Annotated in this window: 81 protein-coding genes (2 of these 81 running past the window's edge); 25 read left to right on the plus strand and 56 right to left on the minus strand. The window is 40.7% G+C overall.

Annotated features, from left to right (window positions below):
* Positions 1-633: the 3' portion of a ThuA domain-containing protein gene (locus BUA60_RS15100; RefSeq protein ID WP_072863084.1), read on the plus strand. The gene continues 285 nt to the left of window position 1, outside the view; only the last 633 of its 918 coding nucleotides appear in the window; the start codon falls outside the window, past its left edge; it ends in the stop codon at positions 631-633.
* A gap of 104 nt (positions 634-737) precedes the next feature.
* Here BUA60_RS15100 and uxaC read toward each other — a convergent pair whose 3' ends face one another.
* The 5 genes from uxaC to BUA60_RS15125 form a co-directional block, all read right to left on the minus strand.
* Positions 738-2144: a glucuronate isomerase gene (uxaC, locus tag BUA60_RS15105; RefSeq protein WP_072863086.1), complete on the minus strand. Its 1407-nt coding sequence runs from the start codon at positions 2142-2144 to the stop codon at positions 738-740.
* 72 nt (positions 2145-2216) lie between these two features.
* Positions 2217-4457: a DUF7133 domain-containing protein gene (locus BUA60_RS15110; protein ID WP_072863248.1), complete on the minus strand. Its 2241-nt coding sequence runs from the start codon at positions 4455-4457 to the stop codon at positions 2217-2219.
* Positions 4458-4685: 228 nt separating this feature from the next.
* The gene (locus BUA60_RS15115) at positions 4686-5081 is read right to left on the minus strand and encodes a response regulator (protein WP_072863088.1); all 396 of its coding nucleotides are present in this window, start codon (positions 5079-5081) and stop codon (positions 4686-4688) included.
* Between the two features lie 191 nt (positions 5082-5272).
* Positions 5273-9070: a PAS domain S-box protein gene (locus BUA60_RS15120; protein ID WP_072863090.1), complete on the minus strand. Its 3798-nt coding sequence runs from the start codon at positions 9068-9070 to the stop codon at positions 5273-5275.
* 442 nt (positions 9071-9512) lie between these two features.
* Complete coding sequence (locus tag BUA60_RS15125; protein ID WP_072863092.1) at positions 9513-12059, minus strand: phosphoenolpyruvate carboxylase; 2547 nt, start codon at positions 12057-12059, stop codon at positions 9513-9515.
* A 516-nt stretch (positions 12060-12575) separates the two neighbouring features.
* On the opposite strand from BUA60_RS15125, the gene BUA60_RS15135 reads away from it, so the two are divergent.
* Positions 12576-14837: a GH92 family glycosyl hydrolase gene (locus BUA60_RS15135; RefSeq protein ID WP_072863096.1), complete on the plus strand. Its 2262-nt coding sequence runs from the start codon at positions 12576-12578 to the stop codon at positions 14835-14837.
* Between the two features lie 105 nt (positions 14838-14942).
* On the opposite strand, the gene BUA60_RS15140 is transcribed toward BUA60_RS15135, so the two are convergent.
* From BUA60_RS15140 to BUA60_RS15240, 21 genes are all read right to left on the minus strand, one after another.
* Positions 14943-15740, minus strand: coding sequence for a type 1 glutamine amidotransferase (locus tag BUA60_RS15140; RefSeq protein ID WP_143153203.1), 798 nt, complete (start codon positions 15738-15740; stop codon positions 14943-14945).
* A gap of 2 nt (positions 15741-15742) precedes the next feature.
* On the minus strand, positions 15743-16915 hold the full coding sequence (locus tag BUA60_RS15145; RefSeq protein WP_072863100.1) for an iron-containing alcohol dehydrogenase: 1173 nt from the start codon (positions 16913-16915) through the stop codon (positions 15743-15745).
* 43 nt (positions 16916-16958) lie between these two features.
* Positions 16959-18344, minus strand: coding sequence for an aldehyde dehydrogenase family protein (locus BUA60_RS15150; protein WP_072863102.1), 1386 nt, complete (start codon positions 18342-18344; stop codon positions 16959-16961).
* A gap of 4 nt (positions 18345-18348) precedes the next feature.
* A complete protein-coding gene (locus BUA60_RS15155) occupies positions 18349-19725 on the minus strand; it encodes a glutamine synthetase family protein (RefSeq protein WP_072863103.1) in 1377 nt (458 codons plus the stop codon).
* Between the two features lie 213 nt (positions 19726-19938).
* On the minus strand, positions 19939-21429 hold the full coding sequence (locus BUA60_RS15160; RefSeq protein WP_072863105.1) for an amino acid permease: 1491 nt from the start codon (positions 21427-21429) through the stop codon (positions 19939-19941).
* A gap of 179 nt (positions 21430-21608) precedes the next feature.
* Positions 21609-23189 (minus strand): SusD/RagB family nutrient-binding outer membrane lipoprotein, encoded by a 1581-nt coding sequence (locus BUA60_RS15165; protein ID WP_084532615.1) that lies wholly within the window; start codon positions 23187-23189, stop codon positions 21609-21611.
* Positions 23190-23200: 11 nt separating this feature from the next.
* On the minus strand, positions 23201-26719 hold the full coding sequence (locus BUA60_RS15170) for a SusC/RagA family TonB-linked outer membrane protein (protein ID WP_245802559.1): 3519 nt from the start codon (positions 26717-26719) through the stop codon (positions 23201-23203).
* 177 nt (positions 26720-26896) lie between these two features.
* Complete coding sequence (locus BUA60_RS15175) at positions 26897-28039, minus strand: FecR family protein (protein ID WP_072863107.1); 1143 nt, start codon at positions 28037-28039, stop codon at positions 26897-26899.
* A gap of 63 nt (positions 28040-28102) precedes the next feature.
* Positions 28103-28687 carry an RNA polymerase sigma-70 factor gene (locus tag BUA60_RS15180; RefSeq protein WP_072863109.1) on the minus strand — a complete coding sequence of 195 codons (585 nt, stop codon included), beginning with the start codon at positions 28685-28687 and terminating at the stop codon, positions 28103-28105.
* Positions 28688-28974: 287 nt separating this feature from the next.
* Complete coding sequence (iolG, locus tag BUA60_RS15185; RefSeq protein ID WP_072863111.1) at positions 28975-29985, minus strand: inositol 2-dehydrogenase; 1011 nt, start codon at positions 29983-29985, stop codon at positions 28975-28977.
* Between the two features lie 41 nt (positions 29986-30026).
* Complete coding sequence (locus tag BUA60_RS15190; protein ID WP_072863113.1) at positions 30027-30932, minus strand: sugar phosphate isomerase/epimerase family protein; 906 nt, start codon at positions 30930-30932, stop codon at positions 30027-30029.
* A gap of 12 nt (positions 30933-30944) precedes the next feature.
* Complete coding sequence (locus tag BUA60_RS15195) at positions 30945-32420, minus strand: CoA-acylating methylmalonate-semialdehyde dehydrogenase (protein WP_072863115.1); 1476 nt, start codon at positions 32418-32420, stop codon at positions 30945-30947.
* 35 nt (positions 32421-32455) lie between these two features.
* Entirely contained in the window at positions 32456-34054 is a 1599-nt protein-coding gene (locus BUA60_RS15200) for a solute:sodium symporter family transporter (RefSeq protein ID WP_072863117.1), read from the minus strand.
* A 19-nt stretch (positions 34055-34073) separates the two neighbouring features.
* Entirely contained in the window at positions 34074-35933 is a 1860-nt protein-coding gene (gene iolD, locus BUA60_RS15205; protein WP_072863119.1) for a 3D-(3,5/4)-trihydroxycyclohexane-1,2-dione acylhydrolase (decyclizing), read from the minus strand.
* A gap of 100 nt (positions 35934-36033) precedes the next feature.
* Positions 36034-37047 (minus strand): 5-dehydro-2-deoxygluconokinase, encoded by a 1014-nt coding sequence (iolC, locus tag BUA60_RS15210; RefSeq protein ID WP_072863120.1) that lies wholly within the window; start codon positions 37045-37047, stop codon positions 36034-36036.
* 3 nt (positions 37048-37050) lie between these two features.
* Positions 37051-37929, minus strand: coding sequence for a 5-deoxy-glucuronate isomerase (gene iolB / locus BUA60_RS15215; RefSeq protein ID WP_072863122.1), 879 nt, complete (start codon positions 37927-37929; stop codon positions 37051-37053).
* Positions 37930-37940: 11 nt separating this feature from the next.
* A complete protein-coding gene (locus BUA60_RS15220) occupies positions 37941-38882 on the minus strand; it encodes a class II fructose-bisphosphate aldolase (protein ID WP_072863124.1) in 942 nt (313 codons plus the stop codon).
* 141 nt (positions 38883-39023) lie between these two features.
* Positions 39024-40049 (minus strand): LacI family DNA-binding transcriptional regulator, encoded by a 1026-nt coding sequence (locus BUA60_RS15225; RefSeq protein WP_072863126.1) that lies wholly within the window; start codon positions 40047-40049, stop codon positions 39024-39026.
* A 318-nt stretch (positions 40050-40367) separates the two neighbouring features.
* A complete protein-coding gene (locus BUA60_RS15230) occupies positions 40368-42110 on the minus strand; it encodes a RagB/SusD family nutrient uptake outer membrane protein (RefSeq protein ID WP_072863128.1) in 1743 nt (580 codons plus the stop codon).
* 18 nt (positions 42111-42128) lie between these two features.
* Complete coding sequence (locus BUA60_RS15235) at positions 42129-45101, minus strand: SusC/RagA family TonB-linked outer membrane protein (RefSeq protein WP_072863130.1); 2973 nt, start codon at positions 45099-45101, stop codon at positions 42129-42131.
* 802 nt (positions 45102-45903) lie between these two features.
* Positions 45904-46404: a hypothetical protein gene (locus BUA60_RS15240; RefSeq protein ID WP_072863132.1), complete on the minus strand. Its 501-nt coding sequence runs from the start codon at positions 46402-46404 to the stop codon at positions 45904-45906.
* A gap of 417 nt (positions 46405-46821) precedes the next feature.
* On the opposite strand from BUA60_RS15240, the gene BUA60_RS15245 reads away from it, so the two are divergent.
* The 6 genes from BUA60_RS15245 (at position 46822) to BUA60_RS15270 (ending at position 56182) form a co-directional block, all read left to right on the plus strand.
* Complete coding sequence (locus BUA60_RS15245; RefSeq protein ID WP_084532616.1) at positions 46822-50142, plus strand: SusC/RagA family TonB-linked outer membrane protein; 3321 nt, start codon at positions 46822-46824, stop codon at positions 50140-50142.
* Between the two features lie 10 nt (positions 50143-50152).
* Positions 50153-51658 carry a RagB/SusD family nutrient uptake outer membrane protein gene (locus BUA60_RS15250; protein ID WP_072863134.1) on the plus strand — a complete coding sequence of 502 codons (1506 nt, stop codon included), beginning with the start codon at positions 50153-50155 and terminating at the stop codon, positions 51656-51658.
* Positions 51659-51869: 211 nt separating this feature from the next.
* Positions 51870-52769, plus strand: coding sequence for a dihydrodipicolinate synthase family protein (locus BUA60_RS15255; RefSeq protein WP_072863136.1), 900 nt, complete (start codon positions 51870-51872; stop codon positions 52767-52769).
* Positions 52770-52813: 44 nt separating this feature from the next.
* On the plus strand, positions 52814-53986 hold the full coding sequence (locus BUA60_RS15260; RefSeq protein ID WP_072863138.1) for a n-acyl-d-glucosamine 2-epimerase: 1173 nt from the start codon (positions 52814-52816) through the stop codon (positions 53984-53986).
* A gap of 23 nt (positions 53987-54009) precedes the next feature.
* On the plus strand, positions 54010-55140 hold the full coding sequence (locus BUA60_RS15265) for a sialidase family protein (RefSeq protein ID WP_072863139.1): 1131 nt from the start codon (positions 54010-54012) through the stop codon (positions 55138-55140).
* Positions 55141-55303: 163 nt separating this feature from the next.
* On the plus strand, positions 55304-56182 hold the full coding sequence (locus BUA60_RS15270) for a phytanoyl-CoA dioxygenase family protein (protein WP_072863141.1): 879 nt from the start codon (positions 55304-55306) through the stop codon (positions 56180-56182).
* A gap of 22 nt (positions 56183-56204) precedes the next feature.
* Here the strand turns inward: BUA60_RS15270 and BUA60_RS15275 are convergent, their stop codons facing one another.
* Positions 56205-56930, minus strand: a complete 726-nt coding sequence (locus BUA60_RS15275) for a FadR/GntR family transcriptional regulator (protein WP_072863143.1) — start codon at positions 56928-56930, stop codon at positions 56205-56207.
* Between the two features lie 215 nt (positions 56931-57145).
* Between BUA60_RS15275 and BUA60_RS15280 the strand changes: the two genes are divergently transcribed.
* Positions 57146-57919, plus strand: coding sequence for a creatininase family protein (locus tag BUA60_RS15280; protein ID WP_072863145.1), 774 nt, complete (start codon positions 57146-57148; stop codon positions 57917-57919).
* Positions 57920-58040: 121 nt separating this feature from the next.
* Complete coding sequence (locus tag BUA60_RS15285; RefSeq protein ID WP_072863147.1) at positions 58041-60662, plus strand: sodium:solute symporter family protein; 2622 nt, start codon at positions 58041-58043, stop codon at positions 60660-60662.
* 77 nt (positions 60663-60739) lie between these two features.
* On the opposite strand, the gene BUA60_RS15290 is transcribed toward BUA60_RS15285, so the two are convergent.
* On the minus strand, positions 60740-61648 hold the full coding sequence (locus tag BUA60_RS15290) for a lysophospholipid acyltransferase family protein (RefSeq protein WP_178347009.1): 909 nt from the start codon (positions 61646-61648) through the stop codon (positions 60740-60742).
* A 397-nt stretch (positions 61649-62045) separates the two neighbouring features.
* Between BUA60_RS15290 and BUA60_RS15295 the strand changes: the two genes are divergently transcribed.
* The gene (locus BUA60_RS15295) at positions 62046-62489 is read left to right on the plus strand and encodes a hypothetical protein (protein WP_072863149.1); all 444 of its coding nucleotides are present in this window, start codon (positions 62046-62048) and stop codon (positions 62487-62489) included.
* 460 nt (positions 62490-62949) lie between these two features.
* Here the strand turns inward: BUA60_RS15295 and BUA60_RS15300 are convergent, their stop codons facing one another.
* Positions 62950-63792: a phosphatase PAP2 family protein gene (locus BUA60_RS15300; RefSeq protein ID WP_072863151.1), complete on the minus strand. Its 843-nt coding sequence runs from the start codon at positions 63790-63792 to the stop codon at positions 62950-62952.
* Positions 63793-64003: 211 nt separating this feature from the next.
* Here BUA60_RS15300 and BUA60_RS23380 point away from each other — a divergent pair, with 211 nt between their 5' ends.
* Positions 64004-64132 carry a hypothetical protein gene (locus BUA60_RS23380; protein WP_262483039.1) on the plus strand — a complete coding sequence of 43 codons (129 nt, stop codon included), beginning with the start codon at positions 64004-64006 and terminating at the stop codon, positions 64130-64132.
* Positions 64133-64167: 35 nt separating this feature from the next.
* On the opposite strand, the gene BUA60_RS15305 is transcribed toward BUA60_RS23380, so the two are convergent.
* From BUA60_RS15305 to BUA60_RS15340, 8 genes are all read right to left on the minus strand, one after another.
* Positions 64168-65637 carry a sulfatase family protein gene (locus BUA60_RS15305; RefSeq protein ID WP_072863256.1) on the minus strand — a complete coding sequence of 490 codons (1470 nt, stop codon included), beginning with the start codon at positions 65635-65637 and terminating at the stop codon, positions 64168-64170.
* A 113-nt stretch (positions 65638-65750) separates the two neighbouring features.
* Complete coding sequence (locus tag BUA60_RS15310) at positions 65751-67313, minus strand: sulfatase family protein (RefSeq protein ID WP_072863152.1); 1563 nt, start codon at positions 67311-67313, stop codon at positions 65751-65753.
* 97 nt (positions 67314-67410) lie between these two features.
* The gene (locus BUA60_RS15315) at positions 67411-69936 is read right to left on the minus strand and encodes an alkaline phosphatase D family protein (protein ID WP_072863154.1); all 2526 of its coding nucleotides are present in this window, start codon (positions 69934-69936) and stop codon (positions 67411-67413) included.
* 13 nt (positions 69937-69949) lie between these two features.
* The gene (locus BUA60_RS15320) at positions 69950-71620 is read right to left on the minus strand and encodes a RagB/SusD family nutrient uptake outer membrane protein (protein ID WP_072863156.1); all 1671 of its coding nucleotides are present in this window, start codon (positions 71618-71620) and stop codon (positions 69950-69952) included.
* Between the two features lie 4 nt (positions 71621-71624).
* On the minus strand, positions 71625-75014 hold the full coding sequence (locus tag BUA60_RS15325) for a TonB-dependent receptor (RefSeq protein ID WP_218587929.1): 3390 nt from the start codon (positions 75012-75014) through the stop codon (positions 71625-71627).
* Between the two features lie 141 nt (positions 75015-75155).
* A complete protein-coding gene (locus tag BUA60_RS15330) occupies positions 75156-76286 on the minus strand; it encodes a FecR family protein (protein WP_072863160.1) in 1131 nt (376 codons plus the stop codon).
* 74 nt (positions 76287-76360) lie between these two features.
* Positions 76361-76966 (minus strand): RNA polymerase sigma-70 factor, encoded by a 606-nt coding sequence (locus BUA60_RS15335; RefSeq protein WP_072863162.1) that lies wholly within the window; start codon positions 76964-76966, stop codon positions 76361-76363.
* A gap of 191 nt (positions 76967-77157) precedes the next feature.
* On the minus strand, positions 77158-78348 hold the full coding sequence (locus BUA60_RS15340; protein WP_084532618.1) for a lactonase family protein: 1191 nt from the start codon (positions 78346-78348) through the stop codon (positions 77158-77160).
* A gap of 151 nt (positions 78349-78499) precedes the next feature.
* Here BUA60_RS15340 and BUA60_RS15345 point away from each other — a divergent pair, with 151 nt between their 5' ends.
* Positions 78500-79621, plus strand: a complete 1122-nt coding sequence (locus BUA60_RS15345; protein WP_072863164.1) for a T9SS type B sorting domain-containing protein — start codon at positions 78500-78502, stop codon at positions 79619-79621.
* A gap of 62 nt (positions 79622-79683) precedes the next feature.
* On the opposite strand, the gene BUA60_RS15350 is transcribed toward BUA60_RS15345, so the two are convergent.
* Both BUA60_RS15350 and BUA60_RS15355 read right to left on the minus strand, forming a co-directional pair.
* Entirely contained in the window at positions 79684-80319 is a 636-nt protein-coding gene (locus BUA60_RS15350) for a bifunctional 4-hydroxy-2-oxoglutarate aldolase/2-dehydro-3-deoxy-phosphogluconate aldolase (RefSeq protein ID WP_072863166.1), read from the minus strand.
* Positions 80309-81271 carry a 2-dehydro-3-deoxygalactonokinase gene (locus tag BUA60_RS15355; protein WP_084532619.1) on the minus strand — a complete coding sequence of 321 codons (963 nt, stop codon included), beginning with the start codon at positions 81269-81271 and terminating at the stop codon, positions 80309-80311. The genes BUA60_RS15350 and BUA60_RS15355 overlap by 11 nt, the downstream gene beginning before the upstream one ends.
* Positions 81272-81705: 434 nt before the next feature.
* On the opposite strand from BUA60_RS15355, the gene BUA60_RS15360 reads away from it, so the two are divergent.
* Genes BUA60_RS15360 through BUA60_RS15385 form a run of 6 tightly spaced genes read left to right on the plus strand, consistent with a single transcriptional unit; the run spans position 81706 to position 88045 of the window.
* Positions 81706-83028, plus strand: coding sequence for a TolC family protein (locus tag BUA60_RS15360; protein ID WP_072863168.1), 1323 nt, complete (start codon positions 81706-81708; stop codon positions 83026-83028).
* A 4-nt stretch (positions 83029-83032) separates the two neighbouring features.
* On the plus strand, positions 83033-84286 hold the full coding sequence (locus BUA60_RS15365; protein ID WP_072863170.1) for an efflux RND transporter periplasmic adaptor subunit: 1254 nt from the start codon (positions 83033-83035) through the stop codon (positions 84284-84286).
* Positions 84287-84292: 6 nt separating this feature from the next.
* Positions 84293-85036 (plus strand): ABC transporter ATP-binding protein, encoded by a 744-nt coding sequence (locus BUA60_RS15370; RefSeq protein WP_072863172.1) that lies wholly within the window; start codon positions 84293-84295, stop codon positions 85034-85036.
* A 2-nt stretch (positions 85037-85038) separates the two neighbouring features.
* The gene (locus BUA60_RS15375; RefSeq protein WP_072863174.1) at positions 85039-86259 is read left to right on the plus strand and encodes an ABC transporter permease; all 1221 of its coding nucleotides are present in this window, start codon (positions 85039-85041) and stop codon (positions 86257-86259) included.
* Between the two features lie 11 nt (positions 86260-86270).
* Positions 86271-87308, plus strand: coding sequence for a sensor histidine kinase (locus tag BUA60_RS15380; protein ID WP_072863176.1), 1038 nt, complete (start codon positions 86271-86273; stop codon positions 87306-87308).
* Positions 87309-87313: 5 nt separating this feature from the next.
* Positions 87314-88045: a LytR/AlgR family response regulator transcription factor gene (locus tag BUA60_RS15385; protein ID WP_072863178.1), complete on the plus strand. Its 732-nt coding sequence runs from the start codon at positions 87314-87316 to the stop codon at positions 88043-88045.
* A 201-nt stretch (positions 88046-88246) separates the two neighbouring features.
* On the opposite strand, the gene BUA60_RS15390 is transcribed toward BUA60_RS15385, so the two are convergent.
* Together BUA60_RS15390 and BUA60_RS15395 are read right to left on the minus strand one after the other, a co-directional pair.
* Complete coding sequence (locus tag BUA60_RS15390; protein WP_245802560.1) at positions 88247-89494, minus strand: BamG family beta-barrel-assembly machinery protein; 1248 nt, start codon at positions 89492-89494, stop codon at positions 88247-88249.
* Positions 89487-90806 carry a DUF4270 family protein gene (locus BUA60_RS15395; protein ID WP_072863182.1) on the minus strand — a complete coding sequence of 440 codons (1320 nt, stop codon included), beginning with the start codon at positions 90804-90806 and terminating at the stop codon, positions 89487-89489. The genes BUA60_RS15390 and BUA60_RS15395 overlap by 8 nt, the downstream gene beginning before the upstream one ends.
* 220 nt (positions 90807-91026) lie before the next feature.
* Here BUA60_RS15395 and BUA60_RS15400 point away from each other — a divergent pair, with 220 nt between their 5' ends.
* The 4 genes from BUA60_RS15400 to BUA60_RS15415 all read left to right on the plus strand — a co-directional run bounded on the left by BUA60_RS15400 (position 91027) and on the right by BUA60_RS15415 (position 94239).
* Entirely contained in the window at positions 91027-92040 is a 1014-nt protein-coding gene (locus BUA60_RS15400) for a Kelch repeat-containing protein (RefSeq protein WP_245802561.1), read from the plus strand.
* Positions 92041-92118: 78 nt separating this feature from the next.
* Complete coding sequence (locus BUA60_RS15405) at positions 92119-92463, plus strand: DUF4907 domain-containing protein (RefSeq protein ID WP_072863186.1); 345 nt, start codon at positions 92119-92121, stop codon at positions 92461-92463.
* Positions 92464-92591: 128 nt separating this feature from the next.
* Positions 92592-93533, plus strand: a complete 942-nt coding sequence (locus BUA60_RS15410) for a sensor histidine kinase (RefSeq protein WP_245802562.1) — start codon at positions 92592-92594, stop codon at positions 93531-93533.
* A complete protein-coding gene (locus BUA60_RS15415; RefSeq protein ID WP_072863191.1) occupies positions 93514-94239 on the plus strand; it encodes a LytR/AlgR family response regulator transcription factor in 726 nt (241 codons plus the stop codon). The genes BUA60_RS15410 and BUA60_RS15415 overlap by 20 nt, the downstream gene beginning before the upstream one ends.
* Before the next feature lie 56 nt (positions 94240-94295).
* Here the strand turns inward: BUA60_RS15415 and BUA60_RS15420 are convergent, their stop codons facing one another.
* The 13 genes from BUA60_RS15420 to BUA60_RS15480 form a co-directional block, all read right to left on the minus strand.
* The gene (locus tag BUA60_RS15420) at positions 94296-96626 is read right to left on the minus strand and encodes a GH92 family glycosyl hydrolase (RefSeq protein WP_072863194.1); all 2331 of its coding nucleotides are present in this window, start codon (positions 96624-96626) and stop codon (positions 94296-94298) included.
* Between the two features lie 219 nt (positions 96627-96845).
* Positions 96846-98702 carry a beta-N-acetylhexosaminidase gene (locus tag BUA60_RS15425; protein WP_084532620.1) on the minus strand — a complete coding sequence of 619 codons (1857 nt, stop codon included), beginning with the start codon at positions 98700-98702 and terminating at the stop codon, positions 96846-96848.
* 4 nt (positions 98703-98706) lie between these two features.
* Positions 98707-99489 (minus strand): SGNH/GDSL hydrolase family protein, encoded by a 783-nt coding sequence (locus BUA60_RS15430; RefSeq protein ID WP_084532621.1) that lies wholly within the window; start codon positions 99487-99489, stop codon positions 98707-98709.
* A gap of 151 nt (positions 99490-99640) precedes the next feature.
* Positions 99641-101020, minus strand: coding sequence for a sulfatase family protein (locus BUA60_RS15435; RefSeq protein WP_218587930.1), 1380 nt, complete (start codon positions 101018-101020; stop codon positions 99641-99643).
* 41 nt (positions 101021-101061) lie between these two features.
* Positions 101062-102645: a sulfatase family protein gene (locus BUA60_RS15440; protein WP_072863264.1), complete on the minus strand. Its 1584-nt coding sequence runs from the start codon at positions 102643-102645 to the stop codon at positions 101062-101064.
* Between the two features lie 469 nt (positions 102646-103114).
* Positions 103115-103879 (minus strand): hypothetical protein, encoded by a 765-nt coding sequence (locus tag BUA60_RS15445; protein WP_072863198.1) that lies wholly within the window; start codon positions 103877-103879, stop codon positions 103115-103117.
* A 5-nt stretch (positions 103880-103884) separates the two neighbouring features.
* Positions 103885-104577: an SCO family protein gene (locus BUA60_RS15450; protein ID WP_072863200.1), complete on the minus strand. Its 693-nt coding sequence runs from the start codon at positions 104575-104577 to the stop codon at positions 103885-103887.
* Entirely contained in the window at positions 104555-105154 is a 600-nt protein-coding gene (locus BUA60_RS15455) for a toxin-antitoxin system YwqK family antitoxin (protein WP_072863201.1), read from the minus strand. Before BUA60_RS15455 ends, BUA60_RS15450 begins: the two co-directional genes overlap by 23 nt.
* A gap of 11 nt (positions 105155-105165) precedes the next feature.
* Positions 105166-105930 carry a YHYH protein gene (locus BUA60_RS15460; protein WP_072863203.1) on the minus strand — a complete coding sequence of 255 codons (765 nt, stop codon included), beginning with the start codon at positions 105928-105930 and terminating at the stop codon, positions 105166-105168.
* Positions 105931-106400: 470 nt separating this feature from the next.
* Positions 106401-107063, minus strand: a complete 663-nt coding sequence (locus BUA60_RS15465) for a DUF6702 family protein (protein WP_072863205.1) — start codon at positions 107061-107063, stop codon at positions 106401-106403.
* Between the two features lie 25 nt (positions 107064-107088).
* Positions 107089-108666, minus strand: a complete 1578-nt coding sequence (locus tag BUA60_RS15470; protein ID WP_072863207.1) for a carbohydrate-binding domain-containing protein — start codon at positions 108664-108666, stop codon at positions 107089-107091.
* Positions 108667-108722: 56 nt separating this feature from the next.
* Positions 108723-109730: a YHYH protein gene (locus BUA60_RS15475; protein WP_072863209.1), complete on the minus strand. Its 1008-nt coding sequence runs from the start codon at positions 109728-109730 to the stop codon at positions 108723-108725.
* A 35-nt stretch (positions 109731-109765) separates the two neighbouring features.
* On the minus strand, positions 109766-110056 hold the full coding sequence (locus BUA60_RS15480) for an EF-hand domain-containing protein (protein ID WP_072863210.1): 291 nt from the start codon (positions 110054-110056) through the stop codon (positions 109766-109768).
* A gap of 191 nt (positions 110057-110247) precedes the next feature.
* Here BUA60_RS15480 and BUA60_RS15485 point away from each other — a divergent pair, with 191 nt between their 5' ends.
* A complete protein-coding gene (locus BUA60_RS15485) occupies positions 110248-111279 on the plus strand; it encodes a sensor histidine kinase (protein WP_072863212.1) in 1032 nt (343 codons plus the stop codon).
* A complete protein-coding gene (locus BUA60_RS15490) occupies positions 111266-111943 on the plus strand; it encodes a LytR/AlgR family response regulator transcription factor (protein ID WP_072863214.1) in 678 nt (225 codons plus the stop codon). The genes BUA60_RS15485 and BUA60_RS15490 overlap by 14 nt, the downstream gene beginning before the upstream one ends.
* Before the next feature lie 91 nt (positions 111944-112034).
* Here the strand turns inward: BUA60_RS15490 and BUA60_RS15495 are convergent, their stop codons facing one another.
* A complete protein-coding gene (locus tag BUA60_RS15495) occupies positions 112035-114293 on the minus strand; it encodes a ligand-binding sensor domain-containing protein (protein WP_072863215.1) in 2259 nt (752 codons plus the stop codon).
* 228 nt (positions 114294-114521) lie between these two features.
* Positions 114522-115343, minus strand: partial view of a PQQ-dependent sugar dehydrogenase gene (locus tag BUA60_RS15500; RefSeq protein WP_245802563.1) — the final stretch only. 909 nt of this gene lie beyond the right edge of the window; the window shows 822 of its 1731 coding nt (coding positions 910-1731); its start codon lies off the right edge, out of view; its stop codon occupies positions 114522-114524.

Genomic DNA, 115343 nt, shown 5'->3' on the forward strand with positions numbered 1-115343 from the left:
AAAAAGAACTTGAAACAATACGATGCCATAATCTTAAACAACTCTAATCCCGCAGGACCAAAACGCGATCTATTTTGGGACCTTCTAAAGAAAAACTCCACTCTTAATGATCAAAGGATTGCAGAACTATCGGCTCAATATGAAAAGACTTTGATGGACTATGTTTCAAAAGGCGGGGGACTTATGATTCTTCACGGGGCGATTACGGTCCAGAACAACTCCAAGGAGTTTAGCAAAATGGTTGGAGGTAGCTTTGATTACCACCCCAAACAACAGGAAATGCATTTAAAGGAGGTAAATCCGAACCACCCTTTGGTGCAGGCATTTAAGGGCAATGGATTTACCCACGTGGACGAGCCCTATTTCTTTAACAATGCCTATTCCGATTATAATTTTAGACCGCTACTATACATTAAAGCCGACAAGCTAGAAGGCGTCAAGAAAGAAGTCAGTGACAATACCATATATGTTTCCTGGATTAAGAGACATGGCAAGGGCCGGGTATTTTACACCTCTCCATCCCATAATGCCCAAAGTATGGACAATCCGGAATTGCTTCAGTTCTTTTTGGATGGCATGCAATACGTGGTGGGCGATTTAAAATGCGATGATAGCCCTATAGGAAAACATTGACCCAATAACTTATTAAGAATATAGCATCCAAAAAATGCGCAACTTTAGCAGTTGCGCATTTTTTATATCTTTCAAGATACAATCACCGGACCGATCTTAAGCACCTATTTATTAAAATCGAAGAAGTTTTTGGCGTTGTAATAGGAAATATCGGACACAATTTTTCCCAATAATTTTTCATCGGCCGGCAACTCACCATTTACAACATCATTCCCAATTAAGTTGCACAGGATCCTCCTGAAATATTCATGTCTAGGAAAGGATAAAAAGCTCCTGGAATCGGTCAACATTCCAACAAAACAACTTAAAAGTCCCATATTGGACAAGGCGTTCATTTGTTTTTCCATTCCGTCTTTTTGATCTAAAAACCACCAACCGGACCCAAACTGCACCTTTCCTTTAACGCTTCCATCATTAAAATTACCTACCATGGTAGCTATAACTTCATTATCGGCTGGGTTAAGGTTATAGATTATGGTTTTTGCCAATTGATCCGTTCTATCCAATTCATTTAGGAAACCGCTCAATGCGCGTGCCTGTGAAAAATCGCCTATGGAATCGAATCCTGTATCAGGACCCAATTTGGACAAAAGCCTTTTGTTATTGTCCCTAATGGCCCCAATATGGAATTGTTGCACCCAACCTTTTTTGTGATAACTCCTTCCCAAGAACAACAACACCTGCGACTTAAAGTATTGGACCTCCTGCTCGGAGATGGCTTTCCCGTCCATAACCTTATTAAATACACTTTCCACATTAAAGGTTCCTTCCTGGAAATAATATAGTTGTTCCAACCCATGATCGGACAGCCTACCCCCCTGTTCATGAAAATAGTCGATTCGGTTTTCAAGAGCCGCCAACAAATCCTTGTAGGAGCTAATATTAATATTTGCGGACTTACCCAATTTTTCCATGTAGGCAACATAGGCACTTCCCTGTTCTATAGCAAAAGTCTTATCTGGGCGGAAGGTTGGAAAAACTTTTGGTGAAATCCCCTTTTGCCCAATGCTTTTGTGAAATTGAAGGTTATCTATAGATTCGTCCGTAGTACATAGAGACTCCACATTCTGTTGTTGCAACAATCCTACGGTATTGTGGGATGTTTGCTGCAGTATGGCCGAAGTACGCTCATATATTTCCTCAGCATTATCTGGTCCCAACAACTCTTGAATCCCAAAATAACGCTGCAGCTCCAAATGTGTCCAATGGTACAAAGGATTCCTTACCGTATAAGGTACTGTTTCAGCCCATTTAAGAAATTTTTCTTTGTCAGTGGCATTCCCGGTTATAAAGTGTTCATCTATCCCAAAAGCGCGCATGGCACGCCATTTATAATGATCTCCGGCCAACCAAGCTTGACTTATATTTTCAAAAACGCGATTCCCATCAATTTCTAGGGGAGGTAAATGGTTGTGATAATCAATTATAGGCAATTCCTTTGCATAATTGTGATATAAGTTTTTGGCAAAATCGCTTTGCAAAAGAAAATCATCATTTATAAAAGTCTTCATCTTACTACCGTAATTTAATTTTAATACTTAATCTACCTACTTTATCCTAGAATAGGAATATATTATCCTATATTATTTTCCGATCTGCTCGTATAATTCCTTTTCGGTATATTCCATACCGTCTTTTGAATTGACATCCCTAAGCTCCTTTATTTTTTCTGGTTTTAAGCCCTTAGGGTTCACAGAAAATGCGTTGGTCACATAGGATATTATATCCGAGATATCCTTATCGGTAAGATTCTTATTATACTTAAGTCCCGGCATTTGATGATTTTCATCATACAATTCCCCTTTTATATTCAAGGGACCTTTAAGGCCGTGAAGAATTATAAGCCCCAATTGTTCCAAATGTGTAGAAATATACTCAGAACCCACAAGTGGTGGTGCCAATCCGTGGATACCTTCCCCACTACTTGAATGGCAGGAGGCACATATTTGTCTAAAAAGTATGGCCCCATTGGTCCTTGAGTCTGCCCTGGCAACCTGGGTTGAGTAAATATAATTAGGTCTGTTCTTTTCTTGTCGTTCCAAACTTGCCGCGGCCAAAACATCTAGGTCGGTATTTTTTAGATCGTCCATCTGCTCCAACTGTAATTTCAAAGCCGGTAGAACACCTTCGGAACCACTTAGTATAGCTTCTTGAACTATCGTATTATCTTTATACTTAGAGGACAAATCATAAATAAAAGGAAAAAATACTTCTTGATCATAATTGGCCCAGATTCCCAATGTGGTGGACAGATATAGATCTAACATGGGTTCATTCCTTTTCAATAGCTCGGCAAAAAGAACTTTTGCTTCGGGAACATTTTTTTCAGAGGCATACTCTTCCATTAATACAATGGCATGTGATGTAGCTTCGGGACCACCAGTTTGAGCCAACTCTTGCAGAAAGTCGAATGAGAGTGCGTTAAGGCCTTTTAACACATAGAGAGCGTGTAGTTGCGCCAATGGGCTATTATTGTCCACAGCCAATTTTTTGAGTTCGGGCAACACACCTTTGTCCTTTTTATGTATCAAATATTGTTGGGCCCTATCACGTATCCATCCGTTGGAATCCTTTAAAAGTACCAACAATCGGGATGCAGATAAAGTCTCCAAGTCAGGAATATCCCTAGCAGGCTTATCTTTTGTCCGTACCCTTAATATCCTTCCATAATTCAATATGGTATCCAATTTTTTCTCTGCCGATACCTTCTTTAAATAAGGGCTCAAAAATGCATAATGTTGAATTACACCTCTATGCATATCTACCACATACATATTACCATCGGGTCCGTTGGACAAATTTACTGGCCGGAATCCTTCATCCGTAGAGGCCAAAAACTCTTTTCCCTGCCAGGCTTGTTTAGCCTCAACACGATCACCATAAAAGGATAGGATATTTCTTTTTATCAAATTGGCCTCGGGTACACAAACAAAGACATTTTGATCATAATCAGCTGGGAACATTCCTCCCCTATATACCAATGGTCCACATGCCGCTGTAACATTAACCAATAGACTGTCTTGATCTAAAACCCCTTCTTCATACCCACGGTTCACCGATGCCGCATGCAAGGGGTAAACCCGATTATCCTTCGTTAAGGTTTCGTCAACACCCTTTCTAGGAACAAAATATTTATTGCGGACCAACCTGTTGGGCAGTATATGATCTCCCAATAATTGGGTGGAATTGTTGTTGTAATATAGTCTACCAAAATTATCATGGGAAATTCCCCACTGCCCTCTGCTGGTTGTAGGCTCCTTATACCACACACCCTCCCTACGTTGATATCTGAAATTAGACTTGGCATTGTAAATCCAATTGTCCAAATTCATCATTAAACCATTGGGTTGATGTTCAGGGTTACCTACGGTAGCATACAGAGAATCTACTAGCACCTTATTTACTGGTTTATCATCTTCAATTTCAACAAACCAAAGATTAGGGGACTCCGCATATAGCAAACCGCCATATACAAGGGCCAATGCCCTTGGCATTACCAAACTGTCCAAGAACGTTTTGGCATGGTCCATAATTCCATCATTATCACGATCTTCCAGAATCTTAATGGCTCCACTGGGCGAATCTTCACCATCACCCTCTAAATTAAGCATAAACCCGGCCATTTCAGCAACCCAGATCCTGCCTTTGGAATCGAAATCTATAGCTACAGGAGCTGTCAAAAGGGGTTCGGAAGCTACCATTTCCAGCTCAAAACCTTCTTCCACCTTATAATCCTCAAGGGAGATTTGAGGTTCCTGGAAGGTTGGTTTACAAGAAATAACGATAAGCGAAAGAGAAAGGAAAAAACAAAATGATAATCTCATTAATATTGGAGGTTTGTATTCTGACATTTTGACAAGGCCACTAAATTAATACAGAGGCATTTAAAATACTAATGGATTAATAGATATTTGACGAAAAACAGACTATCCAAACAATACTTTATGATATTTTTAGAATATTAAGGTTATTAGGTCAAAGTTATTGGCAAGCAGAATGTGCCCTACCCTATAAGCGAAGCAAAACTATTAGGCAGAAAACTAAAGAAAACCTTACCCTTCAATTTCTTGGGCCAACTCTTTAATTTTTACATCTGTCAAGGGCTTGGCAATAAAACCATTGACCATATCGTATTTTTTGGCGCGCTCTATATCCCTGGAATCTACAGAAGAACTTAATATATATATCCTAATCCCCCTTTCCCGTGATATTTTGCCAAACTCATCCAAAAACTCCCATCCGTCCATTATAGGCATGTTCAAATCCAAAAAAATAACCTCAGGCAACTTCTCTTCCGATTCTATTAGAGGTGTAATTACATCCAGAGCTTCTTTCCCATTTTGACAGACCAGATAATCGGAAGCAAAACTATTATTCCTTAAAAGTATCTTGGAGCCAAAAACAAATATAGGATCATCATCAATTATGCATATGGTATTAATCGTCATTCCTGAAAATATTGTTTATTCATGCATTTAAAAAATACATTTCTTGTTATCCTATAGAATTTGTTGGTTACTAATATAATTTATTTTTCCCAAATAGGAACCCTAATGTTTATTAACAAATTGTTACATATTATACCAAACTGCGTATATATTTCTTCAGCATCACTATCCACCAATACTGAACTCACACCTTACCCAGCAATTCGAAAATATGCGGTGAATTTAGTACCCTTCTTTAACTCACTTTCAACCTCTATCCTACCTCCCATGGCCTCTATCTGATTCTTACTGATAAAAAGTCCGATACCACGTGCTTCTGGGTGACTATGAAATGTTTTATACATCCCGAAAAGCTTGGAACCATGCCGTTCCAAATCGATTCCAAGTCCATTATCCTCAAAACTCAAAAAGGCATATTCCCCTTTTGTCCCACTAGTAATTTTCAATTCTGGCAGTCGTTCGGGAGATTTATATTTTAGAGCATTGGTAATCATATTTAGAATAATACTCTCCAAATAGGCATGTACCGCCAATACATTAATATTGGAATCAACCTCCGCAATAACTGTGGCTTTGTTTTTCTTTACCAAGGGATCAACAGTCTTCATTGCCTTTTGGACCCTTCTTAATAAATTTTGAGAAGTTAAGGTTGAGCTTACTTGTGAATTTATCTCCACAATCTCACTTAGCTGGCGAATAGTTTCATTCATATTATCCGAAACCACCTTAATATTACGGCAGTATTCATTTTCAAGAACTTTGGGATCATCTTGAACTGCCAGATCCAAGAGCATGGAAATATTGCTGGTATGCGATCTTAAGTTATGGGAAACGATATGCGCAAAATTGGTAAGTCGGTTGTTATGCTCGGTTAGATTTTCAGTCATTTGTTTTTTATCGGAAATATCTTGGATTTGGGCCACAAAATGCATGAGTTCTCCCTTATCGTTCTTTACAGCGGCTACTGCCTCATAAATCCATAAATAGCTTCCATTCCTATGTCTGCAGCGCTTTTCCATTTTAAACCCATCTAGGGTAACAATAGTCCTTTCAAACAGATCTTTTGCTGATTCCACATCCTCAGGGTGCACAAAATCGAATACCGTTCTTTCAAGAATCTCCTTTTCTCCATAGCCTAATATCTCACAGATTTTCGGGTTGGCCTTTTGCAGTCTTCCCTTTAAATCTATAACAACCATACCAATAGCGGCATGCTCAAAAGTTGTTCTAAATATTTCTTCGCTAAAAGCAAGTTCCAATTTTAATCGCTTTTCACGGTCAATATCCTGCATAAGCCCAGATATCCGGATACATTTCCCATCTTTAAATTCCGGCACCCCAATATGACGCGCCCAAAATATTCCTTTCGACTTACTTAAAATTTCAGATTCAAAATCGAAACTTTTACCCTCCGCTACAGCCAAATTCAAAATTTCTGTAATTCGATCCTTATCCTTTTCAAGGGCGTAATTGGCAATTGAAAATTCCAGCTTATGTGGCTTATAGTTATCGGCCTCCAACATATTTATGAGATTCTCACTCCAGGTCACCTTATTCTCCTGAGGTAAATATACCCATGAACCTATCTTCCCTATTTCATGGGAACGCTCCAAGAGATTTTTATTTTCTATTAGTAATAATTCACTTTTCTTACGATCGGTAATGTCCTCAACCTGGGACAATAGATGCATATATTCCCCCTTATCGTTTTTAATGGCAGACAAGGAGTGATTAACCCAAATAATCTCCCCATTTTTATGTACAAACCTCTTTTCTACCTTATAAGAATCCCTTTTCCGTTGCAAAACCTCGTACAGTAAGGCCTGTGATTTTGCATAATCGTCGGGATAAGTAATATTTACCAGGGTAAGTTTACGCAATTCCGCCTCAGAATAACCAATAATACGGCTAAGACTACTGTTGGACTTCTGCAAATTTCCGTTCAAATCGATAAAGGCCATACCATGCTGGGCATGTTCAAAGGTCTGCCTCATTTCCTCTTCCTTGACCGCTAAATCCTTTGTGGTCCTTGTCTTTTCATCAATATCCTGAAAAAAACCATATAATCTGGTACAGACCCCATCCACCATTTCTGGAATTCCTATAGTTCTGGACCAAAATACCCTTTGGGAAGTAGTAACCACCTTTAGTTCAAGATCAAATCCCTCTCCTTGTTCAACAGCCCTTCCTAAAGCATCTATAAGGGTTTCCCTATCCTCCCCTTCCTGAAAAAAAGGATATACTTCCTCTAATGTAGGTTTATAATCTTCTGACACCTCTACCATTTTTTTTATGGTAGGACTCCAATGAACATTATTTGTAACCAAATCCAGCTCCCAAATCCCAATGCGAACCGCATCGTTGATGCGCTGCATAACCTGGGCGTTATGGGCCAGCAACAATTCATTTTGCTTGCGCTCCGTTATATCCTGCATCTGGGAAACATAATGTATTACCTGCCCTCGATCGTTATGAATAGCGGACATGGATATGTTGGCCCAAATAACGGAACCGTCCTTATGTATAAACCGATGTTCTAGTTTTATATTTTTATGCTTGCCTTGGAATAATTCTTCTATATACTTTCTGTTCAATTTTAAGTCCTCGGGATGCGCCATGTTGGCAAGGTCCATCTTTTGCAGTTCTTCCTCGGTGTAACCTAAAATAAGGCATAAACTTTTGTTTGCCTTTAATAGCCTATTTTCAATATTAATTAAGGCCATTCCCATGGCAGAGTGGTTAAAGGTCTGTCTAAATTGCTCCTCCCTAAACTTAATTTCCAGTTGCACCTTTTTAATTTCATCAATATCCTGAATTAGCCCGTACAACCTTAAAGACTTATTCCCCTTGTATTCGGAAGCACCTATAACCCTTACCCATTTCAATTTGCCTCTCTGCATTCTTATTTGCAATTGCTCATCAAACTCCATTGGTTTTTGAAGGGATTCTGAAACAACCTTCTTTATGCGTTCACGATTTTCACCTTCCAAATAGAAATCCAAACCAGCTTCCACTGTTGGTGTATAATCTTCCGACACCCCATGTATTTGCTTATTCACCTTGCTCCAGAAAACAGTGTTTTCCTGTTCATCTACTTCCCAATAGCCAATTTTCGCAATTTCACTGGACCTCTCAAAAAGATTCTTATACTTCTCCAATAAAATTTCGTTGATTTTACGACTACTTATATCATAATGAATGCCCGATACTATTTCCGGATGACCGTCTGCACCGTATTTGGTAACCTCTCCACGACTTAAAACCCAAACCCAATGTCCCATTTTATGAAGCATTCTAAATTCTACCTCGTAAATACCACTTTCTTTTATATGATTTTCCAAGGAAATATCTATCCTCTCCATATCCTCTGGATGAACCAGATTTAAAAAAGTATCATAGGTTAATGGTTCCAGTTCCACCAAGGTATATCCGAACATATTTGCCCATCTTTCATTACAAACAACCTTCCCGGTTACAAGATTACCCTCCCAGACGCCGATATTGGCACCTTTGATTACATTTTCGTAATAATCCTTGTTGATCTGTAATTGCCTTTCACTTTCCATGTACCTATCTATACATAGAGCTGTACCAATAAGGCCTAGGCAATCTTGGGATTCGTCAGCAACCAATTTGCCCCTGAGGTTTAGCCAAATATAATGTCCGTCCGCATGACTCAACCGTACATCAATGTTCAGTGGATTATCAAGAGATTTATTCTGAAGGCCTTGACAAGAACTTTGGATCCCCTCTATATCCTCTGGATGAACCAAAGACAAAAAATCTACCTGAACAGCTGTCCTCGGGTGTGAAGAATAACCGAGCAATTGGGAAAATTTATCGCTGATAAAGCTCTTTTCAGGATGTGCTAAATTCCAGCACCAAAGACCATCCATTAAACTTTCTCCTGCAAAATTGAAAAAATCATCTTCCTTTTTTAAAAGATCATTAAATGTTTTTTTTAGTGCAGTGATGTTGTTTTTTGGCATAAAATACTCCTTAAAAATAATACGTGCAATTTCCCAAACATTCCATGGGCGATGAGTTACCTTTTATCTTATAATTCCCACTAAAACCAATAAAGAAATGCCCAATAAGACACTTTTATTAGCTACATTAAATTGCTACTTGAAAGGAGAGGGGGGAGTACCTTGTAGTCGTAACAGAATTCCCAATCGGCATTGGACCATTGCCGTTATTGTACTTTTACCAATATGGTCCAATATAAACTATGAAACCGATAAATCTAAAACGATTTCAAAACTGATAAATTATATTGATATTCTAATATTACTAAATTAAATCCATTAAATTCCCACCAACGGTCAATAATAATAAGATGGCCACAAAAAAGGATAGGTTATTTCCAACACTGTTAAACTATCCTTTTTGTGGCCATTTAGGCAATCCTATATACTTTTTTTCTTAACATTAAGCAGAATTACGACTTGCGTTAATGTTACCGTATAAAGACCTAATTACTATTTTCTCATACAATTCTTTATATTCCGTTTCCTTGCTCATTTGCTGAAGGGCAAATTGTTGGATTACCAATAAAGGCAACACTATATTTTCACGAATTTTAACCGATTCACGTGAAACCGACTCTTTTTCCATTAAAATCTTGGATTCAGAAATAAGTAACAGCATTTCTTTGGAAAGCAAATACTCCTCATAAAGAATGTTCCAGAATTCACCATATTCCTCATCATCCTTCATATAACTGGTAAGTTCAAAATAACACTTGGCCAAAGACATCATACTATTGAGCATCAAAGCTTTAAACAAAGGAACTTCTTTGAACAATTTTTTCAGATCCTCCAGTTTCCCTTGGTCCTTTAAAATCTTAATAGCCGTTCCGATTCCAAAATAACCTGGGACGTTCTGTTTAAGCTGACTCCAAGAACCCACAAAAGAAATGGCCCTTAAATCCGTAAGTTCAAGCTTTTTCTTATGGCCTCTTTTACCTGGCCTACTCCCTATATTTGCTTTTTGGTAATATTTTAAAGTACTCTTGTTTTCCAAATAGGCAATAAACTTGTCATGATTCTTTAAAGCATCGTATTTCTCGAAGCTCAGATCGGACAACTCTTCCAACAATTGTCTTGATTCCTTGGAAATCACATTTTCCTTGCCAAAAAAGTTATTGGAAAGTCCGGCCGTTAATAATTGCTCGGAATTATGGATAAACTGCTCCTTTGTTCCATAAGTACTGGTAATGGTCTGCCCCTGAATGGTTAATTGAATTTCATTATTGGCAATGTCCTTGGTCTGTGCGGCATAAAACCTATGTGTTTTTCCTCCTCCTCGTGCCGGTGGGCCACCACGACCGTCAAAAAATATGGCCTTTATATGGTTCCTATCACAAACGGCAGACAATTTTTCCTTGGTTTTGAAAATTTCCCAATTAGCTTTTACATATCCACCATCCTTAGTACCATCAGAGAACCCGAGCATTATGGTCTGTTTATTATGACGCTGCGCCAAATGCTTTTTATACTCTGGAAGGTCGAACAATTCGTTCATTGTATTTTCGGAACTTTCCATGCCTTTCATGGTTTCGAACAAGGGAATAATATCGAAGGTAATCTTATCCGATTCCCAACCGCACCATCTAAAAAGTCCATAGACAAAAAGTACAGAAAAAACACTCTCGGAATTACTTATAACATAACGGTTACAGCCCTCCTCACCATTTTTCTCCTGAATTCCCCTTAATTGTAGAATATTCTGTATGGTTTCCTTAACAATATCCTCTTCATAATTCTGCACTTGTAGATCTATATCCTTATGGATTAAAATATCTATCAGCTCCTGCTTGTTCAATTCGCCAATATTCTCCGAAATTAGGCCATTGGCCTTTAGAATGGCCTCCACCACCTGGGTATGAACACTATGGTCCTGCCTAATATCCAAGGTGGCGAAATGTGTCCTGAAGATCTTTACCTTGTCTATTAGATGATCCAAATCCTTTAGGTAAAGCTTATGGTATTTTCCAATAAGTACCGACCTTATTTCAAGAAGAGGTTCAATAATTTCTTCATAGCGCATCACCGTGTTGGCATCGAACATGGTATTATACAAGCGCCCCCTTAAATTGGAAATTACATCTTGCAGATCCCTAAAGGTTAGTTTTTGTTGTAATTTTTTTACATCGTGATAATAACATTTCATTAGGGTAATTCGCAGCTCATCGGCAACATCTTTGGTGATATTGGATGTTACAAAAGGATTCCCATCCCTATCCCCGCCGGGCCAAAATCCCAATTTCATAATATTGTGATTGTTGAAGTCCATGTTACCAATATTATCCTTTATGTAAGCATAGAGTTCCCCTACGGCATCATAATATACATTTCGTAGAATATAAATTATGTTTTTTGCCTCATCCAAGGGTGTAGGCTTTTTGGCATTTATCAAGGAGGTCAATCCCAATTGTTGAAGCACCAAATCAATTTCATTGATTTTGTTTTCCAAAATAAGACTCCTTAAATTACCTATGATATCCAAGACTGCAGGAGTATAAAACTGCGTAGGATGTGCCGTTAAAACAATACGTGCACTAAAGGTCGACAGTTTATCCGATATCTGGTCCCAACTTTTGTTTTTGTCCACCAATTGAAAATAATCCCCAATGGTAAGGGAACTACTGTGTTTTTGAAGCTTAGGGAAAGCAGCATCCTCAACACTATCATACAACACCACCTGCCTTTCCACATACTGTATAATCCGGAACATAAAATCTATCCTGTCCCTTTCCGAATCAATATTCGCATAGTTCTGAAAAAAAGCATCCAGAATTTCTTGGGGATTTTTACCTGATTTCAATCCTGTTTCTGCCTGATGCAGCAGTAAAGGAATCAGCATTCCTACATTTTCAATATTCTGGTATGGCAAATTAAGAAACAAGCTATTATAAATATTGAACTTGTTCTGGACCGATTTTTTAAATTCGTCTAATCTCTCTGATTGAAGCATACATCTTTAATTACATTCTACATAATCACCTCCCCTATAATCAAGGGACATGAATTTCAAACATTAAATATCGGTATATTTTTAGATTTGAAGGAGGAATTATGGGTCAAACATCAAAATTTAATGTGGACACCTCAAAATCAACAGACTTCACAACAATAATTTTCACAACGAAGGGTAAGGAGGTACATTTACCATGTAATAATAAAAAAGTAATTTTTTCATTTTCATATAGTGTTCTCGTAAAAGAGCTTTGTCTGACCGGCAAGGCTCTTTTTAGTTTTGACCCATTTAAACCATAACAACTTAAAATATTGGGCCCATTAAATTCCCTCAACGCCTTATAATACAATACATTCTATTCCCATTTCTATAAAACAGCCAATTATGCAAACCTTTGCATAATTTATATTCCCCTATCTTTCACATTATCAATATTTTATTGTTTTTTTGAATAACTCCTTCTGCAATTCATATTTATGATTGCCCAAATGTTTAAGCCTATTACTCTACTAGATGAAAACGAATAAGAAATCCTTGTATCCCTTCCTTTTACTTTTATTATCGATAGCAGTTATGTCTGCCCAAAATAAAATGGAAGTTGATTATGTAAATCCATTGATAGGAACCCCATCATCCGGATTTATGGAAGGTAGGGATGGTGGAGGAACCATGCCCTGTGTAGGAACCCCTTTTGCTATGACGAATTTTGTGGCCCAGACAAGGGAAAACAAAATCAGTGAAATGCCATACTTTTATGAAGACAATACCATTCAAGGATTTATGGCCACTCACCAGCCTACGGTCTGGATGGGTGATTATGGTTATGTATCCGTAATGCCGCAAGTTGGGAAATTAAAGTTACTTCCCAAAGACAGGGCACTGCCATTTACCCATAAAGATGAAATATCGAAACCCAACTACTACAGTGTTTCCATGGGTGATAAAAGTCAGAAAATAAAAGGGGAAATAGCGGCTGCCTCCCGCTGTGGCATCTTTCAATTCACCTTTCCCAAATCCGATGAATCCCATATCATTATCCAGGGCATTAATATTACCGAGAACAAAAAGGCGTTTCACGGCTATATCAAAATAGATGAAAATAAAAGGGAAATTACCGGCTATAATCCTGAGCGGATGTCTTCCCATTTGGGCCCCGAATTAAAAAACTTTAAAGGTTATTTTATAATTCAATTTGACAAACCCTTTGAGCGATTTGGAACTTGGAATTCCTTTAGAACGGAGCCCGATATCATAGAAATGGGGAAAGAGCAGACCGGTGCCAGAATGGGAGGATATATAAGTTTCAAAACGGAAAAAAATGAAAAGGTCAAGGTCAAAATTGCGACTTCCTTTATAAGTTTGGACCAAGCCCGTGAAAACCTAACCAGGGAAATACCTGATTGGGATTTTAACAAAGTGGCAGAAAACACCCGGGATATTTGGCAAGAAAATCTTTCCAGGATTAAAGTAAATGGAACTACGGAAGATCAAAAAAGCATTTTTTATACCGCCTTGTTCCACACCATGTTGTTTCCAAGGGAATTTTCGGAGTACGGACGTTACTACAGTCCGTTCGATGACAAGGTCCATGATGGGGTTTCTTATAACGACTACTCCCTTTGGGATACATTTAGGGCCCTGCACCCCCTACTGCATTTTACACAGCCAGAACGGGTTAGCCCCATGATACAATCCTTATTACAGATGTACCAAGAGGGAGGTTGGTTGCCTAAATGGCCCAATCCTACCTATACCAATATTATGACAGGCACCCATGCCGATGCCGTAATTGCGGATGCCTATATAAAGGGATTTCGGGATTACGACCTGGATCTAGCTTATGAGGCCGTTAGAAAAAATGCCATGCACCCACCTTATAGGGATACCGAAAAACCTTGGGGAGATAGGGATGAAGGCACGTTATATGAAGCCAGAGGCGGCCTAACCTACTATCATTCCCTAGGTTATGTAGCTTCGGATAAGACTCGGGAATCCGTAACCAGGACCATCGAGTTTGGAATAGACGATTTTAGCATTGCCCAAATGGCCAAGGACATGGGTAAAATGGAAGATTATGGGCGATTGATGGGATGGAGCAAAAACTACAAAAACCTATATAACAAGGAAACGGGGTTTCTTAATGCCCGACTATTTAATGGCGATTGGGACAAAAACGAACAGGAAGGGTTTACGGAAGGTGGGAGATGGACCTATTTATTTGGCGCCATGCACGATATTGAAGGAAGCATCGAACTCTTTGGTGGGAAGGAAAAGTTTGCCGCCAAATTAAATGAAAATTTTGATGGGCAACATTACCGACATGATAATGAGCCCGGACATCATTATGCCTACCTATTCAACTATGCAGGCCAACCTTGGAAAACCCAAGAGCTTATCCGCAAGCACACCTCTACCATTAATTATAGAAATCATCCCCTGGGAATCAACGGTAACGATGATTGCGGACAGATGTCCGCCTGGTATGTTTTTGGGGTTATGGGCTTTTATCCGGTTACCCCAGGTACAGAAATATTCGCCATTGGGGCACCGCAATTTCCAGAACTCATCCTTAGCTTACGCAAGAACGGAGAACAAAAATCATTTAGGATAAAAGCCAACAAGCTTTCCGATGAGAATATGTACATTCAATCGGTAAAGTTGGACGGAAAGGTATTGGACGAACCCTTGATCACCTATACCCAAATTATGAATGGCAATCTCCTGGAATTTGAGATGGGAAAAAACCCCAGTCCTACTGCCTTCAAAAACAACTAAAAAGAGAAGCTAAATTACTTAATCGCACTCGTTGTGATTTCAAAAAAAAAGAGGATGGTTCCTATAATATGAACCGTCCTCTTTAAACCTTATAAATATGTTCCTTTATTCTCCAGATATATGCCTTAACCAAGCCAAGATTTCTTGGGTATGGAGTTGGTAATCGCAAATCTCTGGTGGAATTCCTTTCTGTTCCCGTAATGACAAGGCGAATTCCTGTACTTCTTCCAAGGAATCAAATGCATCACTTTTCACTAGCTTTTCGGATAAAAATGACGCTATCAATGCCATGTCTGAAGGGTTGAATTCAGGATGGTATTGCACCCCAAAAAATGAACCTTTTTTATAGTCGAATGTCATGGCCTGCACCTTGGAATGGGCATTACTGGCTAAAATAATGGCGTTTTCGGGCACCTTTGCCACTTCATCATAATGAATACACAGTGCAGAATAGGTCTTTTTACGGTGGGAAGTTAACGGACTTTTCCTTCCTAGCGGGGTGAGATCAATTGGTTTGGAGATTCCAAACTCCAAACCGTTCTTGCTAAGCGCTACCTTGCCCCCAGCTACAACCGTTGCAACCTGCATACCCCAGCAGCTGCCGTAAAACGGCACACCGCTCCTAAAAACCTCATCGGCAAAATTCAATTGCTGTTGAACATCCGGGATATCATCAAGGACACTAAGGGAACTGCCTGTCCACAATACCCCATCATATTTTTCCAATTGTGCAGCTGTAGGCAAGTCGCTTGCCCCATCAGCCGGAAAGGCAAAATCTGATTGTGCTTTTGGGACCAAGCCCCTCAGCATTTCTCGGAACATTAGATGATATGGCTTTATCCCAAAAGCTCCCCTTTGCAGGCGTGTTTGTTCGTTATTTCCTTCTACAATTAACAGTTTCACGCTTACAGTCCATTTATATCTCCAGTTACCGCAGCTCTAAAAAGTTGCTCCAAATCCTTTGCGTTAACAGGTTTTGCGTTGGAAGGCGTAGATGGATCTTTAAAGGCCATTTCCCCTATTTCTTTCGCGTTATCAGTATTAATGTCTATATCTTTCAGTATATGCGGTATATTCAATTCTTTTCTCAAACCGATTATATAATCGATAATAGCATCGGTACCTTCCTTTTCCAGTCCAAGGACTTTACTTAAATGCACCATTCTATCCTCAATAGCCACTTTGTTCTGTTTTAGGGCATATGGCAATATTATGGCATTCAATAAGCCATGTTGTTTATTGTAAATGGCTCCCAATTGATGGGCTACGGAATGCACGGAACCCAATCCTTTTTGAAAGGCTGTCGCACCCATGGATGCCGCTACCAACATTTGCCCTCTGGCCTCCAAATTTTTTCCATCCTTAACGGCGATTGGCAAATACTTGGCAATTATTCGGATAGCTTCAATGGCAATGCCATCGGCCATAGGATGATACCCTGGAGCACAATAAGCCTCAATGGCATGCACCATGGCATCTACACCGGTCCAAGCCGTAATGTGAGGTGGTAGACCCAAAGTAAGTTCAGGATCGGATATCACGATTGCCGGTAACATTTTTGGGTGAAAAATGATTTTCTTGGTATGCAGTTCTTCATCCAATATTACGGAAGCCCTACCCACCTCTGAGCCGGTACCTGCGGTGGTAGGAATGGCTATTATAGGTGCAATTCCGGCAGGATCGGCATAACTCCAATTATCACCTACATCTTCAAAGTCCCATAGGGACCTGGTTTGTCCGGACATAAATGCGATGGTCTTGGCCGCATCAATGGCAGAACCACCACCAAAGGCAATAACCCCATCATGTTTATTCTTTAAATAGTGGGCCACCCCTTCAACCACATTTTTTTCCGTTGGATTACCCTGCACATCGCTATAAACCGTGAAATTTAAACCATCCCTTTTTAGAATGTTTATGGTATTCCCTACTATATCCAGTTTCACCAAGCCTTCATCGGTAACAAATAATGGGTTTTTGATTCCCAATTTTTGGCATGCCTGTGATATTTCATTTATTCTACCATTTCCAAACCAGATGGTGGTTGGATAATTCCAATTTGTATTTGCTAATTGCATTAATTCTTATTTTTTTAAATTCAATAAATTGATTTATAATTTCTTATTTCCCTTTTCGAAAATTAAACGATTTTACCCGTGTAACATGGTCGTATCCAATTTTAGACAAGGTAACGCCCTTTCCGGAATTTTTAACGCCTGTCCAGGCCAATGCCGGATCCAAATAATCACAGCGGTTCATGAAAACGGTACCGGTCTCGATCTTCCGTCCCAGATTAATGGCCCTATCCATATCGTTTGCCCAAAGGGAGGCGGTAAGACCATACTGGGAATCGTTCATTAATCGCAATGCTTCCTCATCGTTCTTTACCTTCATAATCCCAACTACAGGTCCAAAACTCTCCTCGGTCATTACCTCCATACTGTGGTCCACATTGACAAGTACATGGGGGGATAAATAAGGCGTATCTTTTTTAGAGGCTTTAAACAGGGATTCGGGCACCAAGGATTTTGCCCCTTTACCCAAAGCCTGTTCTATTTGTTTTCTTACGTAATTGGCAGCATCTGTCTTAACCATAGGCCCCAAATTGGTCTCGGCATCCAAAGGATTCCCTAACGTGTACTGCTTAGTAAGCGCTACGAATCCGTCAACAAACTTGTCGTAAAGCGTTTCATGAACATAAATTCTTTCGATACCGCAACAAGACTGCCCACTGTTAAAAAAAGCCCCGTCCACTAAATTTTCTACACTATTCTCCAAATTGGCATCGGCCATTACATAGGCGGGATCTTTTCCTCCCAACTCCAAACCACAGGGAATGAACTTGTTTACCAAGGAATTTTGAACCGCTACCCCACCTTGTACAGAACCAGTAAAGTAAACTCCGTCAATTCGATTATCGCCAATTAATTCGGCCGTATTTTTATGGTTCAGGTGCAGTATTTGAAATACCCCTTTCGGCAGTCCGGCCTTGGCAGCTGCCTTGGCATAACGTTCCGCCACCAATGGAGTTTGAAACGAATGCTTTAAAATTACCACGTTTCCTGCCATTAAAGCCGGAACAATAGCATTTACAGAGGTCAAGAAAGGATAGTTCCAAGGGCTCAACACACTTACAACCCCAATTGGAACACGCTCTACCCATCTTTTATCCGGATTCTCGGCATCTACAACTTTATAGTCGCCCAAAGCCTCTTCCGCTACTCCGATCATATAATGGGCGCGATCTCCAAAACCCTTTATTTCTCCAGGGGATTGACCCAATGGTCTGCCCATTTGCCAGGTAATTTCGAGGGCTATATCATTTTTATCCTGTACAATGGCATCCACGAAGGCCGTTATATATTTAGCTCGCTCGGCAATGGAAAGATTGGACCAAATTGGAAAAGCACTTTCAGCCAAATCTAGGGCCTGTTCAATATCCTTTGGGCCATGTTCTTCGGCAGTATAATAAATAGTGCCGTCTATAGGTGATATGGTATTTATCATTTTTTTAAATTATTTCGAAATAACGTTTTAATTGCCAGTCGGTTATAGCTCCCAGTTGTTGTTGGTCTTCCCATAGTCGGGTATACGCATAGTGATCCACAAATATATCACCAAAGAGATCCCGTGCAATTTTTGAATTCTTAAATTTTTCAGCGGCCTGGGACAAGGTCCTAGGCAACTGAAGTTCCTGTGAAAAATCTACATCGTAGGCGTTTCCATCTACCGCTTTTGTAGGTTCAATTTTATTCTCTATGCCCCATAATCCCGAACCAATAGCCGCAGCAAGGGCCAAGTAGGGATTAATATCCGCTGCCGATACCCTATATTCCACTCTTTGCGACTTTTCAGATCCAGGAATTGCCCTAAGGGCACAGGTTCTATTATCTATACCCCATGAGGCCGCAGTGGGGGCCCAAAAACCGGGAATGAGTCGCGTATAGCTATTACATGTAGAGGCCACCATAGCTAAAAATTCTGGCATTAACTTTTGTTGTCCTCCTAGAAACCATCGCATCACATCAGACATGCCATTTGGCTTACTTTTATCGTAGAAGGCAGATGAGCCATCCGTATTTTGCAAAGAAATATGGATATGACCGGATTGACCGGGATAACTGGAAGACCATTTGGCCATAAAGCATGCCATCAAATTGTTTTGTTGTGCCCAAACTTTTACAAAGTTTTTGAATAGAGCCCCATTATCGGCAGCCCGCAGAGCCTCGGAATACTCTAATGCGCCCTCCAGTACTCCCGCACCCGTCTCCGTATGCAATCCTTCCAATGGCATGCCCATCTCCTTGGAAAGTTCCATTATTTGGTGATAATAATTGGCATGGGTGGAGCTGCGTAATATGGAATAACCAAAGTTACCTGGCGTCATTGGTTCCAGGTTATGATAATTCTTATCCCGAACGGATTTAGGGGATTCATTAAAAAGGAAAAATTCGAACTCGAAAGAGGCACTAGCTTTAAGCCCCAAGCCTTCCAATCTTTCCAATGTTCTGCGCAAAATAGATCTTGGACAAACACTGGCAGCACTACTCTCCGAGAAATCTACCAAAAAAATAACCGACTTGAAATCTTCCGTTGGCAACATCCTCATACTGGAAGCATCTATTGTTGCGTTGGCATCTGTAAAACCATCTGCCCAACCGGTAAAGGAATCATTCTTATATAAAACATCATTGGAATCCCAACCAAAGATTACACTGCAAAAACCAAATCCCTTGTCCAATGCGGATAGAAACTTTTTGGAATTAACGTATTTCCCGCGGAGAACTCCATCCACATCAACAACGGCCAATTTAATATTTTCAATTTGATGTTCCTGTATATAACTTCTGACCGATTCCTTGGTCATTTTTGGCACTTCCTTTTTCATAGGTTTATTATTATTGTTTTCTATTGGTCCAATGAAAACCTCTTAATGGTACGTAAGGTTTCACTTGACTGTTTTCTGGTTGATTATTCTATTCTTATTCCAAGATTCAACTATTATAGCCCGTTGATACATATTCCTGTTTCCACAACTCCCATCCTTAAATAAAAATCCCTCATAAAATTATTGAATAATGCCCACCTCTAGCTATAAAAATCAATTTTTTACTATTGCCTTTTTTGCCTCGTGTTCCATGGCGAACTCTTCTTCCGGAGAAAGTATCAATCTATGCCTACCTTTTAGCCCAAAGTAGACCAAACCGATAATTAAATACCCTATGGATATAAACACTGCCGTCCTGTAAGATTGATCCTGTAACTGAAAATATATAATTACACTGGCCAAAAATATAGTGGTCCAGGCACCTAATTTCCCAAACGGACTTACATAAGGTCTTTCCAAATCCGGTTTATCCTTCCTCAGCAATAAAAAGGAACCACATTGCAAAATATAGGAGAGCATGGCACTAAAAACAGCAATGTTCAATAAAGCTCCCCCAACAAATACCTCACTTTCATTACCTGCCAAAAATTTGGTGACCATTAAAACCGTAAATCCAATGAGGGAACCAAGAATCAAAGCGGTATAGGGCGTTTTTCTTTTGCTATGGGTCAAAGACAATATAACAGGGAAATACCCGGCCCTTGACAAGGAATAAATCTGTCTGCCAAATGCAAAAATTATGGTATGGAAAGACGCCAACAGACCAATGGATGCCACTAAGGCCAAAAGCTTGGCTATATTGTCCCCGTACAACACCTTAAATCCGTCCAATAAGGGTTCCCCGGATTGGGAAAGGGCATAGGACCCCAAAGGTATGGAGGCATTTAGCCAAAGGATTAAAAAGGCCGAAATAATCAAGGTAATGATGCCATAGGTCAACCCCTTGGGCATATCCTTTTTGGGATCAACGGATTCCTCAGCTGCCAAGGGCAGTTGTTCAATGGCCAAAAACAACCAAACTGCAAATGGCATTGCCTTTAGAGCTCCTTCCCATCCCATTGGGAAAAGGGAACCTCCGCCTCCATCCAAATGTTCTGCACTACCATCGGGGCCCGCCTTTATATCCAAGGCATAAGTCATAAAATCGGCACTTCCAATGGAGGATACCCAAAACATACCCAAACATCCCAAAGCCAATAAGGTTAAGGCCACTGTAAACCGAAAGGATAGTTCTACCCCTACAATGTTCAACAGGGTAAAGATGGTATAAAATCCGAACCACCAAAAAGGCAGCATTTCTGGAGCCGTCTCAAAAATGCCCTGCATATAATTACTTAGAAAAAAAACAATAACCGCAGGGGTAAGAATAAATTCCAAATTTTCTACCAAGCCGGTAAAGAAGCCACCCCAGGGTCCCATGGCCGATCTGGCAAATGAATATGCTCCTCCGGTATGTGGTAGGGCGGGAGACATTTCTGCCACACTTTGGGTAAGCCCAACATACATTATTGCTACGATACAAGTGGCGACAAACATACCGCCCCATCCCCCAGAAGCCAAGCCCAGGTTCCATCCTGAAAAATGTCCCGATATCACGGCCCCAACGCCCAAGGCCCATAAAGACCAAACGCCGGCATGGCGTTTCAGTTCCCTGGATTCAAAATAGGATTTGTCCATTTTTTTGTACTTAACACCTTTGCCCATATCTATTCTCTTGGTTTTTGGTTTGATTATATATTTCTAAGTTGGTAACTAATATACCATGAAATAAAAAAAATATCACTCTTTAAACTTGAAGGATTGAATATTATCAATAAAAAGACCATGGAGAAGAATCCCCATGGTCCGTAAGATTCAAAATAAATTACTTATTAATTGCACTTCTAATTGTTACTGGCTACATCCCACCAAAGCCTGGTGTTTAAATCGTCTCCTCCCATGCGGGTAACGGCCTGCTGATAATTTGCATTATTCGTTGATTTCACGGAATTGGGATATTGAAACCTTACCGGAACCTTTTTGTCATTTACAGCGTCCGGACCTGGTATAACTTCCGGCATTCCGGTACGCCTCCAATCGGACCAGGCCTCAAAACCTGTATAAAAGAGAGCTATCCATTTTTGCAAGGCTACTTTTTCCAACTTTTCTGGGCTTGTTCCCGTGTAGGCCACTGCGGTCTGTGCAATATAGGCATCCAAGTCAAAAGCTTGTAGATCGGCAGCGATCTCGTTCCAACCACCGGCAACTATCCTGTCCAAATAGTACGAAAAGGAAGCTCTTATTCCATTTTCATAATAGGTAGCGGCATCGCCTACGGTTATGAAATTTCTTTCCCTGGCCTCTGCCAGGATAAATTGAAGCTCAGAATAATCCATTATAATGGTCTGGGAAGCCGTAGGAGAAGCAAGCTCTACGTTACAGGCCCTACAGGCCAATAAAATACCAATTCTTGAAATGAAATTGGACCCCACTTCATTGGGGTTTCCGGTAGGGCTATACCCTAAAGCCGCCTCATCGTCCAAACCGTTGGGCATACCTACATAATCATCCAAATTATCGGAATAAATTCCTTTTCCGGAATTGGAAGTAGGTTGCGCATAAACGATAAGCCTTCTATCATTTAGATCCTTTAATCTGGTTTCCAAGGTAAGGCTCAACCTAACCTCGTCAAAACTACCAGATCGCGTATTATATTTGGGTTGTGGATTATCGGAATTCCATTGCAATAACGCTGCATCCGCATTACTTTCAAATATCGGATAGGTTGTTGGATCTCCCATAATTTCCGCCATACCGGCCGTGGCTTTGGATTGATCTACATCACTGATCCTCATCAAAAGGCGAAGCCTAAGCGAATTGGCAAACTTTCTCCATTTCAATACATCGCCACCGTACAATATATCCCCGGATATATTTTGTGTACCCGTTAATACAGCGTTGGCCGTTTTTAAGTCGGCCAAAAGACCGTCATAAATTTCCTGTTGTGGCGTAAATTCTGGTGTAATATTATCATCGCTGATTCCTTTAACGGCATCCGTGTAGGGAACATCTCCATATGCATCGGTTAAATAGGAATAGATCCACGATTTAACAATTAGTCCAACGCCGTAGTAATTCTGGCGATCCGCATTTTCTTTGGTGTCACGAATAATATTCTCAATATCGCGTAGTCCGTCATAGGCGTCGTTGTATGGATTGCTCGTAGGAGACCACTGGTATATATCTCCCGAGGTAAACTGCAGTCGGGCTCCATATTGAACCACGGTAAATCCTTCCTCCCATCCTTGGTCTCCCCAATTATATGCCATTTGTCTTAAAACCCCTGGCAAAAGCAGTTCAGAGGAAGCCTGCTCGGGAAAGTTGGGGTTTTGATTTATTTCTTCAAAGTCTTCTGTACAACCCATAAAAGCTGCCAAAAGAAACATCACGAAGAAACCCTTTTTTGATATATGTATGTTTTTCATCTTTTATGCAATTAAAAATCGATTTGTAAATTCAGAGTGTATGTTTTGGTACTGGGATAGGACATATTCTCTATACCGGGCTGCAGGGTACCACCGGCAACGGAAACCGTTTCCGGATCAAAATGTGGATTGTCCGTCCAAAGTGCCAAATTTCTACCTGTCAATGATAATCTTGCCTTGCTAATGGGAAGCTTATCAATAATTTTTTTGGAAAGGCTATAGCCAAGGGTAACCTCACGCAATTTCGTGTAAGAGGCATCGTATTTAGCGGCCTCCACATTATCCCGCTCATAGTAGCGGTTATTGAAGGTCCTAACATCTACGTTTATGGTGTTGGGCGTATATACGCCGGGAGATGTCTCCAATACACCTTCCGCAACGATTCCGGTTTCCCTTCCTTCCAGAGTTTCCTTTAATTGCCCGGAAGTGGAACCTATCGTTTTGGTCCTGGATACTACTATCCCCCCTTGTCTTATATCGAACATAAATCCAAAATCCAAAGACTTGTATTTAAAACTGTTCAATATTCCCAAGGTATAATCAGGGGCATAATCGCCCTGGTACACCAAATCGTCCGTCCTGATCGGGATACCACTGTTATTTACGATCATTTGGCCATAATACTCACTGTTCTCATCCTCTACACGTTGGAATCCCCTTCCGTAAATGGCACTGATGGATCCTCCTTCCCTAGCTTGGATAAAGACACTGTTCCTCTCGGTTAGCGTATAATCTATACCTCCCAGATCGGTAACCTCACTTCTGTTCCTGGAATAGTTGAACATGGTATTCCAACTAAAATTCTCCGTCCTTACGGGCACTACGTTCAACATGGCCTCGAAACCATAATTCCTAACTTCGCCCGCGTTGATCAACTTACTGGTATACCCACTGGAAATATCCGTGCTTATAGGTATGATCTGGTTCTTGGTACGCCCGTCATAATATGTGGCATCCAAATTCAGCCTACTTTGGAACAAACGGATATCGGCACCAATCTCATAGGATGATGTAATCTCGGGCTTCAGATCGGCATTGGGGATCAAGGAGGATTCCGTTAAAATTGGATTATCCCCAAAAGGTGTTTCATTGGTAAAGAAACTGGACAACTTATAGGGATCCGTATCATTACCTACCTCGGCATATGCCGCCCTTAATTTTGCAAAGGACACGAATTCCGGCATTTTAAACATATCACTGGCTATGGCGCTCAAGGTAACCGAAGGATAGAAATAGGAATTATTATCCGTGGGCAGGGTACTGGACCAATCATTACGTCCGGTTACATCCAAGAAAAGTAAATTGTCATAGGCAAACCTTGCAAAACCATAGAGACTGTTTATCCTCTTCTGTTCGTTGTTGGTATAAACCTCCAATGGCCTTCTAGTGTTATTAAAGGAATACACGCCCGGGTTGATCAACTGAGGGGCAACAGTTTGGGTATACTCCTGTTTCTGACGAAATTGGTTGCCACCTCCAGATATATTTACATTCCACTTTTCATTGAAGGTCTTATCATAGGATAAAAGGAAATCCGTATTGGATTCTTCAAAGAACACATTGTCCTCCCTGTAATAACCTAGAGGGAAACGCTGGGTACTGAACGCTCTTTTCTTGGTCCTTAGATCGCGATAGAAATCCCTTCCCGTCCTTACCATTAAACTCCAATTATCGTTTATAGTGTAATTGGCACTAATATTACCGTATACCCTGTCCTTGTTCTGTGAGTTGGTATTCTCATATACGTTGAAGAAAGGGTTGTCGTGGTAATTGTAATTATAATTGAACTGCTGCAGGTTTTCCCTGCCGGGCATCCAATAATCCCTCATACTGTTGGTATTCAATTGCCTACCGTACCAAATAAAAAGATACATGATGCTTTCCGTACCATAGCTAAGGGATGGCCTGTTGTCACTATCGGATTTTATATAATTTACGTTGGTATTGATCGTCAATTTATCGGTGAGATTAAGACCTGTATTCAAATTGAAGGTATTTCGCCTTAGGTCTGTATTGGGTACTATACCCTCCTGATCCAAATTTTGGTAGGAGAACCTAATATTGCCCAAATCTCCAGATTTGGAAATGGCAATGCTATTCGTCTTTGTGTATCCAGTATTAAAGAAATCCAATGTATTGTCTGGATTGGAAACCCATGGCGTTGGAATAATGGGAGAATTGCTTACTAAATAATCCCCACCTCTGGTACCATCCTCCCGAGGCGAATCAAACTGAGGAATCATTAGCCCAGTATCCAATCTGGGACCCCAACTTTCATCAACTCCATCGGCGATACCGCTTCCACTTCCGTCAACAAACGCAAACTGCTGGTTGTTTCCCTGGCCGTATTCGTTTTGCCAATCGGGCAATAACAATACATTTTCCATAGTAATACCAGAATTGATGCTAACCCCCAATTGGCCTTTTTTGGTATTTCCCTTTTTGGTGGTTATAATAATTGCACCGTTAGCAGCTCTGGCCCCATAAAGTGCCGCGGCGGCCGGACCTTTTAACACGTTGATCGATTCTATGTTCTCCGGGTTTATTTCCGAAGCTCCGTTTCCGTAATCCACATCCTGTGTACCCGACCCGCTGGAACCTACAATTTCATTGCTAATAGGAGTACCATCCACAATAAACAATGGAGAGTTGCCATTGATATTTAAGGAGGCATCGCCCCTTATGGACACCCTGGCAGAACCTCCAAGGCCCGAGGGGCTGTTGGTAATCTGTAGACCGGCCACCTTTCCGGAAATACCGTTTAAAAGATTGGGCTCCCTAGCAGCGGATACCTGCTCGCCGTCGAGTTCTTGGGATGCGTATCCCAAGGACTTCTTTTCCCTTTTTATACCCAAGGCGGTTACGACCACTTCACTTAGACCTGTAGCACTTTCCTCCAAGGTAACAGAGACATTTGTCTGCCCATTCACAGCCATTTCCGTGGTAGTAAACCCTATATAGGACACGACTAGAACAGCGTTTGGCCCATTTACATCCAAAATAAAATTACCGTCAAAATCGGATTGGGTTCCATTGGTAGTACCTTTTTCCAGAACGTTGGCCCCAGGCAAAGGACTTCCATCACTGTCCAAAATAGTACCACTGACCTTAAAGGGCTGAAAGACCTCCACCTTTTTTTCTTGCTCCTTTGTTTGGGAGGGAATATTTTTTTCAGGCTTAAGTACTATCTGTTTATCCAATACCTCATAGGCAATGCGCATCTCGGAAAAAATTCTGTCCAGAATTGTAGTAACCAATTCTTTATCAGCGCTCACGGAGACAATTTTTTTATAATCCACCTCCTTGTCATTATACATGAATTTGAACTCTGTAAGCGACTCAATTTTGTTCAATACATTTTCGATGCTTACATTTTCAAGATTCAAAGTAATTTTGGTCTTTTGACCATAAGTTTCGTTGGCATGAATTTGAAAAAGCGAAACAATCAATAATAAGGTAGTAAGTTTCATCTTCAAATCATATTGTAGCCGAAAACGGAATTTCCTCCCCGGCATGATCAGGTTTTTCATATTTTTGCAGTGTTTTTTAAGTGGTTAATTAATTTAATCACATCATATCGGGAAGTGTTGGCGCACTTTCCGATTTTTTTTTGCCTTTAGGCCTTATGATATAGGGGTCTGGCAAATATTGTGATCTGTCTAAATTTTGGAAAGTCTAATTCATTGGCAGTTGTTTTGTTTAGTTAGTTAGTTGATAATTATTTGTCTGTCGTTGATCTTGTAATCCATTTGGTAGGTTAGGTTAAAAGTTTTGAATACTTGATCTATGGTTTCAACATCAAAACTTGCCGTAAACAATTCCTCATCGAGTTTTGGATTATTGTTCACGATCTCCACATTATAGTGCCTTTCCAATTTTTTCACAATATTCTTAAAAGGCACATGCCTCAATATGATTTTCCCATTCAACCAATCGGTATGCATAGCTATATCCGCTTCTTCTACTAAAATTTGTCTATTGTATTTATTCCATTCCGCTTTATATCCAGGTTCCAGTAAAGAAGCATTGGAAGAATCAAAAGTGTCCTGTTTATTATAAACAGAAACCGACCCTTCCAAAAGCGTAGTATTGACAAAATGATCTTCAGGATAAGATGATAAATTAAATTTTGTTCCCAGCACACGAACATTAAGCTCACCTGTATTGACTATAAATGCATTTGCCGAATCCTTGGCTACGTTAAAAAAAGCTTCCCCATCCAGAAAAACCTGTCTGTTTTTTGTTTTTAGGAATTGTACTGGATATTTAAGGGAGGTACCAGAATTAAGTGTTACCTGTGTACCATCTGATAGCAATAAATCAAATCTCTTTCCATATGGAACCGTGAGCGTATTGTATATCAACTCCTCTGTTGAAGTCCCATTATTTTTATAGATTAATTGCGACCCTTGTTGTGCTCCCAATACATTACCTTCTGTATCTACCACCTTAGTTGCCCCACCTTCAGAGATTACCTCAATATTCCCATTTTCCAATTGTAAAATAATAGCATCCCCCGGAATAATGGGCGTCTTAGCCGAATCAACTATGGTATCCCTAAAAATATAACCTAGTCCTACAAGAATTGCCAAAACAGCAGCAGATTTCAAAATTATAAGCGGAAGACGACCTCTATTTCTATGGCTCGAGTTTTTGGTATTGACAATATCGTGAAAGGAAGGATCTAGATCTATATGCTCATCTTCCAAGGTGGTTGCCACATATTTGGCTTTTATCTCAAAGAATCTTTTGGCATTTTGATCCGAAGAAACAATCCAGTCCTGGACTTCCTTTTCTACTTTTGAAGTCGCAGTACCCCTTAGGTATTCATATATTTTTTGATCTAGCATCGTCCAGTGTTCTATTATATAGACGATTCAAAAAAGATTTACACCTAGTGATGGATAATAATTTTATTGGGAAAGAGAGATAAATTCCCTTAAATGGAACCTCATATGCCTCAGGGCACTGGCCATATGATTATCTACCGTTTTATGTGAAATGCCCATCTCAGAGGCTATTTCACTACGTTTCAAGCCCTCAAGTCGACTCTTTTTGAAAATGTTTTTACATTTTTCAGGTAATAATTCTATACTCTGAATAATTTTGCTTTCCAACTCATTTTCAAGTAAGAGGGAGGCCGCTTCATCTTGAATAAATTTATATTGAATTTCAGATCTTATGCGATAGCTATTATCTATATAGTTCTTTTTGATCTTTTCGTGCTTTAACTGGTCCAAGCACAAATTCTTGGTCATGGTATACAAATAACTATTTATATTGGAAACTTCTCCCAGAGAGGCCTTGTTTTCCCATAATTTAAGAAATACGTTCTGTACTATACTTTCGGCCTCCTGTTGGTAGACTAGATATCCTTTTGAAATATTTACCAGTTTGGTATAGTAGAGTCTGAACAAGGTCTCAAATGCACACTTCTCTCCCTTTTCCAAAAGGGAAAGAAAAAGCTCATTGTTGATATTAGGCTGACCTTTTTTCAACTTATAAATGGGTTTAAATTTCCGTCGCTACCAAATCAACCACATAAAGTATATTCTTTATGTGATACGGCCAAAGGACCCAACTAAATTATCCTCTTCACCATCCTCCTCATTCCAAATTTATAGGTTATGCCATGCAATTTGTTTTTCCTTACCCAACAACATTCCAATCCATTGACAAAAACAAATTCATCCCAATTTAACAAAAAATTACAATTTAACCAAGAATCAAATTTCTTTACTCTGCCTATAAAATTTGATTTAAGATTTTCATATTATTCCGGAGGCTAATTGCCTATTTCCGCAATTTTTACAGGTCTTTTTTCCTTTAATGATTTTATGGCAGCCAGGCCAATTTGAAGCGATCGCAGCCCATCGGTGCCATCAACCGCCATGGCATCCCCATTTTTTAAACTTGCCACATAACTGGCCATTTCAGATCTGTAAGCTGCCGCATACCTTTCCAGAAAGAAATGCAGGGGCAACGACCCTAGGATTCCCTTGTTGGTATACAAGCGATGGGAATCTTCATAATTATTGTCTGCCTGCGCCATTCCCTTGGATCCGAACACTTCTAGTCTTTGGTCATAGCCATAAGCAGCTTCCCTACTATTGTCTATAACAGCCATGGTACCGTCCGTATAGGTCAAGGTAACCACAGCGGTATCTATATCCCCTGCCTCGCCAATAGCCGGATCCACTAGGACAGCTCCCTTGGCATAGACCTCGTCGACTTCCTTGCCCACCACAAATCTGGCCATATCAAAATCGTGTATGGTCATATCTAAAAATAGACCTCCGGATTGTTTAATATAGCTTACTGGTGGTGCTCCTGGATCCCGACTGGTAATTTTTACCAGGTGGGGCTGCCCCACGGCACCTTCCTTCACCAAATTGTGAACTTTTCTAAACTCTTTATCGAACCTTCTATTGAAGCCCAGCATTAATTTAATATTGGTTTCTTTCACCACTTTTAAAACCTCAACAACGCGTTGCATGGATAGGTCCAAAGGTTTTTCACAAAAAACGTGGATACCCGCTTTGGCCGCCATTTCAACATAATCTGCATGGGTATCGGTTGGGGAACAGATGACCACGGAATCGAAGGGGGCAACGACCAATAGCTCCTCATAAGTATTGACAATATGGGGTATCTTCCTTTCATGCGCATATTTCCTACATTCTTCCATAGGATCCATTACAGCTACCACCTCCACATGGTCCATCTGTAGCAGGTTATCCAAATGAATCTTTCCTATCCTTCCCAATCCCGCTACGGCGAATTTAACTTTAGACATAGATATATTTCTTTATAATTGTTTCATGAATTTTAAATGGTCTATAACCCTAGGGATTTTATAAAGTCCCTATTGGCCTTTGCGCATATTTTGGGATTTCCCATCCCAGGTAGAATATCCTGCTCCACCACAATCCAATCGTTGTATTTCATTTCTTCCAGTAATTTTACAATGGACTGAAAATCTACCGATCCTTTTCCCAACTCACAAAATACCCCACGTTTAATAGCATCAAAATAATCCCCGTTCGCCTCCCGGGACGCCTTGGCCGCTTCTGGACTATAATCCTTAAAATGGACATGCCATATTCTTTTGCCATACTTTTTTAGGGCCTTTACAGGATCGCCTCCTCCAAAGGCATAATGCCCCATATCCAGACACAGACCCAATAACTGTGGATCGGTCAAGGTCATAAGCTTATCTATTTCCTCAGGGGTTTCTACATATCCTGCACAATGATGGTGGAATACCGTCCTAATTCCGTAGGCATCCTTCACTGCCTTCGCTATCTTTTCTGCACCTGTGGCATATACTTTCCATTGTTCTTCCGTGAGTCCCATTGCCGATGTGATCCTACCCGCATTTTTGGTGCGTTCCGGAACAGTTCCATTGTCGTCTGCCAGTACAATAAAAGAATTCTTAAATCCGGCATTGAACATAAGTTCGGCCACCTTTAATGCGGAAACAACACCTGCATCATGGTTGGCTGCTTTGGCTAAAGCAACGGGCACAAAGGCTCCCAAAAGATCCAAATGTCTTTTGTCCAACTCCGATTTTAGCAAGCTCGGGGTGGTGGGCATATAACCCCAGTCTCCCAATTCGGTACCGATATAGCCTGTCTCCTCTATTTCATCCAGAACCTGTTCAAAACCGATCTCTTCCGATTTTTCTTCCAGGTCAAATTCCAAGGCGCCCCATGAGCATGGAGCATTTGCGATTTTCATCATTTTACGATCCGATTAAAATTTTCTTGACCAAATGTTCGGCCATCTTTCTATAATTACCTTGGTCTGCGTGAAGAATTCAATAGCATGTTTGCCCTGGCCGTGCAAGTCGCCAAAAAAGCTATCCTTCCAACCACTAAAGGGGAATTGGGCCATGGGGGCCGCTACCCCTATATTGATACCAATATTCCCGGCATCGGCCTCATTTCTGAACCTTCTGGCATTGGCGCCACTTCCGGTGAACAAACAAGCCATATTTCCATAATTGCCGCTATTGACAAACTTTAGGGCATCATCTATATTTTTCATGGATATAAGACTCATCACCGGACCAAAAATCTCGGTCTTAATCAATTCCTTGTCCAAGGCAACATCCTCCAAAATGGTAGGATTTAGAAAGTTTCCTTTTTCATAGCCGGCAATAGAGGCATTTCGGCCATCCAATAACATTTTGGCGCCTTCATTCAATCCTTTTTGTATCAATCCCGTTATTCTTGCCTTGCTTTCCGGAGTAATAACAGGTCCCATATTTACTTCCCTATCAAGTCCATATCCAGTAGTTCGGGATTTAACGGTTTCATAAAGGGCATCCTTGATCTGTCTTTTTTGATCATCCACAGTGATTATTGTGGATGCGGCCAAACACCTTTGGCCTGCACATCCATAAACCGAATCAGCTATGATCTTGGTAGACATTTCTATATCCGCGTCGGGCAGAATTACCACTGGGTTTTTGGCACCCCCTTGGGCCTGTACACGCTTGCCGTTTGCCGTACCCTTGGAATAAATATACCTGGCCACCGGGGTACTGCCTACAAAGCTTACCGCCTTGATAACGGGATTTTCCAAAATAGCATCTACAGAATCCTTACCTCCGTGCACTAGGCTAACAAGTCCCTTTGGGATATCCAACTGATCTATGAATTCAAAAATCTTCATCATGGTCATGGGCACCTTTTCGGAAGGCTTTACCACAAAGGCATTACCCGTTGCAATGGCATAGGGCAAGAACCAAAAAACGATCATACTTGGAAAGTTGAACGGAGTTATACAGGCCGCCACGCCTATAGGCTGCCTTATCATCATCTCGTCTATTCCCGTTGCAATATCCTCAATAACATCTCCCGCCATTAACATAGGCGTCCCGCAGGCTACCTCAATATTTTCGATTGCCCTTTGAATTTCACCAACAGACTCTCCATAGGTTTTTCCGGACTCGTTGGTAATAATTTCGGCAAGTACTTCGGTATTTTCCTCCATTAGGGACTTTAACCGATATAGCACTTGTACTCTTTTAAGCACCGGAACCTTACTCCATTCCTGATATGCTTTGAACGCGGAGGCTACCGCCAAATCAACGTCTTTTTTGGTATCCTTACCATAGGGCACTTTTGCCAATACTTCTTGGGTAGCCGGATTTACAATGTCTATTGTTTCTTTGGATGTGCTTGGTGTCCAAGCCCCATCGATATAATTTTTTAGAACTTCCATTTTTTGATTATTTAATAATTTTGATCATCAGAGTGCTACTGGTTGTTCCAGAGCAATACATATATTAATACAGTAACGGCACACAAACCAATGGACATGGGAATGGTGTATTTCCAAGCTTTTAGGTTCACTGCACCCACATCGGTAATTTCATACATATTCCTGTTGGGATAGAAATAGGACACCGAATACATTATGGCTACATTCAGCACGAATTCTATGCCCCAGAGATGTACAAAATGGATACCGTGGCTAGTGTAGCCCCAGGTCATGAAAATATAAAAACAGAGCCCAAATATTAGGGCCACTTTAGCTCCGGTTGCCGAGACTTTTTTCATAAAGAAACCTGCCAATAGAATGGATGCAATGGGAATAAAAAATATGCCGTTAAGCTCTTGTAGCAATTGATACAATCCGTCCGACGCATTGGCCACCATGGGAGCTGCGAAAATGGCCGCTACCGCCAAAACTGCAGAAGTAACTTTTCCAATCTTTACCAGTTTAACGTCACTGACATTTTTTGCAATGTGCTTCTTATAAATATCCATACTGAACAAGGTGGCCACCGAATTCAAGACAGAATTAAAGGTACTCAATACCGCTCCCATGATTACGGCAGCAAAAAAGCCTATCAACCAAACAGGTAAAACCTTTTTGACCAATTGAGGATAAACCGTGTCCTGTTGGTCAAAGTAGGTATCCTGAAAATAATAGTAACAAATTACCCCGGGCAGCACAATTATTAAGGGAATCAGGATCTTAAAAAGACCAGTTATCAAAAGTCCTTTTTGGGCCTCTTTCAAATTTTTCGCCCCCAAGGCCCTTTGAATAATCGTTTGGTTCATTCCCCAGAAATAGAGCTGATTTATGATTAAACCCGTAAACAAAACTTCGAACGGCAAAACCGAATCCCTTGCCCCTACCACATTGAATTTCTCGGGGGCATAATCATATACCTTCACCAATCCGTCCCAGATGTTGTTATCTCCTATGGCCAGAAGCGCCAATATCGGTATCAACAAACCTCCCAATAAAAGTCCAAAGCCATTAATGGTATCGGAATAGGCGACAGCTTTTAAGCCTCCAAAGATGGCATAAATAGACCCAATCACCCCAATAATGACCACTGTAATCCATAATCCTTCAGATTTGCTGACCCCAAGGGCCTCGGAAACCCCAAACAGGCTTTCAATGCCGATGGCACCAGAATATAGGACTATGGGCAAAAGGGTAACCACAAATGAAAATATTAGGATGGCAGCCACCATGGTCCTTGTCATACCATCAAACCTACTTTCCAAAAACTGTGGTATGGTGGTGAGGCCCATTTTTAAATATTTGGGAACAAAGAAAATTGCCGCAATTACCAGTGCTATCGAAGAGGTAACTTCCCAAGCTATAACAATAAAACCATTGACATAGGAATTACCGTTCATTCCTATAAGGTGTTCCGAGGAAATATTGGTCAGCAACATGGAACCTGCAATAACGATTCCGGTCAGACTTCTACCTCCCAAGAAATAACCGTCGGATGACGTTAAGTTTGTTTTTCTAAGACTGTACCAAGTAAAAAAGGCAACTCCTCCGGTAAAAATCAGAAAAGAAGTTAAAATGATGATGAGATCAGAGTTCATAAGGTTGGTTGGTTATGGTCTATAAGTAATACTTCTGGGTCTTTTTATTTTCCAGAGAGGTCTTCAATGAATTCTTCACAGCATCTTTCTCGGATACTTCGGCTACTGCCACATCCCACCAGGCAAATCCGGGCACCGCTTTTTTACGGTCTACCTCAATATAAATTACAGTAGTCTTGTCAATGGTCTTGGCCTTTTCCAGAGCTGCCTTCAATTCCTTTACATTGGAAGCTTTAATTACATGGGCACCCATACTTGCAGCATTGGCGGCATAATCTATGGGCAATAATCCTCCATCCAATTGGTCCGTTTCCTCATTTCTATATCGATAGTATGTTCCAAAGCCCTCGCTTCCTAGGGAACTGGACAAGCTTCCAATACTGGAATAGCCATCATTGTTTAACAAAATAATGGTCATTTTCTGCTTTTCCTGGATCGATGTTACAATCTCCTGGGACATCATCAAGTAACTTCCATCACCGACCATTACATATATCTCACTATCCGGACGGGCCATTTTTGCCCCCAGTCCACCGGCAATCTCATAACCCATGCAGGAATAACCGTATTCCAGATGGAAGCCTTTCGGGTTTCGTGTACGCCACAATTTATGTAGGTCTCCCGGCAGACTACCTGCAGCACAAAGCACTATATCTTCTGGGTTGGAAAAGGAATTTACGGCTCCGATCACTTCCCCTTGAAATGCCGGCACTTCATTCTTTTCGGCATAGATATCCGCTACAAATTGATCCCAGCTCTTATTAAAGTTTTCCACTTTCTTGCGATAGTCGCCATTCACTTCAAAATTGGACAGTTCTTTGTCCAAGGTTTCCAAAATTGCCTTGGCATCCCCAACCAGTGGTAATGCCCCATGTTTAAAGGAATCGAATTCCGTAATATTTATATTGATAAAGCGCACCTTGGGGTCTTGGAAAGCTGACTTGGAGATGGTAGTAAAATCGCTATATCTGGTACCTATCCCTATAACCAGGTCGGCCTCCTTAGCAATCTCTATGGCTCCAGGTGTTCCTGTTACCCCTGCTGCCCCCAAGTTCTGGGGCTCGTTATAATCCAAAGAGCCTTTTCCCGCGAAGCTTTCGGCAACGGGGATTCCCGTTCTATTGACCAGTTTTTTTAATATTGCGGTAGCATCGCTATAGATAGTTCCACCTCCCGCAATGATCATTGGTCTTTTGCTTTCCTTTATTTGTTGGATTGCCCTGGACAAAAGTGTTTTATCGGGCATAGTCCTACCCACGTGCCAAACGCGTTTCTGGAACATTTCCACGGGAAAATCATAAGCTTCCGCCTGAACATCCTGCGGGATGGACAGGGTAACCGCACCTGTTTCTGCCTGGGATGTCAATACGCGCATTACTTCTGGCAAGGAGGTAATCAATTGTTCCGGCCTATTGATCCTGTCCCAATATTTGGATACGGGCTTAAAGCAATCATTGACCGATATATCTTGAGTTACATTGGATTCCAACTGCTGCAATACCGGGGCAACCTGTCTGGTGGCAAATATATCCCCTGGAATCAGAAGGACAGGAATCCTATTGATGGTGGCAGCCGCAGCACCTGTAAGCATATTGGTTGCTCCAGGGCCTATGGAGGAGGTACAGACAAAAGTCTGCAACCTATTCTTTACTCGGGCAAATGCCGCCGCCGTATGTACCATGCCCTGTTCGTTCCTGGCCACGTAATATGGAAAGTCCAGGTTTTGATGCAATGCCTGTCCTATTCCCGCTACGTTCCCATGCCCTAAAATACCCAGGCAACCGGCAAAAAATTTGTTCTGAACACCATCGCGTTCCACATATTGGTTCTTCAGATATGCAATTGTGGCCTGGGCCACCGTAAGTCTTTTTGTTTTCATCTGTTCTTCTTTATTTGTTTTAATAGGTCAGAAGGAATGCCCTGAGAACATATCGGTTGGCTTGATAAAGCCGTTAATGGGCATTTCATCGCTTTTAAAATTAAAATCCGCCCTTTTGATTTATAAAGTCCATGGATTCTTCCAAAGTAGGCATGAAATTGGCACAACCTTTTTTTGTTACTACTTGGGCACCGCTGGCATTACCCATCCTACAAGCCTTTTTTAAATCCCAGCCTTGTAGGACTCCGTATAAAAACCCACTGGCGAAGGCATCCCCCGCGCCAAGTACATTTAAAACTGCTACTGGAAATCCGGGAACGTCCTCCCTTGCGCCATCCTTTTGGTAAATACTTGCCCCCTTCTCCCCTCGCTTCACGATTAGTGTCTCTATTCCGGAGGAAAGCAACTGGGCAATGGATTCATCAATATTCCCCTTTATTTCAGGTGCTGAAATTTGTTGTTCATTAATCGTTACCTGTGAGGAATCGATAAGCGTAGCGGCCAGTATTTCCTCTTCCGTGCCAATGGCCATTTTAACCCTGGGCAAAATAGCCCTAACGGTTAATCCAAAAGCCCTGTAATCATGCCATTGATCTGCCCTAAAATCCAGATCTAGCACTACGTCCACCTCATTTCTATTGGCTATTTCGGTGGCATAAAAAGTAGCACTTCTAGTAGGTTCCATATTTAATGCCGTACCATTGATCAACAATATTTTGTAGTCCGGAATCTTGGCATTGTCCACATCATCAATATCTACCTGACTATCGGCCGCATTGTCCCTATAGTACACCAAGGGAAACTTATCAGGAGGTTCTATCCCCAGAACCACGGCACTACTCCTAGTACCATTTTTTACTGGGATAGCATGGGTATTTACCCCTTCCCTGTTCAAGAAGTTCAAGATAAACTCTCCCACTTTGTCATTGCCCACTGCGGTCAACAAACTGGCGTTGACCCCCAATCTTGCACATCCCACAGCTATATTGAGAGGAGACCCTCCCACAAAGGCATCAAAACCCTTAATATCATTAAAAGGAGCTCCAATATTCTGTGAATAAAGATCAATACTAGACCTACCGAACGTGATTACATCAAACTTTTTATCGCTCATTTCCTATTTTTGTTTGTTCATTTCCGCTGTGACCAAGGGCAATCTTTTGTCTTTTGATGTCCATGAATCATAGATCCATTCATGATCCGGGTCTGTGGTATTGGCCAAGCACTGATCGGTGCCTGCCAAGAAATTTAGGTAGTAGCAATGAAATCCGTGTTCCGCTACTACGGGATGAAATCCCTTAGGTATCATTACCACATCGTTATGTCTAGGTCTTACAATCTCGTCCAAGGACCTATCCTTGGTATAGACCTGCTGTATGGCATATGCCTCCGGCTTTTGAAACTTATAGAAATAAGTCTCCTCTTGGATAGGCTCCAAAACCGTACCGTCTGCATCTACTATGCGCTCATCATGTTTGTGGGCCGGAAAGGAACTCCAATTTCCAGAAGGAGTATATACCTCGCGCACTACTATTTTACTGCAACCAAATCCTGGAGGCACCAGATCATTGAACTGCCTTGTAGCATTATCACCTCCAAAAATAACTACCGGGGTATCTTCCGGGGTTACGAATTTTGCAGGAAAATCTTCTTCTACCTTGCACCAACCGTATCCAATATCCAAGGTATCGCTCAAGGAAGTCAATGTAAATTTGCTATTCCGTGGAAGGTATAAAGTATGGGCAACTCCACTAAAAACATCCTTTCTGCCATTTACTGTTTCCCAGTTTCCCTTATCGCTTTCCACCTTAAAATTACCGCTCAACAACACTATGACCATTTCGTTATTCTGGGTTTCATGCTCCCAGGTTTCGCCCTTGGACATTAGCCTGGCCTCAAAATTGAGGTATTCCCAGTTGGCAGATTTGGTCGTAATCTGATGATATATTCCTGTTTTGGATTTTGGTTTTATTTGTAAATGTGATGTATGTTCCATAATATTTTAACTTAAATGTTTATGTCGTTTGCTTTGCCTGTGGCACCCAAGAGATCAAACTTTTCCAGCATAAATTTTTCATATTCCCCCATATAGGTTTTCCCTGGCATTACAGGGTCAAAAAGTTCAGGGGTATCCCTAAAAAATTCCCGGTGTACCCGTGTCCATAGCAACCTAGTATCCGTAGCGATATTGATCTTGCACACCCCATAGGCGATGGATTGCACAATCTCTTCCGGGGAAACCCCTGAGGCCCCCTCCATCAATTGCCCTCCAGCCTTGTTGATCCGCTCTATTTCCTCCTTATTAACGGCAGAGCCACCATGTAACACTATAGGGAATTGGGGCAATCTACGTTGGATCTCCTCCAATATCTTAAACTGAATACCATCTCCGCCCGAAAATTTGTAAGCCCCATGGCTGGTACCTACCGCGACCGCCAAGCTATCGCATCCGGTGAGCTCCACAAAATCCTGCACCTCTGAAGGTTGGGTATATCTGGCATGTTTTTCATCTATGGAGAGATCATCTTCCACCCCACTTAACACTCCCAGTTCGGCCTCAACAAAAATGTTTTTTTTATGAGCCTCCACCACCACTGCCTTAGTTCTTTTTACATTATCATTAAAACTGTCGTGGGAAGCATCGATCATAACAGAATTATAATCGTTGGATCGTATGGCATCAAAAGCATGTTCCTCTACCCCATGATCCATGTGAACGGTATACATCGCTTTGGGAAATATTTTCGCAGCTGCATTAATCATAGCTATGAGCATTTCCGGGTTGGCATAATTCCGTGCCGCCGGTGTAATTTGCACTATAAAAGGTGCCTTGGCCTTTTCCCCCGAGCTAAAAAGCCCGAGGACCTGTTCCATGGTAAAAACATTGACAGCTGGAATGGCATACTTACCATAACAATCTTCAAATAAACTTTTGGGCGAAACTTGCATGCCAAATTTTGATATAATTATTTATAGTCTTAATATTTTATACAAATAACAATAAATAATTAAGGTTTCGAAGAATTTCGCATTAAAAGTCTATGCAAAGGTTTGCATAGTCACGGAATTATTTCACGCGAAAAATAGTACTCAATTTTCTTTTGAAGAAGCCCTTATAACAAGTTCAGGTTTAAAGACTTCCTTTCGGAAATCCAATATGACATTCTGATTTTTTAAATGACTCAATAAAATTCTGGCAGAGAGCATTCCCATACTATAGACAGGTTGCCAAACAGTAGATAAAGAGGGCGTAATAAAAGATGAATGAGGCTCATCATCGAAGCCTATGACAGAGATCTCATCAGGTATTTGCAATCCCATTTTTTTAGCGACGTGCATGGTGGAAATGGCGATTTTATCATTGTAGGCAAAAATGGCGTCCGGACGCTCCTGGAGTTCCAATAATTTTTTAGTGGCCTTTACAGCATCTTTATGGGAAAACCCCGGAACATGAACAATATAATCACTATTTATGGGAACCTTATTTTTTTCAAGAGCATCCAAATATCCCTGAAGCCTTTGTTCTGTAGTACTGAGGTTTAAAGGACCCCCTAGGTGCGCTATGTTTTTACAGCCTGTGCCAATGAGGTACTCCACAGCCTGGAATGCCCCAAAATAGTCATCCACCAACACTTTATCCGCCTCAAGCCCGGGACAGTCCCTATCAAAAACCACTACGGGAATACCGCTTTTTTGAAGCCTACGGAAATGATCAAAATTCTTGGTCTCGGATGAGGGTGCCACCAAGACCCCATCTATCTGGATCTTGGACAACCTTTTTACAATGGTCAACTCTTCCTCATAGGATTCGTTGGACAAGCAAATCATAATGTTATACTCGGAATTAACGATTACGTCCTGAATCCCGGTAATGATTGCCGAAAAAAAGTGGCCTGTAATTTCTGGCACAATCACCCCAATGGTATTGGACTTTTTCTGCAGCAGGTTCAATGCCAAAAGATTGGGCTGATAATCCAATGCTTCCGCCAGCGCCTTTACCGCATCCTTGGTCTCTTTTTTTATAGCTGGATGATCGTTCAAGGCCCTTGACACTGTAGAGGGAGCTATTTTCAGCTCTCGTGCTATGTCCTTAATGGTAACGCGCCCCTTCTTCATAATAAGTCACTAATTACAATCCTTACTTCCCTTATCATATTCACATTGATTATAAAATGTAGTCCTATGGACACCAACCTACACTAATTATAAGTACAAATTATGGAATTGAACATTAAAGACAAAGTACAACAAAATTTCTATATGGGCATTTGCAAGAGGTATCTGAAAAATACCCAGTATGGTAGATAGCAACACTATTAATTAGGCCCATTGCATCTAATTTATCATTAATCTTTAGCCAATACCAGTCCATAAAAGAATGGGGCGGACAAATATTTGTCCGCCCCAATTATTAATCCAGTCTTTTTTATTTTACTAATAACCAGGGTTCTGCTGAAGAAAACCATCAATACCTGAAGCCGCATCCACGGCACTCTGAGGTATTGGAAACAATCGCTTGTTTACATCAGAATCCGTCTTTTCAGTCCAAGAATCCTCGTATTTACCAAACCGTATTTGATCGCCCCTTCTAAAGCCTTCCCAGTACAATTCAAAACCACGCTCACGGAACATAATATCCAGATCAATTGAAGTTAAGGCCTCGGGAGTTTGATCCGGGCGCGATGTTCTAGAGGTCCTCACAAAGTTCAGATCCGTTAAGGCTCCTGCAGCATCATTCTTCCTCAATTTTGCTTCTGCGCGCATCAAGTATATTTCCCCCAAACGCATCATTACAAGATCTATGCTACTAAAATTATTGGCATTTGGAGAGGTACGGCTAAATTGATACTTGGAAACACGATATCCAGTATTGTGCAATGAACCTTCATTGGTGAAATTAATTTCTTCGGTATGATTAACATAACCTACATCCCTATCAGGTCCATTTCCTTTTATTTGTTTCACGGGATAGATCCTTACCCCACCGTCGCAAGTAAAAAACGAACCCCCGGAATCCTTTCTGGGACCCCATTGTATTCCGCGCAATATACCACGGTTCATTTCATAAGTGGCTACATCGGCACAATAATAATGATCCTCGTCATTAAGAGGAGATAGGCCGGTGAGGTCCATCAACTCTGGTGGTATCTGTTGGTTTTGCTGATAAAACCTAGCATCGGCCTCTGCGGGATCAACAGCACCATATGCTTCTACCCATGTCTGATAGAAATCTGAAGTTATCGCTGGACCATCGGTACCATCGGAACTAGGGTATTCCAATCTACCCCAAACGGATCCGGCAATTGACCAATAGGACCATCTACTTTCCTCATTATTCAGAACTCCACGTTGATCCAAGGCAAATATTAGCTCCTGATTACTATTGTTATCATCATTGAACAAGTCAAAATATTCGGGCGACAATGAAAAGTCTCCAGAATTGATAATGTTATTTGTGTACTCAATAACCTTATCCATATCTGCATCCGTAAAATTTGGTGTGCCATAAGGATCCCTGTACACAGCTGCATTTAAGTGAATTCTTGCCAATAATCCCCAGACCGCAGCTTGGGTCATACGTCCAGGTCCCTTATCCCTGTTAATGACATCTACCACGGACAACAATTCATTTTGAATATAATCTATGGCGTCCTGTGTCCGTAGTACTTCCGAAAGTTCATTGGAGGCTTCCTTTTTCAACACCATACCCCAACTATCCAGCATCAACATGTTTAGGTAAGCCCTAAGTGCCTTCATTTCGTACAAGGCACCTGCCGCTTCCGTATTACCTTCATCTGCCAAAGGCGTCAACACTTCAATAGCCGCCAATGTTCTGGAAATATTGGTAGTAAGTTCGTTCCAGCTACTAGAAATCAAATCATTGCTTGGGGTGTAGGTGTGCGAATGTGTGGCTAAAAATTTACCCCCATCAAACCAGTCGGTTCCTCCCCTGTAAGGAAGAATGGCCTCATCCGAAGCAATAAGCTGAAGTCCGTAGTAATTGGTATGTCTCCAAGTCCATGAAACATAGCCATAGGCTGGGGCAATTGCTCCACTGATTACTTCGGCCTGCGCACCCGTTAGGGTTTCATCGAACAATTCCTCTTTTAGGTCCGTACAGTTCCAGTTCAACAAGGAACAGTACACCAATATTGTAATTATGAGTTTATTTTTCATTACTAAGCATTTTTTTTATTAGAATGATACATTTAAGCCAAAAAGCAACGTTCTTGGAGAAGGATATGTAAACCGGTCTATCCCAAAAGTTTGAATCCCGTCTATGGTACTTCCGGTGTTGATCTCGGGATCAAACCCGGAATAATCGGTTACCACAAATAAGTTCTGGCCTGTTAGAGTAAATCTGACATTACTTATCAAATCTCCTAAACCAAGATTTTGAGGATTTAAGTTATACCCTAGGGTAGCATTGTTCAAGCGAAGGAAACTACCATCCTCTAAATAGCGGGTAGACACTTCATTGGAGTTGCTATTGTCCTCGTTAGGGAATTCTACTGCAAAATCTGTGGTGTTCAAATTTCTACTCAACTGTCCTTTTGAAAATAGGGACATAGCCGTGTGGTTATAGATTTTGTTGCCAGAAACCCCATTAAAGTTAAGTCCAAGGTCAAAATCTTTATAATTCAATTTAAAATAGAACGCATAGATGAAATCTGGCAGGGCACTTCCCACCACGATACGGTCATTATCCAAAATTTCCCCATCACCGTTAACATCCCTGTATTGATTTAGGCCATCGGCCCCTATGCCCAAAAACTCTTTCATATAAAAGGCACCTACAGGTTCGTTGTTCAGATAGCCATTAATGGTAGCCCCTGTTTGTCCAGCCCCTTGGGCCGCACCAGTAGTAATCACTTCAAATTGGGAATTCTCAACCTTATTATCCGTAAAACTCATATTACCTCCCAGATTAAAGGTAAAGTCCTCCGCGAGCATTATTCTATAATCCAAGGCCACTTCAACACCTGAATTTATAATTTCCATATCGGGAATATTGGTCCAGATTTTTGGAGTAGGCTGTATTGGATCTATCCTATTGGCCAGCAGTACCACATCACTGGTCACTTTGTGGAAATAATCCAAGGTGCCTGTCAACTTATTGCCGAATAGGCCAAAATCCAGTCCAATGTTGGTCTGTGTAGAAACTTCCCATTTAAGATCGGGATTGGCCGTTCGGGCGGGAACCGTACCAAAAGGATAATCATCTATTGTACTTGCATTTGGATCTAGAGGGTAGGTATCGTTGTCCGCCTTACTGTCTATATAACTTGCCAGACTCACTTTATTATCAATTCCTTCCTGGTTACCAGTTTGTCCCCAACTAGCACGGAGCTTTAAATTATTGACAACATCGCTTTCGGCCAATATATCTTCCTTACTAATATTCCAGCCCAAGGCAACGGATGGAAAATATCCATATTTGTTGTTGGCCCCAAATTTTGAAGAGCCGTCGGCACGCATCGTAGCCGTTAATAGATATTTGTCCGCATACCCATAATTTAGCCTACCAAAGAACGACTGAAGTTCATTCTTGTAGGCATAACTATTTAAGCTTGTAGGGTTCTCTTGGCTACTGATCTGATCCTGAAATTTAGGATCTATATCATTGGTCGCAAAACCTCTGAGATCAAATCGTTTTTGCTGAACATAAATTTCTTGATAGGAGTGTCCCGCTAACAAGGTAAAATTATGAACGTCTTCATTATAGGTGTAGGTCAAAGTATTCTCCACAAGGGAGTTTCTATTGTTGGTATAGTAAGAGCTAAGTGTACCCTCTACCAAACTTTCCAAAATAGGATATGGGTTTGTCTGCACATCCCTATCCGTTGCGGAGTAATCCACCCCGAGATTGGCCCTATAGGTCAACCCTTTAAAAATTTCCAATGAAGGGGCTATGTTTGCCAAGATACGGTTGCTGTTGGAAACATCACTATAAATTTGGTTACGTACAAGAGGATTTAATCTATCATCGAACAAGGTGGGCTCTCCGTTGGTATATACTGGAATTGTGGGATTTAATTGAAGCATATCTACTGTCATCCCTCCAATATCAGGCCTATCATTCACTGTTCTGGAAGCCGTTAGATTTAAATCAACATTAAATCGCCCGTCCAAGGCCTTTTGGGTAACATTGACCCTCCCGGAGTATCGTTTTAAGGAACTGGTATTAAATATCCCTTTTTGATCATCTACCCCAGTGGAGACGTAATAAGAAAATTTATCCGCTGCCCCTCCGCTCATGGAAAAGTTAACATTCTTGGAAATGGCGGTTCTTGTGAGTTCATCCTGCCAATCCGTATCGGCCCCACCATCCAATAAAACTCCTCCTACAGCAGGCACCTGTTGTTTAAATTCATCGGCGCTGAAGACATCCATTCTATTAGCCAAGGTGGCCATTGCAGTGGAAATGGATAAATTCATCTCAGATTTGCCGTCCCTTCCTTTTTTAGTAGTAATAACTATAACTCCATTGGCGGCACGTGCTCCATAAATAGCAGCTGCGGAAGCATCCTTTAACACATCCATCGAGGCTATATCCTGAGGATTGATAAAGTTTAGGGGATTGGAAGCAACACCGGTACCACTATTGTCTATAACAAAACCATCAATGACAAATAGCGGCGTGGTCCCTGATCGCAGACTCCCCAATCCACGGATAATAATGTTCTGGGATGCGCCTGGCTCCCCACTTACCGAGGTTACATTGACACCCGATACTTTACCTTGCAAAAGTTGACCGGGGTTGGCCACTACTCCTTTATTAAAATCTTCACTTTTGACGGAGGCGATAGATCCGGTTACATCAGATTTCTTTTGAACACCGTAACCTACTACAACTACCTCGTCCAACAAGGATGAGTCTTCCTGCAAGGCCACACTTACATTGGTTTGCCCGTTTAGAGGAATCTCATTGGTAGCATATCCTAAAAAAGACACCGCAAGAACTGCGTTTGCATCCGACACTTGTATGGTAAAATTACCATCAAAGTCTGTCGTTGTTCCATTCTTAGTTCCCTTTTCCAGCACTGTGGCTCCTGGCAAAGGAACATTTTGCTCATCGGACACAGTACCACTAACGGTAGTCTGTGCCCATGATGTCATGGCTGTGCTTATCGCAAAGACAAACATCAAAAATTTCAGTTTCTTCATATTTTTATGGTTTAAATTAGTTTTGTCATAACCAATTTAACACTAAATTAACGATATCGGAATTTTTAGGACTTTAAAAGCAATGCAAAGGTTTGCATTGAAGAAGTAAAGCGGAATTTTCTTACAAACCAATATACCTTAGTCAAAATTCAGTTTCCCTAGCTTAAGACAGCCTACTTTGAATCCACCTCAACTAGTATGAAGTGACCTTATAATAAATGGTTTTTTAAAATAGATTTCGCCACCTAATTTGCCTAGGAAAAAAAATAAAGTGTCCGCTGTCAATGACCTATAATTACGCTGCCGTATAATCAATGTTTGGTTATTCACGGCAAAACTATATAAATGCAAGTACGAAAATGAGGCGTTTTTATGATTTTACCTTGGCTTTACGTTTTAATAACAACGGCCTGGTATTGTTGTACAAACATTTTAAACGAGCAACATATATAGGTATAGGCAAGTCTGAATTTATACAGTAGTAGAAGGCAAACATTTTGAATTTTTACCAGTATTTAGTTCATTCTACAGTATTTACAGTGATGTTTACTAAGGAAACAGATTGGCTGCAATTTATATAAGGTAACTGGTATTCACTTTTCTGTTACGGTAACCCTAACTTAACATTGTAGCACCCTTACCTAGCAATAATGATGAGGTGTAAAGTGGCCCAAGTAAATTTTGCTCGAGCAATAGAGAAATAATTCCATGCAGTATATAGGCCAAAAAATGACTTTAAGGCTAACCGCCAAGTTTTCTAAAAGAATATATACTCCTTTTGAGCCTGTTTAAGGATAAGCCATTAAAAATCGAAAGTATAAAGCACGCCAAGGGTAAGGGTGGACCAAGTAGCACCATCCAACGCTATACCGGTATAGGAAAAATTTACTTCTGTCTGGGCTCCCATTAAGTAGCCTATTGTTGGTCTATAATATAATCCACCGTCATTGCCGTCGTTTATTCCTATAGCCTGACCAACATCTCCCCCAATTGAGAAGGAATTGGATGTCCAAAATCTAACAGAAGCGGCGAGGGGCACAAATTGAATATTAGGCAAATCCTCGGAAAAAAGGTCCCGATCATATTTTTCAGGAAAGCCATTTACGAAACCTACCATTACCCCTAGGTCTATAATTTCACTTAGACCCCAGCGATATCCAAGATCAACTCCTGCAACCAGACTAAGCTCATCTTCAAATTCATCTAATGGCAGCCCGCCATGGATTCCAATTTTCATGCCTTGTTGGCCATATAATCCTATACTTAAAAGAGCAATAACAAAGGTCGCGAGTACTTTTTTCATAAATGTTGGTTTTTATTGGTCGGTTTAAATCTAGAATCTTATCCAAACCTTAGCGAATTTTTGTTGTAAAACGTGCAAAAAAGGTTGTGGGTGTACCAATACTGTTCCACAACCAATTCCACACACATTCAAAAATTCATGTAATACCTAGTACTATCCTTTACCTCTAGTGAATCGGAAGGTATCCTGCCTTACCAATACAGTACCAAAAGACCTTCGACTGAAATAAGCAAAATATGTAAACAACATAGTATAGTATTTATACCTAATAAAGTAAAATATAATCATGTATGGGATAAAAAATATTTATTAGTGTTAAAATCATAAATTTATCATGCATTATGTATAACATAATAATATATAATTTATATATTGCCCAAAATCTAACAGTTATGATAACTCAAATACCTCGTTTTTATGAAGAATCTTAAAAAACCATTGATAACAAATGGACTCCCAACCAGGTCCATTCCAATCAAAAAAACAACCAAATCCCCCTCTTTGGTTTTAACTTTTTTTCTTTTAATGGTCTTTGGGCTTACGTTTGCCCAGCAAAAGGAAATTAATGGAACCATATCCGACGGCAGTGGACAACCTTTACCCGGAGCCAATGTCTTGGTAAAGGGCACCTCAACAGGAACCCAAAGCGACTTTGACGGCAACTATACCATTATGGCGAATACCGGTGATGTTCTGATATTCAGTTATTTGGGATTCACATCCCAATCCATTAACGTAGGCAATCAAATCACCATAAATGTTGCCCTACAGGAAGACGCCGCATTACTGGATGAAGTAGTTGTTACCGGATACGGAACCCAAACAAGGGCTACCCTTACTACCTCTGTCTCCAAATTGGACACCAAGATCCTTGAAAGTTCAACCAGATCCAATGCGGCCACCGCACTTCAGGGTACCATTGCCGGTTTAAGGGTAACCAACACTACTGGACAGCCTGGCGCCACTCCACAAATAGTTTTGCGCGGGGGTACCAATTTTGACGGTACCGGATCTCCATTAATTCTAATAGACGGCATACCAGGAAGTTTTTATGCCTTGAACTCTGACGATATCGAGTCAATCGAAGTCTTAAAAGACGCCGCGGCGACGGCCATTTACGGGGCTAGATCCGCCAATGGCGTTATTTTGGTGACGACCAAATCTGGTAAGCCCGGTAAATCCTCCATCAACTATAAATATAAATATAGTATGAATGAGGAAAGAAATGACCAAAAATATATTGGTGCGGCCGACTTTATAAATTACAACAGGCAATCGATCTCCTGGTTCAGGGAGGCCGTCAACAACCCGGGATCCTTTGGGGCTTTTTTAGATGGAGCCAACGGTATGGGAACAGGCGGCGATGCCATTAGCTCCCCTTTCACCACACAACTCCTAAATGCCGACAACCAATATTTACTAAATCAACCAGGATGGAGCAGTATCCCAGATATTTTGAATCCAAGCCAGGACATTTTGTTTTACGACAATAAGACCGTAGGCGATCGAATTTACCAAAATAGTGCCACCAAGGACCACTACCTTTCCTTTGACGGCGGAAATGAAAAAGGTTCTTACTATTTAGGATTGGGACTTTTGGACAACGATGGCTTAATTCTTGGATCGGGCTTTAAGAGGTACTCAGGAAAATTTACCGGGTCCTATAGAATTACGGACAACCTAAAGGTCAACTCCAATGTTTTATACTCCCATTCCAACCTAAGCTTAAGTCCATTAGGTGGCGATGACACTGTATTCAGAAGATTTCAGAGCCAAGCCCCAACTTCCAGGACCTATGACAACAACCCTGACGGTACCTGGTCCAACATATATGCAGTTGGACAAAACCAGAGTTTCGGTAACCCTTTATACTATCAGGATAAATTTGTTAGAAAAAATTTGGAACAACGCTTATCGGCTTCAGTGGGAATTGACTGGAATATTTTGGATAACCTGATACTCTCCGTAGACGGAAGCCATTTTACCATCAACAATCACAACGAAAGCTTTAATAGGGCCTATAGGGTAGGAAGTACAACCGGCCCTTTAAGAACGGGCAGGGAAGCCTCGGTAAGTCTGGACAGAACCTTGAGAAACCAGCTGACCGGTACTTTAAACTACATCAAGAGTTTAGGCAGCCATAACTTTAATGCCCTGATTGGGGCAGAATATTTCAAGGACAACTACTTTACCACATCTGCTGGAACTAGAAATTCCCCTACAGACCTGATAGAGACCTTGAATGCGGGAGCAGAAGCCAACGGCATACCTTCTAGCTTTGAAACTGAATATGTACTTGCCTCCGCTTTCGGAAGATTACTATATGATTATGACAACAAATACCTATTTGGGTTTACCTTCAGAAATGACGGCTCCTCTAGGCTAGGGAATAACAAGAGCGACTTTTTCCCAGGAGTTTCCTTGGGCTGGAACCTGCACAATGAGAATTTCTTTGCCAATTCCAATATAGGTAATACTATATCTAGGATAAAACCGAGAATGAGCTATGGTGTTAACGGTAATCAGGAAGTATTGAGCAATTATGGTGTATTTGGGGCCTATGGTAGCCAAGGGGTATATAACGGACAAACCGGTTATGCCAATTCGGGATTGCCTACCTTGGATCTACAATGGGAAAAGTCAACCACCCTAAATGCCGGTTTGGACATCTCCTTCTTTAACAACCGACTTTCTTTCATTACAGATGTGTACTCCAGGGACATAAAGGACAAACTAGCCAATCTTACACTACCCTACTATACTGGTTTTAGCAGTATATTGACCAACAATGGAACTATTAGAAACAAAGGTTTTGAACTTCAGGTCAATGGAGATATAATTCAGAACCAAAACCTTACTTGGAATGTTGGCGCCACTATCACTTCCAATAAAAATTACGTAGAGAAACTTCCGGAAAATGCGAACGACCTTAACAGACAGGACGGACAGTTGATCTGGAATGCCAGTACAGGGGAAGAAGAATGGGTTGGAGGCCTACAGGAAGGCCAGCGTGTTGGCAACGACCTGGTTATTGCCTATGAGCAAGAAGGTATCTATGCAAGTCAGGCCGAAGCCGATGCAGACAGTAATATTCAGGACGATTTCTTGCCGGGCGATAAAAATACACACTTTGCAGGGGATGTAAAATGGAAAGACCAAAACGGCGATGGAATCATCAACAGCTTGGACAGAAAAGTTATTGGTCGTACCACCCCAGATTTCTTGGGAGGTTTAACCACTAGCTTAAGGTACAAAAACTTTAACCTGTTCGTAAAGACCGATTTTGCCACTGGCCATTTGGTGTGGAACCATATCCGGAACAAAGGTTACGGGCAAACCCAGGGTAATTTAAATCAGCCCACAGAAGTATTGGATTCATGGACACCCACCAACACGGATACCGACTGGCCACGTTTTGTTTTTGTAAATGGGACCAAGAATGTGTGGAGAGGGAATGAAGGAGCAAACTCAGGGGATAGTTCCAGCCTTGTAAATGCAGGTAACAGCCAATTTTGGGAAAAAGGGGATTATTTGGCCCTAAGGGAAGTAACCTTCAGTTATGACGTACCCTCAGAATATTTCAATGATGTAATTAAAAGATTGAACATTTTTGTTACGGGAAGTAACCTACATTACTTCAAAAGTTTTACTGGGGAAACACCAGAATTGGGCGGTGTGCAATACGGAGCATTTCCTGTTCCAAAGACCCTTACCATTGGATTAAACCTAACTTTTTAAAATTACTACGATGAAGAAATATTTTTCTATACTATTAATAGCCTTTACATTGGGTGCTTGTGAAAGCGAGTTGGAACTCACCAGCCCAAGTGAATTGACCACAGCCGGCTTTTGGGATACAGAAGAAGGAGCTAGAACCGCCCATACGGGCCTATATGCCAATTTAAGATCTTCTGCGGATGATTTATGGCTGTTGGGTGAAATACGAAGTGATATCTGGGGAGGCCGCACCTTCGAATCCCCAAGTAACGAGTCCTTGATAAGATCGGACATCACTGTTGCTACGGCTCCCTTTGGTGGCTGGGCAGGTCTATATACCAGAATACACCGTATAAACGATTTTCTGGCCAATGCTCCTGGCGTTAGCTTTGTAAACGAGGAAGACAAAAGCCATCTCTTGGCACAGGCCTATGGCCTGAGGGCACTTTATTATTACACGCTCTTAAAGACCTGGGGAGGGGTGCCTATAATTTTGGAACCCATTGCCGATGTAGACCCTGCAAGCCTAAGCAAAGCCAGATCATCCAAAGAAGAGGTTATGGCCCAGATCAAAGCCGATATAGAAACATCCTTGAGCACCTTTGGGTCAGCCAACAATTTCTGGGAAGGCAATAGAAACTTCTGGTCCAAAGCGGCGACTTTAGCACTTAAGGGCGATGTATATATTTGGTCCGGTAATCTAATGGGAGGTGGCGCTTCAGACTTTGAGGCAGCAAAAACAGCCTTACAACAGGTTGCTTCCTTCGGGCTAGCCTTGGAGCCGAATATCTCCGATTTATGGGGTGTTGGGAATGAAGGAAATAGCGAGTTTATTTTTGCCATACAGTACAAGCAGGATGAAGCTTCCAACTTTTACAATAGCCTTACAGGAAGAAGTACGGAAATTAACCCAACTTTTAACGATAATGGTAGTTCTATGGGCGATTTTGTTATCGCCGGAGCCAACAGATATGGACAATCGGAAAAAACAATACTGTTGTTGGACGATAATGAAGACAGTCGTAAGGATGCAACTTTTATTAGATTGTATGTGGATGATAATGGTGGACTTGGATATCCAACCTATAATGAAACGGCCTACTTCGGTTCCGTATTCAATAAATTTTTAGGACAGGTTGTTGGGTCCGAGCGTATTTTTGAAAATGATGTTCCAGTGTATAGATATGCGGACGTAATCCTTTTATTGGCAGAAGCCAAAAACCTATTGGGCGAGGATCCTTCAGGAGAAATCAACCAAATCCGGGAAAGGGCATATGGAGACAATTATGTGCCTCTTATCCACGCTTACACCAACGCGTCACCAACAGAAAATACCAATGCCATCTTGGATGAGCGTTATAAGGAATTTATAGGCGAAGGGAAAAGATGGTGGGACCTAAGAAGAGCTGGTGACAGCTTTGTATTCGACAATGTGAGCTTCTTAAACCCAGGCGACGAGTTTAAATTGGTATTGCCCATTACAACTGATATGATCGGCAGAAACCCTTTGCTGGAACAAACACCAGGATATAAATAAAATATTGAGTTAGTTTAAATTGAGTTGTTTTCTGAAAAAAGGGTTCCATTTCTTTTGGAACCCTTTTTAAGCTTCATCCACAAAATCGGGATAATAAAATCAGGACTACCGATATTCACAATACGAATTATTGTGATCTGACTAAATTATTTTGGGAGAATGAAATCTTTATACGTAATTGTATTTTGTAATACATAATAAAAGTAAATATATGAACGGATTGATCGCCGCAACTTATGCGCCAATGCATAATGATTCTTCAATAAATTTGGGAATAATCTCCAAATACGGCCAATTTTTAAAAAACAATAAGGTGAAGGGTGCCTTTGTAAACGGATCAACTGGCGATTTTGTTTCCTTGACTACGGAAGAAAGAAAGGAGATTATCACTGAATGGTCAAAAAACAAACCAAACGACTTTTTTCTGGTAAACCATGTAGGGCACAACAGTTTAAAAGAAGCCAAAGACCTAGCGACACATTCTGCCGATAAGGTGGATGCCATAGCTGCTTTGGCCCCCTATTATTTTAGACTTAGCTCGTTAAAAAGTTTGCTGGAGTACTGCAAGGAAATTGCAGGCTGCGCACCGGACCTCCCTTTCTATTACTACCACATTCCGGTATTGACCGGCGCCAATTTTCTAATGCACGAATTTTTGGAATTGGCCTCCAAGGAAATACCCAACTTTGCTGGCATAAAGTTTACCAACAATAACCTAATAGACTATAAATATTGTAAGGATTTCAACAATGGCGCTTACAATATATTGTTCGGTTTTGATGAGATCTTATTAGCGAGCCTTCCTCTGGGAGCAGAGGGCTGGGTAGGTAGTACCTATAACCATTTAGCACCCTTATATCTATCGATCATAGAGGCATTCCACAACAACGACCATAAATTGGCAGCAGCACTTCAGGAAAAATCCATGAAATTCGTGGATATTCTAAATGCTAAAGGGGGCTTTAACGGGGCGGCGAAATCCTTTATGAGGGTATTGGGTGTGGATTGTGGCCCAAGTAGATTCCCTCATGTAACCCTTTCACCAAAGGAACTGGAAGAGTCTAAGACAACACTGGAAGCATTAGGGATTATGGACCATACCAGCCGTTGATTGGATTTTAATTAATAGCACTAAAAACATTCTAATAAGAATTAATGAAACCACAAAGTAGACTATACAAAGATGCTTTATTGAACACTATCATCCCGTTTTGGGAGAAGCATTCATTGGACCTTGAAAATGGAGGTTACTTTACCTGCTTGGATAGGGAAGGTAAAGTTTACGAAACCGATAAATTTATGTGGCTGCAAGGAAGACAGGCGTGGATGTTCTCTACTTTGTACAATCAGGTGGAACAAAAGGAAAATTGGTTAAAAATAGCCAAAAGTGGGGTCGATTTTATTAGGGACAAGGGAATGGATGCCCAAGGCAATGTATATTTTTCCTTAACCGCGGACGGACAACCATTGGTACAACCCTATAACATTTTTTCGGACTGTTTTGCCGCCATGGCTTTTGCCCAATATGGTATAGCGGCACAAGATCAGAAATACAAAGAACTTGCCAAAAAAACGTATTTAAACATTCTTAAGAAGAAGGATAACCCTAAGGGCATATACGAAAAAGGAACCTCCGCTAGACCGTTAAAAAGTTTTGCCCTGCCCATGATCTTGTCCAATTTGGTTTTGGAGCTGGAAGACATATTGGAACCCACTGAAGTGGAGCGGACCATAGATTTTTCGGTTCAAGAGGTTATGGAAGTTTTTTTGGATAAAAAATCAGGTTTAATCTATGAATTCGTAAAGCCCGATGGCAGCCTGGAAGACAGCTTTAACGGCCGTTTGCTAAATCCAGGTCATGGCATAGAAGCCATGTGGTTTATGATCGATATTGCCGTGAGAAGAAATGAGCAGGAGTTAGTAGATAAGGCTACTGCGACCATCATCAAAATTTTGGAATACAGCTGGGACGAAGAATTTGGCGGAATATTTTATTTTATGGATTCCAAGGGTCACCCACCCCAACAATTGGAATGGGACCAAAAATTATGGTGGGTGCATTTGGAAACTTTGGTAGCCCTTACCAAGGCCTATGAACAAACTCAAAACCCGGAAATTTACCAATGGTACACAAAAGTACACGACTATAGTTGGAATCATTTTTCAGACCAGGAACACGGGGAGTGGTTTGGGTATTTAAACCGAAGGGGAGAAGTGTTATTAAACCTCAAAGGTGGTAAATGGAAAGGATGTTTCCATGTGCCAAGAGCTATGCTCCAATGCTGGAAAACTTTTGACAGAATGGAGAATAAGAAAATAATAAAATAGAAATTATCATAAATTTACTAGACATGAAAAATACACTCATACTACTATTGTTCGTCGCCTTCGGCTGTAGTGCCCAACAAGAAACTTTTAAGATCGCCGATGGGGTAATAAACCATCAGGATCTGTTCAACACCTCCATGAATCCGGACGTATCCTGCTATCGCATCCCAGCCTTGGCCACCGCACCAAATGGGGATATTATTGCTGCCATAGATGAAAGGGTTCCTTCCTGTGGCGACCTAAAATGGAGTAAGGATATTAATATTGTGATAAGACGAAGCAGCGATAATGGCAAAACATGGTCTGCAATAGAGAAAATAGTAGATTTTCCACTAGGAAAATCGGCTTCCGATCCCTCTATGATAGTGGATGCCGTTACCAACGAAATTTTCCTGTTCTACAATTATATGGATTTGGATAATGAAAAGGACGTTTACTATTTACATGTTGTGAAAAGTGCAGATAACGGCAAGAACTGGAGCCAACCGGAAGATATTACTCCCCAAATTGCAAAGCAGGAATGGCATAGCGATTTTAAATTTATCACCTCTGGCCGTGGTATTCAGACCCGATCTGGCACACTCCTACACTGTATGGTAAATCTTAATAGTGGGTTGCATGTTTTTGGTAGCAAGGACCATGGAAAATCCTGGTTCTTTATAGATACTCCTGTGAGTCCAGCTGACGAATCCAAAATTGTAGAGCTGGCCAATGGGGATTGGATGATCAATGCCAGGGCGAATAAAGAGGGAAAAAGATATGTACATATTTCCAGTGATGAGGGAAAAAGTTGGGAAACCCGACCCGAACCTAGCTTGATAGATCCAGGATGTAATGCCAGTATTGTCCGATATACCTCTATTGAAGATGGCTATAAGAAAAACAGGTTGTTGTTCTCCAATGCTAAAAGTGAAAAAGGTCGAGTTAACATGACGGTTAGAATAAGTTATGATGAAGGCGAAACCTGGTCAGAGGGAAAAACAATTTATAAGGGAGAATCGGCTTACTCATCCATGACCATCATGGAGAACGGGGATATAGGTTTGTTTTTTGAACAGGATGATTACCAGAAAAACCCTTTCGTAAGCTTTTCGCTAAAATGGCTGACAGACGGTAAAGACAAATACAGAAAACCGAAAAATAAAAAGAAATAGATAATTAATAGTAACAAAATATTTACAAGGCCATTCCGACAATTTCATTAGATCTAAATAAATTGACATATCAAAAAATATTGGATATATTTATAACAGTTTGCCCACCAAATTAGAGTTGTGGCAATTTATTGGTTGCAAATAGAAATTAATAAACTGTACTATGTCCATTATAAAAGATTTAGCCGATTATGACCATCCTGTTTCGGACATGTTCCAACTGCCAAAATCGGCTGCGGAATGGGAGCAATACAAACTATCCGATGAACAGCTGGCCCACTTTAAGGAATTTGGGTATGTATCCGGCATAAAGCTTTTGGAAGATTGGCAGGTAGATTTGTTAAATCAGGAATTGGCGGAAATAATGGACCCGAATCATCCTGGCCATCATTTGTTCTACGAATTTCATAGTAACGAGTCCCAAGACCCAAATTCGGTTTTGTTCCATTCCCTGGGTCATTGGCGCATTGCCCCGGGCTTACATGATGTTCTATGGAACCCTGCCTTTATAATGGCAGCCCATCAATTACTGGATAACAAATCCGTTAGGTTTTGGCACGACCAATTATTTTGTAAACCGGCTCTTCATGGTGGTGTAGTAGCTTGGCATCAGGACTACTCCTATTGGACCAGGACAATAGCCATGCAACATCTTACCTGTTGGACAGGATTGGATGATGCCAATACAGAAAACGGTTGTCTCCATTATATCCCTAAAAGCCATAAATGGGGTCTTTTGGATGCCCCTTCCCTTGCCGGTGATATGGATGGACTCATGAAATATCTTAGCGAGGATCAAAAAAAAGAGTTTAAGCCCACTCCCATTGAACTCAAAAAGGGGTTCGCCACCTTTCATCATCCACTAATGGTACATGGTTCTTACGAAAATAAATCGGAAAGAAGCAGAAGGGCATTTGTCCTTAATGTATTTGCCGATGGCACAGTAAGCAATACGGACGATGAGCTCTTGGCCGGAGTTCCAAAAGTTCCAAAAGGTAATAAGATGGACGGAAAATTTTTCCCTTTGCTTTATTCCTCTTAAAACAACTAAGCTAAGGGTAGTACTACTTTTTACCGTTTTTTAGGGCATGATCAAAATGAGGTTCCAAGTGTCGGCGCATGGCACTCCTATAAGTTTCTGGGGTACCTACCCTTAAATTGTCCATTAACATTCTATGGGTAACAAATTGTCCTGAAGAATATTGGTAATCTGTTTTGTTTTTCTTGGACTCCTCTAAATACACATACTCGAAAACCGGTAATAAAAGGCTTTGAAACCTTTGTACAGTGGCATTGTTGGACATTTGATAAAGCTTGCCATGAAATGCGATTTCCCGGTCCAAAGAAAAGCGATCCTTTTCATAACTTGTTTCCTCTTCCAAAGTCACAATTCGCTCCAATTCATCCATGTCCTTTTGTGTTTTGTGCTCAAAGAGAAAATCCGCAATTCCCATTTCCATAATAAGGCGGAGTTCAAATAAATTCCTTAAAGTATCATCCCCAAGTAAAGTGGGGTCAAGGATACGTTCAAAATTATTTATGATATCGGGCTGGGTCAATATCATACCCCGATGTTTTTTGGAGTCAACAATCCCAAGTGTCCTTAAACGTAACAAAGCTTCCCGAACCACTGTTCTACTTACTCCAAAAGCTTCGGAAAATTCCAATTCCTTTGGAATAGCATCTCCCGGCTTTAAATTGTTTTCCTTAAAAAACTTTAAAATTCTAATTTCAGCCTTATCTACCAAAGACAGGTTTTCCAAAGGTTCTATTTTATTTAATGTACTCATTCTTTACGAAAATTAGAATTGCGATATAACCCTTGTTTAATTTAAAGGCGGAGGATTAATTTTTGCGTAATTTATAACAAAATTACAACTATTTCTCCTTTATTGTGTAATAATTGTTTTATGTACTACATATTGTTATAAAAAATCAAGTATATTTCAAGTTTTAATGGTAAAACATGTCTTTAATTACCTAAAAGGACATCAACAACATAAATATGAAGAGAAACCCTAGACCGTATGTATTGGCAGAAACCAATTGGAAAACAGTAAGAGAGCAGAATTATACTGTAGCAGTATTACCCTGGGGTGCCACTGAGGCACACAATTACCACTTGCCCTACGGCACCGATAACATTTTAGCCGAAAGCGCTGCCATGGCTTCGGCTAAAAAGGCCTGGTCACAAGGCGCCAAAATCATTGTTCTACCCACTATCCCTTTTGGTGTAAATACCGGACAAATGGATGTTGACCTATGTTTAAACATGAACCCAAGTACACAAATGGCCGTACTAAAAGATTTGGTGCAGGTTCTGGAAGCCAATAATATTTACAAATTGGTCATTGTAAACGGACATGGAGGTAATCATTTCAAACAAATTATCAGGGAACTGAGCATAATATATCCCGCTGTATTCGTATGCGCCCTGAATTGGTGGCAGGCTGCCAAGGCCTCTGACTTTTTTCATGAACCGGGGGATCATGCCGGGGAATTGGAAACTGCCGTTGTCATGCATTTAACCCCTAATTGGGTATTGCCCTTGGATGAAGCTGGCGATGGGGAAGCCAAAACTTTTAAAATAAAAGGACTTAAGGAGGGATGGGTTTCCGCTCAGCGTAAATGGACAGCCGTAACCAAAGATACCGGCGTAGGAAATCCAAAAATGGCCAATGCGGAAAATGGAGCTAGCTTCCATAAGGCGGTGACAGCTGCCATTGCAGAATTTTTAATGGAACTTCATCGGACAGATGTTGATGATATGTACGAGTAAATTTATTTATCCAACACTAGCAAATAGACCATAAGGTATTAAAATATAAAATGTACTTAATATGTCATACATAATACTATTATTTTAAGTATATTGCTCAATCAAGATAATTTTATCTAATATGGGGATATTTCAAAAGATTACTATTTTAATACTAGTGCTAGTAAGCACTTTACCCGTTTTTGGTCAAGATAGCCTAAAACTATCAATACTCAATTATCCAAATCTCCCGGCCGATCAAGGTCAGCAACAGGCCTTGGGCTTCGCAGGTATGTTGGGAGGTGTACATGAAGGTGTCATCATCGCTGCGGGAGGGGCCAACTTTCCCGATGCACTGCCATGGGAAGGAGGTCAAAAAAAATGGAGCAATTCTATCTATATACTCAAAGACAATACATGGAAATTATCAAACACTTCCCTACCGTTCCCATTGGCATACGGGGCATCCCTAAATCTACCCGATGGAATTCTCTGTATTGGCGGCAACAATAATGAAAAAACCAGTGATGCTGTTTTTCTTTTAAGCTACAACAAACATACGTTGGACATATCCATAATTAACTACCCTGCCTTACCAGAACCTTTGTCCAACACTGCAGCCGTTATCAACGGAGACTATATCTATGTTATTGGAGGCATAAATAACGGCAGAAGCACCAACTCCTTTTACCGACTAAATCTAATAACCAAAACTTCCTGGGAACGACTTCCAGATTTCCCAGGTCCTCCCAGAGCCCTTCACACCGCAGTAGTTCAGGAGTCCACTGAAGCAAAAAAGATATTTGTTATTGGTGGGAGGAATGAAGTTAAGGGCAAACCATCGGAAGCTCTAAGAACCTATTTATCCTATAATCTTAAAAACAACACTTGGGAAGAGGAAGGTGAAGTTATAATAGACCAAAATCCCATTGTATTGATGGGTGCTTCAGCCGAAGCGATGGGATCTATGCATATAATGATTTACGGGGGCTCTGATGAAATACTTTTCAATAAACTGGAAAAATATAGCTTACAAATTTCCCAAGAGACCAATGATTCATTACGGCAAAATTTAATGCAATCAAGAAATAAAATTCTAAATGCCCATCCCGGCTTTAGTAAAAACATATTGGCCTACAATACCATTACGAAAAAGTGGTTCATTCATGATAGTCTGGACACTAAAATACCGGTTACGGCATTGTACTATCGTAATCAGGACAATTTTGTAATCGTTTCTGGTGAAATTTCTCCGGGTATACGAACGCCTAAAGTCCAAGCGTTCCAAATTGCTGAAGCCGCACATCCCTTTGGGCTTTTAAATTATGGGGTATTGGCGGCATATCTATGCATATCCGTCCTTATAGGCCTATATTTTTCAAGAAAACAACGCTCTACTGAAGACTACTTTACCGGAGGTGGGCGTATACCCTGGTGGGCTTCGGGCCTTAGTGTTTTTGGTACCTTGTTGAGTGCAATAACCTTTATGGCCATTCCGGCCAAAGCTTTTATTACAGATTGGTCCTATTTTATGCTAAATATGACCGCCATTCTGATTACCCCTGTTATCGCCTATATATTTATTCCATATTTTGCCAAACTTCGTATATCCACAGCTTACGAGTTTCTGGAGAATAGATTTAATTATACGGCCAGGGCATTAGGTAGTCTGTCCTTTATTTTGTTTCAATTAGGGAGAATAGGTATAGTCCTGTTGCTTCCCTCATTAGCGGTATCCATAGTTACGGGAATACCAGTTGAGGCCTGTATATTATTAATGGGTATACTTTGTATAATATATACCGCTTTTGGAGGTATCGAGGCAGTAATCTGGACCGATGTAATGCAGGTAATAGTTTTAATGGGGGGCAGTGTTTTGGCAATTATCTGGATTATGCTGCATACAGAAGCCAATTTCGGTGAAATGATAGATTATGCTTCGGAAAGCAATAAGTTCAACATTATGAACATGGAACTCAATTTTACCGACTCCACTTTTTGGGTAGTATTTATTGGAGGATTGGCTTCTGCTTTGGTCACCCAAGGTACGGACCAAACGATTGTTCAGCGATATTTAACCAGTAGAAATATCAAGGATTCACAGAAAACAGTTTACACCAACGCCATTATGACCCTACCGGCAACCATAATATTCTTCGGTATTGGAACCTTGCTATTTATATTCTATTCGGAGATGCCCGATCGCTTATCCCCATCCATTACCAACAACGACTCCATTTTTCCGTGGTACATTGTTAAAGAACTTCCAATAGGGGTCTCCGGACTGCTTGTGGCAGGAATTTTTTCAGCGGCAATGTCCAGCATCAGTAGTAGCCTAAATTCCGTTTCCACTGCATTCTGCAGTGACTTTTACCAGCACTTCCGTCCTGAAATAGCAGATTTGCGCCTTTTACGAATTGCAAGGTTGGCTACCATAACCACAGGAATTTTAGGGGTGTTGTTTGCATTGTGGATGGCGAGTTCCAACATAAAATCCTTATGGGATGAATTTTACAGGTACCTAGGTCTTTTTACAGGTGGCCTTGGAGGAATGTTCCTTTTGGGCATGTTGACAAAAAAAGCAAATGCCAAAGGCACGCTGATCGGATTTGTGTTCAGTGGGGCCTTAATATACTATGTTAGTAACTATACCACTATAAACTTTTTAATGTACGCCTTTTTTGGATTGGTATCCTGTTTTGTTTTTGGATATGTATTTAGTCTGATTTTTAAGAACAAAAAACAGAATGGACCCCAAATCTAAAGCTTATTAGCTTGCCAATACCTATATTTTTGCTAATTCAATTTGGACGATGAGGTAAGCCATGAACCAAGGCCAACCTATTTGGAAGCGTATTCCAATTCCGGCATAAAGGGGTCGTTTTCCCTTTTCAGTTTCCATCGTCTATGGCTCCACAACCACAACTCAGGGGCACTAATAATGGCCTGTTCCAATTGTTGGGCATATTTTTCCAATATCTCAAAATTGTCCCTTATTTGGGGGTGATCTTCAATGATTCGAAACTCCAATTCGTAATAACCTCTCCTGAGTTTTTTGAAAAATGGAAATAAGACTACCTGATCTGTCTTCTTGGCTATCTTATCGGCACCTATAAAAAAAGCGGTTTCCTGATTTAGAAAATTATACCAGTATTTGGAACTCTTTTTAGTTGGACTTTGGTCGCCGATCATGCAATTTAAGGTAAGTATTTTCCTTTGATGATTATCTATTATGGTCCTAAATCCCTTGTCCGATTCCACACAATTTACACCAAAACGTTCCCGCATATTTTTGAACAACTCATCAAAATACTTGTTTTTAATAGGCTTGTAAAATGTATTGGAACTATAGGGAAACATTAAAGGCAAAAAAACCAACCACTCCCAATTGCCTTGATGCCCTGTGTACATGAGAATACTTCGTTGGTCATTTACATACTCTTGGATCAACTCCGGATTCTTGATCAGCAAGCGTTTTTTAATTTCCTTCTCCCCTATCGTCAACCTTTTAAACGATTCCAAAACAATATCACAGAAATGTCTATAAAAATCTTTGGCAATCTGCCCAATCTCCTCTTCACTCTTGGAGGGAAATGAGTTTCTAAGGTTATTGAACACCACCTTTTTCCGATACCCCACTAACCGGTATACCAAAAAATACATCATATCCGAGAGAACATAAAGCACCCCCATTGGTAATATGGAAACCGTATAAAATGGCAGAAATTTTAATTTTGATAGGTACTTCATCCCAATCAGTCTTATGTTCCCCAAATAAATCCGCATCAATTATGATTCAATGCAATGGCAATATGCAAAAATAAAAATACTTCTCCCTAATCATAAAAAATGTAACGGTAAGAATTTGTTAATATATTTAAAATATCAAATAATTTATTGATTTTAAGTTAATTAACTACAAATTTCGATAAGTAAGGTAACATAAATGCTTATATACATCCTTAAAAATGACCAATATCATTTACCTAGGTTTTTCAATTTCCTAACTTTAAGGTTGTAGGTATAAAAATTGCAATAACCGACCATTATTTATCCATTACCTGCATTTGGTACTTCCAAATAAGTCAATAAATATTGGGAGATCCTATACCTCAAGGTTCATGTATTATATATAAAACACAAAATTATGAGTGCTGCAATTAATAAAAAAAGAATGATGGAGTGGTTGGATCCAAGTGAAATGCACGAGGCCAGCCTGCAATGGATGTCCGAATTAAAATTCATAAGGGACGAACAGCTGTTCTTGAACGATTTGGTAAAATCATACACTTTACAATTAACAGATTCGACCGTGTTCAACGAAAGTAAGGAAATCATAGGTGCCATAACAAATGCCGAAAAGGAAATAATTGTGCTTATGAAAAAAGTACAGGCCCATGAGAACCAATTGGAAATTATGTTAGATGAAATAGACCAATTGAAAATGGAAAAAGCCTATACCGAAACCCATTGGGAACTAAATTCAGAAATATCCCAATATACCCTTCACTATAGGGAACTTAAATCGCGCCTTTTTAAACTGGTATCCAAGGTGATGAAAAAGGACAAAGGAAATAGGTTGCTGAACTGAGTTCCGATCGAACATAAAGCGCCAATTATTTTTGTTATCCCATAGTCTGGCTATTATAGCTTGGGTCTTATTTTCGTTTGACTCAATGACTATCCTTCCCACCATTCCCAAACTTTGTTAAAACCCCCGTAATAGTAAGTTTTAACAAAGTTTGGGAGTGTTTTGCAATTTATTTAAGAAGTTTTGGAGCAACCTTTGTAGAGATAAAATATCTAAGTAAAAAAATCGTTGATAGTTAATCTAATTGTTAGATAAATTGAAATCATTATATGTCATGGAAATAGTAGCCCCAATCGTAAAGCTTATAGACAATAACCCCTTCATCTCTATTGTGTTTTGTCTACTTATAGCCTTAGCGCTAATTACCTACAAAATAGTTAAAAGAAGGACCTATTAAATTACTAAAGGGGAAGAATGCTTTATGCACTTCCCCTTTCTATAACAAAATATTTTTACAACGCTAAAAAGTCCCCCTTAACCCAATAGTGCCAGGTCCAACTTGAAGTTTCCAGCTAATCCTATCCTTGGAAAATTCCTTAGGATACCTCTCCTTCTCCAGATACCTATCAATAGAATCGACCACCACAACACTTACTGCTATACTCAGCGCTACATCGGTCAACCAATGTGCTCCGCTCCATAGTCTGCTTACCGGGGAAAGCAGCCCCAAAGTATAAAATCCGCCTTTGGCCCAAGGATTTTCAAACTGTTTACCAATGGCATAGAAGGTAGTGAATGCCAATATGGTGTGGCCGGACGGAAAACTGTGATAGGCAGCCTCCTTACTAAATGGTTCAAAACTTGCTTTTCCTACATTGGCAATGGGCCTGGCCCTCCCCACTAAAGTTTTACTCACGGTCTGTATCAATCCGACCGTAGTGGCCGATGAAATTAAGAGCACCCCTGTTTTTCTCCAATCTTCATTCTTCGTTAAAAGACCTATTAAATACACTCCCCCGTTTATGGAATAGTTGTACAATGGTTTTCCGAGATAATAGCCCGTTTCCTTAAGCACTCCTGGCACGTCCTCTTCCTGACCCTGAAACCAATTGGAACTTTCCTCGTCAAAAGTAAATAAGGCGACTGTACCCAATACTATGCCGCCTGCCGTTAAAAAATCCTTTTTCCCCCAATGAAATGGTCTGGAGTAAGCATATTTTAATCCCCCAAAGGCACTTGCCCCATCATATCCCAACGTTTGCCATGTTGTTAGCGTGTCCTTAACACGGGATTGCCCCTCCAATTTAGGAATACACAAGAATAGGACTAAACAAAAACCAATTACTTTCACTTTTACCGCCATCAGAACTCGATCTTAACCTTAGCCAAAAATAACCAATTATGGTTTTATTTGTAAACATTATCGTATTCCAGTATATAAAAGGCAAATAATAGCGGAAACTGCCACCCTTAAAGGTTCATACAGGCAAATTAAACATTCAGCCCCTCATCATTACTTATCCAAACATTATTCGTTGGGCGGTCAATTCATATAAAACCACATTTAAACTTCTTTGAAACGAAAAAACGACCCCACCAAAGCTGCAGGACAGGTATTCAATCCCTATTACAAAAAACAATTAGCGCATACCTTGGATAGAAGAATCTTTGATCCACTTTCGTTGGAAGCAATATGCAATTAATGCACAGTGACCTTATATACTCAAAAACCAATACGTTATAAATTTATTCCAGTTCCCTGAAGAGAACTATCGTGATCCCAAGTAATCAACCAAGGGTCACGGGTTTTAATTTGAAAGTCCTTCATTTTTTTGATCATTTCATCCATGACTCCCTTATAGTTTGGGTCGTTGGCCAAATTCAACATTTCATCTGGATCTTTTTCCAGATCGAATAATTCAAATTCAGGGCGAAATAGGTAATCCTGAACCTTTCTTTTTCCGTAAAACTCCTTGTTGTTACGATATACTTCCTGCCAGGTAGATGCTGCCCATAAGTCCGAGGCAAAGGGATATTCCGATCGCCATGCTATGTTTCTTATAAACTTGTAATTTTTGTCGCGCACCACACGCATGGGGTAATACATAGTGATTTCATGAAAGGTATGGGAGGCATATATTTGATCCCAACCTTCAGGTTCCTTTACGTTCAATACATCTTTAAAAGAACGTCCATGAAAGGATTTTTCCTTTATATCCACTTTCGCCATATCCAAGATAGTGGGAGTCAAATCTACCCAAGAAATCATAGCATCCGAAGTGGTATTCTTCAATTTAGAATTAGGGTCCTTAATAATACAGGGCAGTTTCATCCCAGGCTCATAAAGGGTGGTCTTTGCCCCCGGAAAAGCCATTCCGTTGTCGGATATATAAATAACAATAGTGTTGTCTGCCTTGCCCGACTCCTTGAGCATCTGCATCAATTTACCAAAACCTTGATCTATCCTAGAGACACTTTGATAGTATTGCGCAATTTCTTCCCTGCTTTCCTTGGTATCAGGCAAAAAATCCGGAACCACAACCTCTTCGGGCTTATAAGTTATAGTTTCTACACCGGCATACCCTTCCACCTTATTTCCGAAACTGTTCGGCGCGTCCCACTGTCCAGGATTGGTCGAGGCTGCACGATGCGGGTCATCTGTACAGAAATAAAGAAATAATGGCTTTTCCGAATTCAATACACCCTTACATTGCTCGGCCATTTCCACGGTGTTTCTTGGGTTGGCCTTTAACTCCTCTTGAAAATGGTATACCGATTCGGGAGCCACGTGGTACTTGCCTATCCTAGCTGTGGCATAACCCTCTTTCTCCAATAATACCGGTAAGGATTTTACTTTATCGTAGGTACTAAAATGGTGGTAATCATGCACATGACCATAAGAACCTGTGGCATGACCGAATAGCCCGGTAAGAATAACCGATCTACTGGCTGCACAACTCGCTGTAGTACAATAGGCATTGTTGAAACGCACGCCTTCCCTAGCCAATTGATCCAGGTTGGGCGTCTTAATTACATTATTTCCATAAGCACCCAAAGCATCTGTTCCGTGGTCATCGGCAACAAAAAGTATTATATTGGGCCTGGTTGTAGAAATCGGTTTAGACTGTACTTCTTCTTTTTTATCTGCACAACCAAGAAGCAAACACCCTATAATGGTAATACCTAAAACTAGTAGCCTTAAATTCATTGGATATATTTGTTTATAAAAATTCAACATAATATTATTCTAGGCCAAGGAAAAGCAACCAGAGAACATATTTGATTCTAATTTTTCATTATTCTGCAGCCATTAACAAAAGTCTATTTCAACTCCAAGTCTTCTATTTCCCCTGTACCTATGCCCCGAATCTTTTCGAAATCCGCAACTAATTCCTGAAGTTTTTCCGGATTGGATTTTGCCAAGTTCTCTTTTTGACTAGGGTCTTTTTCTAAATCATACAGCTGATATTTTTCTGAATTTCCAATTTCTATATTGACCGACTTAATAACCGCAGGTCCCTTATAAGGTGGAATCATAGCCCAATTTCCTTTTCTGAAGGCCGTTCTTGAGGTAGCTTCCAACACCAATTGATCCCTCCCGTTATTGGATTTGCCTAAAAATTCATCCAAAAGGTTCTCACTATCCTCCCCTGTTTTATCACTTCCAACCAAAGCGGCCATTGAAGTGAGCAAGTCCACTTGGCACACCATGGCATTGGATTTTCCCGGAGCAATGGTGCCTTTCCAATAGGTAATAAAGGGAACTTTGGTACCTGCCTCGAACAAGCTGTACTTACCTCCCCTTAATATTCCTGCCGGGGTATGGTTGCCCAATTTCTCTACGGCCTCGTCATAGTAGCCATCATTTACCACCGGGCCGTTATCACTAGAGAAGACGATCAATGTATTCTCCAATATTCCCTCCTCTTCCAAGGTTTTCATAAACTCTCCTATCATCCAATCGGCCTCCAGAATAACGTCTCCCCTAGGACCCATACCCGATTTCCCTACAAAACGCGGATGGGGGGTACGGGGAACATGCGGCTGCTGAAGGGCGTAATAAAGGAAAAATGGTCCGTCTTTATGCTCCTTTACATACTGTTGGGCCTTGGCCAAAAAATGGTCCGCCATATCCACATCGCTCCATTTGGCAGCCTCCCCGCCTTTCATAAAGCCTATTCGCGGTACTCCATTCACTATACTGTTGTTGTGCCCATGATGCCATTTCATGGTAGTCAGTTCCGGGTTGTCCAATCCTGTAGGCTCACCCTCAAAATTCTCTTTATAACTAACTTCTATGGGGTCGTTGGGATCCAATCCGTCTACATAACCGTCGGCAATATATACCGTTGGCACCCTATCCTGTGTTGCGGCTAGAATATAGGAATAATCGAAACCAACTTCGTTGGGACCAGGCGATACCCGTTCGTTCCAGTTTACCATGCCACTACCAAGTCCCAAGTGCCATTTCCCCACAATACCGGTGGCATAGCCTTTCTCCTGCAGCATTTTGGGAACCGTAATTTGGGTCGTATCAATAATCAAGGGAGCAGTTCCCGGTAATATTTTGGCGTCCTTATTGCGCCAGGGATACCTACCGGTTAATATGGCATACCTACTTGGGGTACAGGTGGCAGAGGTGGCATAGCCATTGGTAAACTGCACTCCTCCCTTTGCCAGGGCATCCATATTTGGAGTGCTGATCTCGGTGGCACCATAGGCGCTCATATCCCCATAGCCAAGATCATCCATATAAATAAATACAATGTTGGGTTTTTTAGAACTTTCCACAACAGCAACCTCTTTTTCTGCCTTGGATTTACATCCTAGCATAAGCAAAACAACCAGCGCGGATTGGAACAAACTCTTTTTGATAATCTTCATATTCTATTTAATTAATTTACTGATTTTGATTTTAGCAGCCTGTAAGATACTACCCTTTTGTTTTTGGCTGGCATTTAACACATGTTTTGTATTTGTTCTAGACCTCCATGACCTCCTTGGGGTCCGTACTTATATCGACCGATTTAATGATCTTTTCATTTTGCCCTTCCCCTATCACCAAAGTGTACTTGGCCAAAGAGTAAACGGGAGGAATATATTCGTTGCCCTTAACCCTTAGGGATTTCACCATTTCATTGGTCTCCTCATTAATAATCTTTACAACTTGGTTGGATTTTTTTAATTGTAATTTCGGCAGGTAGCCAAATGCCCTTCTACCATCATTATCAGCTTGGTCGATGGTCAGTGGCCAACCGGGGTAAGTGTTTTCTTCGGATTCCGCCCCAAGGTCCGCCAAAAACCGGATCGCTTCCATTTTTATGGTCCTAGCTCCGGTATCAAAAGTAACTATCCCATAACCGGATGCCTTTTTCTGAGCCTTTAGATATCTGTTTTTCTCAAGGTCAAAGTCATCAGTCGGATTCCCAACGGCATAGATATAATTAATATTTCCAAACCCATCGCGATAACAGCCCGTATTGGGCAAGCCATGTGCTGGTCTATCCGTAAAAGGCACATTGACCGAATCTGGTTGTCCCCATCTTGGGTAACCCGTTGAAATTGCCGGGGTACAGAAGGTCCAGCCTCCATCCCGTACTTCATCCACGCTATATTGTACCATAAAGGGCAAATGTTGATCCCCGTTTATATGAAAAACAGAAGCTTTTCTTATGGTCCGTATTACCTCATCCCGTTTAGATTTGGGCCAACCTCCCGAGTCCAAATCGCCAAACAAGAATTGCTTTTTGGGACCGTGATGGGTACCTACATTGGAAAACAAAGTCTGACTTAACAGCACCTTCATATTTGCTCCCTCCCAATCACCGACCCAGCCATTCAAAAACTCCATTTGACGATTTCCAAAGAAATCCAGGTCATTGGAATCAAGTTCTTCCGGTTTGGCCGGAGCCGTAAGATGATCTATCCTACCTTCCCCACTACGGAGCATCTCCGGACCAGATTTAAACAATCTATCACTTACAATAGCGAAACTAACCTTACCGTAAACCATTTGGGTAAACCAATTCGTGATTCCTGATGGTAAGGGCGATGGATCATAAGGATCTGGAAGGTGACCACATTGGGTGCGGTAAACAACATTGACCATTTTTGGAGTCTGGACAAGTCCTCCATGGGCATCGGTTACTTTTTTCCATTTCTCAAATGAAATGCCTTCCCCTCCTTCTCCCCAAAGATTGCCTTGATAAACATCGTGGTCATCGGGCGTGCAAATTGTAGGCCGATCGCGCATAATATTTCCAAAAGCCCAACCGAACATATACCATTTTCCCAAATAATTTAAAATGGCACTATCCTCAGGCTCTCTTTTAATAGGGTATCCTCCATTGCCCTCGTATAACTGATCTCCGGAGAAATACAGCATATCCGGGTTGGATTTTTCAAGATTCTCCACCAAGGGACGATATGGATATCCCGCCCATTCCTGGCAGGTTAATCCACCAAATCGCAGTGGCCGGTCATTTGGTTCTTGTCTTATAGCACCTGTATAATAATGCTTTTCCTTGTCTATGGAATATACCAAACGATAAGGTGTATCTTGGGCTGAATCCCAATTTTCTATTGAAAAAATTATACTATAGGATACGGGATCAATTTCTCCTTTTTCTTCCTTGACCCATTTACCCTTCCTAAAAAATTGTAGCTCCACCTTTTGTGAATCCTTGTTACCTACAGGAGGGAGCTGTGCCGTTAATTTAAGTTTTCCCATAGAAAGCGTGTACATGGCCCAAAGGATAGGCCCAAAACTGTTGTCGGGAACATATTCCACCTTTGTACCATCAAGGGAAATTGACCGAGACCAAAAGGTACTCCCCTCCTTTTCGTTTAGGTTCTGTTCCAAAGCCACCAGACCTTCAATTTCACCAGCATGATGATAGGTTAATTCCGTTTTTCGATCCTCCTTATCCACAGCGATCAACTTACATTCGTAATCTCCATTTTTTGGGAACCCCACAAATTCCAAAGTAAAATCGTTAAAATCAAAATTTTGGGGAAGCTGAGCTTCTTTGTCGGCTACAAACAATTTACCTTCCAGGGAAATACCAGTAGATAATCCTTCACCAAAATAACAGGCTGCCTTTACACTATTGGGATCTGTAGTATCCTTTATTCCGATAGAAAAACCGACACTCCCTTTGTCATTATTATTTTTTAACAGCCCAATTCTACTTTTAATGCGAAAATCTCCCTTGTCCTTTTTTAGCACATAGGTAAGTAGATGTAAGCGGGCATTCCGCATAGTCCCTTTAAACTCCAGTCTCTTATTTCCTATTTCCCAATCTTCCATGGGAATACTCCAAAAATCCTTTCCAATCCAAACCCTGTCATTTAAACTTTCAAAATTAAAGTCGATGGATTTTCTGGAACTACTGTTTAGTGCCTTGTCCAACACTCCACTTTGGGCGAAAATATTGGAGAAAGGGTTGGCAATTATTGGAATTGCCAACCCTACTTTTTGAATAAAATTTCTTCTCTTTAAAACCATTATAGCAATAGGATTAATTCCCTAATTTGGGATTTACGTTGACTTCAGACTCTGGAATTGGCCATACATCGTCCACACCTTCCCTGAAATCTTTAGTGGTCACATACCACCTAAATTGTGGGTCTATTTTCTTTGAGGTTGTTGGATAAAGGGTGGAATTCGGGAATGGTGCCCCCCAAAAATCCCCTACTAACACTTCATCACCAATCCCCCATCTAAAGATATCCCATAATCTTTGACCTTCCAAGGCCAACTCAATTCTTCTTTCATTTCTTAAAATAGGTCTTAGTGTAGCGGCATTGGTTTCCGTTATAGGTGGCAAGCCTACTGAGGCCCTACCCCTAACGGCATTGATGGTCTCGTCCAGTAATTGTTGGGTAATGGCATTCCCAGCCTCGAGCTCGGCCTCCAAATAACTCAACAATACTTCCGCGTATCTGATGATTGGAATATTGCCACCATAGTCCGTCCTTAAGTTACCACTAAAGGATTCATCAAAAAACTTGCGCAGACCGTAACCTGTTCTGGTTGCCTGCTTGGAATAGGTTAATTGATCTACAGATCCGGAAGAGTCTGGATGACAATCATAGATCCTACCGGCGAATGTGGCACCATCCCATATAAGGTTATATCTAAACCTGGGGTCTCTATTGGCCCCCATGTCAGCATAGTCGAATTTTGGATCATCATAGGACAATGGAGTTCCATCGTCAAAACCATAGGCATCCGCTAGACTTCCTAAAGGGTTTACGATATGCCACCCTGAGGCAACTGCTGGATAGGCGTGCTGAGGCAGTGCATTTCCTGCCTGCCCTCCAAAATACTGGGCACTAAAAATATTCTCGCTACTGTTCTCGTTGGACGGAATAAATAGGGATTTATAATCTGGATCGATAATATTATCGCCCATATCTATAATCTGCTTGTAGACCGCCGAAGCCCCTGAGAAATTCTTCTCCCCAAGATACAACCTTCCCAGAAAAGCAAGTGCCGCTTGTTTACTTGCTCTACCGGCTTCCCCTGCTTTCAGTTCCCCGAATGTCGGAAGCGCTGCGGTAGCTGCCTTAAGCTCATTCTCTACAAAGGTCACCAATTCCGTTTTTGAGGCCTTATCCACGTTGTTGGCCTCATCTGGCGTCAAGGTAGAGGTTACCAAAGGAGCACTGCCCCAAAACTGTGAAAGGTAAAAATACTGTGTGGCCCTTAGAAACTGAACTTCGGCCTTCATTCTATCTATTTTGGCCTGTTCCATATCCACCTTGTCAATATTTTCCAGGAAATCGTTGCAAATAGCGATCCTCTTGTACGAGCCTTGCCAATATCCGTTTATAACATTGTTATTTGGCAAGAGCGTTCCGTTGGTCAAACGATTCTGGGTTGAGTTATCCCCTCTACGGTCATAGGCATTGTCCGTGGCAAATTCCATAAATACGATACCGCAATAGGTCCACCAATCCGAAGGCACCACTTGTGTACTATATTCCACAGAACCTCTATATGCACCCGTCAAGGCAATGTTGGCGTTGGACTCCGAAGTCCAGAAATTATCAGCCGCAAAAGCATTACTGGGAAATTGTTCCAGTTCCTTATCACAGGAGACCATTGTTCCCATTGAAAGGATGCCCAGTAAAAGCAATTTTAGGGACCTAGAATTATATGACTCTTTTTTATATATTTTAATCATGATCTTAGAATTTTAGATTTAAACCAAAAGTGTATGTGGTTAATATAGGGTAATATGCTCCACCCCCAATTATTTCTGGATCCCAACCCTTTCTATAGGAATTAAAGGAATGCAGATTCTCTGCCCCTAAATAGAACCTTAGACTATCTACCCCAATAACATCGGTCAACGCATTTGGGAAATTATATCCCAATTGAATATTCTTTACACGCAAATATCCTGAATCAATTACCCAGTAATCCGAGGTCTCCGTATTTGCAGATCCACTGTTGGTCAACACTTCCAGCCTAGGATAATCGGGGTAACGTACAGGGTTGTTGGGATCGAACCTACCGTCCATTTGCCAAGTTTGAATATTCCCTAGATTAAAGAAAGCATAACCCGCATAACCTGTCAATTGGCCCTTTACCTCTGCCGTTCCCTGAAGTAAAACCGATAGGTCGAAATTCTTATAATTAAAACCAAGATTGGCGCCAAAAGTATATTTAGGGATACGACTTCCAAGATAGGTACGGTCATATGTTGGATCTACCTTACCATCGGGCACACCATCTGGCCCGCTAATATCCTTATATCTAAAATCACCTGCCTGGGCGGTTGGATTCACCGCTGACATATCTGGCCAGCTGTCTACCTCCCCATCGTTTAAAAATACCCCATCGGCTTTATAGCCGTAGTACATTTGCATAGGATAGCCTATAAACAAGTCGGAACCATTACCTACAAAACCATTGGGCTGTTCTACATTACCAAGGCCCAAGGTGATAACCTCGTTGTTAATAATGGAAAAATTGGCATTGATCGAATATCCGAAATCCCCGGCATTCCCACGATGGCCTAGGTCAAATTCCCATCCAGTATTTTTCACCTCTCCGGTATTGGTTTCACTGATGCCTACCCCAAGTACGGAAGAAACACTTGCAGATGGTTTAAAAAGTACATCTGTGGTATTTCTGTTAAAATAGGTCAGGTTAAAGTTTAACTTACCGTCAAAAAAACCGGTTTCCAAACCTATATCCGTAGTTTCAGTGGATTCCCATTTAATATTGGCATCCTTGTAATTGGCATATGCCGCACCCGTGGCGAGTCCGCCCCCCAAGGAGTAATCCCTTCCCGAGGCCAAAACCGTTTGATAAGGGTAATTACCTATATTTTGGTTCCCCAATATACCCCAAGATGCCTTTAATTTTAAATTGGATACCCATGATACTTCCTCCATGAAGGATTCTTGGGAAATACGCCAGCCCACCGCCGCAGAAGGGAAGAAGGCATACTTGTTATTTTCTGGAAAACGTGAGGAACCATCATAGCGCATAGTGGCCTCAAATAGATATTTTTGGTTTATGCTGTATTTTAATCGAGAAAAGAAAGACTGTAATGCCCATTCTGCATCATAACCCCCAGACTGCTGATTTTCGGCACTACCAAGATCCATAACGGTATAATCATTACTCGCAAAATCCTGACGATATCCATTAAACAAGGAAAGCTCTTCATTTTCAAAAGAATATCCAGCCAATAAACTAAAATCGTGGGAGCCAAATTCCTTGGAATATTCCCCGGTAAATTGCATGGTCTTAAAAATGGTTTTGTCGCTTTGCTGATTAAGGTAAGACTGACCTAAAAAAACATCTTCGTTAAGTCTTTGCGACGCCAAGTAAGATCGTTGCTCGTAAAGCGTAAAATTATATCCTCCAATTGCAGAAAAAACCAGATCTTCATTAGGTTTCCAATCCAATTTCACATTAACTCCAGCCTTTGTTGTGGGATTGGTCAAATAAGACTTGGAATCTAACCATGCCACAGGTGTTCCGCCACTTTCAGGTCCTATTCCATAATTGCCTTGGGAATCAACTCCTAAAAAAGTTGCTGGGTAGCGCACCGCATTCTGAACAAGTTGATCTAGAAATCCACCTCCTTTATTTGCAGTGGCCTGGGGTTCTTTTCGCTCTTCCAAGGAGCCAAAAAACCTTGAGTTCAATTCAAACTTTTTCCCCAATTTATTTTGAAGGTTCATCCTAAAATTATAGCGGTTAAAACTGTTTTTAGGCACAATCCCCTGCTGGTCCAAAATACCGGCAGACACGTAGTATTTATTATTTTCATCCCCGCCATTTACGGTAAGGGTGTGGGAGGTCTGTATTCCATTTCTAGAAAAAAGATCTTCCAAAAATCTTGTATTTGGATAATTATCAAGGTCGTTTTGTGCCCTGTATTTTTCAATGTCCTCTGCACTGAAACTATTACTTCCAGACGCTATATTGTACATTTCAGCATACTCCCAAGAGTTGGCGAATTCAGGAAGCTCTGTAGCTTCATTAAAGCCTACATAACTATTATAGCTAACGGAAAACTTTTTATTACTGCCACTTTTTGTAGTTATTAATATTACCCCATTGGCAGATCTGGCGCCATAAATGGCCGCCGAGGAAGCATCTTTAAGTACGGATATGGATTCAATATCATCTGGATTTATATCATTTAAAGTACCAGCTATACCATCTATCAAAACAAGGGCATTGGGAGTGGCACCGAAGGAACCTACCCCTCTTACACTAATATCCCCTCCACTCTGACCTGGCCTACCTGTTCTTTGGATGACCGTAACTCCCGGCATTTGCCCAGTTATGGCTTGGGAAGCCTGTGTTACAGGCCTATTCTCTATATCCTTGGAAGAAACTTGCGATATGGAGCCAATTACATTGACTCTCTTTTGGACACCATAACCAACAACCACCACTTCATCCAAGCCAGCGGCACTTTCCTGTAGTGTAATGTTAAGGCTGGTTTGCCCATCTACAGGCACTTCAATAGTGGAAAAACCAATATAGGAAACTACCAATGTGGCGTTGGCAGCTGCTACCTCAATGGAAAAATTACCATCAAAATCGGCAGTAACCCCATTAGTGGTTCCTTTTTCCACAATATTGGCCCCAGGTAGAGGTGTTCCTTCATTGTCCACAACTGTACCGGAAATAGTGGGCTGCTGCAATCCTATATCAGGGCCGCTACTTTGATCTACTATTTCTTTTTTGACTCCTGGTTTTAAAGCTATTTGTTTATCCAAAACCTTAAAAACAATATTGGTTCCTTGAAATATCTTCTCCAAGATCTTGGAAACAGTTTCTCTTTTTGCCTTAATTGAAACCGTCCTTTGGAGGTCCACCTCTTTGGTGTCCATAAAGAATTTGAATTCCGTTAAAGTTTCAATTTCATTAAGTACCTCATGCACCTTAACATTATTAAGGTTCAGGTCTATTTTGGTATTTTGCGAGTAGGTACTTGCATTTACCTGAAATAGGGCAGCCAATAATAAAAGTGTAGTTAATTTCATTTTTAAATCGAATCGCCATGGGCAACCATTACGATTCCGTGGTTTGTTAAATTTTTTCATAATTTAGTAATACGTTTGGTGGTTAATAAAAATTCTTAATCACTTTAATCCGCCAGAAAATGTCGCAAGCATTTTCTGGTTTTTTTGTAAAGTAAATGCTACCTAGTCTTTAAAAATCAGTTCATATTGGTTTAGTTTGAGTTAGTTAATTATTATTTCATTTTTGTCTATAGTATATTCAATTGAATATATTTCATTTAAGGTCCGCAATACCTGTTCAATACTTTCTATATCGAAAACTGCATTGTAGGTCCTCTCTTCCAGTATTTTATTATTGTTTTTAATTGAGACGTTATATTTTCTTTCCAGTTTTTTTCTAATGATTTTAAAGGGGGCATTTCTAAAGATCATCCTTCCTTCTATCCAGCTGGTATATTCATTTGTATCTACTTTAGACATGGTCGTTTCTTTGGAATCAGGGTTCCACTCCCCTTTATAACCCGGTTCCAATAGAAATGCCGTTGAAGCATTGTATGTGTCATCCTTATCGTGCAGTGCAACAGATCCTTCTACAAGAACAGTATTGATGTTCCTGTCTTCAGGATAGGAGGATACATTGAATTTTGTTCCCAAAACCCTGACATTTAAATCATTTACATTTACTACAAAAGGATGGTTTGCATTTTTGATAACATCAAAAAAGGCTTCCCCTTTTAGGAATACCTCTCTTTGGGTACCTTCAATAAATTTTACCGGATATTTAATGGAGCTCCCTGCGTTTAGATGAATGGTTGTGCCATCGGACAGAACCAACTTAAAGGTTTTTCCATAAGGAATGGTCAATTCGTTATATATAGGTTTTGAAGAATCAAGGTCACTTGTAACACTGTTATAATTCAGAACATTTCCTTTCTGTATTCCAACAAGCTTTCCTTTTTTGTCAACAATGGTACTTTCTCCATCTTCGGTTATAATCTGGATATTTCCATTGCCCAATTCCAATGTAATGGCATTTTTATCAATGGACGGCAGATTGGAATTTGATTTTTGTTGTGTAAAAAAATACCCTATGCCTATAAGAAATACTAGAATTGCGGCATACATCATGAATCCTGAAAACCCAGGCTTCGGCTTGTTGTCTAGTTTAGACTCCAATTCCCGCCATGCCAACTGGTTATCTTCATCGCTTTTGGCGCCCATGGCCCAAGCCTTTTTAAATTGAATAAAGACTCTTTTATTCTCTGGGGAAGCATCTATCCATTGAAAGATTCGTTCAACCTCCTCTTCCGTGGCTTTTCCCAAAAGATACTTTGAAATTAAATGGTGATCCATTAACTGGAATTTATCGTTCCAACTTAGTACACCTTAGAAGTCCTTTACCCTACATTGATTTATGATTTTTTCTGCTAAAACTGCAAAAAACAATAAATAAATATATTTAATATGTAATGGGAGAGTCTTAATTTAAGGAATTTGGTTGCTCGCGTAATATTAGCCTCTACAGCCTTGAGGGTAATACCTAGCTCATCCGCAATCTCTTTGTTCTTTTTATTTTCAAACCGCTTTTTTACAAATACCAACTTACATTTGTCCGGTAATTCCTCTATAGACTTTTCAATAAGACTTTGTAATTCCGAAAAGGTAACGGAATCAAAATTTAAGGAGTTCAATATTTCCGTATTCAGGCTTATCTCCCTTTCGTGCAATTTTTTGGATTCATATTTCCGAACAACCTTGTTATGCCTTATTAAGTTTAGGCAATCGGTTTTTACCGAGGTATAAAGAAAGGATGGGATTCCATTTATCTTTTGGACCTTTTCCCTATTCTCCCATAGTTTTATGAAAGCGTCCTGGGCAATACTCCTTGCTTTGTCCTGATCTCCTATAAATTGAATACCAAACCCAACAATACTGTCGTAATATTTTTTAAAATAGTACTCGAAAGCGCGCCGATCTCCCTCCTTAAATCGAAGGAAGCGAAAATCTGCCAAACTTAACTGAGCCTGCTCCATCTTAAATTAATAATTACACAAAATTAAACGTGTGAATCTGTCAATATAGCAGCTAAATATACAAATTTTTGTTAAATGTAAAATATACGTATAAAATATTTTTATTTAACAATTGAATATCAAGTGATGCCGACAGATCCTATTGCCAATTTTAAAATGGAATCCTCATCTTTAATTGGAAGGAGTTCTATCTAGAATTTTAAACAAACTGGTTGCGAAATGCTTACCTGATTTCCGGTATATTTAAGAAGTCCGGTCTGCCTATCTACCTTAAAAACAGTAATGTTATCCGATTTCTGGTTGGCTACCAAAAGAAAATTGCCATCTGGCGATAAGGCAAAATTACGTGGCCAATCCCCTTGCACAGGTTCTATGGTGAGAAGTTTTAGATCTCCGCTTTCGGATACCGAATAAACAGCTATACTATTGTGCCCCCTGTTGGAAGCATATAGGAATTTGCCATCCTTGCTAATATGAATATCGGCACAGGCATTTGGTTCTTGATAATCATCTGGCAGGGTACTCTTTTTATCGATTTTAGTAAATACGCCGTTCTCTTCATCCACAGTGGCCGACACAACGGTACTGGACAGTTCATTTATAATAAATACCTTATTTTCAGTAGGATGAAATACGAGGTGTCTTGGCCCGTCCCCGGGATCCAGCTGTAAAGCCACTTGCGCTTTCCCCAATTTATTCTCCGAATTTATTGGATAGGTCAAAATCTGGTCAATACCCAAATCTACGGCATATAAGAATTTTCCGTTTTGGGAAAATTGTACACAGTGTGCGTGGGCCGAATTTTGGTTAGGATGCGGACCGCTTCCGGTATGTTGTATCCCTTGGGGGTCATCTATCATACCCCCATTTTCATCCAAGGGATATAGAACAATACTTCCGGAACTATAATTAGCGGCCGCAAGAAGATGCTCCTCTGGACTTACCCCAACATAGCAGGCTCCATCCCCCATACTGGAAAGGTTGGACACTTTGTCCAGGGCAGTTTTATCTTTGTTCCATTGAAATGCCGATACACTCCCCGGTTTGGTGCCATTGGAAGAATAGACCCTATTCCCATCTTTTGAAAGATAAAGATAACCTGGCTTGTTCTCTATAGCCACACGGTGGCTATTGGACAGTTCCCCAGTTTCAGGGTTAAAATGGACTTGATAAATTCCTTGATCATCCCCTTCGGCAAAAGTACCTACCAAAAGCTCTACTACTTTTTCATTATTCGTCTGCCGATTTTCAGATAAAACTTCAGAAGAGGAATTCTTTTTTACTTCAGTTTTGCAGCCTACCAAAATTGACATTGCCAACAGAAGCACTGTATATTCAAAATTCATTTTAAATTGGAATCTTCCCATAACAATTTTTTTCATTTTATTGAATTTTAAATATAGTAATACCTACCTATCTAAAAAAGAGTTGGTCCTTTTTATTTCATAAAGTGGCATTTCGCAAACAAAAGCCCCAATAGTTCCTTAAAAAACAGGCTAATTGTAGTATCTTGTATAACCTGAACGATGCGGAATGAGAAAAAAGTTGCTTTATATAACCATAGCCCTTTGGGGTCTGTTCTCCTATGCGCAACTTGAATGCCCTGAAATGGTAAGTCCGGAAAACGGTGCCACCAATATTCCGGCTGCAACCCGTATTTCATGGACGGAAACTGCATTGGCCTCAGGCTACCTTTTAACTTTGGGTACTTCCCCCACCTCAGACGACATCCTTAGCAAAACGATCTATATGGTAAATTACAGTGAGGAAATTTCTTTCCCAATCAATTCTACCATCTATGTAACCATTATCCCATTCAACGATAAGGAAATAGCCAGCGGTTGCCCAAAATGGTCCTTTAGCACCATACAGGAATGTGGACACTATATCAATTCCATACCGGATATTACCGTTTGCTACAGTGAAAATGGTGAAACTGGGGGCATTGGTACAGATTTTACTAATATAGAGCAGGAACTTATAGGAGGGCAACAAGACCTATTGGTCAGCTATTATGATGAGGATGGCAATGAATTGGACCTATACCAATTAAACCCCAGTCCAAATTCCAATCAGTTTTACATCCGGGCTAGGGCAACGGATGAATTAGGTTGTTTTAAGGAGACCTCATTTAATCTTCTATTGGCAAACCCTCCAGAGGTAGATTTCTTGGAAGACGTGCTAGTCTGTAATGCCTATACACTACCCCAACTTAGTGCCAATAATGATTATTATACGGGTACCAACGGTACTGGCAACAAACTCCAAGCTGGTGATATAATTACCAAGAACCAACTCCTTTATATCCTGGGTGGTAGCAGCCTGTGCCAAGAAGAAAGTAGTTTCAGGATTACCTTAGATCCCAACATATGTAAAAACCAAGAAAATATCGGATTGTATCCTAAGTTCTTTACTCCTAACGGGGATGGCATAAATGATTTTTGGCAGTTGGATAGGGTTAAGCTTCCCGTAAACCCAAAATCACAGGTACGCATCTTTAACCGATATGGAAAATTAGTGCACCAACTGACATTGGAAAGTCCAGGCTGGGACGGGAACTATGCCGGTTCACCACTACCGGCTTCGGATTACTGGTTTGTGGTACAATTGGAGAATAATACCAATTTAAGCGGACACTTTACTTTGAAGAGGTAAACAGCCTAATCTTTATTGGTAGATGGACCAACCTTGACTCCCTTTGAATCCAATCTAGCCGTCTATAACAATGCTGCTTTAATTTTTGTAAAATGCTTTGCAAGCCCTTCAAAATCACCTTCTTGAATCAGCTTTTTATTAAATAGCGAGCTGCCCATTCCAACGCCCACAGCACCCGCCTCAAAAAAAGATTTGATATTTTCCAAAGAAACTCCGCCAGTGGGCAAAAGCTTTATGTTGTTAAGCGGAGCCGCAATGTCCTTAATAAATTGAACCCCCAGCTGGGTGGCCGGGAATATTTTTACGGCTGATGCCCCTAAACTCCATGCCTTATATATTTCCGTTGGGGAGTATGCTCCCGGAAAAATAGGTATCCCTTGTGCTACTGCCGTTTTAATAACGACCTCATCAATGATGGGGGTAACTATAAACTGGGCTCCCGCAGCAACGGCCTTTTCATAATCTTCCATATTGCAGACCGTACCGGCACCCACATTAAGTTCTTGAAATTCGCTCCGCAGCATGGTTATCATTTGGCCAGCTCCCGGAGTGTTCATGGTTATCTCTATGGTATGAAAGCCCGCCCCCAAATACGCCTTGGCAATATCCAGCATTACGTCCATGGACACCCCCCTTACTATACCCACAATAGGTGCCTTATTATAGAGCTCCCAAGAAAATGCTTCTTTATTTGACATGTGTTTCCAAAATTTTACGCTGCCCTACCAGTAGGGCCGTTTCTATAATTTGTGGCTCAAAACAAACGATTCTAGTCTCGTCCAGAAACGATTTCAAAGCCAATTGGTACAATTCGTTTTGTATTCCCGTTACCGCAAGGTACACCGTTTCACTTCTACCTTTCAAATGGGACAACTCCGCGCCTATCAACATCCCGGAAAGGAAATAATAGTTTTCGACGTTGGAGGATTTATGTATCAAACTATTGGCTCTAATGGAAAAAAGAGATGCCATCTGTTGGTTGTCAACTCCTTTTTGTACCCCTTTCAAAAAGACATCCTTATATAAAGGGCTCCATGGCGATTCCTCCACGGAAGCCGACAAAATACTGTGCTTGCCTATAACCTCAAATAATTCCCCGGTCATATAGGTGGTAAAATCCATAAACCGCCCATCATTGAATTGGATGTGTTTGCTGTGTGTTCCGGGCAACAAAAGAATTCCCTTTCCACTCTTTGGCAGATAATCCGAAAGCCCAATAGCCTGGATTTCTTCCCCCCGCATTACATCATTATTGGTCCTTGCCCCAGAAACTAAAAGAAGGTTCAAATCATGGCCCATAGCTATCAAATTGCTTATTAGACCTTCTCCTGTAAAGGAAATAGGGAATTTACAATAATCCAATTCCCGCATGCCAATGGAAGAAGACAACATGCCCGAAGCCACCAGAAAATCCTTTCCAGCTTCCTGTACACCCAACTTTTCCAATTGGGCCAACAAATAATCGGCAAAAAAGGCCTGCTGGGATAGTTTCTTTTGCTGTTTGTATGAATGATAACTTTTTTTAATCCCCATATCGGTCCTAACTTCCGATAAGATCTTCAAGGAATGCGTTTCCACCAAACGGAGCCTAAAATTGGACGTGCCCCAATCACAACTAATAAATTTTTCGGGTAGCCCCATATTTATCATCAAGCTTTGCTTGCTCTTTTTTTTATTCCGGTTATCGCAACCTGCAATGACCCATCAACTCTCTTCAATATCATCTATCCCTATTCTTTGAAGGGCAAATAAATATCCAACAGAAACTAGGGGTTGTTCTAAAGATGCCATTATTCCCGAAAAATACGTTATTTTTTTTCATCGCTAAAACATATATCGGTAGCCTAGCAAGTATTGGCACAATTTCCATGTTTACTTTTTGTTGCCCGGATGGCTTCACTTTATATTTCTACTGCTATAGTTCAAATCCTTGAAATATAGACAAGTAAGACCATTTACCTAAAAAATCGTCGATAAAATATGGGGATTGGTATATGGAATCCGCGTTTCAATCTATTTCATTTAATTCCAGGAGCCCTTAGTGGGATATTTATCATGAATTTCCATTTGAAAGGTTAAGATCCATGAAAAAATATATCATATTAACAATTCTTTTTGCAATACAGTTTGCGCAAGGCCAAACACCGATTGATTCTGTTCAGAAAATTTGGACATTGGAAGCGTGCATTGACTACGCTTTGGAGAACAACATAAGTGTAAAACAAGCCGAATTGTCCAAGAACATTACGGAAGCCAGCTATCTGGCAACAAAGTCTTTAAGATTGCCCAATTTAAGTGGAAATGCCTCCCAGAATTTCACGAACGGGAATTCCATAGACCCTATTACGAGCGATTTTGTTTCCCAACAAATCAATTCCACTAGTCTTGGATTAAACTCCCAGTTAACTCTTTTCCAGGGGAACCAGATCAACAATCAGATAAAACAGGGAAAGCTGCTTATTGATCAATATTCCCTTTATGAAGAAGAGGCCAAGAACAATATAACTTTGAGCATTACAGAAAGTTATATTCAATTGCTATATGCCAAAGAGAATATATTGATCGCCGAAAATAACCTTGAGGTATCACAAAAGGAAGAAGAGAGGGCCAAGGCCAGATTGGATGCCGGTTCCATCGCCATAAAGGAATATACCGATGCCCAGTCCCAAACCGCTACAAACCGGTACCTTCTTATAAATGTAAAAAACGATTATGCCCTACAGCTATTAAATTTAAAACAACAATTGGAATTGCCTCCCAACACCAATTTTGAGATTGAGGATGCAGATGAAATTATCTTGGACATTGTACCGGACCTAAATGAAGTCTATTCCGAAGCCTTGGAAAATCTTCCGGAAATAAATGCCGGAAAGATTAATGTTTCACTTTCCGAAAAAGACTTGGACATTGCCAAAGGAGGCTACCTACCCACCCTCTCATTAACGGGGAGCCTAGGTTCTGGATACACCTCCACCCAGGATTATAATTTCACCGATCAATTGGACCTGAATTTCAACCAAAGATTGGGTTTATCCTTAAACGTACCCATTTTTAATAGGAACAAGACCAAATCTGAGGTGCAAACGGCAAAAATCAATATTGACAAAGCCAAATTGGAACTGGCCCAGGAAGAAAAAGACCTATACAAAAAAATAGAAACAGCCTGGCAGAATGCCATTACCTCCCAAAGTGAAATGGAAGCGGCAGATATCGCCAGAAATGCGGCAAAAGAATCCTTTAGGCTGGCACAAAAACAATATGAATTGGGTGCCCTGAGCACTACGGACCTCATCCTAAGCCAGAACACCTATACCAATACGGAACAGAATTATATCCAGGCCAAATACCTTAGCCTGCTATACAACCAATTACTACAATTTTATCAGGGAAACGACATTAAAATCTAATCTAATGAAAAATAAAAAAAGAATCATAATAGGCAGCCTTGCATCAGTAATACTAGCTATTGTAGCATACAGCTTTATAAAAGAAGATAACAGTGCTGTAATAGAAGCCAAGACCATAGCGGCCAAAAAAGGTGACGTTACCACCATGGTAACGGCTACAGGTACCGTAGAACCCATTACCCAAGTGGAAGTAGGAACACAAGTCTCGGGTGTAGTGGAAAAAATATATGTGGATTACAACAGTGTGGTCACCGAAGGACAGCTCATTGCCGAATTGGATAAAACAAACCTTAGGGCGGCACTTACACAGGCACAGGCAGCTTATGACAACGCAGTGAGCCAAAGGAACTACATGCGGACCATCTACGACCGACAAAAAACACTTTATGACAATCAGGTGATCAGTAAGTCGGATTTTGATGATTCCCAATACAATTTTGAAACGGCAAAAGGCACGGTGACCCAACGCTTATCCGACCTGGAAAAGGCCAGAACAAATCTTAGCTATGCCGATATTTATTCGCCCATAGATGGTGTGGTACTTTCCAGGGCTATAGACGAAGGACAAACGGTGGCCGCGAGCTTTAGCACCCCAACCCTATTTACCATTGCCCAGGATTTAAGGGAAATGCAGGTGGAGGCAGATGTTGATGAGGCCGATATAGGAGGAGTCAAGGACGGCCAAAGGGTAACTTTTACCGTGGATGCTTATCTAGGGGAAACTTTTGAAGGAACGGTAACCCAGATACGTTTGGATCCAACAGTAACTTCAAACGTAGTTACCTACACGGTAGTCATAAAAGCTGATAATCCGGATCTAAAACTAAAACCAGGTCTTACAGCCACCATTTCCATATATACTTTGGAGTTGAAGGACGTCTTGACCGCCGAAGCCAAAGCCATTAATTTTAAACCTACGCCACCAGTGATGATGGCCTACAACGAACAACAAAATTTAAGCGTTGACCCCCCAAAAGGACAGCCAAGACCAGAAGGTGAAAATAAAGGACAAGCTAGGCCCGAGGATGAAAATAGCAGTATGGTTTGGGTACTTGGAGAAAATGGGGCCATTTCACCTAAAAAAGTCACTTTGGGAGCCAGTGATGGGGTAAACGTACAGATATTAAGTGGCATTAAAGAGGGAGATCAATTGGTATACAGTTTAAAATCTGAAAGCAACCAAGAACTTTCAGGGCCCGAAGGTGCTAACGAAAGTCCGTTTATGCCACAAAGACCAGGAGGAAATAAAAAAAAGTAAACGGCCATGAGTAAAGAGATTATCAAATTAGAAGATCTTAGAAGGGAGTTCACCATGGGCAACGAAACCGTCCATGCGCTAAAGGGCATTTCATTTTCCATCAATGAAGGTGAATTTGTTACCATAATGGGATCCAGCGGTTCCGGCAAAAGTACCTTATTGAATATTTTGGGCTGTTTGGACCAACCCACATCTGGCACCTATGAAATTGACGGATTAGCAGTGAGGAACTTAAGTAAAAATGAATTGGCAAGGATACGTAACGAAAAAATAGGGTTTATTTTCCAATCCTATAATTTGCTGGCTAGGACCTCGGCCCTGGAAAATGTAGAACTGCCCCTTTTATATAACAGTAAGGTTTCTACCGAGGAACGTAAAGAACGCGCTATCAATGCCTTGGAGATGGTAGGTTTAGGTAATCGGATGGACCATACACCCTCACAGCTTTCCGGAGGACAACAACAAAGGGTGGCCATTGCCAGGTCATTGGTCAACAAACCAGTAATGATCTTGGCAGACGAAGCTACTGGTAACCTGGACACCCGTACCTCTTATGAAATTATGTCCCTATTTCAAGAATTGAACGAAAAGGGTATTACAATCGCATTTGTCACCCATGAACCAGACATAGCCACCTTTAGCAGTAGAACCATTGTCTTAAAAGATGGCAGCATCATTAAGGACTACCTCAATAAAGAAATTCATTCAGCGGCTACTGAATTAGCCTTATTACCCGTAGAAGACCATTAATTATGAGACTACTAAATTTAATCAAAATAGCCTTTAAGGCCATTATTCTCAACAAGGTCAGAACCCTACTCACCATGTTGGGGATCATTATCGGGGTAGCTGCCGTAATTGCCATGTTGGCCATTGGTGAAGGCTCCAAGGAAAGTATCCGCAACACTATTTCCAGTATGGGGTCGAACATGATTACCGTTAGACCTGGAGAGGACGATAGAGGTCCGGCAAGAGGCAGTGGCGGCGATGTGCAAACATTGACGCTTAAGGATTATGAAGTTATAAAAGAGAAAACTACTTTAATAAGTTACATTACTCCTGTGGTAAACGGTGGCGGACAAGTAATCAACGGGTCCAATAACTGGCCGTCTTCAATTTACGGTGTAAATCCAGAATACCTGAACATTAAAGTGGTAGGTCTACAAAGCGGTAGCATGTTTACCGATGCCGAAGTAAGATCAGCTGCAAAGGTCGTTTTGCTAGGTCAGACCGTTGTTGATAATGTATTCCCGGATGGTGAGGACCCTGTTGGCAAAATGATCCGTTTTAACAGTATTCCTTTTAAAGTTATTGGGGTATTGGAAGAAAAAGGTGAAAATACCTTTGGCCAAGATCAGGATGATGTGGTTATTGCTCCCTATACAACAGTACAAAAGCGTATTTTGGCTATCGACTATTTAAACCAAATCATGGCATCGGCTGTAAGTGAAGACGACGCACCTGAAGCTGTAACACAGGTTACTGAAATTTTGCGCACACAACACAAATTAGGTGATGATGATAATGATGATTTTACAGTACGCTCCATGGAAGAGTTGATTTCAACATTTAGTTCAACCAGTGAAATGCTCACCATTCTTTTGGTTGCAGTAGCGGGAATTTCATTGTTGATAGGAGGTATTGGCATCATGAACATCATGTATGTTTCGGTAAAGGAACGAACCAAAGAAATTGGGCTGCGTATGGCCGTTGGCGGCAAGGGGTCGGATATTCTAATGCAGTTTTTAATCGAAGCCATTTTAATAAGCATCACTGGGGGACTTTTAGGCGTAATCCTTGGGCTTGGCTCGACCGTATTTATTGAAAAATTCTTACATTGGCCCACCAATGTTGCATTATACTCCATTATTATTTCCTTTGCCGTTTGTGCCGTTACTGGAATATTTTTTGGATGGTATCCGGCAAGAAAGGCTGCCGCTCTAGACCCTATTACTGCATTGCGATATGAATAAGAATAAAGTAGATGAAACGGAACAATAAAAAGAATCTAATCCCTTTACTACACCTTTTGACCTGGGTGATATTGATTGGTCTGCCCTATTTGCTTTCTGTGGGACAAGATCAGGAACAAATCTTTAATCGGACCCTGATACACTCCTGGATTCCACTGTGCTTTTATGCCGCTATTTTTTACTTCAATTATCTTTACCTTATAGACAGATTTCTTTTTAACAATAAAACTTTACCGTTCATATTGATCAATATTGGCTTAGTTGCCTTTTTTGTTTTTACCAACCATGAACTTAAGGGATTTCTAATGGACCAGCTCCTCCCTGATCGCACCAACGACAAAGGGCCTCCAAAGAATTTATTTTTTTATGTGGACATGATCGCCTCTATGGTGCCCATTGTATTCTCCGTAGCCCTAAAAACCACAGAACGCTGGTACAAATCCGAGAACGAACGCAAAGAGGCACAGACTATAAAATTGCAGGCAGAGATACAGCATTTAAAATATCAATTGCAGCCACATTTTTTCTTTAACTCCCTGAACAACATATATGCCTTGGTGGATAGTTCCCCTACTACCGCTAAAAAGACAATCCACAGTTTGGGCAAATTAATGCGATACCTGTTGTACGATACGGAAACCGAAAAAGTTGCACTACAAAAGGAAATCGATTTTATGACGCAGTATATAGAACTTATGAAACTTAGGTTTTCGAACAAGATTACTATATCATATTCCTTTCCCACTGTTGCACCAAATATTAAAGTAGTACCGTTATTATTCATTACCTTGGTAGAGAATGCCTTTAAACATGGTATTCCTGCTAGTAGTGAAGCCTCATTATCCTTTAAGATGGAAATAACGGATACCTTTCTTGTCTTTACCGCAAAGAACCAAAATCTGCCCAAAAACGATTCGGATAAAAGCGGTTCTGGAATTGGACTGGAAAACTTAAGAAAAAGACTGCAATTGTTATATCCAGATAGCCATAGCTTTGTATATCAAGTTAAGGACGAAATCTTTACTGCTGTGTTAACACTTGAAATCTAATTAAAATGAACTCAAATAAAATAAGCTGTATTGTTGTAGACGATGAACCCATGGCATTACAACTCATTGAGGGGTACGTTCAAAAAACTCCGTTCCTAGAGCTCAAAACCAAATGCGACAGTGCCATAGAGACCTTAAGATATCTGGAGAACGAGAAAGTTGACCTACTTTTTTTGGACATACAAATGCCAGACCTTACTGGGATTGGATTATCCAAACTAATTCCCAAAAGTACCCGCGTCATCTTTACAACAGCCTTTAGTGAGTATGCCCTTGAAGGCTATAAGGTTGAAGCTTTGGACTATTTATTAAAGCCCTTCGACTACGAGGAGTTTTTGATCGCTGCCACCAAGGCCAAAGATTGGTTTGCATTGGTAAAGGGCAGCGACAAGGAAACTACCTCTGCCGACAAAAAGTTCCTCTTCGTTAAATCCGAATACAAGCAACTAAAGATCAATCTGAATGAGGTGCTATATTTTGAAGGCCTGAAGGACTATATCAAAATTTGGCTTAAAGGTCAGCCTAAGGCCATCCTAACCTTAATGAATCTCAAAAGCCTGGAAGAAGAACTTCCAAAGGACAAATTTATGCGTGTACATCGCTCTTTCATTGTTTCCTTACAAGCCATAGATGTTATAGAACGTAGTCAGATCATAATCGGGAACCAACGTATTACGGTTTCGGAAAATTATAAACCTGACTTTTTGGATTACATTGCCAAAAATAGTTTGGATTGATTTTTTTACTTATAAATCTTTATGGCTATAATCCCCACTTCCAAGTTTCCCGTGGAATAAAATTTAAGTCCAGGTCAAGCCTAAGACCCATTGAAGGAACCAAAACTAGGACCACAGTATAAAACAGAAACCCCGCCAAAAAGCGGGGTTCGTTATTAGTTGCATTTCAATGTCTTGGATAAATTTCATAATGACCTGGTATTAATTGGTCTTACGTTTTTTAAACCACAGGTCCTCCAAACTTAAATTCAAGGTTAGTACATGGTAATTTTCCTTGACGAGTATATTTTCTATTAATCCTGTGGATCCATAGGAATAAGATAAATTGAGCATAGAATTATTACCACGGCCAATAGGCAAACCAATACCGGCAGTAAAATTATAACCTTCTATTTTCTCGTCGTTAATGGACAAATACCCAGTGTCATAGTTGAACCCCGTTCTATAGCGAATACGCTGGTTAAATTTATAACTGGCAGGATTTCTAACGAATTCCAAACCCACGGCATAGATATCCTGATCAACGTATGTTCCTATATTCTCTGACTGTTCCGTATCACTCCAGTAATTCTTTTTATAATCGGCATTTAGGGTAAAGGATTTCAGGAAGTTGGTACTTAACCCAACACCGAGTTCCAATGGCATATTGAAGTCGGAAACAGTATCACTTTCATCCTCTTCCACCTCTATTTCAACCCCATCAAGACTTTTAATTACAGAACGCCTTACATTACCCTTGAGACTCGTGGGTAGTTGTACCGTACTTCCAATGGTGATTTTGTTTGTAAGGTCATATTGCAATCCAAGACCAACACGGGCACCACTGTAATTGGTATCCTCGGTGGAGACCAGGGCACTACCGTAAACCTGAAAGGATTCTTCTTCCTCAATTTTTCCAAATAATACGGAAAAACTGGCCCCAAACCTTAAATTATCAGTAATTCCATATCCCAGGTTGAACTTAAGATCACTCATTCCCCCAAGTCCATTGACATTACTTTCAAAGGATTCTTCAGATCCCTCAATATTGGTTTTTACCCCTACCAGGGTATAACCAACGTCGGTATAAGGAACAAGGGAAACACCCGCCCCCAGTCTTTCGGCTATCCGGAAGGCAAGGGCCAAATTGGAAAAGTTGAACGTGGTTCTGGATTCGTTGTTTATCCTGTTGCTATAATCGTTGTATTTCCCTCGTATACCAACATCATAAAAAAATGAATTTTGGGGTGTCAAGGCAAAATTGGCAGGATTTAAATTGTTAATTTCCGTATCCGATTTCAACGCTATCCCTGAGTATCCCATCCCATTGGTCCGCCCAATACTGGTCTGATTTATTACACCTAGACCATATAGGGAATAAGGGGAACTTGTAAGCCCTTCGGATTGCCCCAAAACAGGAATTGCGGATATAAATGTTAGAAATAGGGCTAAAAAAGGTAATTTATTCATCTTCATCATATATTGCATAGGTAAGTTCCAATTTTACACCCTGGTCAGAGCCCTCTGTTCCCATTAAAACAAAACGGTCTACAGTACTGCTGTAATCCTCTGGCAAAAGAATAATTGCATAGTCGGCATCCCTTTCCGTCGTCAATATTCCTTCAATGTAGGTTGTCAAGGGTATTTCGTAATAAATGTCGTTGAATTCTTGACCATCAAGGTTTAAAGTGGCTTGTATGGCAGCATTATCCGTTCCCACCAATTGCTCCGATAAATCGTTGTTTTGATCTACTATATACACCGATAAATTATCCCTTAAGGCCAGTTCATCACTATAAGATCCGTTAACCGGTTTAATTTTTAGAACAGCATTTAACAGCGTGCCCTGTCCCGGAATATCGAAAAGCGTTTTCAGATTCGTAAGTTCTATTTTGGTGGTATATCCAATACCGGATTGCACAAAACTTTGATTGCCCGTTTCGGAACTATTCAGAACAACCTCCGAATCTGTGATTGTGGTTAAATATTCATTGGTTTCAACTACCGACATCTGGTTGAAGAATGGTATTGGACTACTGGTGGTGTTTATGGCAAAATTTGCTGTAAATTGTGTTCGACTATCCGCTCCGGGAATGCTATAATACATTCTCATTACACTTTTAGAAAAATCAAATCCTACTATGGACCCATCGTCGTCTTCGCCCGGTTGAAAGGTTAGTCCACGAAAATAATCTTTAAATTCCTCGGTATTCGTAATATCCTTTTGTTGTAATTGATCAAAAATACCGAGCCCTAAAGTGTCGCTCAGTTTTATAAATAAAGAATCGGTTCCAAGGGGCCTTGGAGTGTAGGTTATGGAACCTAAATCTTCCTCGGAATATGCCACCTTGCTGGTATTGTAAAAATTGCTCCCATCCTCTGGCTCTAGAAGCTCACTTAACTCCTTAATATGGATGGTGTTGCTTTTAAGGGTATCATTATAATAGTAAGCGTCATATTTAAGAAAGAAGCCGATACTGTCATATTCCGCTTCCGAATCGATAGAATAACTGTTGGGCAACAATTCCACATAACTTGCACTTTTCACAGCCCCAAAAACTGGATCTATATATTTCCCTATCAACATACGGGTGGCTTGTGAAGTTACGAGACTATCAAACTTCATGGTATAGGTTTCCACGTTCATAGTATCAATTTGTACAACCCGTATATTACTGTTGGTAAATGTCCCGCCAGCTACAAAATCGGAATCATTAATAGTATCATCGCTACATGAAACCATTAATGTCAGCAAAGCTATAAGTCCAAGGAGTTTTCTCATTCGTTCATTATTTGATACCAAATGTAAATGCGTTTCCCTAGCCCGGAAACCCCAATAGACCAATCCACAAACTTATAAGACCAAATAGGGGATTTTAGCTATTAAATGGGGTCTCCCATTGGTAGATAAAATCGCCGTTTTTATATGTTAAATAGGTGACTTTATCTATTTAAGTTTCAAACCCGAGGTTCGGCATCTAGTTTTGAAAAAAAAATAACTAATGAAATACATTTATAACATGAAGGAAAGGGTAAACCACATTAGAATGTTAACTATGGCTAGCTTAACACTTTGCTTAATGGCCAGTTGCTCTAGCGACGACGACGATGATGATCTAGGAAACTGGGTAGACAAATCTGTATTTGATGGGAGTCCCCGTAGTGGTAGTGCCTATTTCACTATTGGAAACATTGGATATAGTGGTGTAGGTTATGACGGGGATGATTACCTAACTTCCTTTTGGGCCTATAATATGGATGGTGACTATTGGTCCCAAAAAGCCGATTTCCCGGGAACAGCAAGGAATGCCGCTGTAGGCTTTGCCATAAATGAAAAGGGATATATAGGATCCGGTTATGATGGCCTGGACGAACTGGCTGATTTTTATTCTTACGACCCAAGCACCAATACTTGGACTACAATTGCACCCTTCCCATCTACCCCAAGGAGAAGTGCTATTGCATTTGGAATAAACGGCTATGGTTATTTCGGTACAGGTTTTGACGGCGACAACGACAGGAAGGATTTTTGGAGATACGACCCATCTACCGATAGCTGGTCCGAGTTGGTAGGTTTTGGTGGTGACAAAAGAAGGGCTGCAACCACCTTTACCATAGGCGATAAGGTATATATGGGAACTGGGGTTTCCAATGGTATTTATTTGAATGACTTTTGGTCTTTTGATTCCGCCACAGAAAGTTGGACACAGAAATTGGATCTTGACGAAGAAGACGATTACTCCATTGTTCGAAGCAATGCCTTAGGTTTTACCCTAAATGACTATGGATATATAGCCACTGGAACCTATGGGGGAACCTTACAATCTATTTGGGAATATGACCCTAGTACCGATACTTGGGAATCCAAAACAGATTTTGAAAGAACATCCAGACAGGATGCAGTGGTATTCACCAATAACGTAAGGGCATTTATAGGCCTAGGCCGTACAGGAAGCCTGTATTTGGATGATTTGGAGGAGTTTTTCCCCTATGACGAATACGATGACGAAGACTAGTGATTTTGATTGTGTTTACTTATTGATTAGCAAAAAGAGCTATGCTGTTTAGCATAGCTCTTTTAAAATTAAAAATATATGAAAAGAATTCTAGTAGCATATGTTCTAATCGCATTAGTAACAGGATTTATGTTTTTGAGGTTAACAGATTACTCCTTTGGTACCACAAAAAAAAATATACCACTGCAGTCCGAAATATTCAAGGCAGGTGATGGTTACGGATATCAAATAGAGCTGGAGGATAAAGTACTTATAAAACAGGAGTATATTCCTATTTTGGAAGGAAAACGGCCGTTTACTACAGCCCAAGATGCAGAGCGTACCGCCAATAAGGTTATCTCCAAAATATTAAAAAAAGAGAGCCCTATTTTGACCATTTCCGAACTAAAGGAATTACAGATTCCAGAGTTTAACCAATACTAAAGAAGTACATGGTTCTTGATAAGAAAAATATTCCGCAATGGCTTGTTCACACCCTACTCTGGTTTACGCTTTGTGGACTGTTATTTTACCCCTTTCTCACTGGTTCTAGAACCCTACCCTATAATCTAGTGGCAAAATTACTTTTGGCCATGGCCCTCTTCTACCTAAATTACTATGTACTAGTACCAAGAATATTGCTAAAAGGCCGTATGTGGAACTATATTCTATTGTCTGTAGCTGTCCTACTGACCATTGGCCTATTCACAAGCATAGCTTTCCCGCCTTCTCCACCCGATGACCTTCCAAGGCTGGCAGGACGTATGCGACAACGAGGTGAGAATGGCCCCGGGGCATTCAGGTTTTTTTTAATGACCACCGTTATCTTTGCCGTTCCCTATATTTTCGGTACGATGCTAAAGGTATATACGGAATGGCAGAAAAACGAAGACCTTAGGAAATTGGTGGAAAAAGAAAAAATACAGTCAGAACTTCAATTTTTAAAGACGCAATTAAGTCCACATTTTCTTTTTAATTCCTTAAATACCATTTATTCGCTTTCCGTAAAACAATCCCCGGATACCTCCGAAGCGGTTATCAATTTATCCGAACTTATGCGGTATATGCTCTACGAGGCAGACAGAAAACTTGTGCCTCTGGGCAAAGAGCTGGAGTACATAAAAAGTTACGTGGCTTTGCAACGACTGCGACTTTCTGATGGTGAGGATGTCTTTCTAAAAATATCGGGCGAAGAAAGGGGAAAATTTGTACCGCCGCTATTATTTATCTCTTTTATTGAAAACGCCTTTAAATATGGGACCGATTACAATGGAAAAACCTTTGTTAAAATAAACCTTTCGGTAGATCAGGAGTCTATACATCTACAGGTAATAAACACCATAGGAACTTTTAAGGCAAAAACCAAAAGTAGCGGAGTGGGTCTTGAAAACGTAAAAAATAGATTGAACTATTTGTACCCGCATTCGCATGTATTGCTGATTAATAATGACGGAAAGACCTACGAGGTGAATTTAACTTTAAATTTAAAAAACTATGAATTGCATAATCATTGATGACGAGCCTTTGGCTATAGATGTTTTGGCGGACTATTGCAAAAAAATAGATTTTACCGAAGTAGTAGGTACTTATACCAATCCTTTGGATGCCATAACGGTTATAAAGGAAAAAAAAGTTGATGTAATTTTTTGTGACATTGAAATGCCACAAATAAGTGGTCTGGAATTTATAAACGCTCTGGAAAACCGGCCCCTATTTGTTTTTACTACGGCCTATACTCAATATGCCGTAGAAGGTTTTGAACTTAACGCAGTAGATTATCTTGTTAAGCCAATTCCTTATCATAGATTTATAAAGGCCATCTCAAGAACCAAAGAAATTTTGGCGCAAAAGGCAAAACCAACGGAGGCCAATATTTTTCCCTCATTTGGAGGAAACAACGATAACCAAAAATTTATTTTTGTAAAATCCGAACACGAGAATGTAAAAATAAATTTGGATGAAATAGAATACATCCAAGGACTAAAGGATTATTTAAAAATCCATATTGCCGGCACCAATAAGACCATCTTAACGCTTTTAAGCTTTAAGGATCTTATGGAAAAACTACCCAGTTACCAGTTTATAAGGGTACATAAATCTTTCGTGGTCAACGTTAACGTGATTAGATCCATACAAAGGAACCGGATCGTAATCAACGATACCCGTATCCCTATCGGTGAAAGTCATAAGACCCAATTCTTTTCTTTTTTGGGATTGTAACAAGCCTATAACCAATAAAGGAAATAAGAAACAGCTGATTTATATATTTTATGTTTCTAGTTAATTGATTGTATGACCGGTTCTGGCCCCATTTGCATCTCCAAGACCCCACCTTCGGTTATTTCCTGATGGGTAATCCAAAACCTGTTTAAGGGCTTGCCATTTAAGGTCATGGTTTGTATATAGATATTATCTTTGGAGTTGTTGTTGGCTAGAATTCTGAATTTCTTGCCAGAATAATAAACAGGATCCAATTGTATTTCAATTTCATTGAAAACGGGACTTGTTATTTGGTACTTGTTATCTCCCGGGGATATAGGATGAATGCCTATGGAGGCCAAGACATACCAGGCCGACATTTGTCCCACATCCTCATTACCGCATAGCCCATAGGCATCTGTCCCGTAGGCATCGCTACATATCTTCCTGGTCCATTTTTGGGTTAGGTGGGGTACTCCGGCCGTATTGAGCATAAAGGGTACATGGTGCACCGGTTCATTGGGATGGTTGTAATAATCATTCCATAAAAAATCCTCAGGTGTATTCTCAAAGAAAGATATCAGCTCACTCCTAAAGGCCTCTTCCCCTCCCATTAAGGTCTTTAGGCCCTCTAAATCGTGGGGAACGAACCAACCTTGTTGAAAAGGATTGCTCTCTATACAACCTTGCCCATGAACCGTTTTGCCCTTCCATTCCAACCAGTTGCCTATACTATCCTTTGCCCGGAACCAATTTACTTCATCATTCCATATGTTGCCGTAATTTTTACTTTTTACAAGGTATTCCCTGGCTATTTCAGTTTTTCCCAAAGAATTGGCCATAGTGCCTAGGGCCCAATCAGAATAGGCATATTCCAAGGTTTTGGAGATATTGCCATGGGTATATCCCAACTCTCCGTTTCCCGTATTATCAACCGTATTTTTAGAATAGGCAAAGGCCTTTTCAATATCGTAGTTGCGAATTCCTTTTTCATAGGCATCCACAATGACCGAGACCGCAGGGTTCCCCAACATACATCCCGAATAGGAATTGAGCATTTCCCAACGCGGCAAGTATTCCCTGCCACTTAACTCCGCCATTTGTAGCAAGGAATTAATTTCGTCATTCACCAAATTAGGGTTAATAATTGTCTGCAAAGGAAATTGGGAACGGAATACATCCCAGCCACTAAATATTGTCCTATAGGTAAAATTGGAGGTTTGATGAATTTTCTTATCGGCACCAATGTAGTTACCGTTAACATCCGAAAACGTCCTGGGATCTATCATGGTATGGTACAGCGCGGTATAAAAAATAGTTTTTTCATCCTCCGTCCCTCCGGAAACCACAACATTCTTAATAGCCTTGTTCCAACTATTCCTAGCCTCCTCCCTTGTCCTATCAAAATCCCAATGATCAATATCATGTTCTAAGTTCTCCTTGGCCCCGGCTACGTTTACAAAAGAAATACCACTCTTTACCAACACTTGCTCACCTTCTTTAGTACTAAAATTGGAATAAAATCCCAAATGTTTGCCCTGCATCTCCTTTTTGGAAGGGAATATTTCGGCATTCTTCACCGCCAATTGGTAATCATCCTGTCTGATGAATCGCATTTTTCTGGGTACGTCCGGAATATCGGCACTCCAGATACCATAATCCTTAAGGGGTTTGCTAAACTGACAATAGAAGTATACCGTATAATCCGCATTTCCGTCTCCACCTCCCCAGCCTCCACCTTCGGGCGGACATTTCATCCACCCCTCAATGGTATTTTCGTTGACTACTTTTATATATTGTTCAGTTGAAGTACCACCCACCCTACGCGACAGATCGATTTGAATTCTGGAACTATCGTTCTCCGGAAAGGTAAACCGAATAATTCCGGCCCTAGGTGCGGCAGTCAGCTCTGCCCTAATTTTATGATCATCCAAGGTTACCGCATAATACCCGGCCTTGGTCACCTCAGTATCATGTGAATAACGGGAACGATATCCTCCTCCGGGATTTTCCGGAACCCCCCTATTGGTCTGTAGTTTTCCTGTTGTTGGGGTAACCAAAAAATTACCTAGGTCACCAAACCAACCCACCCCGCTCATATGGGTAAAACTAAAACCCTCCATAGTTTTGTGTTCATAGGAATAGCCAGATCCATTATCCCCACCGGTAAACGTATCAGGGCTAAGCTGAACCAATCCAAAAGGTGTAGCGGCCCCAGGGAAGGTCTTACCAAAACCGTGGGCATCCTTGGTTTTTTCCCCATAAGTAATCGCACCGATAATGGGATCTATATAGTCTACCGGTTCGGGTCCCGATACTTGGTTTTCCTTGGAGGAAGAACATGAAAACAGCGACAACACCAACAGGACAGAACATAGGTTACGTAGTGTAATTCTTCTTTTTAACATTATCATTTTATTAGTAAGTCAATACCTTCCCTTATTTTTAAGGTTTGAAAGAAATAGCTTCTTAAGCTTTTGCCATTAACAAAATCAATTGGCCATTCATTATTCCGCCATAAACCAATAGTTGGCCTTATGTTCCCTTTTATGCCTTAAAATACTTAAGGCAACTTCGCTGTTTCCTCAGGATATTCAACAATAACAATTGGTAATAATTTTAAAATTTTATTTTAATCTGATTTCTGTTACGCTCCCCAATAGTCTTCCTTCCTTATTAAAAAGTCCGGCTTTAACAAGGGTTTTGGCGGGCGAAATAAAATGCCCCTCATACTTCATTGAAGCTGTTGTGGGATCTTCTCCATCGGTGGTATAAAATATATCATACCCCACCGTTTCTGTATTTAAATACACATGGGCCTCGCTTTTTAATTCATCAAGGGCATATGAAGCATAGACCGTGAACATACTCTTGGCATAATTCACCTGTTCCCGTTCCAGTCTTTTAAAGTGGGAATCTTCCAGGGCAGTTTGAAATCGCTCCCAATCCTTCACATTGGGGGCGCTCCATGACACCTCTGCACTGGCCAGTGCCCTGGGGTAAAGCATATATTCACAATGTTCCTGGGTGGGCGTAAATTCTCCCCACAAACAGGCTTCATTACCAAGAACCTTATTTACCTCCTCTGGCGTCAATTCCGCGGGAATGGGTTCATGAGCGTATACCTTAGACAAGGGCAATACCACCTTTGGCCCTTCAGGCTCCATTTGAGTGGGGCCCTGTACCTGACTGAGATACATATATTTGTAGGATGTCATTATGGTAGGATAGGCATTTTGCGGCGCCGTAATCTGTGGGTTGTGGCCTCCTCTTCTCCATGCCATAATGGTTGCTCCCGGGGCTCCTTGACCACTTAAAATCTCATCCCAACCTATCATGGTCTTATTTTGGGCCTTTACGATTTTATGTACCTTTTGTATAAAATAACTCTGTAGTTCCTCTTCGTCCTTTAAGTTGTTTTCTGTTTTTACCCCTTGGCAGTACGGACATTTTTTCCAATTGGATTTATTGCACTCATCACCACCAATATGCAGATATTTTGACGGAAACAGCGCCGCAACCTCCTCTATTACACCTTCCAAAAACTCGTAAGTAGTGTCCTTACCTGCGCAGACCGCATTATCGGGTGCCTTGCCCCCTACGGCAACTTCAAAATTGGCATCGGATTCATCATAGCAAAACAAGTGGGGGTAGGATGCTACCAATGCCTTGCTATGCCCCGGGACGTCTATTTCCGGGATAATCTCCACATTGCGAACTTTTGCGTAAGCAATTACTTCCTTAATGTCTTCTTGGGTGTAAAATCCACCAACCGTTTTGGGTTCTTCGGCGGTTGCTTTTTCGCGCTGCCACCAGCTTACCCCAGTTCTATCGGCTCGCCAAGCACCTTTTTCTGTTAGGTTTGGGTACTTTTTTATCTCGATGCGCCACCCTTGGTCATCGGTCAGGTGCCAATGGAACTTGTTCACCTTATAGGAGGAAAGAACATCTATCTGTTTTAAGATAAATTCTTTAGGTTGAAAATGTCTGGAAACGTCCAACATAATGCCACGCCAACCAAATCTAGGATTGTCCTTGACCGTCATACCCAGCACTTTGACCGTTCCGGAATTTTGCAAAGGAAAGGTCTGGCGCAAGGTCTGAAATCCATTAAAAAGTCCTGCGTAATCTTTGGCGGTCACAACAATGGATTCTGGTTGCACCTCTAGCAAATAACCCTCATCCCTTACGGACAGACTTTTATCCAATCTAAATAATATATGCTTTTCCCCTACCTCAGGGTTGCGATAAGAATAGGTAAGGTTAAGCCCTAGATCCTTATAGAATTTTTCAGCCAGATATGGAATAAGAACCCCTTGAAACTTTTTGGGCACCACCACTTTGGTATTCTTGTCCAAAACAAATGCATCATCTGTAAAGGAAACCGACTCAGGTTGTGGTACAAAATGATAGTTTTGGGCTACTAATTGAAGGTTGAACCCAAACATTGAAAAAAACAGTATGTACGTGAAATATTTATACATTTAACTATTGGTTTAGTTGTTCTAGGATTACTTCGGCTACTTTCTTTCCTTGTTCCGTTGTGCCCAATTTGTTATAATGTACGTTGCCAGGTTTTACCATCCATTTTTCATGATTGGGTAGGGTATAGCCATATAGGTCATTTATAATAACAGAAGGATAGTCCTTTAATACCTCCAAAGCGGCTTCATTATATTTTTTGGCATCGCCAGCGTAACGCCCGTTTGCGTTTTCGGGAACGGGGGTAGTGGTAGCAAAAATCAATTTAGTATTAGGAAAATTGAGTTCTAAGTATTCACATATGGCCCTCATGTTTTCTTGGTAGGTCGCCACAGAGGAAATGATCTTTCCATTTTCTTTATCCATTCCCTTACTGCTCATGTACTTTATGTCATGAAGTCCTACGTTGAAATGAATCACGTCCCATTCAAAATCCCACCCCCCTTTTAAATGCGGTTTAGACATAGTTTGCTCAAGTTTATCCATCTTAGGAATAAAGTCGTGGCTAGAAATACCATTGCTGAAAATTCTAAACACCGAGGCTTTTCCCGCCAGTTCTTCCCTAACCGTGGTGGTGTAACCTATGGAGATCGAATCTCCGTAGAGCAAGACATTTGGTACACCTTTTTTGGGGTGTATATAGGAAAATACGGGTCCGTCCTGTGCCCTTAACCCGGACCAGGCAGTTTCGGCTACATTTTTATTGGTTCCGCACGAATATACCTGCGGGAGCAGTGCTAGTCCAACGCTGGCCGCACCAGCTTTTTTTAAAAACTCCAGTCTTTTCATTTCACCATTATTATTTAACTATGAAGTTTTAGTTCCGTTTTTTCTGAATGTTTAGTTCCTATTGCATTGGGTAAATGAAGCTCCCTAAGAAAGCTACAAATCAATACGATCTATCCCAAATATCATCTAACCACTATCCTTAAATGTGCCTTTACCGATACCTATTATTGTCCGCTTTTAATTCGGTGTCAAAATCGTCCAGCATCTTGATCAGCTTTTGCACTATTTTAGGATGCTCCTGGGCCAGGTTTTGGCTTTCGGATATATCCTCGGCCAAATTGTAAAGTTCTATTTTACCTTCTGTCCTTCTTAATTTCCAATCACCTTTTCTCACCGCCTCAAGCGTACATTCCTTGTAATAATAGAATCCGTCTTTTTTATGTGGCGAAGCCTTTTTCTTTCCTACCAATAGTGGCCAAATATTTTTTCCGTCCACTTTTTCCCCTGGTATATCGCTATCGGTCAAATGGGCGATGGTGGGCAATAAATCTATAGTAGAGGCCACTTCAGAGCAAACAGTCCCGGCAGGTATGGCCCCTTTCCATTGGGCGATCATAGGAACCCTCATTCCGCCTTCGTAGGTCTCAAATTTATAGCCTTTCAAAGGCAGGGCAGAACCCCCATGACCATTCTTGAGATTCCATGGACCATTGTCCGATGTAAAAATTACAAGTGTATTTTCATCCAGATTCAAGGCTTCCAAAGTATTTAAAATTTGACCCATACTCCAATCAATTTCTTCTATCACATCACCGTACAAACCTCGTGCGCTTTTCCCCTTGAATTCTGGGGAAGCAAATAAGGGAATATGGGGCATGGAATGTGCTAGATATAAGAAGAACGGTTCTTCTTTATTCTCCTCAATAAACTCCAAAGCTTTTTTTGTGTAGCGCTGTGTTAATGACGATTGATCTACGGGGTATTCAATAATTTCATTTTGTTCTGTTAATGGAACGACGCCTCCTCTCCATTTTTCCTGTCTCAAACTATCTATGGTCATGCCTTCTCTAAACAAAACATTTTCCGATACTTTAGCCTTGGGATACACGGACATATCGTTGCTATATGGAATACCATAATACATATCAAAACCTTGGGCTGTGGGCATATATTGATCCTTATCCCCTAAATGCCATTTCCCAATACAAGCTGTAGCGTAGTTTTGGATTTTAAGCATATCGGCTATAGTCAGTTCCTCATTTGGCAATCCACCTGGTAAGTTTGGCCATAGTACTTTAGGAACCCCAACCCGAGTTGGGTAAGCCCCCGTTAACAGTGCCGCTCTTGATGGGGAACACACGGGTGAAGCCGAATAAAAATCGGTAAACTTCATACCGTTTCCAGCCATCTGATCAAGGTTTGGGGTTTTAATCAGGGGCGAACCAAAAACGCCTACGTCCTGATAACCTTGATCGTCCGTAAAGACAATAATAATGTTGGGCTTAGACGGTTTTTTTTGCGCATTAAGGGAAAAAACGGAGCCTAATAAAAACAACCACAATCCCAATAAAAATCTAGTACACTGCATCATATTCACATCATTTAATCCTTTATTGTTATGGCCTAGTTTCCCTAACTTTCCCAATGGTCAGCAATAATTTGATGTATTTCCGGATTATCCGAATCGGTATCCCCCAAGGCTTCTCTTTGCCTTAATATCTCCTCTTTCATTTCGGAAATAACATCCTGATATTCCGAATCGGAATATGCATTATGCAGTTCTTTGGGGTCCTTTTGCAAATCGAAAAATTCCCAATATTTATCTGGTTGTTCTTCTTTGGTATATTCATTTACCTTGAGTCCGTTTCCATAATAGAAGGCAAGCTTGTAGCGCTCTCCCCTAATTCCGAAATGGCCAGGTCGGTCTTTGCTATGGTCCCAATACCTATAGTAGCCATGCTTACGCCAATCCGCGGGGGTATTCCCCTTTAGGTTCTCGCGAAAACTATGGCCTTGCATGGTTTCCGGATACTCTATCCCGGCATAATCTGCAAACAGGGCCGAGAAATCGGCATTTTCTATGATATCGGCATTTCGGGTCCCAGCAGGAATCTCTTTTGGGTATCTTATGACAAATGGCATATGAATGGATTCCTCATAGATCAAACGCTTGTCGAACCAACCGTGTTCCCCTAAGAAATAACCCTGATCTGCCGTGTAAATAACTATGGTGTTTTCTGCCAATCCAGATTTTTCCAAATAATCCAACAACCTGCCTATATTGTCATCAATGGCAGCTCCGCAGCGCATAAAATCCTTTACAAATTTTTGATAAGTCTTCATTCTTGCCTCATCTGCGCTAAGGCCTTCAACCGAAAATGGCAATTCCGGATAGGCCATATAATCCTTTCTCAATTCCGGATCGGCAGTGGCAGCCAAATAACGCTTTTGTAGGTTGTCTATGGATTGTCCTTTAAAGACCCGCCCGTTAGTTTCCGCTCCTTGATCATAGAAAGAATCCGGAACTGGAATTTCCTCATCGCGATATAGATGACTAAAACGTTCGGGGTAATCATACGGTTCATGTGTCGCCTTAAAATGGCACATGGCCATAAAGGGTTTGGATTTGTCCCTATTTTCTATCCACTCCATGGTTTTATCGGCAATGATATCCGTACTAAAACCTTCCACTACTTTACCTCCACCGTAGTAGTCTTCCCAATTATCCGCTGTTTTCAATCTTGGGTTCCAATAATCCCCCTGCCCTGGCAATACGGCATAATAATCAAACCCTGCCGGCTCCTGTTTTAAATGCCATTTCCCTATAACAGATGTGGCATAACCACCCTTTTGCAGCTCTTTTGCTATATTATTGTGGTTTGGGGATAGGCCCGCCCCCAAGGTGGTAACCCCATTAATGTGACTGTACTGACCGGTGAGGATCGTTGCCCTACTGGGAGTACAAATGGAATTGGAAACTAAACAATTCTCCAAAACGCAACCCTCTGCGGCCAACCGTTTAATATTCGGATTATGCACATAATCCTTGAGTATGCCCCCATAAATCCCCCAAGCCTGAGCGGTATGATCATCGGACATTATAAAAAGAATATTGGGTCTTTCCGACTGGACCACTGATTTTTCTTCAGTCTTATTCTTACAACTTGAGATAGTTAATAATAGCGCAGAACCAAGAACAGCTCCAATGAATTTCATTTTCATCATGTTTTATTTGTTTTAAAACTTAACATCTGTAAAATTAACTTTTAAAAACAAAAGATAGCTTTTAGCTTTGATTATTGGCATAATTATACCGTTTTTGAAGGCTGTTTCCTAGAGGGTTTATGCCTGCTGGACTTCATTTTATAATCAAGGGTGATGGTTGAAACTCTAAAAACAACCTGAATTGGATTGAATTGACTTCCTGATTTTTTTTGGATTTAGTATCAAATGAATAGAAAAAGGGAGGAACTACCTCCCTTTTAAATCTAACTAAGAGGAATATTTCCCCTATACTTAATAGGAAATAAACAACACTTATCTATCCTCAGTCTATTCTTGGAATCAACATCTTTTTTAAAATGCGAACCAACAAAATCTTTGCTTTCCGAAGTAACTTAAACTGGCCCCATTAAACATAGGTCTATTAAAGCACTAATTTTTACTGGCCCACAAAGAGGTGCTATTATAAATTTTCTTCCGGATACCCTAGCTCCTGTCGTAATTTTATGCCCATGACTTGGGTCCTATTCCTTAATTTTTTGGCCTGGGTCAAAAGATTTTCAGTTTGTATCAATCTATCTACCAAGGCGTTCTGATATTCCTTTGTATTCAATAATGTGTAATAATTGGAAACTTGTCCAAAGTCCCGAAGGTTATTAAATTTTGGGTTTTCCTGTGGAAGTATATCCACTAAGGCAAGATGCTTTTCCAATACCGGCTGCAAATGATTGACCACTATTTCATTGATCTTTGAGTCTGTAATCTTAAATTCAGCAATTTCAGTGGGATAATTGGCTATAAGGGTTTTTAAGGAATCGCTTTCAATAATTTCAAATTTAGAAGTATTGATAACAGAATTTAAGGCCCCGTCCAACAAGACCATTGGAGCATAATTAATGTGCACTATGGTATCCTTGGCCCCTGGCGTAATCTGTTCGGGAGCCAGGCCAATGTAGCTCATGGTAGCTTCCAATCTGTTAATATTGCCAGAGTACTTAACAATGCCCTCATTAAGAACTTTCAAATTTGTATTCAATTCTTCATACAGGCTATGATAGATTTTCATCTCCACTATCCTATTTTTCCTGATTTCATTAAGATCGTTGATTTTCCACGCGATTAGGATACCTATAACAATTAGGAATATTTCTCCAAAGGCATATAACAGATAATTTTTGAATTTGCCGGAAATTATGAAACCCCGCCTAATTTTTGCAAATAAACGCATAGCAACTACTCCAGTTTTAAGGCTTTGATATCTGTAATTAGTTGGGCTATGGATGCCCTGTTCAACCCATTATAAATACCCCTAATATGTTTGTTTTTATCTACCAATAAGAAGTTTTCTGTGTGCAAAAAGTCGTTTATATCCTTTGGCACCCCCAAATCGTTTTCTACAAAATATTGATTTCTTCCCAGGTTGTAAATTTCCGTTTTATCCCCTGTAACCAAATGCCATTTATTATCCATTACTCCATTTTTTTCGGCATAATTCTTAAGTATGGGGACAGAATCTATAGAGGGAGTTACCGAATGTGACAACAATAATACTTCTGGATCGTCCTTAAATGCCTCCTGCACTTTTACCATATTACCCGTCATTTTTAAACAAATACCAGGACAAGTGGTAAAAAAGAAATCCGCAACATATATCTTATCATCAAATGTATTTTGGGATACCGTATCCCCCAATTGATTTACCAAACTGAAATCCGGAATTTTATGGAAACTCTTTTCCTCTTCACTATTTGGGGTTAACCAATATGGCGTAAAGGATTCATCGCTGTAGTAGGGAAGATATTCCACCCTACTGGTCTCCACTACTTCAACAGTCTCCTTTTTTACTTGATTCTTGCAACTAGTAAAAAATGCCAACCAACAAACCAACACCAACCCCTTATTCTTAATCCCTAACAACAACTTCATCTTCCAATTTATAACATGAATTAGCCCTTAGCATTCCAAAAATGCGTCCGTTTTTGGCTTCATAATTAACATATATTTTCCCATTGGGCAGCCAGGCCTTTTGCAATCCTTCTTCCTTCCCTTCTGCCATTTGCCTAACTTTGGACAATTGCCCGGTGGCATACCATTGTTTTTCTTCACCCTGCTTAAGGCCATTAACATAATGGGATTCTTCTGCCAACACCCCATTTTCCCACCAGCTTTTATACACTCCTACCAATTTGTTTTGATGATAGGTAGATTCTACCCTAAGCACTCCATTTTCGGACCATCTTCTTGCAATACCTTCCCTTTTACCATTTAGAAACCCTAGTCTTTCTGCCAAGGTATCATTGGCATGAAATTTCACCGAATACCCATTGTAAGGCTGGTTTTTATAATACCATTTCCCTTCAATTTGGTTAAGGTCCAAATCCTGTTTGGATACCTCAACATTGGAGATTACAATAGCCTTCCCCTCCTCGCTTTTTATATCAGTGGCGTCTTTACAGTTTATAAGGGATAAGGCAGTAACAATTAATAAAAGTAATGGTCGCATAGTCCTTTTTTTTAGTATCCCCGATATGGACCGGCAAAGGCCAAATAAGATCCTGTTGTTGAATACAATTCATTGATGATGTGATAGTGGTACTCCTCTTCGCCATCCGTATATTGGGTAGCCGTAGTATGTCCGCCCGAAGCATCCAAATCTGTTGGGTAGGTCCCGGTGGAAGTACATTTTCTACCGTAGAGAAAAACCCCATCCAAGAGTATCCCTACTAGATTCTCATCATCATCGGTGAAGGCTTTGGGCTCCAAGTGGTAGTGATAAACACCAGGACCAATATGGGCACCTGTCCAATCCAAACTAGCCGCAGCCTGATTTAATGGACCACCTCCTTCCTGATCGTTAAAAATGGAAGCCCCACTTACGGCAATGCCAATAGTATTCAGTTGGGTGGATACTGTGCTACCGGTTAAATTAGGGGTTGCATCCACCACAATGGTAGTAGCGTTGTTGTTACTGGACATGATGCTTGGCGTTCTAGCCACATCGGGTTCCTCCTTATAAAGGGCATTTCCTTCTCCCCAATAAACCGTTTCATGGTTGGGCAAACCAGTAGTTTCTATGACTACATTGGACCCATCCAAATAAATAGTGGTGGCATCGGAATTAAAGGCTGAAAATGCAGCGTGCAATTCGGTTACAACAGTTTCTTCAGTATCCTCATCGGAAGCACTATCGGCACTACAGGCAATTAGGGTAGTTAACAGCAAGGCCGAGCCCAGTGCTATTGCAGTGATATATTTATTCACTTTTGTTTCTTTTTTCATATCCTTCAATTTTGGGGGTTTACGTTGTTACTTTTGTCTATTCTGAATTTATTTTAAAACAAATCTCGTAAATTGGGCAACATGAAAATCTTCAAATCCATGAACTGCCCACTCTTTTAAGTCAATAATGGATATGGATCGGTAAATCAATTTTAAGCCTGAAGGCTTTAGGCTATTTTACGGGTTTTATCATTTTATAAATAACCAACACAGCCAGTACAATTACAATACATGAAACAATAAAGGCCCACCATAGATTGGGTTCATTACCCGAAATTTTGAATAGGCCCCATAAGTTTTTCCATAATTCCATTAGCTAATTATCTTTGTTAAATTGTATTTCAATTACTTTGATTAGAATGCGCCATATTATTCTTTATTCATTGAACATAAGGGGCCATAGCTGATATATCGCTACTATGTAGTTGTTATTTCCTAAAATCTCCGCTAGAGGTACCCAAAAATTTATATCAGCGAACTACGGTAAGAGGCACTTCTTTAGATTTATTGGACTTATTAAATAAATGGCCTACCCCCAACACTGTCAACCCCACAACCAAAATCGCTGCAACACCCAATACAATGACCCCTATACCGGTCGAAAAAAAACTAGCTTCATTTTTACCTACTTCCACGAATTGATTTCCATCTACCGCCAACGAAAGGGTGTGATCGTTGGCATTATTCAAAACAAAACGTTCTTTGTTATATCCTTCCTTTAAAAGAATTAAGGCACTTTGATTTTGGTGAATGTCCTTAAAGGCCGTGTTTATAACAACCACTGAATTTATATCCTCGGGAATTTCATATACTTCGAAAACCACCATGGTTTCATGTCCAAGTTTTACGGCTCCATTCCCGAAAGCTATATCCTCTCCCCCATTGACACTGATATGAAGGTTGTTTTTAATATGCTCCAACACCATTTGTTGAAACTCCTCTGGAGTTTGATAAGGTGTTTCAGCAAAATGGGTCCTAACTTCCTGCTGAAAAGCTGCTAAGGATGCACTTATCTGTAATACCCAACTGTTATTTCCCTTTTCCACCAGCATTGTGGTGGAAACATTGGGATTGTGGGCAAAACTTGCCATTGAAAACCCCAACGCAACTAACAGTAACATGTATTTTTTCATCTGTTTATTTTTTTTATAATTTTAATTACCTCTGGCCCCCTTCACCGGGCTCTCCAGTTGGCCCCAAATCTCCACCAATTTGTGTAACTGTGCTGTTTATGGTAAACGAATCACCTAAATATGTTCCTCCACTATATGTCCCGGAGGTGTACAATCCGTTAACTTCAGTACCACTACTTACACTTCCGCCTGTGTAAATTTTATAAGTTTTACCTGTTTCCAATTTTGCATTGGAGTAAATAATGGTATTTACGCTATAGGGCACTTGATAAGTAAGGGCTTCCGTACCATCTTCCGATTGAATATTTAATAGTGTATTTGAGCTAACTCCATCAAAAATCACCGAGTTTTGGGTGCTCTCACTTACTGTAGGAAATGAAGTATTTAATGCCAATCCCAAAATGGTTCCTCCGGTAATTTTAAATAGATTATCATCGGTGTCAAAACTACCATCAGGTTCATCGGTCCTTACTGATATAGCAATGGTTGTACCACCTGTAATGGTAATCCCTGCGTTACTATCAATGGCATCATTAAGGGTACTATAAACATAGATGTGCCCTCCGTTAATATATAAATTCCCAATAGCATTTATACCATCATCATAAGCAGAGATATTTATGGTACCGTCATTAATGGTCATTATTCCCTTTGCTTCTATTCCTTCGCCTTCGGAAGTGCTTATCACAAAATCGCCCCCATTAATAGTTACGTTGGGTGTAATGGAATCATCTGGTTCTTCCTCATCATCAATGTCATAAGAGGCTACAATTCCATCATCAACAGCATTTATGTTAAATGTTCCATCGTTGATAATAATATAGCCTTCTTCGCAATCCATTCCGTCGCTACTTGCCGTTAAATTAAGCGTACCCCCGTCTACAATTATGTAATCGTTGGTGTGTATGGCATCCGATGCTGCTTCTGTAACCGTGATTGTTCCGCTAATTACCCTAACGTAATCATCACTTGCGATACCGTGCTTGTAGTTTCCTGCAACGTTCAATGCTCCAGAACCGCTAAAAACCAATTGCCCTTCACTAAAAAATGTTGCTTTTGCATCTTCGTCATCAGGGATATTGCTATAACTTGATGCATCGGTCAAACTACTTTTACCCTCCAATATCACAAAAATAGTTTTTGAAGATTGTATATTGATCGCAGGTCCGTCTGTATTGGTGATACTTAAATCAGTTAACGATAATTTGAATTTTTTATCGCTATAAATTTTTAACATACCATCGTTTGTTGTTCCCGATACCTCATAAGCTACTTCTGAAATAGAGGAATTAATGACAACATCGGCACCGTCTTGCGTAATTACCACATCATCTGGAACAGGATTTGTAATGGTAGCTGATGTATTTGAAAATACAATTTGCACTGTATTTCCAAAAGTGGCATTTTCCACTAAATCATCTTCATCGGCACCTGTGTTATCGGTATCCCCTTCAGCAGTGCCTGTAGAGTTTGTGCTTGTAATTACAATATCTTCTGATGTTGCAACTATATCGATCTCACTTTCATCATCACTACTGCAAGCTGCAAAAACAGCGAATACTACAGCTAAAATCCCTACTTTTTTAAATATTGTGTACTTCATAATTCCTTTATTTTAGATAAACACCAATCTTGTCAAGACTCTTTCTAAGCACTATTTTAATTGACGTAAGCTCCCTTTAAACCATTTATAAAATTATTATTGCCGGCAGCGTCTACATGGTAATGATATCCTCTAGTATCATCAGTATGCCCCCTTAATTCATCCAAGTCGGAAGGGCTATCGCCATTGGCATCTTCCAAGGCATATATTCCAATTCCGTCCAAGGCGTATCCGATCAAAGCTGCATGCCCATCGTCTTGCGATATTTGTGTCCCAAATCCTGTAGCTGCATGGTAATGGTAACCTTGATGTACATTAATATGTCCACCAGCATCATCAAAAGGGGCAAGGGTATATGCCCCAAGTATATTATCCACAGGTGCCGGAGCAGAAAATTCAATCCCGTTCAAAGCTACCCCACGGGTTGAAGGTGCCGTATTGCCTGCTCCCGGTGGCCCTCCTCCAGCGGTAGTAAACAAAGTGGGACTAGCCTGTATTACTGGCGTTACTGGTATTAACCAAGTCTGACTTAAATCGGTAATATAGGAAGGAAGGCATTCTACGCAGAAGTTCTCATATTCGGCACCCACATTTGGGTTGGCGGCATTCTCACAATCTTCTTCCGTATCGGTTACATAAATATCTCCATTGGTATCGTACAATAGCCAATTGGTATCGTTGTAAAATGTCGCCAAATTTTCAACAAAGGCACCATCCACATCATAAACTTCCCCGCCTTCCAGCCATATGCCCCCTGCCTCTGCATCGTCGGCGATATTGTCCGGGCACCAAGGCCCCATATCGTGATCTCCAGCCAAACTGGAGGTAACAATTTGATAGCAATCCGTTACGGTGCCATCTGAAAGCGTACATGGTATGGTAGTAATTGTGACCGATCCATCTGCCGTAAAAAAGTAAGATGGTTCAACATTTACAACCGCGGTGTCATCCACTGTTTCACTATCATCCGTGCCGCCTGTAGTATCCTCACTATCATTGCTACAGCTGAGGCATGACATGAGGAGTGCGGTACCCACAATTAAATATGAAAATTTATTCGACATAGTTTCAGTTATACAATTACACTTAAGTCATTCACCTATTCACGTTTACGTCCTTTAGGTTTTGGTGCTTTCTCCAACTCCTCTTTAGAAATGTAGCCATCCTCATCCGTATCTATCTTATCGAAATCATCTTTGATAGGACCCTTTAATTCTTCTTTGGATAATTTTCCGTCCTCATCTTTGTCCATTTCCTTAAAAATTTCATCTACGGATGGAGGCTCTTTTTGTCCTTTCCCACCTTGAGACTGTTGTGCACTAAGGTTAGCGCTAAAAAATAAGGTTACCATTGCGGTTAACACTGCCGATTTTACTATCATTTTTTTCATTGTTATTCTTTTTTAAATTCATTCTTTGGACTACAAAGATGGCCCATGGTTGAATGCCAAATGGCTACTTTCAATGAAGCAACGGAGGTTTTAAGCGAATGAAGTGTTAGCATCTGCGAACTTCAAATTAAGAAGGATTTGGATGGCCTATTTTTGCATTGTGATGAAAATTAATTCCTTTAATTTGTACCATGGACAGAACAAAACGATTTCTTTTTCACACGGTATTATGGCTAGCCGTTTGGCTCATGGCCTGGTTGCTTATGACAGATGACGCACTTTTTGCCAAAAAGAACGCGGCCTCTTTTCTTCTGCAAATTGTGGTCATTGCCGTTCTGATCTATTACACGGCACCCGCACTTTTGTTCAAAAAAAGGTATGCCTCCTTTATATTGATCTCCTTGGCCCTAATTATTTTCTGCGCAGCAATGATTTCCGATCCTTTGATAGGACTGATTTCAGGTCAACCACCTCGCCAGGCAGGTCCACCACCTGCAATGCGCCCCAGGGTACCGCCACAATTTTTGATCCACTTTTTGGTATTGTCCATTGCCTATGTACTAGCCACTTTTGTGGAGACATTTTTGTTTGCACAAAAGAAGGAAGAAGAAAATATTAGGAACAGGAATGAAAATTTGCAGACTGAACTAAAGCTACTGAAATCACAGATCAACCCACATTTTTTGTTCAATTCCCTAAACAATATTTATGCGCTTTCGGTTACCAATTCGGACAAGACCCAGCAGGGAATCAGTACCCTTTCCAACATGTTGCGCTATGTTTTGTACGAATGTGAACAAGCTTATGTTCCTTTAGGCAAGGAGGTTGATTATATAAAGGACTATTTGGCCATGTACGTCTTAAAAAGCAGTAAAACCTATCCCATACAAACGAAGTTTCAAATAAAAAACGATGCTGTGCAGGTAGCACCCATGCTATTCATTCCCTTTGTTGAAAATGCATTAAAACATGGTAATTTAGAAAAGATAACAGATGCCTTTTTAAAAATAAGTATCTTCTCCGACGACAAAAACATCGATTTTGAAATTGAAAACAGCATCCCCAAGGAATCGATTCAAAAAGACAAAATTGGAGGAATAGGCCTGGAAAACGTAAAGAAAAGATTGGAAATACTATATCCAAAAAAACATACTTTAAAGATCCAAAAAGAATTAACTACTTTTAAAGTTCAACTACACATAGATCTGAATGGGGACCATTAAATGTTTAATTGTAGACGACGAGGAGTTGGCACGAAGCCTTCTCAAAACCTATGTTGCAAAAGTGAATTTTTTGGAATTGGTGGCCGATTTCGAAAATCCCTTGGATGCCATAAAGGTACTTAAGGAACAAAAAATAGATCTATTGCTGCTGGACATACAAATGCCCGAAATTAAAGGTACAGAGTTTGCAAAAATGGTTCCACCCGGCACCCAGGTCATCTTTACAACGGCATACTCGGAATACGCCTTGGAAGGTTTTGAACTAAATGCCATAGATTATCTCTTAAAGCCCATAACTTTTGAACGCTTTTTAAAGGCTGTCAACAAAATAAAAACAGACACTGACCAGGAAGCCTCAGAGGATTCAATAATCGTTAAATCGGGCTATGACCTACATAAAATTAAGTTTGATTCCATTCTTTATATCGAGAGCGATAGCGAATATGTCATTTATCACACCCCGCAGGGAAAGATTATGAGCAACCAGAGCCTTAGCGCACTGGAGAAAAAGCTCCCAGCACAAATTTTCATGAGGGTCCATAGATCTTACATCGTTAACAAAGCAAAAGTTAACGCCCTAAAGGGCAGGGATCTGCTGATTGAAAAGGCCACCATTCCCGTAAGTGCCAGTTATTATGAGCTGGTAAAAAAGAATCTTTTTTAAGGATTATTCTAGAATGAAAAGTGGTGACTTTGGGGCAGCAAACATCAAATTTTGATTGGACTATTGCTAAGGCTTTTGATTGCACTAAGTTTTACTTTTCCGCCGATATCAAGTTTAAATATCGTCCCATCCAGTACGGTAGCAGCCAATAAACAGGTTCTTTTTCCTGAGACGGGTCGCCGCTAACCGCAGCATAAGGGTTTTGATCCCATCTCATGGTTCGGTACTCACTTGGCGGACGCAAGGCTGTCTGAAGCTCTTCAAGAATAGGTTGCCGCACCACCTTAAGGTCTTCCCTTTGTGCATTGTCAACATACCAATCTACCAAATCCAAGGGAGCATCCTTTAAAAAGGCAATGGAATTATCCAGTTCCTCATCTCCTCCTGCCAATAAATTATACGTAAAATTGATCATGGGACTCTTTGCTTTTTTATGCTTATTGAACCATTGCTCCAAATGATCTTGATACTCCCTCTTCAGTACTGGATCCTCTTCATAGTTGATTAAGGTTGGATACATGTAAAGGGACAAAAAGATATCAAAATAAGTCTCCCATGAAGGGTTGGTGTTATGCAAGGTTTTTGCGTTTTCCAAATACCCTTCTTCCTTTATCAATTTCAAATATTCCCTTTGATACTTTTCTTTTTTGGTCATGTGATGGGCAAACTTCAAGAAAGCGAGCAACTCCAAAGAGTTCAATGCCCTTTCCGGAGCCCAATCGGGATTGTGGTTCAGAATGGCCGGAGACCATACTCCCCATTTGGTATGGGTCCCATCCACATCCACTAGGTTAAAATCGTTCTCTATGAGATGGTCCATAATTTTACTGAAATGATCCGATACCCGTTTTTTTTCCTTATCATCGGCCACCAAGTTATAGTAACAATAATAGCCGAATAGGTGGCCGGAAATCTCATCGCTACTGGTATCGCCTTTCCATTTCCATTTACCATCCTTGGAAACATGCCAACGTTTTTCTACCGGCTTTTGTCTGGGATTTTCAATTATTTCCTCGGCCAATTCGCGCTCGGTGTATGTGCGGTTCATATCATGTGATTGCTCCCAGGAAGCTGGAATTATGGTCCTTGCAAAAAAACCATCCCCACCGGTTACTTCCCTTAAAAAATGTAAGAAATCGAAGGCCTTTCTGGCTCTTTCCTTGGCTTCCGGATTTTTGGTCGTTGCATACCTAAAGGATTCCATGGCCAGATAATTGGAGGTAAACTCCCCATCATTATCGTCGTCCTCGGATTGTATGGTCGTGGTATCGCCTGGTACCACTAATTTGGAACGGGCAATTATCCAAGGTTCACGGACATGGCGCCTTATCAATTTATCATAAAAATGGTCCGCCTTATCTTCAAGTGTCATTAGTCTGTTGATTATGGCACTTACTCCGTTGGCTGTGGCAACCCATGCATTTCCCTGTTGGTCGAATGCAATATCCCTCACCTGATCGGATACCAGCCAACGCCTGCCCGATCTAACGGAATACTCTTTTTCTCCCGGGACAAATCTCGTTATCCCGTAATGTGTACCCACCCACATTCTACCATCGGGTCCCTTTGCCACAGCAGTTACATTGGCATTGACAATCCCATCTTCAGGCGTTTTTTCGCCAATTTTTGCAGCATTATTTCTAATGGAAACTCCCCCCAAGCCCCCTATCCATAGATTTCCCTCTTGGTCAAAATCCATTCCCCTAACATAAGCACTGATCAAATCGTCGTTTCCTTGATATGCCGTAGTTTTTTCATCATTACAGTGGTATAAACCCACATCTGTACCTATCCAAAGTCCGCCGTTATTGTCCGACAATACGGTGCGAATACTTCTTGCAGTATTATATTCCTTTTTCTCCCATTTTTTATCCCGGTACAACCATATTCCATATGGCCCCAAGGCATAAACCCCCTCTTTTGCCGATAGCAGTTTGGCAATGGGCGGCTTAGGTCCTTCCATTTTTTGGATTTCCCTAGTTCCACTCCTATAGACCCCATTCCAAGTAGCCATCCAAACATTTTGATCGTTGTCCATTGCCACGTCATAGGCCGGGCCTTGGCTATCCCCGCTAATTACTATCTTCCATTCCCTTGAACCGACTTCCTTTTGGTAGATGCCATTTTTGGTGGCAATCCAGATGCCTCCCTCCAAATCTGGTTGAATGGCCCTAACATTGTTGGCGTCTTCACTGTTTTCGGCAACAATAAATGCCTCATGATATTCCTGAGCAAAAGGCTTATCTATATAAGCGACAATGGCATTTGAATTTAATTTGGATCTTAGATCCTTGTTTTGACCTATTGACAGAATTGGAATAATAAAAAGAAAGAAAATAGCTTTGTTCATTTCAAATAGTTGATCGGTTTGGCACTAAAGTTAATCCAAGCCCTGGATATATGCCAAAATCAATTTTAAACCTTTACTAATTAATAACCTTCACGGTCATCTAACACTAAAAAATTTAACTTGACTGTAATCAAAGATTTTGTAATGGCTGGATTGAATTACTCTTTTCCAACACAAAACTCCGTCCCAAAAAATAATCTTACACACGAGGAAGCTTCTGTAGACCAATTACATCCCACCCTTTAATGCCTCTTTTTTCTTTCTTGCATAGTACCTGCCCTCTTTTACGTAGTAGGATCCAACGGGAGGGGAATTATCGCCAAATTCCTTCCTGATATAGGTCAGGATCTGGGCAATTTCCTCATCTTCCAAGTAGTCTACCGGCGGCATGACGCCGTCATATGTTTTGCCATTTACCTCTATCGGCCCACTTAATCCACTCAATACAACATCTATGAGTCTTTTTTGGTCCCCTTTGACCCATTCGGAACCAGCGATAGGTGGAAATCTACTACCGTCTCCCTTACCGTTGGCCATATGGCAGGCTCCGCAGTATTTGTTATATAATACTGACCCAGCTTCTGCCCGTAGCGGGGTAAGATCATCCTTAATCTCATCTGGAGTTTTGATATGCGGTAAGTTTTTGAGCTTTTCCATTTGTGCAAGTTGGTCCTTACCAAAATTCTTCTTGTCCCCTTTGTACATTACCCGCCAAATTTTGCCATGTTCACTTTCGCTGATATACAATGACCCATCAGGTCCCATGGCAATACCCATGGGCCTGTATCCTGCATCGTCGGTATCCACTATTTTATCGACCTGTGTAAATCCGTCAGCAAAAACTTCCCATTCCCCGGGCTTTCCATCCTTAAATGGAACAAAACCTATAAAATAACCGGCCTGCGGAAAAGGAGCTCTGATAGTGGAACCATGGAAGGCGATAAATGCCCCATTTTTATAATGCTCAGGGAATTGATTCCCTTGATAGAAATGCAGGTCGTTTGGTGCCCAATGACCCGGGAAACCAATTATAGGTTGCTCGTATTTGGC

Origin of the sequence: Arenibacter palladensis, from assembly GCF_900129275.1 — a bacterium.
Lineage (GTDB): Bacteria > Bacteroidota > Bacteroidia > Flavobacteriales > Flavobacteriaceae > Arenibacter > Arenibacter palladensis.

What these genes read in the sequence shown, in the direction of transcription:
- BUA60_RS15450 (WP_072863200.1), bottom strand. Translation starts at nt 104,577, where the DNA reads ATGAAGTTGTTGTTAGGGATTAAGAATAAGGGGTTGGTGTTGGTTTGT.
- BUA60_RS15245 (WP_084532616.1), top strand. Translation starts at nt 46,822, where the DNA reads ATGAAGAATCTTAAAAAACCATTGATAACAAATGGACTCCCAACCAGG.
- BUA60_RS15275 (WP_072863143.1), bottom strand. Translation starts at nt 56,930, where the DNA reads ATGAGTACATTAAATAAAATAGAACCTTTGGAAAACCTGTCTTTGGTA.
- BUA60_RS15465 (WP_072863205.1), bottom strand. Translation starts at nt 107,063, where the DNA reads ATGAAAAAATACATGTTACTGTTAGTTGCGTTGGGGTTTTCAATGGCA.
- BUA60_RS15280 (WP_072863145.1), top strand. Translation starts at nt 57,146, where the DNA reads ATGAAGAGAAACCCTAGACCGTATGTATTGGCAGAAACCAATTGGAAA.
- BUA60_RS15325 (WP_218587929.1), bottom strand. Translation starts at nt 75,014, where the DNA reads ATGAAAAAATTTAACAAACCACGGAATCGTAATGGTTGCCCATGGCGA.
- BUA60_RS15285 (WP_072863147.1), top strand. Translation starts at nt 58,041, where the DNA reads ATGGGGATATTTCAAAAGATTACTATTTTAATACTAGTGCTAGTAAGC.
- BUA60_RS15490 (WP_072863214.1), top strand. Translation starts at nt 111,266, where the DNA reads ATGGGGACCATTAAATGTTTAATTGTAGACGACGAGGAGTTGGCACGA.
- iolD (WP_072863119.1), bottom strand. Translation starts at nt 35,933, where the DNA reads ATGAAAACAAAAAGACTTACGGTGGCCCAGGCCACAATTGCATATCTG.
- BUA60_RS15315 (WP_072863154.1), bottom strand. Translation starts at nt 69,936, where the DNA reads ATGGTTTTAAAGAGAAGAAATTTTATTCAAAAAGTAGGGTTGGCAATT.
- BUA60_RS15435 (WP_218587930.1), bottom strand. Translation starts at nt 101,020, where the DNA reads ATGATGCAGTGTACTAGATTTTTATTGGGATTGTGGTTGTTTTTATTA.
- BUA60_RS15330 (WP_072863160.1), bottom strand. Translation starts at nt 76,286, where the DNA reads ATGGATCACCATTTAATTTCAAAGTATCTTTTGGGAAAAGCCACGGAA.
- BUA60_RS15155 (WP_072863103.1), bottom strand. Translation starts at nt 19,725, where the DNA reads ATGAAAAAGGAAGTGCCAAAAATGACCAAGGAATCGGTCAGAAGTTAT.
- BUA60_RS15115 (WP_072863088.1), bottom strand. Translation starts at nt 5,081, where the DNA reads ATGACGATTAATACCATATGCATAATTGATGATGATCCTATATTTGTT.
- iolB (WP_072863122.1), bottom strand. Translation starts at nt 37,929, where the DNA reads ATGGAACATACATCACATTTACAAATAAAACCAAAATCCAAAACAGGA.
- BUA60_RS15335 (WP_072863162.1), bottom strand. Translation starts at nt 76,966, where the DNA reads ATGGAGCAGGCTCAGTTAAGTTTGGCAGATTTTCGCTTCCTTCGATTT.
- BUA60_RS15175 (WP_072863107.1), bottom strand. Translation starts at nt 28,039, where the DNA reads ATGCTAGATCAAAAAATATATGAATACCTAAGGGGTACTGCGACTTCA.
- BUA60_RS15405 (WP_072863186.1), top strand. Translation starts at nt 92,119, where the DNA reads ATGAAAAGAATTCTAGTAGCATATGTTCTAATCGCATTAGTAACAGGA.
- BUA60_RS15250 (WP_072863134.1), top strand. Translation starts at nt 50,153, where the DNA reads ATGAAGAAATATTTTTCTATACTATTAATAGCCTTTACATTGGGTGCT.
- BUA60_RS15355 (WP_084532619.1), bottom strand. Translation starts at nt 81,271, where the DNA reads ATGATAAATATGGGGCTACCCGAAAAATTTATTAGTTGTGATTGGGGC.
- BUA60_RS15265 (WP_072863139.1), top strand. Translation starts at nt 54,010, where the DNA reads ATGAAAAATACACTCATACTACTATTGTTCGTCGCCTTCGGCTGTAGT.
- BUA60_RS15470 (WP_072863207.1), bottom strand. Translation starts at nt 108,666, where the DNA reads ATGAAGTACACAATATTTAAAAAAGTAGGGATTTTAGCTGTAGTATTC.
- BUA60_RS15445 (WP_072863198.1), bottom strand. Translation starts at nt 103,879, where the DNA reads ATGCGTTTATTTGCAAAAATTAGGCGGGGTTTCATAATTTCCGGCAAA.
- BUA60_RS15415 (WP_072863191.1), top strand. Translation starts at nt 93,514, where the DNA reads ATGAATTGCATAATCATTGATGACGAGCCTTTGGCTATAGATGTTTTG.
- uxaC (WP_072863086.1), bottom strand. Translation starts at nt 2,144, where the DNA reads ATGAAGACTTTTATAAATGATGATTTTCTTTTGCAAAGCGATTTTGCC.
- BUA60_RS15305 (WP_072863256.1), bottom strand. Translation starts at nt 65,637, where the DNA reads ATGAATTTAAGGCTACTAGTTTTAGGTATTACCATTATAGGGTGTTTG.
- BUA60_RS15190 (WP_072863113.1), bottom strand. Translation starts at nt 30,932, where the DNA reads ATGATGAAAATCGCAAATGCTCCATGCTCATGGGGCGCCTTGGAATTT.
- BUA60_RS15460 (WP_072863203.1), bottom strand. Translation starts at nt 105,930, where the DNA reads ATGAAAAAAGAAACAAAAGTGAATAAATATATCACTGCAATAGCACTG.
- BUA60_RS15485 (WP_072863212.1), top strand. Translation starts at nt 110,248, where the DNA reads ATGGACAGAACAAAACGATTTCTTTTTCACACGGTATTATGGCTAGCC.
- BUA60_RS15425 (WP_084532620.1), bottom strand. Translation starts at nt 98,702, where the DNA reads ATGTATAAATATTTCACGTACATACTGTTTTTTTCAATGTTTGGGTTC.
- BUA60_RS15340 (WP_084532618.1), bottom strand. Translation starts at nt 78,348, where the DNA reads ATGAAAAAAATTGTTATGGGAAGATTCCAATTTAAAATGAATTTTGAA.
- BUA60_RS15160 (WP_072863105.1), bottom strand. Translation starts at nt 21,429, where the DNA reads ATGGGCAAAGGTGTTAAGTACAAAAAAATGGACAAATCCTATTTTGAA.
- BUA60_RS15120 (WP_072863090.1), bottom strand. Translation starts at nt 9,070, where the DNA reads ATGCCAAAAAACAACATCACTGCACTAAAAAAAACATTTAATGATCTT.
- BUA60_RS15125 (WP_072863092.1), bottom strand. Translation starts at nt 12,059, where the DNA reads ATGCTTCAATCAGAGAGATTAGACGAATTTAAAAAATCGGTCCAGAAC.
- BUA60_RS15145 (WP_072863100.1), bottom strand. Translation starts at nt 16,915, where the DNA reads ATGCAATTAGCAAATACAAATTGGAATTATCCAACCACCATCTGGTTT.
- BUA60_RS15455 (WP_072863201.1), bottom strand. Translation starts at nt 105,154, where the DNA reads ATGCGACCATTACTTTTATTAATTGTTACTGCCTTATCCCTTATAAAC.
- BUA60_RS15150 (WP_072863102.1), bottom strand. Translation starts at nt 18,344, where the DNA reads ATGATAAATACCATATCACCTATAGACGGCACTATTTATTATACTGCC.
- BUA60_RS15375 (WP_072863174.1), top strand. Translation starts at nt 85,039, where the DNA reads ATGAGACTACTAAATTTAATCAAAATAGCCTTTAAGGCCATTATTCTC.
- BUA60_RS15230 (WP_072863128.1), bottom strand. Translation starts at nt 42,110, where the DNA reads ATGAAAAATAAACTCATAATTACAATATTGGTGTACTGTTCCTTGTTG.
- BUA60_RS15235 (WP_072863130.1), bottom strand. Translation starts at nt 45,101, where the DNA reads ATGAAGAAACTGAAATTTTTGATGTTTGTCTTTGCGATAAGCACAGCC.
- BUA60_RS15475 (WP_072863209.1), bottom strand. Translation starts at nt 109,730, where the DNA reads ATGTCGAATAAATTTTCATATTTAATTGTGGGTACCGCACTCCTCATG.
- BUA60_RS15360 (WP_072863168.1), top strand. Translation starts at nt 81,706, where the DNA reads ATGAAAAAATATATCATATTAACAATTCTTTTTGCAATACAGTTTGCG.
- BUA60_RS15345 (WP_072863164.1), top strand. Translation starts at nt 78,500, where the DNA reads ATGAGAAAAAAGTTGCTTTATATAACCATAGCCCTTTGGGGTCTGTTC.
- BUA60_RS15365 (WP_072863170.1), top strand. Translation starts at nt 83,033, where the DNA reads ATGAAAAATAAAAAAAGAATCATAATAGGCAGCCTTGCATCAGTAATA.
- BUA60_RS15380 (WP_072863176.1), top strand. Translation starts at nt 86,271, where the DNA reads ATGAAACGGAACAATAAAAAGAATCTAATCCCTTTACTACACCTTTTG.
- BUA60_RS15390 (WP_245802560.1), bottom strand. Translation starts at nt 89,494, where the DNA reads ATGAATAAATTACCTTTTTTAGCCCTATTTCTAACATTTATATCCGCA.
- BUA60_RS15300 (WP_072863151.1), bottom strand. Translation starts at nt 63,792, where the DNA reads ATGGCGGTAAAAGTGAAAGTAATTGGTTTTTGTTTAGTCCTATTCTTG.
- BUA60_RS15295 (WP_072863149.1), top strand. Translation starts at nt 62,046, where the DNA reads ATGAGTGCTGCAATTAATAAAAAAAGAATGATGGAGTGGTTGGATCCA.
- BUA60_RS15350 (WP_072863166.1), bottom strand. Translation starts at nt 80,319, where the DNA reads ATGTCAAATAAAGAAGCATTTTCTTGGGAGCTCTATAATAAGGCACCT.
- iolG (WP_072863111.1), bottom strand. Translation starts at nt 29,985, where the DNA reads ATGTCTAAAGTTAAATTCGCCGTAGCGGGATTGGGAAGGATAGGAAAG.
- BUA60_RS15255 (WP_072863136.1), top strand. Translation starts at nt 51,870, where the DNA reads ATGAACGGATTGATCGCCGCAACTTATGCGCCAATGCATAATGATTCT.
- BUA60_RS15440 (WP_072863264.1), bottom strand. Translation starts at nt 102,645, where the DNA reads ATGAAATTCATTGGAGCTGTTCTTGGTTCTGCGCTATTATTAACTATC.
- BUA60_RS15495 (WP_072863215.1), bottom strand. Translation starts at nt 114,293, where the DNA reads ATGAACAAAGCTATTTTCTTTCTTTTTATTATTCCAATTCTGTCAATA.
- BUA60_RS15420 (WP_072863194.1), bottom strand. Translation starts at nt 96,626, where the DNA reads ATGTTAAAAAGAAGAATTACACTACGTAACCTATGTTCTGTCCTGTTG.
- BUA60_RS15310 (WP_072863152.1), bottom strand. Translation starts at nt 67,313, where the DNA reads ATGAAGATTATCAAAAAGAGTTTGTTCCAATCCGCGCTGGTTGTTTTG.
- BUA60_RS15225 (WP_072863126.1), bottom strand. Translation starts at nt 40,049, where the DNA reads ATGAAGAAGGGGCGCGTTACCATTAAGGACATAGCACGAGAGCTGAAA.
- BUA60_RS15200 (WP_072863117.1), bottom strand. Translation starts at nt 34,054, where the DNA reads ATGAACTCTGATCTCATCATCATTTTAACTTCTTTTCTGATTTTTACC.
- BUA60_RS15270 (WP_072863141.1), top strand. Translation starts at nt 55,304, where the DNA reads ATGTCCATTATAAAAGATTTAGCCGATTATGACCATCCTGTTTCGGAC.
- BUA60_RS15290 (WP_178347009.1), bottom strand. Translation starts at nt 61,648, where the DNA reads ATGAAGTACCTATCAAAATTAAAATTTCTGCCATTTTATACGGTTTCC.
- BUA60_RS15195 (WP_072863115.1), bottom strand. Translation starts at nt 32,420, where the DNA reads ATGGAAGTTCTAAAAAATTATATCGATGGGGCTTGGACACCAAGCACA.
- BUA60_RS15370 (WP_072863172.1), top strand. Translation starts at nt 84,293, where the DNA reads ATGAGTAAAGAGATTATCAAATTAGAAGATCTTAGAAGGGAGTTCACC.
- BUA60_RS15480 (WP_072863210.1), bottom strand. Translation starts at nt 110,056, where the DNA reads ATGAAAAAAATGATAGTAAAATCGGCAGTGTTAACCGCAATGGTAACC.
- BUA60_RS15110 (WP_072863248.1), bottom strand. Translation starts at nt 4,457, where the DNA reads ATGAGATTATCATTTTGTTTTTTCCTTTCTCTTTCGCTTATCGTTATT.
- BUA60_RS15220 (WP_072863124.1), bottom strand. Translation starts at nt 38,882, where the DNA reads ATGCAAGTTTCGCCCAAAAGTTTATTTGAAGATTGTTATGGTAAGTAT.
- BUA60_RS15400 (WP_245802561.1), top strand. Translation starts at nt 91,027, where the DNA reads ATGAAATACATTTATAACATGAAGGAAAGGGTAAACCACATTAGAATG.
- BUA60_RS15170 (WP_245802559.1), bottom strand. Translation starts at nt 26,719, where the DNA reads ATGAAAAACCTGATCATGCCGGGGAGGAAATTCCGTTTTCGGCTACAA.
- BUA60_RS15430 (WP_084532621.1), bottom strand. Translation starts at nt 99,489, where the DNA reads ATGAAAAGACTGGAGTTTTTAAAAAAAGCTGGTGCGGCCAGCGTTGGA.
- BUA60_RS15135 (WP_072863096.1), top strand. Translation starts at nt 12,576, where the DNA reads ATGAAAACGAATAAGAAATCCTTGTATCCCTTCCTTTTACTTTTATTA.
- BUA60_RS15260 (WP_072863138.1), top strand. Translation starts at nt 52,814, where the DNA reads ATGAAACCACAAAGTAGACTATACAAAGATGCTTTATTGAACACTATC.
- BUA60_RS15395 (WP_072863182.1), bottom strand. Translation starts at nt 90,806, where the DNA reads ATGAGAAAACTCCTTGGACTTATAGCTTTGCTGACATTAATGGTTTCA.
- BUA60_RS15240 (WP_072863132.1), bottom strand. Translation starts at nt 46,404, where the DNA reads ATGAAAAAAGTACTCGCGACCTTTGTTATTGCTCTTTTAAGTATAGGA.
- BUA60_RS15320 (WP_072863156.1), bottom strand. Translation starts at nt 71,620, where the DNA reads ATGATTAAAATATATAAAAAAGAGTCATATAATTCTAGGTCCCTAAAA.
- iolC (WP_072863120.1), bottom strand. Translation starts at nt 37,047, where the DNA reads ATGAGCGATAAAAAGTTTGATGTAATCACGTTCGGTAGGTCTAGTATT.
- BUA60_RS15165 (WP_084532615.1), bottom strand. Translation starts at nt 23,189, where the DNA reads ATGAAAAACATACATATATCAAAAAAGGGTTTCTTCGTGATGTTTCTT.
- BUA60_RS15385 (WP_072863178.1), top strand. Translation starts at nt 87,314, where the DNA reads ATGAACTCAAATAAAATAAGCTGTATTGTTGTAGACGATGAACCCATG.